This window comes from Deltaproteobacteria bacterium, from assembly GCA_016875395.1.
GTDB lineage: Bacteria > Myxococcota_A > UBA9160 > UBA9160 > UBA6930 > VGRF01.
This window is the reverse complement of record VGRF01000003.1, coordinates 112,987-223,590: the sequence shown is the minus strand read 5'-3', so window position 1 is coordinate 223,590 and position 110,604 is coordinate 112,987. Positions and strand designations below refer to the sequence as shown.

The following is a 110,604-nucleotide window of genomic DNA, read 5'->3' as shown; positions in this document are numbered from 1 at the left end:
TGAGCAAGTATCCGATGAAGAACGACGACATCACCCAGCCGCTCGTCGTCTTGTCCCAGCCGAACTCCTGCGCCATCGCGCCGATCGCGAGCGAGATGTTCACGCGATCGACGTAACAGATGAACACCGCCGCGAAGCAGAGCGCGATCAGGAGCGTGCGCTGCAGCGTGCGCGGCGCTTCGGACGCGGTGGCGACGGTCATCGCGGGCGCTCCTTCGTGCGCGCGCACGAGCGCCCGCGAAGTGGAAGCGCCGAGTCTATGCCGGGTCTCGCTTGCTTCGCTCTGGTGCGCGCGCGTGAAACGCGGCGAACACCGTCCGCGGCCGGAGTCGCAAGTCCCGTTTCGGGCCGGATGCAGCCGTTAGTTAACGCTCGCTAACTTGGCCTCATGCCTCCCCGTCGCAAGCGCGCGCCGCCGCGTCCCGCCCGCATGCCCGCCGACGTGCGGCGCGCCGACATCCTCGCCATCGCGGCGCGCGTGTTCTCGACGCACGGCTTCGTCGGCGCGACCACGCGCGACATCGCGCGCGAGATCGGCATCACCGAGGCCGCGCTCTACCGCTACTTCCCGAGCAAGGAGGCGATCTACACGGCGATCCTCGAGGAGCGCCTCGCTTCCGAAGATCTCTTCTCGCGCTTCGAGGAATCTGCGCGCGCGGGCGACGACATCGCGGTGTTCGGCGGCCTCGCGCACGCGCTTCTCGAGATGGTCGAGCGCGATCCGACGTTCCTGCGCCTGATGCTCTTCTCCGCGCTCGAGGGTCACCAGCTCGCGCGGCCGTTTCAGGAGAAGCGCGTGCGCCCGCTGCGCGCGTTTCTCGCGAACTACATCGAGCAGCGCGCGAAGAGCGGCGCGTTTCGCGACGTCGATCCCGTGCTCGCCGCGCGCGCGTTCGTGGGCATGGTCGTCGATCACCTGATCGTGCGGGAGATCTTCGGGCAACACACCGAGTACCCGCAGACGAACTCCGAAGTGGCAGAGGCGTTCGTGACGATCTTCTTGCGCGGCATGCGCCGCGACGAGCGAGCGGGCAAGGCCGCGAAACGGCGGCGCGCTCTGCGGAGGATGCGCTGATGGCAGCGGAAGTGGTGGGCACCGAGAGCGAAGTGAAGGAGGCGGCCGTGCGCTGGAGCGCAGCGCGCATTGCGCGCATCGGGGTCGTGCTCGCCGCGCTCGCGGGCGCCGGTTACTACGGCCTGCACGAGCTGCGCGCGATCTGGGGCACCGAGTCGACCGACGACGCGTTCGTCGAGGGCCACCTCGTGTACGTCTCGCCGCGTGTCCCGGGGCAAGTCGTCGAGGTGCTCGTGGGGGAAAACCAGCTCGTGAGCGCGGGCGACGTGCTCGTGCGCATCGACCCCGCCGATCACGAAGCGCGCGTCGCGCTCGCCCAGGCGAACCTCGAGCTGGCGCGCAACTCGATCGCGCACACGGGTGCGGCATCCGAGGCCGCCGCGGCGCAGGTGCGCGGCGCGCAGGCGCGCCTCCAGCACGGCGAGCAGGAGCTGGTGCGCGCGCGCGAGCTCGCGGCGCGCGGTGCAGCGAGTGCGCACGCGCTCGATGCCGCGGTCGCGACGCGCGACGCCGCGGTTGCCGAGCTGCGCGCCGCCCAGCGCCGCGAGGATGCGGAGCGCGCGATGCTCGGCAGCAGCGCGCCGGTGAAGCAGGCCGAGGCAGCGCTGCGCGAGGCAGAGCTCGCGCTTTCGTATACGACGATTCGCGCGCCCTTCGGCGGGCGCGTGGGCAAGAAGAGCGCCGAGCTCGGCGCGACCGTGCAGCCGGGTCAGCCGCTGCTCACGATCGTGGCGACGAGCGGCAACTGGGTCGTCGCCAATTTCAAGGAGACCCAGATCGGCGCGATGAAGCCGGGCGATCCCGTCGAGATCGCGGTCGACGCGTTCCCGGACCGCGCTTGGCGCGGCCACATCGAGTCGATCTCGCCCGCGACGGGCGCGAAGTACGCGCTGCTCCCGCCCGACAACGCGACGGGCAACTTCACGAAGGTGGTGCAGCGCGTGCCCGTGAAGATCGCGCTCGACGCGGTGAGCGGAGAAAGCGCTGCGGGCGAAGACCCCACCGCGCTGCCCGTCGGGCTCTCGGTCGTCGCACGCGTGCGGCCGCAATAACAACCGCAATGGCGAACGGCGTCGCGAGCTCTCAGGACGCCGCGCGCTCGCGCGGCGATGCGGCGCTCGCCGCGGCGCGGGAGGGGAGGCTCAGCCCCGCCGCGATCGCACTGCTCGTGGGCGTGATGCTCGCCGTGCTGCTCGAGCTGATCGACACGAGCATCGTGAACGTCGCGCTGCCCGACATGATGTCGAACCTCGGCGCGACGGTGGACGAAGCGAGCTGGATCGTGACGTCGTACATCATCGCCAACGTCACGATCATTCCGATGACGAGCTGGTTCGCGTCGCGCTTCGGGCGCCGCCGCTATCTCACGTTCTCGATCTTGTTGTTCACCGCCGCGTCCGCGGCTTGCGGCCTCGCCTCGACGCTTTGGCAGCTCGTGCTCTTCCGCACGCTGCAAGGCATCGGCGGCGGCGCGCTGCTCTCGTCGGGGCAGGCGCTGATGGTCGAGATCTTCCCGCCGCAGCGACAGGGCACGGGTCAAGCGATCTTCGGCGTCGGCGCGACGCTGGGACCGAGCCTCGGCCCGACGCTCGGCGGCTGGCTCACGGACAACTTTTCTTGGCCGTGGATCTTCTGGGTGAACATTCCCCTCGGCCTGCTCGCCGCGTTCCTCATCTACAACTATCTCCCGACGTACAAGCACGCGCGCAAGCAAAGCGACATCGACTGGCTCGGCATCGCGCTCTTGATCGTCGGCATCGGCACGCTCCAGTACACGATCGAGCGCGGCAATCACTTCGACTGGTTCGCGGACAACACGATCTGCGCCACGGCGGCCATCGCGTGTATCTCCCTGATCTGGTTCGTCGCGCACGAGCTGCGCACGCTGCATCCGGTGGTCGACTTGCGCGTACTTCGCAACAAGCCGCTGCTGCTCGGCTGCATCTACGGAGCGGCGTTCGGCGTCGCGCTCTACGGCAGCATCTTCCTGTTCCCGATCTTCACGCAGGGCATCCTCGGCTGGACCTCTTGGAAGAGCGGCATCAACGTGCTGCCCTCGACGATCACCACCGCGATCCTCATGCCGTTCGCCGGTCGGGCCGTGATGCGCACGGGCCCATTCCCGATGATCGCTGCGGGAATGTTCGTGTTCTTGCCCTCGCTGTGGGGCATGAGCCAGTGGGACGCGCAGTCGAACGGCTTCGATCTGTGGTGGCCGCAGATCGGGCGCGGCATCGGGCTCGGCTTGTTGTTCGCGCCGCTCTCGCTCGTGGCGATGCGTTACTTGCCGCCCGCCGACGTGATGCAAGGCGCCGCGCTCTACAACCTCTTCCGGCAAACCGGCGGGTCGATCGGCATCGCGATCCTCGCGACGCTGCTCGATCACCGCGCCGACGTGCACTTCGCGCACCTCGCCGAAAACGTGAGCGCGCTGAATCCCGTGACTTGGCAGCGCGTGCAGGCGCTGCAGGCCGGTCTCGCAGCGCGCGGCCTCGATCCCGCGGCAGCGCTCGATGGCGCGTACAAGCTGATGAGCAGCTTGCTAGAGCGCGAAGCCACCGTGCTCGCGTTCCGCGATTCCTACTTCTTCGTGATCTTCGTCGTGGGCGCGCTGCTGCCGTTCGTGTGGCTCTTCAAGAGCCGCGCGCTCGATCTGAAGAATCTCGGCGGCGGCGCTAGCGCGGCCACGTCCACGGGGATGGATCACTGATAGGGTCGACGGCGCCCGCGCCTACCGCGGATCGAGCCGCAAGAAGTACCGCGGCGGAAAACCCGTTAGCACGCGGAACACGAGGCCGAGCGCCTTCTGCGTGTTCACGTGGTCGTGCTCGGCGCCCGTCACCGGGACTGCGGAGTAGGCGCGCTTCTCGCCGTCGATCGTCGCCTCGACCTCGGGCTTCGCGAGCGCCCGCGAGTACCACGCGCGCGGCCAGTGATTCGCAGCGACGTAGAGCGCGCCGTCGACGTCGAGCTTCGAGACGACGCGATCGTGCGCCGCGCCGTCCGCGTCGAATGTCGTGATCACGAGCGTGCCGTCGCCGGCGGGCTGCAAGTAGCCGATCAGCGACTCGAAGATCGCGACGATGGCGACGTAGACGACGAGAACGATCGCGATGACTCGGACGACCTTCATCGTGAGCTCCTCTCGGGAGGGTTCAGGTGGCCGCGCGCGGCTCGAAGAACGTCAGCCTGTTGCCGAACGGGTCGGCGAACGACATCGAGCGCTCGCCCCACGGCGCGGTCTTGATGCTCGGTTTCACGAAGCGCGATCTGCGGCCCTTCAGCTCCGCGCGAAACGCGTCGAGCGCGTCGGTGCGAATTCGAATCGCCGCGCCAGGGGTTGCATCGCCGTGGTGCTCGGAGAGGTGGATCACGCAGCCATCGCGCGAGGCCTGCACGTAGAGCGGATGGTCGTCGGAGAAGCGGTGTCGCCAATCGATCGTGAAGCCGAGGTACGCGACGTAGAAATCGATCGCCTTCTCTTCGTCGAAGATGCGAAGAATCGGCGTGATCGAGCCGAGCGGCATACGCGCCACTATGCCACGCGGCGGTCGGCGCGCGTTAGCGTCGCCTCGCCATGCCCCGCTCCGAGTCCGCGCACGCCGCCATCTCCGCCGTCCTCGCGCGCTACTGCCGCGGCATCGATCGCCTCGATCTGGAGGCGGTCCGCGCCTGTTATTGGCCGGGTGCGACCGACTCGCACGGCGGCTTTCACGGCACGCGCGACGAGTTCGTCGCCTGGGTAGGGACGCTGCTCGCGCGCTTCGAATCCACGATGCACTTCCTCGGCAACGTGTTGATCGAGGTGAACGGGAACGCCGCGGTGTCCGAGGCGTACGCGCTCGCGTTTCACCGCAGCGCGGAGGCGAAGCCGAGCCTCAACCTGATCGTGGGTGTGCGCTACGTGGATCGCTTCGAGAAGCGACGCGGCGCGTGGAAGATCGCGAAGCGCGTGTGCGTCACGGAGTGGTCGCGCGTCGACGACGAGGCGGGGCGCTTCCCGATCGCGCAGGGCCATGTGCGCGGCGCGCGCGATCGCAGCGACGTCGTGTACGCGATGCTGGCGGAGCTGCGCGCGAAGCCGCGTCGCAGGCGCGCGCGGGCGAGCAAGAAGCGATGAGTGACGAGGTGCTCGACGCGCTCGTGATCGGCGCCGGCTTCGCAGGTCTCTCGGCCGCGGCGCGGCTGCGGCAGCGCGGCGTCGAGAGGTTCGCGCTGCTGGAGCAGGGCGCGGGCGTCGGCGAGTTCTGGCGCACGAACTACGACCGCATTCGCCTGCACTCCGCGTTTCACGACTTGCCCGACGACGGCGGCGAGCGCGCGAGGTACGGGCCGCTACTGAGCCGCGACGAGCTCGTCGCGTACTTCGAGGCGTATGCGCGCCGCCACGGCGTGTACGAGCGCGCGCGCTTCGGCGAGCGCGTGACGTGCGTCGCACGCGAGGGCGAGGCGTGGCGCGTCGAGGCGACGAGCGGCGTGTTTCGCGCGCGCACGCTCGCGGTGGCGACCGCGGGCAACCGCAAGCCGCTGGTGCCGGCGCTCGGCGGCGAGGACGTGTTTCGCGGCGAGCTGCTGCACAGCAAGCACTACCGGAACCCCGCGCGCTTCGTGGGCAAGCGCGTGCTGGTGTTGGGCAGCGGCTGCTCGGGCTCGGAGATCGCGCTCGACCTCGCGAACGGCGGCGCTGCACACGTGGCGCTCTTCATCCGCGCGCCGCGCTGGGTGATCTCGGTGGCGCGCATGGTCGCGCTCGCGCGCGTCGCGCGGCTCGCGGGCCTCGCCTTCACGCCGGCGAAGCTCGCGGAGTCGCACCGCATCTCGCGCGTCGACGCCGGCTTCGCCGCCGAGATCGCGAAGCGCGACGGCGCGATGCGCAAGTGCGCGCTCGACGCGAGCGACATCGGCCTCGCGCGACCGCCGCGCGGCCCTGCCGAGGAGATGTACCGCCACGCGCGCATCCCGTGGTTCGACCATGGCACGCTCGCCGCGATCCGCAAAGGACGCATCGAACTTGTCAACGGCAATGAGCGCCCGCTCGCGACGCTCACCGAGACCGGAGCGCAGCTCGGCGCGCGAGAAGAGCGCTACGACGCGGTGATTCTCGGCACCGGCTTCGTGCCCGCGCTCGACGAGCTCATCGCGGAGCCCGCGCGCTACCTCGCGCGCCGCCCGGAGACCGGGCTCGTCTACCCGATCACCGATGGCCGCTGCGCGTCGACGGTCGACCCGGCGCTCTTCTTCCCCGGCTTCGACACGAACGCGAACGGCGGACTCAGCCTCGGCCTCTGGGGCTTCGAGGTAGCGGATCGCATGGCGGACGTGATCGCCAGCTGACGCGCCTCAAGCCCCGATGCTCCGCAGCGCGCGCTTCACCACGTAGGCGGTCTCCGGCGTCTTTGACTCGCGCTGCCAGCGCGCGCACACGCCGCGCACGAACGCGGGCAGATCCTTCGCGGCGTCGTTGAGCCAGTTCGCGACGGAGTCGCGCACGTACTTCTCGGGGTCGCTGCGCAGCGGCTCGAGCAGCACGAGTCCGCGCTCGGGCTCGCGCCGCAGCAGCGCGATGTGGGGGCACCACACGCCGCGCGGGCGCGTCGCCTCGCTCGCGAAGCGGCGCAGGCTTGCATCGCGCTCGCGCGTGTAGGGCTCGAGCACCTCGATCGCGCGCAAGGTGTCGGCGGCGATGGCTGGCCGCACCGCGAGCCAGGCGAATTCGCGTACACCGAAGTGCGCGTCGCTCGCGAAGCGGCGCATGCGTGCGATGCGCTCTTCGAGAGCGAGGCCGCGCTCGCCCGCGAGCGCTTACGCGCACCAGCCGCGCACGGTGTCGGAGCGATGCAACGCGAGCGCCTCGACTCGCTTCGCGCGCGCGGCGCCGGTCCCTAACTGCTCGGCGATCGTGGCGCCCATCGCGCGCGTTCGCTCCGCGAAGCCGAGCTTCTGCTTCGCGCCCGCGCGCGCCGCGTCGAGGACGCGCGCGGCGCCCGCACCGAGGATCTCGGGCAGCGTGCTCCCGGCGAGCGTCGCGAAGTCGATCGCGAGCCCCAGGGCGAGGCTCTTCGTCTCGATCTCGCCGGCGTTCAGCGCGCGGAGCACGGCAGCGGGAATCGCCGCGCGCGAGGCGGCGCCGCGGCGGTCGGTCGGAGCGCGTTTCGCGGCGGGCATCGCCGCAGCTTCCTCCAGCACGCAGCGCGTACGCAATGCGGGACCGCGTTGCGACGCACGTCACCGCGCGCGCGGTGAAGCGAGTCACGCGCACGCCGCGCGCTCGTGTCGATGCATCCCGGGATCTCGCGAGGAGGCGTGTCATGAGCTTGCAGCGAAACGATTCTTACGAGCGCGCGCGCGAGCTCGACGCCGCGGCGATCGCGCGCCGCCGTGGCCGCGTGCAAGAGGCGATCTCGCACTACGAGCGGGTGCTACGCGCGGAGCCGAAGAACCCGGAGCTGCTGCGCCGAATCGCGCCGCTGTTCGCGCAGGCGAACGAGCCCGATCGCGCGTGGAACTCCTACCGCGCCGCAGCGCAGGAGTTCCTGAGCGCGGGCTTCGCCGACAAAGCGATCGGCGTGTATCGCGAGGCGGCGCAGGTGATGCCGCGAACCGCGATCGCGTGGCTCTCGATCGCCGAGCTCGAGCAGTCGCGCGGCAGGATCGTCGACGCGAAGCTCGCGCTGCTCACGGGCCGCGGGCACTACCGCGAGCGCGAGGACGCGTGCGTCGCCGCCGACTTGTTACGGCGCGCGCTCGCGATCGACGCGAGCGACTTCGACGCGCGCCTCGATCTCGCCCACTGCGAGCGCAAAGCCGGCGAGACGCGGCTCGCGCTCGCGAGCCTGGCCGAGGCGCTCGCGCTGCGCCCCGACACCGTGAAGCGCATTCGCTGGGAGGAGCTGCGCACCGAGCGCACCAGCGTGCGCTTCTTCGCCTGGCTGCGCGCGCTCGTCACCACGCCGCCGCCGCGCGCGCACCACCCGCAGCTCGCCCGCGCCAACAGCGCGCCGGAGCGCCGCGGCGTGAAGCTCGCGCTGCGGCCGGCGACGCTGAAGTCGGCGCCGAGCCCGGCGATCGGCGAGAGCTGGCGAGCCGCGCACGCGTCGTGAGCGAGTGAGACATTTCGGCCGGGCCGAAATGTCTCACAGCACGAAGTCGTACTGCCTGAACTTCGTCTCCAGCGCCCAGCCGTTTCGCTCGTAGACGCCCTGCGCGCGCGTGTTGGTGTGCGCGGTGCGCAGCGAGAGCCGTAGCGCACCGGCCGCGCGCGCGTGCGCCTTCGCGGCCTCGAGCAGCGCGACGCCCGCGCGCGTGCTGCGCGCCGCGGGCGCCACGAACAAGTCGTTGAGGACGAAGATGCGCCGCATCGCGACGGACGTGAACGTCGGATACAGCAGCGTGAAGCCGACGATCTCGCTGCCCGCCCCGAGCGCGACGTACACGACACACTCGCCGCGCCCCATGCGCTCCGCGAGATACGCCCGCGCGCCCGCCAGATCCGGCGCCTGCTCGTAGAACTGCCGGTAAGCGTCGAGCAGCGGCGCAACCGCATCGAGATCGAGGAGCGACGCCAAGCGCGTGCGCGGCAGCGAATCACTCATGCCGCGCTCGAGTGGGACTCGCTGCAAGGACTCGATGGTTGACGCGCCAAGAAAACGTGGGGAGGTGCTCGATGACGAACGCTCCTCCCCAGCATGTCGGCCGAGGCCGCAAGCGAAGCGCGCAGCAGCGGGCGAGTCTTCGAGCCCGATGCGAAGTAAACAAGGAAAACACGCGCACCTCGCTAGACCATCACGAGGCCACCGTTCGGACTGATCCACTGCCCCGTGACGAACGAGCTTTCCTCGCTCGCGAGATACACCGCCGCATTCGCGATGTCCTCGGGCTTCCCGATGCGGCGCAGTGGCGTCGCGCCGAGCAGCGGCTTGAGCGCCGCCTCGGGGACGCCGGCCGCCATCGGTGTGTCGATCACGCCGGGGCAGATCGCGTTGACGCGGATGCCATGCGGGCCGAGCTCGCGCGCCGTCGCGCGCGTGAGGCCGAGCACTGCGCTCTTCGACGCGCTGTAGTGCGTGACGCCTTGGCCGCTGAGGCCCGCGATGCTCGACATGTTGATCACCGCGCCGCCGCGCTTGTCGCGCAGCATGCGCTTCACGCCCTCGCGCGTGCAGGCGAACACGCCGAACACGTTGATGGCCATCATGCGCTGGAAGGCTTCGTCGCTCATGAACGGCGTGAGCAGCCCGCGGTTCTCCATCAGCTTGTCCATGCCGTCGCCTGGCACTTTGTCGACGCCCGCGTTGTTCACGACCACGTCGATGCGCCCGAACGCCGCGTCGATCGCGTCGAAGGTGCGCGCGACCGCGGCGCCGTCCGCGACGTCGCACGTGAACGCGGCGTGCTTGCCGTGCGCGAGCAGCGAGACGGTCTCGCGCGCCGGCGCCTCGCGCACGTCGACCACCGCGACGGTCGCGCCCTCGCGCGCGAACGCCTGCGCGATCGCGCGGCCGATCCCGGAGCCGGCGCCCGTAACAACTGCGAGCTTGTCCGCGAGGCGCACGTGCTACCAGCCGCGCGCTTGCAGCGCGTGCTCGAGCATCGAGCGCGTCGTGCCGTAGAACGTCTCCAGCGTCTTCACGCGCTTGAAGTAGACGTGCGGGTCGTATTCCCAGGTGAAGCCGACGCCCCCGTGCATCTGAATCGCCTCGCCGCACACCTGGCGAGCCGCGGGGCCTGCCCACGCCTTCGCCACCGCCGCGAGGTAGCCGGCGTCGGAAGCATGCGTCTCCGCGGCGAACGCGGCGCGATACGTCGAGGCTCGTCCGCTCTCCACCTGCAGCACCATGTCGGCCGCGCGGTGCTGGAGCGCTTGGTTGATCGCGATCGGCGCGCCGAACGCATGGCGCTCCATCGTGTAGGCGACGGTGATCTCGAGCGCGCGCTCCATCAGCCCCAACAAGAGCGCGGAGGCCCCGAGCGCGCCGAGCCGGTCGACTTCGCCCATCGCCTTGCACGCCGCCTGGCCCTCGCACACGAGGTGCCCCGCGTCGTCGAGCGCGATCTCGGCGAAGCGCTGCGCGTGGTCGATGGTCGGCTGCGGCTTCGCGTTCCAGCCGCTCGCCGGCCTCGGCACGAGCACGACGCCGCCGGTCGTCTCGACCAGCAGCGCGTCGGCCTGCGCGCCGAACGGCACGAAGCGCTTCACCCCTTTCACGCGACCACCCGCGAACGCCGTGGTCGGTGCGCCGACGTCGCCCGTCACGAGCGATTCGCCCCGCGCGAGCACCACGAGCGCCTCGCCCTTGCTCGCGGCGTCGAGGCACTTCTTCGCCGCATCGCTCGAGCTGCCCGCGAGCACGCGGATCGCGAGCGCGAGATCGAGGAAGGGCCCGGGCAGCGCCACGCGGCCCATCTCTTGAAGCACCGCCACGCACGCGACGGGACCGAGGCCGCCTTCGTCTTCGCTCAGCAGCAGGCTCGAGTAGCCGAGCTCGCCGAGCTGCCTGAACAGCGCCTTCGAGTAGCCCCCCGCCTCGCTCTCCATGATCTGGCGATTCGTCGCGAGCGGCGCCTCTTTCTCCAGCAGCTCGCGCGTCGAGCGGGCGAGCAGGGCGCGGTCTTCGTCGAGATGGAATTGCATGGGCAGCCCCTACTTCGTCGGCAGTCGAAGCACGCGCTTCGAGATGATGTTGCGCTGGATCTCGCTCGAGCCCGAGTAGATCGTGCCCGCGCGCGTCCACAGGAATTCGTAGGACCAGTTCACGTCTGGCCGGGCATTCGCGTGCTTGTCGTCGAGCTGCGCCTGCGGACCTAACAGGTCGAGCGCGGTGTCGGTGAGGCGCTTCGCGTACTCGCTCCAGAAGATCTTCTCGATCGAAGACTCCGGGCCCGGCGCGTTGCCCGACGCGATGTTCGCGAGGTTGCGCAGCCCGTTCGCGCGCATCACCTCGTTCTCGACGACGAGGCGGCCGAGCTTCTCGCGCACGTCCGCGCGCTCGAGCACTCCGTTATGCTTCAGGCCCGCGGCGAGGCCCTCGAGCTGGCCGTCGTACTCGGCGGGATGCGAGAGCGTCGCGCCGCCGCGCTCGTAGCCGAGCAGCGTCATCGCCACCTTCCAGCCCTCGCCGATCTTGCCGACGATGTGCTCGCGGCGCGCGAGGCCGCCGTCGAAGAACACCTCGCCGAACTCGCTCTCGCCGGTGATCTGGCGGATGCCGCGCATCTCGACGCCCTTCTGCGCGATCGGCATCAGGAAGAACGTGATGCCGCCGTAGCGATCGTCCATGTCGGTGCGCGCGAGCACGAAGATCCAGTCCGCCCACGGACCGAACGTGGTCCACACCTTCTGGCCGTAGATGCGGAAGTGCTCGCCGTCGGGCACTGCGCGCGTGCGCAGCGACGCGAGGTCGGAGCCCGAGCCCGGTTCGCTGAAGCCCTGACACCAGATCTCGCTCGCGTCGAGCATCTTCGGGATGAAGCGGCGGCGCTGCTCTTCCGTGCCGTGGTGGATCAGGGCGGGCCCTAACAAGGAGATGCCGAGGAAGTTCGGCACCTGCGGCGCGTCGGCGCGCGCGAGCTCCTCTTGCAGGATCGCGTCCTCGACGGCGCTCGCGCCGCGGCCGCCCCATTCGGGCGCCCAGCCCATCCCGAGGTAGCCCGCGGCGTGCATCTTCTTCTGCCACGCGCGCCGCAGCTCGACCAGCGAGTCGGCGGTGTGCTTCGGGTCGCGCACCTCCTGGCTCCACGGCCGCGCGAGATTCGCGGCGAGCCAAGCGCGCACCTCGGCGCGGAACTTCTCCTGCTCAGGCGTGAAGCTGAGATCCATGCGTGCCTCCGGCGAAGGCGCGCATCATGGCACACGACGCGTACGCGGACGGCTCACACGCCTCGGTCGCACGCGACGCGCGCGGGCATCGCGCGCGTCGGTGACTCCGTCGTCTCGCTGCGGAGACGCGCTCGCTCAGAAGCGCCCGCGCGCCGTCTCGTCGCGATGCTTGGCGAGGTACTTCATGAACGGCGTGCCGCCAGTTCCGACGTCGCTGGGATTTGCGCCGCGCCCCGCCTGGGAGTGGATGTAGCTGGCGGCGTATTCGAGGTGGAGCGAGCGGAACGCCTCGAGCCAGCGCAGGCACGCGTCGTACATCTCGGCGAGCTCGGGGTGTGAGCCGCGCAGCTCGCGCACGGCGCTGCGCACACTGCCCTCGGCCTCGATGCGCGCGAGGTACGCGCGGTGGCCGGGCGGCATGTACCCGCGCATCTCGTCGAGGTACTCACGCAGCGGATCCGGCGCGTGCACGACGCCGAGCAGCGCATCCATCACGGGCACGATCGTGCTCTGCGCGCCGGTCTCCCCGCGCAGCTTCTGAGGACCCGCGAGCTCCGCGACGCCCTCGTACGCGACGCCGTTCGGCAGCGCAGGGTGATTCTTCCACCCGTGAATGAACGGCCTCACACGATGGAAGTACACGTACGGGTCGCAGCGCTCGGTCATGCGGCGCAGCGTGGCGAGCATCGCCTCGAGTGCGTCCGCGACTTCTTCGAGGCGCGCGGCGAGGGCGGTTGCGTCGCCGGCGTGTGCAGCTGCTGCGGCGGGCAACTCCGCGCGAATCGCGCGCGCGGCGAGCGCCTCGATCTCGACGTGGATCAGGATGAACCAGTCCTCGTCCTGGCCGCCGAGGAAGTTCTGCAGGATCGCGAGGTTCTCGGTCGTCAGGGGGCCGCGCGGGTCGAAGCGCCGCCAGTTGTCGAGTGCGTAGGAGGCATACGAGAGGATCGGCGGGCGCCCGAGCTTCCCCGCGAGCGCGCACCACGGTGCGGCGAGCCGCTCAGGCAGAGCGCTCTCGGGCGTCGCGCCTTCCCACACGAAGGCATGCGCCACGAACGAGAGCACGCGCATTGCAGCGCGCTCCTCCTCGCGCGTGCGCAGCTCCGCGAGCTCGAAGCGCGGCATCGAGCGCACCGCGGCGCGCACGCGCTGCGCGGCGAGGCGCTTGGGCAGCTCGCGCGCGAGCTCGTCCCACAGCCCGAGCGGCGCCGGCAGCGTGCGCTCGGGGTCGTGCTCGGGGAGGAAGCCGCGCTCCGCACTCACGTCGAAGCGCTTCAAGTCGTCGGTCGTCACGGCCGCCGTCATGGCCAGTACCTCGCTCGGTACAAGCGCCTTCGGTAGCCGCGCGCTCCGCTTGAGCCTTGGCGCTCGGCGGACCTTACGCCTCGAGGCCGAGTTGGGCAGGGCGGCTACTCGGTCGAAGGCGCCTCGTACGCGCGCTCGCCGCCCACGTACGTCTCCACCACTTCGATCTCCGAGATCTGCCGCGGGTCGAGCGCGAGCGGGTTCGCGTTCAGCACGATGAAGTCCGCGAGCTTGCCGGGAGCGAGCGTGCCGAAGTCGGCGTCGCGGCGGAGTTGATGGGCGGCGCCCGCGGTGTAGGCGCGGAGCGCCTGCTCGATTGTTAGGCGCTGGTCCGCGCCGAGCACGCCCGCAAGCGTGCCCGAGACCGCGATGGCTCGCTCGCGCGTGACCCCGGTCTCGATCGCATCGAAGTAATCGGGCGGGTCGACGGGCCAGTCGCTGCCGTACGCGACGTGGGCGCCGGCGTCGAGCAGCGTCTTCACCGGGTAGAGGCGCTCGTGACGTTCGCTCCCGATGTACGGCTCGAGCGCATCGATCGTGAACGAGTCGCGGCGATGCCACTGCGGCGAGAAGCTCGCGACCGCGCCGAGCGCGGCGAAGCGCGGGACATCCGCGGGATCGATCAGCTCGAGGTGAACCAGCGTGTGGCGCGCGTCCTACGGTCCGTTCACGCGACGCGCAGCCTCGATCGCGTCCAGGGCGGTGCGCACCGCGCGGTCTCCGATCGCGTGGAAGTGCAGCTGCCAGCCTTCCGCTTCGAGCCTCGTCGCGAGCCGCGCGAGCACGCTCGCGTCGGCATAGAGCTCGCCCTCGCCGCCGCCGAGGTAAGGCGAGAGCAGCGCCGCAGTCTGCGCGGGGTGCTCCATCACGCCGTCGAGGAAGAACTTGACCGTGCCGATGCGCAGGTCGCCCTGCGCGAGCGTGTCGCGGATGCCGCGCAGCCGCGCCGCCACGAGCGCCGGCTCGCGCTCGAGCGCGGCGTCGACGAGCAGCGCGAGGTGCGCGCGCGGCTGCGGCGCGGCGCTTCGCTCGGACCACGCGGCGAGCTGCTCCGGCGGCACCGCGGCGGCGAGGTACGCCGTGACGCCGAGCGAGAGCATGCTCGCGTGCGCCGCGGCGAGGTGCTCGCGCAGCTTCGCGGTCGTCAGGGGCGGGATCGCGGACTCGACGATGGTGGAGGCGCCGTCGAGCAGGTAGCCGTTCGGAGCGCCGTTCTCGTCGCGCAGGAACTTCCCGTCGTGCGGGTCGAGCGTCGTCGCCGTCACGCCGGCGAGCTCGAGCGCGCGCGAGTTCGCGAGCGCAACGTGCCCGTCGGCGCCTTGCACGTAGACCGGGCGCCTCGTTTCGATGCGATCGAGCGTCTTCTTCGTGATGCGCGCACCCGCCGGCACGATGGCCTGCGCCTGCCACGCGAACACTTCGAGCCAGTCGTCGGGCCCCGCGTTCGGCTCGGCAGCGAGGCACGCCGCGACGCGCTCACGCAGCTGCGAGCGCGTGAGCGCCTCGTAGCCGAGCGAGCAGGCGGTCAGCATCTGCCCGCCGCGCAGCGGGTGCACGTGGCCGTCGACGAGGCCGGGCATCACGAAGCGGCCCTGGAGCGACACGACGCGCGTTGCCTCGCCGACGTGCGCGAGCGCGTCGTCGTTCGAGCCCACGAACACGATGCGGCCAGCGCGCACCGCGAGCGCCTGCGCGAGGGGCGCGTTCGCGATCGCGGAGTACACGACGCCGCCGCGCAGCACGAGATCCGCCGGCGGAGGCGGCGGCGCCTTGGGCGTGGTCGGGCAGGCGGTGAGTGTTAGGGCGATGAGGGCGACGAACAGAGCGATCTCTCGCATCGATCCTCCGAAGCGCGCGCATACTAGGCGCGCGAGGTGAGGCGATGAAGATCCGACCGGTGATTCTCGTGCTCGCGTTGTGCGCGGGCGGCTGCGCCGAGAAGGAGCCCGCTGCCGCGCCTCGCGCGGAGAACGCTGCCACGCAGGTCGCGCGGCCGAGCGGGCTCACGAAGCACGACGCCGCGCGTGTCTCGCCGGGTTACGTGCTCTACGCGCCGCTGCTCTCGAACCGCACGTACCTGATCGACAACGAGGGCCGCGTCGTGCACGTCTGGCAGAGCATCACGTCGCCGGGCGGCGAGCAGGTGCTGATGGACGATGGCTCGCTGCTGCGGCTCGGGCGCGATCTCGACTTCGAGCACTTCCGCACGGGCGGCGTCGGCGGCTGGCTCGAGCGCATCGACTGGGACGGCGAGGAGCAGTGGGCGTGGAAGTTCGCGAGCGAGCGGGCGGTCACGCATCACGACTTCGAGCCGTTGCCGAACGGCAACGTGCTCGCGTTGGCGTGGGAGAAGAAGACGCCCGAGGAAGCGCGGCGCGCGGGCCGGCGCGCGGATCGCATTCCCGCGCAGGGTCTCTGGCCAGACTTCGTGATCGAGGTGAAGCCCGAGCCGCCGCGCAGCGGCGCGATCGTGTGGGAGTGGCACGTGTGGGATCAGCTCGTGCAGCACGTCGACGCGACGGGGGAGACGTACGGCGCGCCGAGCGAGCACCCCGGCAAGCTCGACATCAACGCGGGCTCGCCGCCGCCCACGGTGAGCGACGAAGAGCTCGCGCAGCTGAAGGCGCTCGGATACGTGCCCGACGACGCGAAGCCGGAAGACCTCGAAGCGGACTTCCTGCACGTCAACGCGATCGACTACCACGCGGGCCTCGACCAGATCGCGCTCAGCGTGCCCACGCTCGGCGAGGTGTGGATTCTCGATCACGGCACGACCACCGAAGAAGCGCGCACGAGCAGCGGCGGAAAGCGCGGCCGCGGCGGCGAGATCCTCTACCGCTGGGGCAACCCGAGTAGTTACGGCCGCAGCTCCCCGAGCGAGCAGCGCCTCGGCTACCAGCACGACGCGCGCTGGGTGCCGGAGGGCTTCCCCGGCGCGGGCCGCATCACGATCTTCAATAACAACGTGGGCGGCAGCGGAGAGTGGTCCGCGATCGAGGAGATCGAGCTGCCGCTGCTGCCGAGCGGCCTCTACGCGCTCGCGAGCGGCGCAGCCTTCGCGCCGCGCGAGCCGGCGTGGCGCTACGAAGCCGAGCCGCGCGAGAGCTTCTTCGCCCCGTTCATCTCGGGCGCGCACCGCACCGCGAACGGCAACACGCTGATCTGCAGCGGCACGCAGGGGCGACTGTTCGAGGTGACGCCGGCAGGCGAGATCGTGTGGGAGTTCTGGAATCCGTACGCCGGCAGCGTGCGGCTGAAGGACGGCTCGCTCCCGCAGCCCGGCCTCGACAAGGATCCGCACGCCGTGTTCCGCGCCACGCGCATTCCGCCCGATCACCCCGCGCTGCGCGGGAGGAAGCTCGCGCCGCTCGATCCCCAGCCGGAAGTGACGCCTCGCGCTGCGGATTGAGTCGTTGCGAGTCGCTTCAGCGCGGCTCCAGCACCACCACCGGGATGTCGCGCTCGGTGCGCGCCTGGTAGTCCGCGTAGTCGGGGTAGACCTCGCACAGCCGCGGCCAGAGCGCGCTCTTCTCTTCGCTGCTCGCGCGCCGGGCGCGGTAGCTGCGCACGCCGCTCTCGCGCGTTTCTAACGACACGTCGGGGTTCTGCTCGAGGTTCAGGTACCAGACGGGGTGCCTCGGCATGCCGCCTTGCGAAGCGACGAGCACGACGCGCGGGCCGTCGTTCATGTAGATGAGCGGCGCGACGCGCATCGCGCCGGACTTTCGGCCGGTCGTGGTGAGCAGGCCCACGGGCGAGCCGTGATTGAAGAACTTCGAGCCGAGCCGGCCGCCCGTCAGGCGAAACACGAACACGTTCGCGACGCTCATCGCCTTGATGAAGGGCTTGCCGCGCTTCAGGTCGGCCTCGGTGAACGGCGGCGGCTTGTCATCGGACACGCTTCCTCCCTCGCGGCGTTCGCCAGCGTTCGCGCGGATCGAACGGCTCCACGTCCGCAGGAGCGCGATAGCGCAGCGCGGCTGCGAGGGCCGCGTCGCGCCCCGCGCGCCAGTCCTCGAGCTTCTGCCACGCAGGCAAGTCGGGCGCGAGGGTGAATCGCCTGTCCGCAGGGTCCGAGTCCTCGAAGCGCGTCGTTGCGACGAGCACGTGGAGCTTCGACGCGGGCAGCGTGATCGACTTCGCGGACCCGAAATGGTTCGGGGCGGAGCCCGTGGGCTCGCCGACGAACAGCACTTGTGTGCTTCGTTCGAGCTGCGTCGCGAGCCGCATGCTCGCCGCGACGGTCGCGCGCCCGGTCAGCGCGAACAAGGCGCCGCGCCGATTCAGCGCATCTCGTTTGACGGCGCGGAGCAGCGGCTCCCACTCCGCGCTCGCTCGCGCCGGGCGGCGTAGGTCGAGCAAGAGCCGGCTGTCGTCTCTCTCCGAGCGAATCGAAGCGAGCGCCTCGGCGAGCGCCTTGGCGCGCGGCCCGTCGCAGTCCACAGTGTTCACGTAGACCGCGTCGCCGCTCGGCAGCGGCATCACGCTGCAATCCGCCGCGGGTGCGCCGGGCACGATCCCGCGGAGGCCGTGGCCGGCGGCGTCCGCGGATGGCATCAGCTCGATCGTCCGCTTGCGTCCTCCCGCAAGCTCGACCTCGAGGGCGATTGCGCGCGTGACGTCGAGGCTGCGCGCGATGCCGCAGCCCGCGAGGAATCCCGGAGTCCGCAACAACTCGGGCGCCGCTCGCTTCAACCACATCGCGTTCTCGTGCGGCCAGCACGGGGCGAGCGTCTCGAACACCTCGTCAATCGGTTTGCCCTCGAGCGCGAGTATCCGAGCGCTGATCGCTTCGCGGTCTCGTGCGTGTGTCACGAACCAGCCGTCGCCGAACGCCTCGATCTGGATCGGGAGCCGCGTGTCGAACCACGGCCCCGTTTCCGGCAGCACGAGCGTCGTCTCCGCATCGCCGACGAGCTTCAGCACGCGCGCGACGCCCACGACGTACTCGGGCCACGACAGGCGCGCCGCACTCGCCTGCAGCTGCGCCACCTCCGCCTCGATGCGCTGCTGCGAGTTGTGATGGAACGGCGCAGGGTGCGTCTTGCGGATGAACGCGTAGAGCGCGTCGACCTCGCGCGCGCGAGCCGCCGACGCGTTCGCCTCGGCTTGCGCGAGCGCGGCCTCGAAGCCGGCATCCGCGCAGCCCGCGAGCGCGAGCCCGGCGAGCGCGGCGACGAGCGCGCGCCTCATCGCGTCGTCGCGATGCCGCCGTCGACGGGAATCGTTGCGCCCGTCACGTATGCGCCCGCGCGCGACGCGAGGTAGACCGCGACGCCCGCCATGTCCTCGGGCTCGCCGATGCGCTTCATCGGCGCGCTCTTCTTGATGCCCTCGCCGAACTTCACGAGCGTCTCGTGCATCATCTTGCTCTCGAACGGGCCGGGCGCGATCGCGTTCACCGTAATCGCTGGCGCGAGCTTCTTCGCGAGCACGGCCGTCATGTGGTGCACCGCGGCCTTGCTCGCGGAGTAGGCGTACGTCTCGAGCAGCGGCACCTGAATGCCGTCGATCGAGCCGACGTTGATCACTCGCGCGGGGTCGCCCGGCGCCGCGGCGGCTTCGAGCTGCGGGAGGAGGAAGCGCGTGAGGTCGAACACGGCCTTCACGTTGAGGTCCATCACCTTGTCCCAGCCGGACTCGGGGAACTCGCGCAGCGGCGCGCCCCAGTTCGCGCCGGCGTTGTTCACGAGCACGTGCAGCTTCGGCTCGCGCGCGGCGATCGCGTCGGCGAGTGCGCGCGTGCCGGCCTGCGATCCGAGGTCAGCTGTTAGGGCGATCGCGCTCGGGCCGAGTCTCGCTTGCGCTTCGTCGCACTCCGACTTCTTGCGCGCGGCGACGTAGACCCTCGCGCCCGCCGCGACGAGCCCCGCCGCGATCATTTCGCCGATGCCGCGCGACCCGCCTGTGACGAGCGCGACTTTGCCGCGCAGCGAGAACAGCGAGTCGAGCGTCATCGGCATGAGAGCTCCTTCGTAGGCGCCGCACGATAACGAGGTCAGCTCGCCGGTTGTGCGCGGCCTCCCGTGTGAGACGATGCGCCCCCGCACTGGAGGAAGCATGCGCGCGCGACTCATTCTCCTCGGCTTCGCGCTCTCATTGGGCTGTGGCGACCAACCGCCCGCGGCAACCCCGACTGCGCCCGCGGAGTCGGGCGCCAACGCGAACGGCTTCAGCGCGCCGAGCGAGCTCACCGCGAAGGCGAACGCCGCGTTCGGCGCGGCGCTGGATCTCGCGGAGCAGCGCGACTTCGAGGAAGCGAACCGCGGGCTCGTCGCGCGCGACGAGAACGCGCGGGTCGAGTCTGCGACGGGCCGCACCTGGAGCCCGCAGCAGTTCGCCTTCATCGAGGGCGACGCGCCCGCGAGCGTGAACCCGAGCCTGTGGCGGCAAGCGAAGCTCAACAACATCAACGGCTTGTTTCAGGTGACCGACGGCATTTATCAGGTGCGCGGCTACGACGTCTCGAACATGTCGTGGATCCGTGGGAAGACGGGCTGGATCGTGGTCGACCCGCTCACCAGCAACGAGTCCGCGGCGGCGGCCCACGACCTCGCGCGCAAGCACCTCGGCAGCGACCCGGTCGTGGCTGTGATCTTCACGCACAGCCACGGCGACCACTATGCCGGCGTGAAGAGCGTGCTGCCGAACGGCGAGGTGAAGGGCGTGCGCGTGATCGCGCCGAAGCACTTCGTCGAGGAAGTCACGAGCGAGAGCATCCTCGCCGGAACCGCGATGAGTCGGCGCGCGACCTACCAGTTCGGCTTCTCGCTGCCGTACGACGAGCGCGGCTACGTCGACACCGGCCTCGGCAAGCAGCCGCTCAGCGGCTCGTCGAGCTTCGCGGTGCCGACCGACGAGATCGATCACACGGGGCAGACGCTCACGGTCGACGGCGTCGAGATCGTGTTCCAGTACGCGCCGCACTCCGAGGCCGTCGCAGAGCTCGCCTTCTACCTGCCCGCGGCGAAGGCGTACTGCGGCGCCGAGATCGTGAACCGCACGATGCACAACCTCTGCACGCTGCGCGGCACCAAGGCGCGCGATGCACGGAAGTGGAGCGGCTACATCGACGACGCGATCCAGCGCTTCCCCGAGGCCGAGGTCGTGTTCAACAGCCACCACTGGCCCGCGTTCGGGAACGAGCGCGTGCGCGAGTACCTGAAGGGCCAGCGCGACACCTACCGCTACATCCACGATCAGACGCTGCGGCTGATGAATCAGGGCCTCACGCCGCGCGAGATCAGCGAGCAGCTCGAGCTGCCAAAGGGCCTCGCCGCCACGTTCGCGAACCGCGGTTATTACGGAACCGTGCGCCACAACGTGAAGGCGGTCTACGACTTCTACCTCGGCTGGTACGACGCGAACCCCGCGAATCTGAACCCGCTCCCGCCGGTCGAGCTCGGCAAGAAGTACGTGGAGGCCGTGGGCGGCGCCGCGGCGGCGAAGGAGAAGGCGCGCGCCGCGATCGCGGCGGGCGACTATCGCTGGGCCGCGACGCTGCTCGACCACGTCGTGTTCGCCGACGAGGCGGACGCCGAGGCGAAGCAGCTGCTCGCGAGCGCGTACGATCAGCTCGGGTATCAGGCCGAGAGCGGCGCGCAGCGCAGCGTGTACCTGAGCGCGGCGAACGAGCTACGCCACGGCGTGAGAGACCAACCGATCGTCGCGGCGAGCGCAGCGGCGATCCTCGCGCAGGTTCCGCTCGATCTCTTCTTCACCGCGATGTCGACGCGCCTGAATGGGCCGAAGGCGGCGGAGCGCGATCCGCTCACGCTGAACTTCGTGTTCACCGATCTCGGCGAGACGCACGTGCTGAACGTCGAGAACGGCGTGCTGCACCACTGGAAGCGCGAGGCTGACCCGAACGCGGCCGCCACGATGAAGATCACGCGCGCGCTGTTCCTTCAGCTCGTGACGGGGCAGGCGGGCGCGAAGGAGCTGATCTTCTCCGACGACGTCGACATCGACGGCAGCCGCACCGAGCTGCTCTCGTTCTTCGGCCTGATCGATCCGGTGAACGGCAACTTCGCAATCGTCACGCCCTAGCGGGTCGGGCTTCGCTCGCCTGCGGCTCGCTGCGCGCTTCGCTTGCGGTGAGATCCGAGGAGGAGCCGCTTGTTACTGAAGGACGCCACGCTCGCGGGCATTCGCGAAGGACGGATCACGCTGCTCTTCCGCCGCTGGAAGTCGCCGCTCGCGAAGGCCGGCGGCAAGAGCCGCGACGCGCGCGGCGTCGTGGAAGTGCTCGCGGTCGAGCGGACGCGGCGGCTGACCGAGCGCGACGCGCGAGCGGCGGGCTTCGCGTCGCTCGCGGAGCTGCGCGCGGATCTCGCGCGTCACGACGGTCCGGGCGAGCTCTACCGCATCGAAGTGCGCTGGGGCGGCGCGGATCCGCGCGGTGCGCTGCGCGCAAACGCGAGGCTCACGCGCGAGGAGCGCGCCGCGCTGGCAGCGAAGCTCGCGCGCCTCGACGCCGCTGCGCCGTGGACCGAGCGTGCGCTGCGCGCGATCGCTGCGAACCCCGGCGTCGTCTCGACTGCGCTCGCTGCGCAGCTCGGGATGGAGCGCGCCGACTTCAAGCTGCGCGTGCGCAAGCTGAAGGCGCTCGGGCTCACGGAGAGCCTCGAAGTCGGGTACCGCATCTCGCCGCGCGGGCGCGCGTTGTTAGGGAATGGCGCCTGAACGACGAAGCCGCCGCGCCTCGATCAGACGCGGCGGCTCCTCGAGTGCGACGCTGGCGTCAGCCCATGAAGAACGCGTTCAGCTTGTTCCCGTCCAGATCTCGGAAGTAGCCGGCGTAGAAGCCGTCGCCGCGCGGGCCGGCGGGGCCTTCGTCCTTGCCGCCGAGCTCGAGCGCCTTCTTGTAGATCGCGTCCACCTTCGCCTTGCTGTCGACGCGGATCGCGGCCATCACGCCATTGCCGACCGTGGCCTTGTTCTTGTCGTACGGCGCCGTGATCGCGAGGCCGGCCTGGTCCATCGAGCTGCCCCACATGATGAACGTGCCGAAGTCCATCAGGCGCTTCGCGCCGACGATGCCGAGCAGCTCGTCGTAGAAGCGGGAGGCGCGGGCGAGGTCGTTCGTGCCGAGCGTGACGTAACCGATCATGGGGGCTCCTGGTTGTTAGGGGCGGCCGCGGGCGCGCGGCCGCGAGGAGAACCGTGGGGTGAGTGACGGGGATCGAACCCGCGACCTCCAGAGTCACAATCTGGCGCTCTAACCAGCTGAGCTACACCCACCGCGGAAGGCGGAGCAAGCTAGGCGAGCGGCTCCGGATGCGCGAGCGCGGCGCCCCGAGGGCGCGCGGTGCGGGTTCAGGCCAGAGGCGCCACGCGCTTCGCCGGGAAGCACGTGCGCCACAGCGTCACCGCCGCCTCCATTCCGAGCGTGAGGTCGTGATCGCGCTGTGCGGCTCCATACCGGGCCGCGCCGAGTCCATCGCGGCGCCGATCGGCAAGGGGAGGTGCATGAGGAACGCGGCGAGTGCGGCGACTCCCCAGAGCAGGAGGCGGTTCGTCAGGGGCGGGGCTCGAGGTGGCGGGGCGTGTGAACGCGCGTTGACAGCGGCGCGATGTCGCTGTTGGTATCACTCCGCCATCACACCCCGAGGTCCCTTGGGATGTCTGCGATGACCCTCAGAAACCTGGAACCCGATGTCGTCGAGAAGCTGCGCGCTCGCGCCAAGGCTGAGCACCGCAGTCTGAACGCGCTGATCTGCGAGATCTTGCGCCGGGAGGCGAGTGCGGAGGAGCGGCGTCAACGCATGCGGGCGCAGCGTCCGCGCGTCGAGGCGCTGCGTGAGGCGATCCGCAAGAAGTACGGCCCCGGCACGCCATCCGAGAAACTCGTTCGCCAGGATCGGCGGCGATGAGAACGGTGGTCGACGCGAGTGTCGCGCTGAAGTGGTACCTGCCGGAGCGAGGCGCCAGGGAGGCGACGAGCATCCTCGCCGACTCGCTGCGTGGCGCGCGTGAGCTCATCGCGCCCGACTTGATCCTGCTCGAGATCGCCAACGTGTTGTGGAAGAAGGCTCGGCGAGACGAGTGCGACCCCGCACATGCGCAGGCGATTCTCGACGCGTTCGAGATCGATGCGCCGCGGCTCGTCCGCTCTGCGCCTCTCGCGCAGCGTGCACTCGATCTCGCGTTGCGCCTCGACGCGGTCGTCTACGACTGCATCTACCTCGCGGCCGCGATCGAAAACGAGGCCGCGCTCGTGACCGCCGACGTGCGGCTCGCGAGCTGCGCGCGCGGCCTGATCGCGGACGTGGAGCTGATCGCCTGAGCACCGACGCGCGGCGGCTATAGATACGGCGCGCGCCCCGGTAGCTCAGGGGATAGAGCGCCTGCCTTCTAAGCAGGTGGTCGGAGGTTCGAGTCCTCCCCGGGGCGCCACGATTTCGCGCGCCTCAGCGCGTCTTCTTGTCCCGCCTGCGGCTCGCGGACATGCGCTCGGCCATGTCCTCCGGCACGCCGAACGGCGTGTTGCGCTCGATCAGCAGCGCATCCGTGCGCGAGCGTCCGGAGTGGCTCGCGATCAGCGCCTTGTCGATGCGATTCGTGCCCCACGAGTTCGCGGCGATCTCGGCGGCGAGAGACGCGACCACCGCGTCGAGCTCGGCGGCGGGCACCGCGCGGTCCACGAGCCGGATCGCGGCGGCTTCGCGCCCGTCGATGCGGCGGCTCGTGAACATCAGCTCCTTCGCGCGCGAGCGGCCGACGCGCTCGGGCAGGCGCACCGACATGCCCCACGCCGGCACGAGCCCCCACTACCCGTGCGTGTCGCCGAGCCGCGCGTCGTCGGCCGCCACGAGCAGGTCGCACGCGAGCGCGAGCTCGAGGCCGCCCGTGAAACAGTGGCCGCGAATCTTCGCGATCGTCGGCATCGGCAGCGCCTCGATCGCGTCGATCGTCTCCGACTCGAAGTGCCGCGTCGGCGGCTTCTCGCCCGTCGCGATCGACTCGAGATCGTGCCCCGCGCAGAACGAACGCCCCGCGCCCGTGAGCACGACGCATCCCACGGATGCGTCGCTCGCCAGCGCATCCACGTGCGCCCGCAGCTCGGCCATCAGCGGGATGTCGATCGCGTTGAGCTTGTCGGGACGGTTGAGCGTCAGCGTCGCGATGCCGTTCTCGTCTTCTCGCGTGACTCGCATCGGAGTCCTCCATGCTGTCGCCTCGAACGCGGGAGCCTTGCTGCGGCGCTGTAGCCGAGCCGTTGTCCCGCTGCGACTTCAACATGCGAACGAGCGCCGGTGTAGCGTTCCGCGCCGCAGTCTCCTGGGGCCGCACAACAGGCTCCGCTGGACGCACTGATCTGTCTGGAGGTCCCATGTCGAGTGATCGCGAGTCCGTTCGCAGGCAGCTGGAGGTCGTCATCGGACCCTTTCCGGCGGAGGTGCGCGACCTCCACCTCGACTCGCTCATCGACGGCATGCCCACCGCGTGGCTGCGCAGTGACATCCCGCAGGGTCTGCGCAGCGCCGTGACGCTCGGTGTGCTCACGGCGCTCGGCATCGAGACCGAGCTCGCGGCGCACGTTCGGCGTGCGCTGAACCAGAGTGGGCTCAGCCGGCTCGAGGTTGCGGAGGTGCTGCGGCACGCCGCGATCTACGCGGGCGTTCCTCGTGCGAATGCGGCGCTCCGCATCGCGAAGCAGGTGTTCGACGAGCTCGATGCTGGTCAGACACCGAGTCGATAGCCAGACGCATCACGGGTCCCGAGGTCGTCTACTCCGCCGCCAACGCCCAGCGCGCCCGCTCCTCCGCCGACAGCACGCTCGGCGCCGCGATCGGCGTCACGAGATCGCTCGCGAAGAACGGGTTCACGCGCGCGCCGCTCGCCCGCGCCACCAGCGTCTCGCGCAGATACCGCGCGCCCGCGAGCAGCGCGCTTGCGCCGAGCTTCGGCGCGTCGCCGCGCGCGCTCGCGCGGAACACGCGCATGCGAATCGGTCCGAACGCCGCCGCGATCTCGTCGCTCGAACCCAGCAGGCACGTCGGGATCAGCCCCACGTGCGGCACGGCGCCGTCGCGCGGCGTGTTGCCGAGCGGCGAGCGGCAGCAGCGCGCGTACCAGCGCAGCACCCCGGTCTCCGAGAGAGACATGCACGCGATGCGCTCGCGCCCGCGCTCGATCTGCAGGCGGCTCGGCAGCACCGCGACGATCTCGGTGCCGCCCCAGGCGTCGCGCAGCTCGGCGTCGCGGCCGAGGAAGTACGTGTACGCGCGGCAGTCGCGGCAATAACAAGCGCCGCGCACCGCGCGCTGCGGCTCGGCCAGCGCGAGCGCGACTTCGCCGCAGCGGCAGCGCAGCGCGAGGCTCACTTTCGTGGCAGGCGGCCCGCGATGTAGTCGTCGATCAGCTCGTGGTAGCGGCGCACGCGCGTCTCTTGCGTCGAGAGGTAGACACCCTCGAAGCCGCGCGAGCGGAAGCCGCGCTGCTGAGTCACGAACACGCGCACGTCGTCCTCGATCGCGGGACCGATCGACTCCTTGCTCGTGTCGACCCAAGTCACCGGCACTTCCTCGACGCTCGCGTTGCTCGTGCGGTGCGCGCCGCCGACGCCCGCGTCGAGCGAAGCGGGGCTCGAGTACCACCAGTTGTCGAACAGGCACTGCTCCGGGTCTTTGTAGTGCGGCCGCGCGCGCAGGAAGTGGAAGCCGTCGCTCCACACCGAGACCGCGAAGTTCGGAAACAGCGTGTAGTGGAACGCGTCGGTGAGCTGCTGGTCGGGCACCTTCGCGTAGTGCGAGAAGCCGCGCGCCGGGCCGAGCTGGCGCTTCGCCTTCTGCAGCGCGCCGCGCGTCGCCTCGGGGTTGCCCTTGAACAGCGCGGGATCGATGTCCCACGCGCGCAGCTGGGAGGCGAGCGGCTCCACGATGTTGCCGTCGTCGTCCGTTTGCCCGACGCCGTAGCCGCCCTGCATCACCATGCGGTTGTGGCCTTCGTCAGACAGGTCGAACTTCGTCTCTTTGTAATAAGTGTTGATGTTGCCGCGCACCCGCGTGCGATCCGTTTCCGGCGTCGCGGCCATGTGCACGGTCGGCACGTGATACGACTCGTTGAAGTTGTCGAGCACGACCTTCCAGTTGCACGGCAGCCACGCCGACTTGGCCTGCACGCGCCGCCACTTGTCGAGATCGAGCGCGCTCCACGCATCCCAGATCGGGCCGAGGAATCGCTTCAGCGGGGCGCAGTCCGGATCCATGTTCACCCACACGAAGCCCGCGAACGTTTCGCAGCGCAGCTCCTTCAGCGAGACCTTCCCGCACGGGTTGCCCTCGGCGAAGTCCTCCTTGTCGGGCGCGAAGGTGAGGCGCCCGTCCGGCGCGAACACCCAGCTGTGGTACTTGCACACGAAGCGGCGCGTGAAGCCCTTCGGCGCGTCGACCAGCGGATTCGCGCGGTGCTGGCACACGTTGAAGAACGCCTTCACCGAGCCGTCCTGCTGGCGAACCATCAGGATCTCTTCCGGCCCCACCGGCTCCATCTGCCAGCTGCCCGGCGTGGGCAGCTCGGACTCGCGCCCTAACAAGAGCCACACCCGCGTCCACATCTTGTCCCACTCTTCGCGGAAGAACTCCGCCGACGTGTAGCGGTTGCCGGGGATGCGATGGCCGCGCGTCGTCTGCTGCGGCCAGGTGTCGAGCTCGGGCTTCAGGAGTGCCTCACTCATGACGCTTCCTTCCGATTGCGGGTGAACGAGAAAAGGCGCGCGGGTCAGATCGCGGTCATGCCCGCGTCGATCGTGAACTCGGCGCCCGTGGCATAGCTCGATTCGTCGGATGCGAGGAAGAGGATGCAGTTCGCGATGTCCTCGGGCTTGCCCATGCGCCCGAGCGGAATCGCGCTCGCGCCGGACTGCGCGCCGCGCTCGGTCAGCTGCTGCACCGCGGCTGCCTGCATGTTCGTCCAGATGAAGCCGGGGTGAACGGAGTTGCAGCGCACGCCCGCGGCGCCGCCTTCGACCGCGACGCACTTGGTGAGCAGCCGCACGCCGCCCTTCGATGCGGCGTACGCCGCGCCGGTGGGCAACCCGATCAGGCCCGCGACCGAGGACAGGTTCACGATCGAGCCGCCGCCGTTCTTCGCCATCTGCGCGAGGGCGTACTTACAGCCGAGGAAGACCGAGGTGAGGTTCACGCTGATCTGGCGATTCCAGTCGTCGAGCGAGAGATCGGAGATCGGCTTCAGCACGGCGATGCCGGCGTTGTTCACGAGCACGTCGAGCCGCCCGTAGCTGGAAACGGTCGCGGCGATCACCTCGCGCCAGCGCGCTTCGTTCGTGACGTCCTGCGCGAGCGCGATCGCCTTGCCGCCCATCCCGCGAATCTCGGCCGCGGTCTTCTCGGCGCCGGCGGCATCGACGTCCGTCACGACCAACGAGGCGCCTTCGCGCGCCAGCGCGAGGGCGGTGGTCTTCCCGATGCCCGGATCGGATGCTCCGCCGGTGACGATGGCGACTTTTCCTGCGACGCGGCCCATGCGGTTCCTCGCTCTCAGTGGTTCGGGGCCCCGGCTCGCGCTCGCGACGGGGCGATTCAGTTATCTACTGCAGGTAGGTAATTTTGCATCGTGCGCATCCGCGGCGCACACTCGCGATCAGCTCGCGGCGATTCTCTCGCGCCGCACGAACGAGATCACGAACAGCAGCGCGAGGACCGCATGCAGCACGACGCCCGCGGGCTGGTCCGCCGCGATCAGCAGCGAGCTGAGCACGGCGACGTGGAAGGTGACGAGCATGCCGAGCACGGGCGTGAGCGCCGCCAGCTCGCGGCGGCGCGGCCACAGCCAGATGCTGCGCTGGCGATCGCAATCACCGCGAAGCCGTAGTGCATCGCCCAGCGATCGGCGCCGGCACTCGCGCCGATGCCGGCAGGGCCACCGATCAAGCCCGCCGCCGCGAGCGCTTCGACCAGCAGATTCAGCACGAGCGCGGCGGCAAGGACGTGAGTCATCGCGTGAGTCTCCGAAGGGTTCGTGCGCGGTGCGCCGCGCGGGAGAATGGCATGAAGTCGACGCTCGCCGCTTGGTCCGCCCTCTCGGTGCTCCTCACCGCCACGCTCGCTGCTGCGCAGCCGAGCGACCCGCCGCCCGCGCTGCTGCCGCCCGTCTTCGACCTCGGGCCGCTCGCGGACGACGACATCGGTCTGGTCGCGCGCATCCACTTCGCCACGCACACGCCCGACTTCGATCGCGCGCGCGCGTTCTACCGCCAGCTCGGGTACACGACCGGCGTGAGCGGTTTCCCGCTCACGAACACCCACGCGATGGCGCGCGCGCTCGGCATGTTCGACGTGTGCCAGTACGAGCTCGTGAAGGGCGAGGTGATCGCGCTGCCGGGCAGCCTCAACACCGCGAGCATCGATCTGCTGCAGTTCAAGACGCCGTTCGACGGCAGGCCGCCGTACGAGAAGCCGAACCACCTCGGCGCCGCGTACTCCGCGCTGCTCACGACCCACCTCGCGAGCGACGTCGAGCACCTGAAGTCGCAGGGCGTGCGCTTCTTGTCCGAGCCCTACGGCGTGCCGGGCAACCGCTTCGTGTTCTTCCGCGATCCCGACGGCGTGCTCTTCCAGCTCGTCGAGACGGCGCCGCCGCACGGCGACCCCGCGGCGAAGATGCACCTCGTCGCGATGCCGTTCGTCGCGATCAACGTGAAGGACATCGAGGCGTCGCTCTCGTTCTACGCGAAGTTCGGGTACACCGACGTGCGACGCTTCGAGCACGCGGGCACGCTCGAAGAGGCGCGCGCCTATGGCCTCGATCGCCCGTTCCGCGTGCGCGGCGCCGACGTCGCGCTCGGCCGCGGCGATCGCCACGTGCTGCGCCTCACGCAGTGGCTCGAGCCCTTCGACGCCGAGCCCGCGAACGCCGCGCCGATCAATCGCATCGGCATTCAGCGCATCGCGCTGCTCGCGGTCGACGTCGATCGCGCCGTCGCGATTCTGAAGAAGCAAGGCGTGCCGTTCCTCTCGGACATCGCGCCGTGCTGCTCGGGCACCGGCGCCGACGAGAGCGGCATCGTGCACGCGATCGACCCGAACGGCGTGTACCTGGAGCTCGTCGGCAAGATCGCGCCGCGCTCGGCAAAGCCGCAGCCCGAGGGCTGCCCGCCGCTCGAGATCAAGCTGCCGCCGAAGGAGTGACGCGGCGCGGGGCGCCCTGCCATCGTCCCGCCGAACCCACAAGCGAGGTGCGCAATGCGCCGAAGTCTCCATCTCTGCCAGACGCTTCTGCTCGCGAGCTTGCTCGCGGCCTGCGGCGGCGAACCCGCTCCGGAGCCCGCGAGCGAGGCGCCTGCCGCCGAGCCGCAAGCCGTCGAGAAGCCTGACGAGCGGATGGAGTTCGTCTCCAGCTTGTTCACCGGCGCCGAGCAGTACGAGAACTTCAATCGCCTCGCGAAGGTCTTCCCGAGTCACCGCATCGAGGCGCCCGCGGAAGCCAAGCCGTTCCCGGAAGGCGAAGCGCTCGAGATTCCGGCGAGCTTCGAGCACGGCGGCGCGGCGCAGGACACCGCGAAGTTCCTCGAAGAGACGGACACCGCGGCGCTGCTCGTCGTCCACGACGGCAAGCTGCGCGCCGAGAACTACTGGCTCACGGGCGGCCGCGACGTGAACTGGATGTCGATGTCGGTGGGCAAGAGCTTCGTCTCCGCGCTGATCGGCGCCGCGGTCGCGGAAGGGAAGATCCGCAGCATCGAGGAACCCGTGACGGCCTACGTGACCGAGCTCGCGGGCTCGGCGTACGACGGCGTGCGCATCAAGGACATCCTGCAGATGTCGTCGGGCGCGAAGTGGAACGAGGACTACAGCGATCCGGAGTCCGACATCGGACGCTTCGCCGCCGTGTTCGGGTCCGGCGCATCGCTCAACGAGTTCACCACCACGCTCACCCGCGCGCACGAGCCCGGCACCGTGAACCACTACAACTCTGCGGACACGCAGGTATTGGGCTCTCTGCTCCGGGCGGCGACCGGCACGAGCCTCGCGGAGTACGCGCAGCGGAAGCTGTGGCAGCCGCTCGGCATGGAAGCGGACGGCTACTGGATCACCGACGACAGCGGCATGGAGATGGCGTTCGGCGGCTTGCAAGTGACCGCGCGCGACTACGCCAAGTTCGGTGAGCTCTACCGCCTAGGCGGGATGTGGCACGGCCAGCGCGTGCTCGACGAGGCGTGGGTGCGCGCGTCGGTCACGCCCGACGCACCGCACGTGATGCCCGGCCGCGATCCGTCGTACCCGCTCGGCTACGCCTACCAGTGGTGGATCCCCGATGGCGGCGAGAGCGAGTTCTCCGCGATCGGCGTCTACAACCAGTTCGTGTACGTCCACCCGAAGCATCGAGTCGTGATCGTGAAGCTCTCCGCGAATAGCTCGTACGGCACAACGAACGACGACAGCTCCTGGCGCGAGCTGGAGACGTTCTCGCTGTTCCGGGCGATTGCGAAGGCGGTGGAGCCGGAGCGCTAGCGCGCTGCCTCGTCTTCCTCGGCCACCGCGCGCTCGGCGTCCTTGCGGATCAGCGCAAGCGTCGCGTCCGAGAGGCGCAGCGCCTCTCGCGCCTGCGCGAGCGTGTGCGGCGACGTGCGGTCGACCTCGGAGTGCGCGACGAGGCATGCGCGGCCCTCGTCCGCGCCGTCGCCGGTTTTCGGCACGACGCCAGCGCCGAGCTCTGCCGCGAGATCGTTCGCGATCGCGACCGTCGCGGCGAGCGGGTGCGGGTAGCCCTGAATCAGCACCTGATGATGCGCGCCGAGCGTGAAGGCGATGTCGGGCGGCAACGTCCAGTGCTTCGCCATCAGCTCGCCCGCGCGCTGGTGCACGCGATCGACTGCAGGCCAGATCGCGATCAGGTCCGGCGCCGTCTTGCGTTTGCCCTTGCGCTCCGCGAGCGCGAGCAGCGTGCCCGCGATGCCGACGTCGTGAAGCAGGCCCGCCATGAACGAGAACTCCGCCTCGAGCGCGGTGTATTTGCTCACCACGCGACACAGCCGCGCCGTCACCGTCGCGTGGCGCCGCAACAACTCCATCGTGCTCGCGTAGTCGGCGGACTTGAACACGCGCATCTCGAGGGTGATCTGCATGACGAGGTCGCGGATCGTCTGAAGCCCGAGCCGCATCGTCGCGTCCTTGAGCGAGCCCACCTTCGCGCCGCGCGCGTACACCGGCGAGCAGGCCACCTTGAGCACGCGGCCCGCGATCAGCGCGTCGCGCTCGAGCAGCGTGATCACGTCCTTGATCGCGACGTCCGGCTTCTGCGCGAGAGCCATCACCTCGATCGCGACGGCGGGCAGCACCGGCGGCCGATAGCTCGGCGCCTCGAGACACGCGAGCAGCTCGGCGGAGAGCGCCTCTTCGTCGAGAAGGACGTCGTCGCCCTCCGCGATCGCGGCGCGGCCTTGGCCGTAGCCCTCCTCACCCTTCTTCTTGCCGCGACCCAGGATCTCCATGGGCTCACTCCGCCAAAGGGAGGCTTCGACGCCTCGCGACTCGGCGTTGACCCCAGGAAATACGGAGGACCTGGAGCAGGTGCGCGTTCAGCTCCCGAGCCCGAGTCGCGGCAGCGCGCCTTCCGCGATCAGCGTGAGGCTGCCGGTGCCCGTGCCGTCGAGGCCGGCGCCGCGCACGCTCACGCGCACGGGCTGGATGCGGTGCACGGGGCGCACGCGCTGGCCGTTCGCGCGCACGACTTCGGCGGGGTGGCTCACGTCCCACACGTCGTGCTCGAGGTGCGCGTCGCCGCGCCACACGCCGAGGCCGCGGGTGTCGTCGTAGCCGCCGTAACCCAGGCCCTGCATGTCGACGGCGGACCCTAATGCCTCGGCCTCGATCGCGAGCGACGCGCCGCTCGTGAGCTGCACGTCGAAGCGCGCGTGGCGGAAGCGGCGCGGGCGCGCGGCGTCGACGAAATCAGCGGCGAGGTTCGCGCTCGCGAGGTGCGGCAGCTCCGCTTCGGGGCGCGCGATCTCGGCGAGCTCGAAGCTCGCGAAGTCGGGGCGGCCGGTGAACTGCGCGAGCTGGAGGTGGCCGCCGTGCGTGGCGGTGGAGAAGAACAAGAACGCGAACAGCGAGCCCGCGCTCGGCGGCGCGGGCGCACCTGTGACGGGCTCCTCGACGCCCATGCGCTCGCGCACGCCCCACGAGTGGTCGCGCGTCGCCCACCAGTCCTCGATGCGCACGCTCTCGCCCGCGACTTGCAGCGTGCCCGAGCAGCGCCCGATCTGGTCGAAGCGCCGCGACTCCTCGACGACGCGCCCGCGCACGCGCGTGAAGCGCGCGGCCTCCTCCTGCGCGGGCAGCACGGCGCGCCAGTCGAGCACGCCCGAGACGCCGTGCGCGCCGGGTGCGACGTGGAGGCGCAGGTGCTTCAGCGGCTCGATCACTTCGACGCGCAGCGGCCCGCATTCGGTCGCGTAGCGCGGGCGCAGTGAGCGCGAGACGCGCAGGTTGTGCTGCCTCCCGGCGCGCACGACGACGAAGCCGCCGTCCATCACGTTCATGTTCTGGTACGCGCCGAGCGTGAGCTGCAGCGTGCCGCCCCCCGCCGGATCCGAGGCCGCGAACCAGTAGCGATCGAAGAAGCGCGGATCGCTCGTGCCGACGTGGTCGAACGTCGTCGGGAGCTGATGCCAGAGCGTGTCGTCCATCGGCGTGAGCATGCGAGCATCGTGACGCAGGATCGGAGACGATTGCACGCATGAGCGCATGGACTCCGCGCCCCGCGCGCGGCGACAAGACGAGCGCTGTGCGCGACGTCGCGGAGCGCAGCCGGCGCCTCGCGGCGTGGCTCGCGCCGCGCGTTGGTGCGCGCGAGGTCGCCGTGCACGGCCTCGCGGCGCCGGGCGCCGGCGCGTCGAGCGACACGCAGCTGTTCCGCGCGCACTGGATGCGAGACGGGAGCGCGCACGAGCTCGACGCCGTGCTGCGCGCGGCGCCGAGCGAGGAGGGCCCGTTCCCGAGCTACGACATGGCGCTGCAGTTCCACGTGATGGACGGCGTGCGCCGTCACACGCAGTGCCCCGTGCCCGAGGTGTTGTGGCACGAGCAGGATGCCAGCGTGCTCGGCACGCCGTTCCTCGTGATGCGGCGCGTGGTCGGCGAAGCGCCGCTCGACTTCCGTCCGAGTTATCAGGTCGCGGGCTTCTACCGCGACGCGTCGCCTTCGCTTCGGCGCGCGATGTGGCAGGGCGTGATCGATGCGCTCGCGGCACTGCATCGCGCGAGCTGGCGCGAAGTCGCGATTCCAGGTTTACCCGGCAGCGCCGATGCGGATCCCGGTGGCGCGCCGCTCGCCTACTGGCGCGACTACCACGTGAGCTGGCTGAAGGACGATCCGGCCGAGCGCGTGCCCGTGTTCGATGAGGCGCTCGTATACCTCGAACGCGAGCGCCCGCGCGCGGCGCGTACGACGCTCGTGTGGGGCGACGCGAAGCTCGGCAACGTGATGTTCGCGCCGCACTCGCGAGACGTGGCCGCGCTCGTCGACTGGGAGATGGCGACGCTCGGCGATCCCGAGCTCGATCTCGCCTCGCTGCTCGTTTCCGATCGCCGCGCGCAGTCCGAAGCGGGCAGTGCGCTCGAAGGCACGCCCAGCGAAGCCGAGCTCGTGGCGATGTACGAAGCCGCGAGCGGCGAGCGCGTGCGCGCGTTCCACTACGCCAAGGTGTTCGCGACGTTTTGGCGCGGCGCGGTGCAGACGAAGTACATGCGCCGCATGCGCGCGCAGGGCGCGGACATCCCCGAGTCCCTGATCACCGACAGCCTGCCCGTGCGCGCGCTGCGCGAGCTGCTCGGGCTGTAGCGCCCGAGGCGCCGCGCTACGCGCATGACCAGCGCGCCTCACGGCCCCGCTGCGGAGTGTCCCTGGGCGCAACGCATCGAGCGGACCCTCGCAGGTACATCGCTTGCACGCGTTCTAGCGGCACACCGAGGGAGGACGACGCCGTGACCGAGACCGCGACTGGAACCGCTCGCTCCGCCGGGATTCGATATCAGGCGCTGCTCGACCAAGACTCACATCCCGTGCGCGACATCCTGCGCGTCGATCGCCCGATGCCGCCCGGACCGACGAAAGTTCCCGTCGACCGGTACTTCTCGAAGGCGTTCCACGATCTCGAAGTCGAGAAGGTCTGGAAGCGCGTGTGGCAGATGGCGTGCCACGAGGACGACATCCCCGATGTCGGCGACTACCACGTCTACGACATCGCGCACCTCTCGTTCTTGATCGTGCGCAGCGCGCCGAACGAGTTCCGCGCGTTCCACAACGCATGCCTCCATCGCGGGCGCCTCCTGCGCGAGCGCGCGGGCAAGTGGGCGCGCGAGCTGCGCTGCGCGTTCCACGGCTGGAGCTGGAACCTCGACGGCACGCTCCGCGAGGTGCCGTGCGCGTGGGACTTCCCTTCGGTGAAGCCGTGCGAGTACAAGCTCCCGCAGGTGAAGCTCGGCCGCTGGGGCGGATTCATCTTCATCAACCCCGACGAGAACGCGGAGCCGCTCGAAGACTTCCTCGGCGATCTCTCCTCGCACTTCACGCTGATGCCGTACGAACGTCGCCACAAGTACGCGCACGTAGCGCGCGTGCTGCGCTGCAACTGGAAGGTCGCGCAGGAGGCGTTCAGCGAGGCGTACCACGTGGTCGCGACGCATCCGACGATTCTCGAGTCGATCGGCGACGCGAACTCGAAGTACGACGTGTTCGGCAACTACTGCCGCGCGATCTCGCCGAACAGCACGCCGAGCCCGCACCTCGCCGGCAAAGAAGGGCCGCTCGACGCCGCGCGCATGTTCACGCGCCTGCGCCACCCGCTGAGCGGCGCCGTCTACGAGCGCGCGGCCGAGAACCGCGTGCGCGTGACGACGAGCGACGGGCGGCACGGGATCTTCGACGCCGAGGGCAATCGCATCGAAGGTGATCTCGGCCAGGTCGACCCGAACATGTGCGACTGGATTGGCGGGCGGCAGCTGCCCGGTGCGGAGGAAGTCCCGCTGCGGCCGGTCGCGCTGAACGGCGCGAAGAACTTGCGCGCGGCGGCGGCGAAGCCGGTGCGCGAGCAGCTGCGCGCGACGCTCGGCGACGAGGTCGACGGCTTCAGCGACGCCGAGCTGATCGACTCGATCTACCTCACGGTGTTCCCGAACTTCCATCCGTGGGGCTCGTTCAATCCGATCGTCTACCGCTTCCGGCCGTACGGCGACAATCCGGAGATGTGCATCCACGAGTGCATGTACTTCGGGCCCGTGCCGAAGGGGCAGCCGCGGCCGAAGGCTGCGCCGATCCATTGGCTCGGCCCCGACGACGACTGGGTGGATGCGCCCGAGCTCGGGATGCTCGCGAAGGTGTTCAATCAGGACGTCTACAACATGCCGCGCGTGCAGGCGGGCATGAAGACGATGAAGAACCCCTACGTGATCCTGGCGGACTACGGTGAGACCAAGCCGCGGCACTTCCACGAGCTGCTGGAGAAGTGGATCTCGAAGCCGTGAGCCGCTGGAGGGATCGGATGAGTGCCCACGCCGTTGCCCCTGAGACCGCGAAGACTCCGACGCGCGAGGAGCTGATCGCCCGTGCGGAAGCGCTCGTGCCGCGGCTACGCGAGCGCAGCACCGCCGCGGAGGCGAATCGGCGCTTGCCCGACGACACCGTGGCCGAGCTCCGCAGCGCCGGCTTCCACAAGATCCTGCAGCCGAAGCGCTTCGGCGGCTACGAGCTCGGTCTCGACACCGCGGCCGAGTGCATCCGCACGATCGCCACCGGCTGCGGATCGAGCGGCTGGATCGCGAACCTGTTCGTCGTCCACAACTACCAGCTCGGCCTCTTCCCGCTGCGCGCGCAGCAGGAGTACTGGGCCACGGGCGACGATCAGATCTGCTCGACCGTCTCCTTCGCGCCGCGCAGCGAGGCCACGCGCGTCGACGGAGGCTGGCGCCTCTCGGGTCGCTGGAAGTTTTCGAGCGGCTGCGACTTCGCGAGTTGGTTCATCATCATGAAGCCCAGCCCGACGCTGATGGACTGGATGCTGGTCCCGCGCGCGGACGTGACCATCCTCGACGACTGGTTCGTCTCGGGGCTGTGCGGCACCGGCTCGAAAGACCTCGTGCTCGACGACGTGTTCGTGCCCGAGCACCGCGTGCTCGGGATTCTCGATCTCGCGCTCGGGAGGACACCGGGCGGCAAGGCGCACGGCACGCCGATGGCGCGGCTGCCGTTCACGTGGCCGGCGGTGTGGGGCATCCCCGCGGCGCTCGTCGGGATGGCGCAGGGCATGGCCGATTGCGTGCGGCGCACGCTCGTCGGCAAGAAGGCGCTCTTCACAGGCGAGAAGCAGGTCGAGCGCGTGGCGAATCAGATCAAGCTGACGCAAGCGCTCAGCGACATCCACGCGGCGCACCTCGTGATGCGCCACCGATTGGCGGAGCTCGAGAAGTGGGCGGCAGTGGGCGCCGCGCCGACGCCGGTCGACGGGCTCGCCTCGCAGCGCGACGCCGCCTGGGTCGCGCGCGTCGTGGGCAAGGTCGCGAGCGATCTCTCGCTGATGAGCGGCGCGACATCCGTCTACCTCGACAACCCGATCCAGCGTTTCAAGCGCGACATCGACGTCGGTGTCACGCACGTGTCGCTGGTGTGGGAGGAAGCGGCGGAGAGCTACGGGCGCGCGGTGTGGGAGCTGCCGCCGAAGGGGCGGGGCTGAAGCGCCCGTAACAACTGCGCCTCCGCATTCGACTTCGCTCGGCTGCGAAGGCGCCGCCTGGCTGCGCGCTGCGCTCGCTAGCGCATCTCCCCCACGCGCTCCGCGAGCGGGTGCACCTCCGCCGCCGCCGGGCTCTCGACGCGGCCGTACGCGTTCCACGGCGCGAAGCCGAGCCGGAACTTCAGCTTCGCGTCGAGCTCGCCCCACAGCGCGGGGTCGATGCCGAGGGTCTGATTCTCCTGCGGGCGGAACTGCGGACCGCAGAACGTCACGAGCAGCCCGAGCCGCGCGTCGTTCGCAGTGCAGGCGCCGGTGCCGTGCCAGAGGCGGCCATCGAACACCATCAGCGTGCCCGCCGGGCCTTCGGCCTGCACGATGCCGCAACCCGATTGATCGCCTTGCGGCGGATGCGCACCGCTCATGTGCGAGCCCGGCACGACTTCGGTGGCGCCGTTCTCGGCGGTGAAGTCCGACAGCATCCACATCGTGTTCGCCACGACGGCGGGCGCGATGCCGAGCGCGAGGTCGGGCTTGACGAATTCCTGCGCCGCCGCGCGCGTCACGTCGCCCGGCTTCACCGCCGGCTTCCCCGGCCGCACGGGCTGCGGCATCCACCACTGATCGGTGTGAAGGCCCATTCGCACGCCGCCCGTTCGCGCGATGTTGGCCGACATCTGCGAGAGGATGAAGCGCTCGCCGAGCACGTGGCCGACGAGCTCGTCCACGAGGGGATGCCCGATCAGCTCGCGGAAGCAGCGCCCCTTGTTCGCGAGCATCCAAACGCGCTGGTTCACGCCGCCGCTCGCCTCGCTGAACGCGTCCGCGCGCAGCCGCCCGAAGTCGTCGACGATCTGCTGCCCGCGCCCGCCGTCGCGGTACGCGATGCCCGCGCGCTGCTCCGCATCCGCCTGCTCGACGAGCCGCGCCCGTACCAACTCGAGCTGCTCGCGCGGGAGCGCGTCCGCGACGAGGCAGTAGCCGTGCTGGTCGAGGTCGTGCTTCGCGCGCGCGAGGTCGCGGGTGGTGGTGGGTCGCGTGGTCATGGGCGTGGCTCCGGGCTGCGGATCACGGCGTCGACGTAGCGCACGGCGCCGGCGTGAAGGGTGTGCTTCACGCTCTCGTACCAAAGCGTTGCGACGGGGTTGCCGCCCGCATATTGAAGGCGCAGCACCTTGTCGAAATCCTCGCGCTGGGCGGGAGGGAGATCCTGAATGTTCTCGATCGCATCGACGCGGTAGTGCCACCACGCGAGCTGCACGTACATCATCAACTGAACTTCGTCTGGGGTCAGTCCCGCGTTCGCAGCCATCGCAGCGGCTAGCGGTCCCGTCGGAGACCCGAGCGCAGCGTTCGCCTTCAGGGTGACCCTTCGCGCCTCCGCGTCCGACGCCATCCAGCGCGACAGCTCCGAAGCGGCCTGCAGCCGCCTCTGCCCCGTGGCGCGTGCCACCGAGTCGCGCGCGTGGCGGACTTGCTGCGCGAGGTAGACGAGCGTCACGAACACCGCGAGCGCGCCGAGCGCCTCGCTGACCGCGCCGATCGCGTCCCAGTTCATCGCGACTCCTCCGCCGCTACGCCACTAACACCTTGCGCAAGAACGCATTCAGGAACACGCCCTTCGGGTCCAGCTCCTTGCGCACGCGCTGGAACGCGTCCCACTTCGGGTAGAGCGGCGCGAGCTCCTTTGCGCCGAGCTTGTGGATCTTGCCCCAGTGCGGGCGGCCGCCGTGGTTCCGAAAGATCGCTTCCACGTCGTCGAAGTAGGGGCGGTAGGGGCGCTCGGCCGCCTGGTGCGCCGAGATGGTCACGGTTGCGCGACCGCAGTCGGGCGAGAGCAGCGCCTCGTCGGGCTTCACGGTGCGGTACTCGAGCGGCCAGAGCGCGTCCTTGTGCTTCGTGAGCATCAGCTGGCGCAACTCGCGCACGCAGTCGGGGCCGCGCTCGGCAGGAATCGCGAATTCGATCTCGTTGAACGCGGTGTCGCGCGGCGAGGCGTAGATCGTGTCGCTCCAGCCGACGCGCTCGCCGCGCGTCTGCGCCGCGTCGTCCCAGCGCTCGAAGTCGCGCGGCTCCTTCGTCGGATTCAGCGACTTCATGCCGCACAGATCCTTGGGCAGCTTCGCGGGCACGAAGGCGTTCGGGTCGGGGAACCAGAAGAACTCGAAGTGGCGGTTCTGCGCGACGTGCGACTCGAGTTGCGCCATGCACGCCTCGAACGGCGCGGTCCAGTTGCGCTCGCGCAGGCGGAACGCGGGCTCGAGCGCGAGGCGAACGTGCGTGATCACGCCGAGCGCGCCGAGCGAGACTTGCGCCGCGCGGAAAATCTCGGGGTGCTTGTCAGGCGTCGCCTCGAGCGTGTCGCCGCTCGCGAGCACGAGGCGCACACCCGTCACGTACGACGAGAGGCTGCCGATCGTGCGGCCCGTGCCGTGGGTGCCCGTCGCGATCGAGCCCGCGAGGGCCTGGCGGTCGATGTCGGGCATGGTCGAGAGCGCGAGTCCGGCCTTCCGCAGCGGCTCGCCCACTTGGTAGAGCTTGCTGCCGCCGAGCAGCCACGCTTCGCGCCGCGCCGTGTCGACGGACTCGACGCCGCGCAGGCGGCTCGTCACGAGCTGCAGGCCCTGCGTCTCGCACAGCGGGGTGAAGCTGTGCCCGCTGCCGATCGCGCGTACGCCGCGGCCCGCCTTCGCCGCGCGCGCGACCGCGGCTTGCACCTCGGCGACGCTCGTGGGCGCGACCTTCTCTGCGGGCGTGAAGCGCACCGAGCCCGACCAGTTCGACCACTCGGGCGGCGCGGTCGCGGCGAATGCGCGCTGCACTAGGCTGCCGCTCGCCGCTGCGAGAGCCGCGGCGCCCGCCGCGTTCCGTAACAACTGCCTGCGCCCGATCACTGCGACTTGCCTCGCGCCGTGATCGGCCACAGCTCGCGCACCATGCCGTCGCGAACCACGTGATACGCGTCGTAGAGATTCACCGTGGGGTCGCAGTGCGAGACGATCAGCTCGGCTTTCTCGCCGAGCGCGAGCGTGCGTGCCTCGCCCGTGTACGCGCAGATGCCGTGCTCGTCGCCGCCGTAGAAATACGCGAGCCCGGCGCGGTCCTTGAACTGCGGCTTCGCGTCCGGCTCGTTTGCGAACGCCTTGAAGCCCGCGTCGATCGTGATCAGCTGCGGCACGGGCTGGCTGATCGCCGTCGCTAGCACGGTGAGCGCGGGCTCGAACGTGTCGAACAGCTCGCCGTCGGCGTCGCCGATCATGCGGTACTGCACGTCCATGAACAGGTACGAGCCGACCTGCAGGTCGGTCATGCCCGCGACGTCGCAGTCGATGTCGTACGTGCCGGTGCCGCCGCCGGTGAGCGCCTTCACGGCGATGCCGCTCTTCTCGAGCAGCGCCTTCGTGTCGAGCGCTCCTGCGAGCGACTCCAGCGACTTCTTCTTGCGCTCCTCGCGGCCCGCGACGTGCATGACGTGGCCCGAGTACGCCTGCAGGCCATCGAAGCGCAGGTGCTTCGACTCCGCAATGACTCGCGCGAGCGCGAGAGCCGGCTCGCCGGGCTGGATGCCGGTGCGACGCGTGCCCGTGTCGAGATCGATCAGCACACCGAGCGTCACGCCCGCACGCGCGGCCGCGGCGTCGAACACGCGCGCGGCGCTCGCCGCGTCGAGCACGACCTGGAGGCCCGGCGCGCGCTGCGCGAGCGCCACCACGCGCTCGAACTTGTCTGCGCTCGCGAGCGGCGACGTGATCAGCACGCGGTCGATGCCCGCGTCCGCCAGCGCCTCGGCCTCGCTCACCTTCGCCGCGCATACGCCGAGCGCGCCGAGCGCGAGCTGCTTCTTCGCGAGCAGCGGGCACTTGTGCGTCTTCACGTGGGGCCGCAGGCCGATCTTCTTCGCTGCGGCGTGCGCCGCCATCTTCGCGAGATTGCGCCCCAGCGCGGCCTCGTCGACGAGCAGCGCAGGCGTGGGCAGATCTGCGAGCGCGATCGGTTTCTCCAGCGCGATCGCGTCCCACGGCTTTCGCTCGCTCATCGTGCTCGCCTCCGTGCCCGCGTTCGCCGCGAGCGCGCCTGCCGCCGCGCTGCCGAGCAGGCTGCGTCGCGTGATCTGCGCGCTCACTTCACGGCTCCCGACTTCGCGCCCATGCCGACCCAGTCGCCGAACTGCGCGCCTTCGCGGATCCAGCGCTCGATGCGCGCGAGCTCGGCCGGCGTCAGCGCCTTGCGCTCGCGCGGCATCCGATCCGGCGAGTCCACCGCCAGCAGAAGGCGTCGCATCAACTCGGACTTCTCAGGCTGACGGGGCACGACAGCGAGCCCGATGTCGCCGCCCTGCAGGATGCGCGCGGGCGAGTCGAGCTGGAGGTTCGCGTAGCGCTGCTTCACGCTGTGACACGCGACGCAATCCCGCGCGAAGATCGGCCACACGTCGCGCACGAACACGACTTCTGTCTCCGCAGCGGCGGAGGCGGCGAAGAACACGGTGAGCAGCGCGAGCAGCGGGCGCATCGCACGCATCTTCTCGCGAGGGGGCGGCCGCTGCCAGCGCCTCGTGCGGCGTAGACTCGACGCATGAAGTGCTCCTCGGCCGTGTTCGCTTGCCTACTCGCGCTGCTTGCTTGCGGCGGAGACGGCGACGGAGCGTGCGCGGAGCGCGCGCCGAGCGCGGAGCCCGCCCCGCCGGTGGCGAGCGAGGCGAGCCCGGAAGCACCGCGCGTCCAGCGTGAGCCCGCTCCGGCGATCGACCCCGCTCCCGCGAGCGACGAACGCGTGCGCCAGATCCTCGCACTCGGCAGGGCGCCCGCGGATGCCGACGCGCTGCTCGTCGCTGCGAGGGACTCCGATCCTCGCGCACGTGAAGCCGCGATCGTGCTGCTCGGCCACAGCGACGACCCGCGCGCGCTCGATGCGCTGATCGCGGCGACACGCGACGCGGACTCGCGCGTCGTGCTCGCGGCGCTCGCGCAGCTGCAGTGGTCCGACGACCGGCTCGCGGAGGCCGCGCTGCGAGAGCTCGCGCGAGCCAGCGACCCCGAGGTCGCGAAAGCGGCACGCGACGCACTCGGGGAATGAGGCGCGTCACCTAGCGCGAAGCGAAAAGGGCTGGGCGCCTCGCAGCGCCCAGCCCCGGTTCGCGGGGACCGATCAGGTTCCGATGACTCCGCCGTCGTCCTTCGTGATCACGACCGTCGCCGAGCGAGGCCGGCGTGTGTTGACGTCACCCGGAGTACTCGGGTCCGGCCACGGCCAGCGCGTCGACGGGTTGTTCAGGTTGTTCGTGAACACCTCCGGCGGCTCTCCGGGGTGTTGGATGTCCACGAACATCGCGCGCCGGTCCGGGCTGAACGTGATGCCGGTGACCTCGCAGCCCGAGGGCCCGACCAGGAAGCGCCGGAACTCCTTCGTGGCCGGGTCGGCGGCGAGCAGCATGTTGTTATTGAAAATCGTGTACGCGCCGGTGCTGAGCTCGGACGAGAACATGTCCGTGCCCACCCACACGCGGCCGTCGCGATCCACCGTCACGGCGTCGGGCGCCGCGAACAGGTCGCCCACGACGTTGCCGCCGGGCAGCCCGAGCGGGTTCGCCGGGTCGCCCGCGAGCACGAAGATGTCCCACGTGAACGTGAGCGCGTCCGCGTCGCCGTCCTCCTTCCAGCGCACGATGTGGCCGAACGGGTTGCCCGCGCTGCCGCCGCGCGGGTTCGCCTCGTCGATCGGCGCCGTGAAGTTCTCGGGCAGGCTGCCTGTGCCTTCCGTCGGGTTCGTCGTCGCGCGCCCGCGCCGCGTGTTGTTCGTGCAGCACACGTAGACCTGGTCGTCGGGCGCGACGCTGATCCACTCCGGACGGTCCATGCGCGTGGCCCCGACGGCGTCGGCGGCGAGGCGCGTGAACACGTGGATGCGGTCGAGCGTCCAGCCGGCCAGCGCGGGGTTGTCGGGCGTGAGCGGAATCCACTGGCCAGTGCCCGCGCCGTCGCCGCTCACGGCGCCCGCGTCGAACTTCGCGACGTACAGCGTGCCGTCCTCGAGCGGGCTCTTCCGCAACCGCCGCGCATCCTGCACCGTGCGCGAAGCGACGAACTTGTAGATGTAGTTGTTGCGCTCGTCGTCGCCCGAGTAGGCGACCGCGCGCTTGTCTCGCGTGAGCCGCACCGCGGCCATCTCGTGCTTGAAGCGGCCGAGGCCCGTCAGCTTCAGCGGCGTCGACTCGGGGCGATACGGATCGATCTCCACGATCCAGCCGAAGCGATTCGGCTCGTTCCGATTGCCGGCCACGAGCATGTCGAAGCGCGGGTCGCCGCGGTGGACGCGGATCAAGCCGCTCAGCGCCGATTGCATGTAGCGGCGCTCTTCTGGCGTGAGGTTCGCCGCCGTCGGCTGCGCGAAGTAGAAGTCGTAGTTCTCCTCGCCGGTCACGTAGGTGCCCCACGGCGTCGCCGAGCCGCCGCAGTTGTTGAGCGTGCCGAGAATGCGCGTGCCCGTCGGGTCGTCGCCGGTTTGCAGCAGCGGCGAGCCGGCGGCCGGACCGACCGCGCGCATCGGAGTGTGGCCGGTGATGCGCCGGTTTCGCGTCGACTCATTGATGACACGCCAGCGGCCCGCCTCGCGCCGCACTTCCACGACCGAGACGCCGTGCGCTGCGCGGCTTGCGCGGCGATCTGCGGGAGGAGCGGGGCAACGTAGAGGGAGCGAGGCGCACTGGTTTGCATGCGCCCACGATATCTCGCGCCTTGCGCCTCGAATTCTCGACGGCGAGACCGCAAGCTCTCGCTCTCGTCGGGAGCGAGAGCGATGCCGAGCGGACACATTCTCATCACGGGCGCGAGCGGCCTCGTCGGCCGCGCGGCGATGGAGCACTTCGCGCGGCGCGGCTTCGCCGTGACCGCGATCTCGCGCCGCGCCCCGCTCGAGACGCACGGCGCGCGCTGGCTCTCGCTCGATCTCGCGGACGAGAGAGCGTGCAAGGCCGCGCTCGGCGGCATGAGCGACGTCACGCAGATCGTGTTCGCAGCGCTGCACGAGGAGCCCGAGCTCGTCGCGGGCTGGACGCAGCAGGCACACGTCGATCGCAACGGCGCGATGCTGCGCAACACGCTGGAGCCGATTGCGCGCGCGTCGCGGGCGCTCCGCAACGTGACGATCCTGCAGGGTCCGAAGGCGTACGGCGTTCACGTGAAGCCGATGCGCCCGGGCGCGCGCGAAGACCGCGACGAAGACCGCGCGATCCCGAACTTCTACTGGGCGCAGCAGGACTATCTCGCCGATCGCCAGCGAGGTGAGGCGTGGGGCTGGACGGTGATGCGCCCCGCGCTCGTCGTCGGGCTCGCGGTCGGCGGCGCGATGAATCTGCTCGCGGCGATCGGCGTGTACGCGGCGCTGCTGAAGCAGCGCGGAGAGCCGCTGCACTACCCGGGTGGAAGCGGGAGCCTGCTCGAGGCGACCGACACGGACTTGATGGCGCGCGCGTTCGAGTGGGCGGCCGCCGCCGAGGGCGCGCGCAATCAAGCGCTCAACCTCACCAACGGCGAGCTGTTCTCACTGCGCGATCAGTGGCCGGTGATCGCGGAGAGTCTCGACATGCGCCCGGGTGACGATGCGCCGCTCGGCTTTGCCGACGAGCTGCCGAAGCACGCGCACGAGTGGGATCGCGTTCGCGCGCAGCGCGGGCTCGTCGCGCCGTCGCTCGACGCCTTCCTCGGCCAATCGCTCCAGTTCGCCGACTTCGTGTTCGCGCGCACCGCGCGCGGCGCCGTCGGCGCGTCCTCGATCTCGACGATCAAGATCCGGCGCGCGGGCTTCCACGACACGCTCTACACCGACGAAATGCTGCGGAAGTGGTTCGCGCGCTATCGCGCGGCGCGGCTGCTCCCATAGAGGCGCAGTCAGGCCGGTTTCAGCTTCAGCCCCATCTGCATCGCTGCCGTGAGCGCATCCGCCACGACGTGATACTCCGCGAGCATCCCGCCCTTCAGGCGGAAGAAGCTCACCACGTCGAACTCGAGCACCTTGCCGGAGCCCTGCTGCCCGAACAGCTCCTGCGAGTGCGTGCCCTTGAGGCTCCACCAGCCGACCGCGTCGTTCTCGCCGGCGACGATGCGTCTGATCTGAATCGTCACGTCGGGAAAGGTGCGGTGGAAGTTCGTCACGTGGTTGACGAGGCCCTGCCGGCCCTTCACGGGCTGCGTGTGGTCGATCATGTCCTCGGCCGCGAGCTGCGGGATCAGCTCGTAGCGGCGCTTGCCGACGACCTCGGCGAGGTAGGTGCGCATCACTTCTTCGGATCGCTGCGCGCTCATGGCGTTCTCCTCAGGTTGAGTCCGAGCATAAGCCGGGCGCGAACCCGCTTTCACGCGTGATAGCGTCTAGCTCGCGAGGAGGACGCCCCGATGCCCTACGGACCGAAGGAGATCGAGGAGAAGTACCACCGCCTGCTCGACGCGGACCCGCGCCGCGCGCCGGAGTCGTTCCGCCGCGACTCGCGCATGGAGGGCATCACGCGCGTGCCGGTGGAGCAATTCACGTCGCGCGCGTTCCACGACCTCGAGGTCGAGAAAGTCTGGAAGCGCGCGTGGCAGATGGCGTGCCACGAGGACGACATCCCCGAGGTGGGCGACTCGATCGCGTACGACATCGCGGGCCTGTCGTTCCTCGTCGTGCGCACCGGCGCCGACTCGTTCAAGGCGTTCTACAACGCGTGCCTCCACCGCGGGCGCAAGCTGAAGGAGTGCGGCGGCAAGCGCGCGACCGAGATTCGCTGCCCATTCCACGGCTGGGCGTGGAATCTCGACGGCTCGCTCAAGGAGATCACGAGCGAGTGGGACTTCAAGTACGTCGACAAGTCGAAGCAGAACCTGCCCGAGGTGAAGGTTGGCAAGTGGGGCCGCTTCGTCTTCATCAACCCCGACCGGAACTGCGAGCCGCTCGAGAAGTTCGTCGGCGATCTGTCGAGTCACTTCACCGTGCTGCCGTACGAGCAGCGATACAAGGAAGCGCACGTCGCGAAGATCATGAAGGCGAACTGGAAGGTCGTGCAGTCGGCCTTCATGGAGGCCTATCACACGATCCTGACGCACCCGCAAATCGTCACGGGCAGCTCGCAGGACGGGAACACGAAGTACGACGTATTCGGCAACTACTCGCGGGCGATCACCGTCGCGGGCATGGAGGAGTTCGGGCTCACGAACTGGGGACCGGTGCCGGCGTTGCCGAGCCAGCGCGACGTGCGCGACGGCTACGTCTACACGCCGCGCAGCGATGGCTACTGCGACGTGCGCACGCCCGACGGCCGCACCGGCGTGTTCACGCCGCGCGCGGTGTGGGTGTCGGGCGAGCTCGGCGAAGCGAATCCGCACATGTGCGATCTCGTCGCCGGGCGACAGCTGCCGCCGGGCGCGGTCGACGTGCGCGGCCGCTCGCGCGTGTACGCCTCCTCGAGCATCGACCCGATGGACGTGGTCGCGCAGCACCGCGCGATGGCGCACATGCAGCGCGAGGGCTTCCGCACGGTCGTCGGGGACCTCGCGGACCAAGCGGCCGACATCGAGTTCGCGCCGATCTACTTCACGCTGTTCCCGAACTTCCATCCGTGGGGCTCGTTCAACCGCATCGTCTACCGCTTCCGCCCGAACGGGAACAACCCCGACGAAGCGATCATGGAGTGCCTGTACCTGGCGCCGATCCCGAAGGACGGGAAGTACCCGAAGGCGGTGCCGATCCACTGGCTCGGCAAAGACGACGACTGGGTCGAGGCGCCCGAGCTCGGCATGCTCGCGAAGGTGTTCAACCAGGACTCCCGAAACCTGCCCTTCGTGCAAGAGGGTCTGCACGCGACCGCGATGCAGCACCTGCAGCTCGCCTCCTACAACGAGACGAAGCTGCGCCACTTCCACAAGCTGCTCGAGGAGTGGATCGCGCGTCCGTGAGCGCGCGTCCGTAACCACCAGCCGGCGCGCGCGGCGCGCCATGAGGAGAAGACGTGATCTACGAAGTACGCGACTACCACTACCGGCCCGATCTGTTCGAGGCGTACAAGAAGTGGGCGGAGGAGGCGGTGCCGGTACTGCGCAAGCGCCTCGACGTGGTGGGCTTCTGGGTGTGGGACGGCGCGAATGGCGCTGAGATCACCGGCTCGAATCCGCAGAAGTCGCCGATCGGCGAAGCGAACGTGACGTGGATCATTCGCTGGGAGAGCAAAGCCGCGCGTGACGTCGCGATGAAGGGCGCGTTCGCGGGCGACGACTGGAAGGCGGTGTGGGCCAAGCACCCGGATCCGAACGGCTACGTGCAGATGGCCGCGCGCTTCATGGAGTCGATGTAGCCGCATGACAGCCGCCCGCCCGCGCCTCGGCGTCGCCTTCACGGGCGGCGGCATGAGCGTCGCTCAGCTCGTCGCGATCGGGCGGCGCGCCGAGGAAGCGGGCGTCGACTCGCTCTATCTGACCGAGGCCTGGCGCAGCGCCTGGATCTCGCTCGCCGCGCTCGCGTGCGCGACGAAGCGCGTGCGGCTCGGCCCGTACGTGCTGAACGCGTACGGCCACAGCCCGTTTCTCACCGCGATGTCGGCGATCGACTTCGACGACCTGTCGCAGGGGCGCCTGCTGCTCGGCGTCGGCGGCGGCAACAAGGTGATCAACGAGGAGTGGCAGGGGATTCCGCACGAGCGCGTGCTCACGAAGATGGCGGAGTACGTGACGCTGCTGCGGCAGGTCGCGCGCACGCGCGCCGGCGAGCGCATCGAGTTCGCGGGCAAGGTGCACCGCATGCGCTGGACGCCCGCGGTCGATCCGCGTCCGGCGCCGTTTCCCGTCTACCTCGCCGCGATCTTCCCGCGCATGATCGAAGTGGCGGGGCGCTGCGCGGACGGTCTCGCGTGCGGCGCGCTGCTCTCTGCGGAGTACCACCGCGAGGTGATCCGCCCGGCGGCGGAGAAGGCGGCTGCCACGGCGAATCGCGACCCGCGCGCGCTCGGCATCGTCACGGGCATCCTCACCGCGGTCGACGCAGACCGCGAACGCGCGCGTCGTGCTGCGCGCGAGGCGATCGTGGGGCTGTTCGCGCCGCTGCCGCACCCGTACTACGAGTTCGCGCTGCGCGAGCAGGGCTTCTCCGCGGTCGCCGACGCCGCGCTGCGTTGGGCGAACGGCGGCAGTCGCGAGGCCGCGGTCGACGCGATTCCGGATGCGTGCCTCGATCGCCTCGCGCTCGCGGGCACGCCCGCCGAGTGCGCGAAGCGCATCGCGGACTACGCGGGTGTCGTGGACGAGCTCGTGCTCACGAACGTGCTGCCGCCGCGCGGCGCCGATCCCGCGGAGGCGTTCGCGGGGCTGCTCTCGCTCACCGCCTGACGCGAGCGCTCAGCGCTTCGCGATGTCCGGGCGGAAGCTCGCGAGGTCCTGCGGCTCGACGAGCTCGATCACGTTGCCTTCGGGATCGGCGAGGAAGCAGAGCTTCACCGGGCGCTCGCCTTGAATCAGCGCGCGATCGGAGCGAAGCGTCGCGCCGGCGGCTTCGCAGCGCGCGAGCACCTCGCCGATCGCGTCGCAGTAGAACGTGAGGTACGCGATGCCGCGGCGCTCGGTCAGCAGCGCGGGCGCGCCGCTCGCGGCGGGCTTGTTAGGTGGGCGCATCAGCTTGATCGTTTCGCCGCCGGGCGTCTTGAGCCACACGCACGTGTAGCCGTCGCGCGCGAGCGTGATCGCGCTGCTCAGCGCTGCGGGGATCTCGGCGCGTCGCACTTCGTGGCAGCCGAGCGCGCGTGTGTAGAACGCGTGCATGCGGTCGAGATCTTCGACCGCGATGCCGGCCTCGACCGGGGCGATCTGTTTCATCGCGCCTCCTCGTAGCTCGCGGCGTCGTTCACCGCGAGCATGCGCTCATAGGTCGTCATCGTGTATGGGAACTGCGTGACGATGCGGCCCGACGGCGCGCGGTAGTAGCCGCGGCAGTCGCTGCGCCACACCGTGATGCCCGCGATGTCCTTCTGCAGCTGCTCGTTGTAGGCGGCCATCGCGCTCGGCTTCACGTCGATCCAAGCGAGCTTCGCGTCCAGCACGCGGCGGATCGCGCGCACCGCGTAGTCGCTCTCGAGCTCGAGCATCGTAATCAGCGAGTTGTTGTTGGTGTTGGGGCCGTAGATCATGAACAAGTTCGGGAAGCCGCTCGTGGTGATTCCCTGATAAGCGATCGCGCCGTCCTGCCACGCGTCCTGGATGTGCACGCCACCGCGGCCCGCGACGTCGAGCGCGCTCAGGTAGCGCGTCGTCTCGAAGCCGGTGGCGAGGATGATCGTGTCGACCTCGCGCAGCTCGCCGCGCGCCGTAACAACCCCAGCTGGAACGATGCGCTCGATGCCGCAGTCGACGAGGTGCACGTTCGGGCGGTTGAAGATCGGGTAGTAGAGGTTCGAGAGCAGCGGGCGCCGACAGCCGTAGCGCCAATCGGGCGTGAGGCGGCGGCGCAGCTCGGGATCGTTCACCGCGAGCAGGTTCTGCCGGCCTGCCTCCTCCGAAGCGGCGACGGCCTGTGGATCCTGGAAGAGCACGAACGCTTCGATCTCCCTGTAGATCTCGTCGCGCATCGCCTTCACCGCGTCGGGGTTCGCGCGAAAGTGCGCGAGCTCGGCCTCGGTGAACGGCGTGTCCTTCTTCGGAACGACCCACTGCGGCGTGCGCTGGTAGAGGTCGAGGCGCGCGACGATGGGCGCGATCTCGGGGGCGGTCTGCACCGCGCTCGCCGCGCTGCCGATCAGCGCGACGCGCTCACCCGTCAGGTCGTGCCCGTCCTTCCAGCGCGCGGTGTGGAACAGCGTGCCCGCGAAGTCGTCGAGGCCCGCGATGTCGGGCAGCGCGATGTCGTTGAACATGCCGATCGCGCTGATCACGAAGCGCGCCGTGAGCGCGCGTCCGTCCGCGAACGCTGCGCGCCAGAGTGCCGCGCGCTCGTCCCAGCGCAGCGTCTTCACCTCGGTGTCGAAGTGGCAGTGCGGGAGCATCCCGTGCTTGCGCGCGACGTGCTCCACGTAGTCGCGAATCTCCGCCTGTCCCGAGTACGGGCGCGACCAGTCGGCCTTCGGCTCGAACGAGAACGAGTAGAGGTGCGACATCACGTCACACTCGGCGCCGGGGTAGCGGTTGTGCCACCAGGTGCCGCCGACGCCCGCGGCCTTCTCGACGATCACGAAGTCCGTGATGCCCGCGCGCGCGAGCGTGATGCCCGAGCAGATGCCGCCGGGGCCGGCGCCGATCACGAGCACGGTGGTGTGGGCGGGCAGGGAGGTGTTAGGGGCGGGCGCGGCGGCGGTCATCGAGGTCTCGCGAGTGGGTGAGCGGCCACGCTAGCGAGATCGGACGAGCAGCGACTCGCGCAGCGCGCCGGAGCTGATCACTCCCGTGGATCCGCGCACGATCGCATTCACGGGGCAGGTGCTTCTTCGAGCGCGATCTCGATCAGCACCGCGCCTCTCGCGACCGCGCTCTCCCAGGAGCTCGGCCGTAGCGCGCGCCAGCCCGCGTCAGCCTCGGCGGCATCTCGCACGATGCGCGCGCTCACCGTGCGAGGCAGGCTGTTACGGAGCTCGACGCGCACGCGCGGCTCTACCTCGAGATCGCGCCACCAATCGAAGTCGCTGCCGACCAGCAGCGCGTCACCGCGCTCGACATAGTTCACCGGAATCACGTAGGGCTTCCGGCTGTCGCGAGAAGTCAGCTCGAGCAGAAGGACCTGCGAGCTGAACACGCCGTGCAGCGGCGAACGCAGAATCCAGCGCACCGGCGCGTTCGCGAGCTCGGCAGGGCCGCGCACGAGGGCGACGGCTCCCATGCCAGTCAGAGCCAAGGCGATCCCCCATAGGAGGTGGGCGCGCATCGTGGAGGCCTCCATGATTCGTCCGGTCGAGAGCTGTGAACTCGTTCATTTCCATAGCGACCGAGGCTGCGCAAGTCTCTGGGTCACCCACGGAAAGGAGGGACTCGATGTCGGTGGAGGAGCGACTCAGCAAGCAGATGAAGAGCAAGCTCGGCGCGCGGGCGGTCTACCTGCCCGGCACCGCATTCGACCTCGGTGACGTGCTGCGACCGAAAGGAGATGGCTTCCAACAGATGACGAAGCTCGCGAGGCTCGGCGTCGGCTTCGACCCGGAGCCGTTCCAGGACATGTCGCTCGACTTCGTATCGAGCGGAACGAAAGAGCGAATCTTCCAGGCCGGCGCCGAGCTGCCGAGCAGCGCGGCGCTCGATCTCGCCGCCGACGCGAGCGTGAGGTACGAGTTCGGCGGCGAGTTCGAGTACGTGCTCAAGACCCCGGTTCTGCAGGGCGCGCACATCGAGAACCTCGCCGAAGTCCTCGAGGCCGTGCAAAGGCTCCCGAAGTTCAACTTCAAGGAGTGGAGGATCGTGACGGAGGTCTACGTCGCGTCGGAGTTCGCCTTCGTGGCATCGGAGAAGAAGAAGAGCTCTTTCGAGATCTCCGGGAAAGCGTCGGGGATCGTCGGGTTCCTCACGGCTGGCGCATCGCTGGGTTTGAAGAGCACCAGGAGCGGGAGCGTGTCGATCCTCGGCAAAGGCGGACCCGTCGCGATGAGCCTGACGAAGGTCCCCAAGCCGTAATCGCCCTCTCTCAGCCCCCGAACGCAAACCCCTCGTACCCATTCTTTGCCACGCGATCGCAGATCTCGCGGTAGACGCCGACCCCCGCGGCGTAGGGCATGAACACGCGCGGCTTGCCGGGGATGTTCGCGCCCATGTACCAGCTCGCGGCTCTCGGCATGAGCGTCCCGTTCGCGACTTCGTTCACGTGCGCGACCCACTGCTCCTGCGCCTCGGGCTTCGCCTCGATGCGCGCGAAGCCGCGCTGCCGCATCCAGTCGATGCAGGCGAGCGTCCAGTCCACGTGCTGCTCGATCGAGACGAGCATGTTGCTGAGCACCGAGGGGCTGCCTGGGCCGGTGATCATGAACAGATTCGGGAAGCCCACGCTGCCGATGCCGAGGTAAGTCTTCGGGCCCGCCGCCCACGCGTCGCTGAGCTTCGCGCCGCCCGCGCCGCGGATGTCGATGCGTGCGAGCGCGCCGGTCATCGCGTCGAAGCCGGTCGCCATCACCAGCATGTCGAGCTCGTGGAATTCGCCGCCCTGGATCTGGATGCCCGTCGCGGTGATGCGCTCGATCGGGTGCTTCGCGATGTCGACGAGCTTCACGTTCGGGCGGTTGTACGTCTCGAAGTAACCGATATCGACGCAGATGCGCTTCGTGCCGATCGGGTGCGAGGTCGGGCAGAGCGCTTCCGCGGTGGCCGGGTCCCTAACAATCGAGCGGATCTTCTCGTGCACGTAGCTCGCGACGAAGCGGTTCGTGTCTTCGTTCGCGAGCGTGTCGAGGATCGTCCCGCAGAAGCGCGCGCCGCCGCTCCGCCAGCTCCGCTCCAAGGCGGCGCGCAGCTCGGCCTCGCTCTTGCCCACCGACGTCTCGAACGCGGGCACGGTGGGCTGCGGCTCGATCGTGAGGTCGCCGAAGCCGCCGCTCAGGCCGAGCCGGTAGTTCTGGCGGTGCTGCGGATAGTTGCGCTTGAAGGCGCGCGCGAACTCCGGGTCGAGCGGCGCGTTCACCGCGGGCACGCTGAAGTTCGGCGTGCGCTGGAAGACGGTGAGGTGGCCCGCGGTCTCGGCGATCACCGGAATCGCCTGGATCGCGGAGGAGCCGGTGCCGATCACGCCGACGCGCTTGTTCTCGTAGCGCACCTCGTGATGGGGCCAGCGGCTCGCCCAGTGCATCTCGCGCGAGAAGTCGCGCAGGCCCGGGATGTTCGGCTCCTGCGGGACCGACAGGCAGCCCGTCGCCATCACGCAGAACTTCGCGATCGCGCGATCGCCGCGATCGGTCTCGACGCTCCACTCGGCGCGCGCGTCGTCGAAGCTCGCTCTGGTGACGCGCGTCTCGAAGCGCATGTCGCGCTTCAGGTCGAAACGCTCGGCCACGTGCTCGGCGTACTTCAGGATCTCGGGCTGCGTCGCGTAGCGCTCGGTCCACTCCCACTCCTGCTCGAGCTCGCGCGAGAACGAGTAGGAGTAGGCGAGGCTCTCGGCGTCGCAGCGCGCGCCGGGGTAGCGGTTCCAATACCAAGTTCCGCCCACGCTCGTGCCGGCTTCGTACACGCGAGCTGTTAGGCCCATCTGCCGCAGGCGGTAGAGGAGGTACATGCCCGCGAAGCCCGCGCCCACGACGATCACGTCGAAGCGCGCGCCAGCGTCGCGCGGCGCTGCCGAAGTGCTGCTCATCTCGACTCCCCGATGGACGCGCGACGTTAGTTGCAACGCACCGTTCCCCGCATCGCCTCGCACGCGGCAGCATGCCGCCTCGCTCGCGGAGGGCGTAGAGGGCGGACGTCATCGCGCGGGGGGGGACGCTGCCGGTCGACGGCGGCTTCCTCGCGCCCTGAGGTGAGCTCACACGCCGCGAGCTGGCGAAGCTGAGACCGGAGCTCCGCGCGCAAGCGTCTTGCCCAAGGCGGCCGTGAGATCGCGCATGCGGAACGGGTTTGCGACGAACGTGACATCGGGCCGCTCGACCTCGGCGAGCGAGCCGTCGTGTCCGACGTACCCGGACATGTAGAGGACGCGCGCGTTCGGTCGCCGCTCGCGCACTCGCGCGGCGACGTCGAAGCCGCTCGCTCCGGGCATCACGATGTCGGTGATCAGCGCGTCGATCGGGCCGGGATGACTCTCGATGAGGGAGATCGCGGCGAGTCCGTCTGCCGCGGCGAGCACCACGTACCCCGCTCGCTCGAGCGACTCGACGAGCAGGACGCGCAGCTCGGCATCGTCCTCGACCGCCAAGACCGTCTCGCCGGTCCCAGCGCGCACGGCGCTCGCCTCCGCGGGTGCGTCGCCTTCGAGCTCTCGTCGCGCCTCCGTCGCCAACGGCAGGTCGATCGTGATCTGGGTTCCGGCACCGAGCTCGCTGGTGGCAGAGACCTCGCCGCCGAGTTGTTGAACGACTCCGTAGACCGTCGCGAGCCCGAGCCCGCTGCCCGCTCCGCCGCCTTTCGTCGTGAAGAATGGCTCGAACGCATGCGCCAGCACGTGGGGCGCCATCCCGGAGCCGCGATCCGTAACGATCAGCCTCACGCTGGCGCGCGCCCCTTCCGTGCAGCGCCGTGTCGCGATCGCGATCTCCCCGCCGTCCGGCTGAGCGTCTCGCGCGTTGATGACGAGATTGACCAGCACGCGCTCGATCTGGCCTGCGTCCGCGCGCACGAGGCAGGGCTCGGCCGCGAACTGGGTCCGAAGCCGGATGTCTTCCCCGACGAGCCGCTCGAGCAAGCGGAGGCTGCGCGCGACGATTTCGTTCAGGTCGAGTGTGATCGGCAACCCCGGCACTTGCCGCGCGAACGCGAGCAGATCGCGCGTCAAACCGGCCGCGCGCTCCGCAGCGCCGCGAATCTCCTTCGCCGCGAGCGCGGGATCGATTCGCGTGCCGCGTTGACCCAGCGCATCCGCGTAGCCGAGGATCACGGTCAGCAGATTGTTGAAGTCGTGCGCAACGCCGCCCGCGAGCCTGCCGAGCGCCTCGAGACGGCCCTGACGCGCGAGGTTCGCTTCCAGTCGTTCGCGGCCCAAGGCCGTCGACAGCAGGTTCGCGGCGGTTTGCAGGAACAATGCGTCTTCGTCGCGGAAGGCGTCGGGCTGCCGGCTGTGAGCGGCGAGGATCCCGTAGGTCCTGCCCTCGACGCGAATCACGACGCTCACGCCGCTCCGCACACCATGGTTCGTGAGCAGCTCCGGCCCACTGAAGCGCTGCTCCGTGCTCAAGTCGCTCACCAACACGGGGATCTGCGACGCGAGGGTGAAGCCGGCCTGCGAATCCTTGCCGACGGGAACACGCGCCTGCCCGACCAAGCCCGCGTCCCAACCCAAGCCCGCTCGCAACAGGAGATGCCCTCCGTCGTCCGAGAGCTCGAGCACCTTCACGAGCTCCGCGCCGAGCGTGCGCGAAACTTCGTTCACGAACTCGTCGAGCAGCGCGCCGGAGTCGCGGCTCGCGAGGGCGAACGTGCCCAGGCGCGCGATCGCCGTCTGCTGGCGTACACGTCGCTCGGCCGCCCGCGTGGCCTCGCGCGCGACCTGAGAGCTCTCCTGCGCGCGCGCCAGATTGCGCCGAACGCTCGTGGTCGCGAGCCGCAGCGACAGCAGGACGACGACGATCTGAGCGAGCAGCGCCGCCAAGAACCGCCACCGCGCCGGCTCGACGAGCGGACTTGGAAGCCACGCGGGGGGTAGGAAGGCGAAGACCGTTGCGGCTCCGACACTCAAAGCTCCGAATGCCAACGCCGCTCGCTCGTTCCAGATCAACCCCGCCAGTAACACGAGCGAAACGGAAGCGGAGAAGCTGGGGCTGGAGACGCCGCCCAGCAGGAACACGGAGACCGTCTGCGCGAGCCAGCCGACGACGACGAATCCCGCGGCGGCCCGGCCGGGGTGACCCGCTCTCGCAAGGCGATGCGCCGCGATACACGACGCGGCGACTGCGCCGTAAATCGCGATCAAGGGCAGCGGCTGCTTCGTCAGGAACGGCGAGGCGAGCGCCATCGCGGTGCAAATCCCGGTGATCAGGTACAGCACGCGCGTCAGCGACCGGGCCGGCAACAGCTCCGTCTAAAATCCGTCATCGCCCGTGCTGCCTCGATCAGGCACCGTCGACCCCTTGCGTACGCAAGAGAGCGCCCAACCGGGAGCTTACACCTGCTTCTACGTTACGCCGATTCGCGCGCAGCGATCCAGCGCTTGCAACACCTCGCTCTCGCCCGCGGCGGGGAGCCGCAGGATCGCACGCTCCTCTCCCATCGCGCGCGCCTGCGCGAGCGTGGCTGCACTCTGCTCTCGCTCGGCGAGGAACAGCATCGAGATGCCGAGCTTCGCGGGATCGCGCCCCGCTCGCTCCATGCGCTCGCGCACGTCGGCGAGGCTCTTCTTCGTGTACTCGAGGTTGAGCGCGATCGGCATCCACGCATCCGCGTGCTTCGCGACGAGGCCGCGGCCGAACGGCGTGTCGAGCGTCCCTAACAAGATCGGCGGATGCGGGCGCTGGAGCGGCTTCGGGTAGAGCCAGGTGTCGCCGAAGCGCACGAACTCGCCCTCGAAGCGCGCGCGCTCGTCACGCCAGAGCACTTTCAGGGCATCGAGTCGCTCGCTGAGCTGGCGCCAGCGGTCCTCGAACGCGATGCCGTGGTGGTTCATCTCCGCCACGTTCCAGCCCGCGCCGACGCCGAAGATGAAGCAGCCGTCGCTGAGGTGATCGAGCGTGGCCACGCGCTTCGCCAGCGAGATCGGGTGGTGCTGGTTCACGAGGCAGATCGCCGTGCCGAGCACGAGCTTCGTCGTCGCCGCGGCCGCGGCCGCGAGACCGAGGAACGGGTCCGCCATGTGGCGGTACTCGCGCGGCAGCTCGCGGCCATCGACCATCTTCACCACGCCGTCCGGTGGCGCCGGGATGTGCGTGTGCTCCGGCAGCCAGAACGACTCGAGGCCGCGCTCTTCCACTGCACGCGCGAGCTTGTCGGCGCGCACGGTGTACTCCGTGTTGAAGGAGAAGACGCCGAGCTTCACGAGTGGAGCCTCCGGACTCGGTCGTCATGGGCTGGCGAGATCGCCAACACTCCGGACGTTCGTCGAGTCCGCGCGAGGGTGCGCCGCGATGCTGGAACCAACAAGCGCGTGCGTGTTCCGAAGAAGTCGCGATCGTGCGAAGGGGTGCCTCGACGTGGAGCAGCTGCGCTGGAAGTGGCTTTGGTGGAGCGGGGGCGTGCTGCTCGTCGCGGGCGTGCTGTGGCTCAGCCTCATCCCCTCGCAGGGCCTGCCAGGCATCTCCCTCTCCGACAAAGCCGAGCACGCGCTCGGCTACGGCGTGCTCACGACGTGGTTCTCAGGCCTCGTCGTGCGCGCGCATCACCTCGGCGCAGGCGCGGTGCTCTTCGCGTTCGGCATCGGCTGCGAGCTCCTTCAGCACTTCGGCAGCGCTGGTCGCTCGGGCGAAGTCGCTGACGCCGTCGCGAACGTAGTGGGCGTCGTGCTCGCGCTCGCGATCGTGCGCCTCACGCGCGGCTCGTGGATGCGCGGCGTCGAGCGCCTCCTCGCCGCGCGAGGCTGAGTCGTCAGTCCTCGAATCTCAGCGCGCTCGCGTCGCCGGGTGCGTGCTCGAGCAGCTCGATCACGTTGCCGAACGGGTCGCGGCCGTACGCAAAGCGCTGCGGCGCGGCGCCGAAGGGCGGGGCGTTGAAGGCGACGCCGTGCTTCGCGAGGTGGTCATAGTCGGCGAGGTAGTCGTCGGTGACGAGTGCGATGTGCGTGATCCCGACGCGGTTGACCGGGCGCTTCGCGTCGCCCGCCTCCGCGTCGGCGAACTCGAACAGCTCGATGCACGAGCCGCCCTTGCGGATCATGCGCACCTTGCACGCCGCATTCGCCACGCCGAAGGCTTCGTTCATCGGCGCGTAGCCCGGCGGCAGCTCCGCCTCCATCGTCACGCGAAAGCCGAGCACGCCGCAGTAGAAGTCGAGCGCGCGCTGCATGCTGGGCACGGCGAGCGCGGCGTGGTGCAGACCGAGAATCATTTGCGCCTCCGAGGGGCGCGCGAAGCTACAGCGCCGCCGCGGCCTTCGCGCTGCTCGCGATCCGCTGCGCCCGCGCAGCGCCGCAGCTCATCGATCGCGGCGGACCTCGCCGGCAGCCGGCGCGCCGCCGCGGCCCGCGACGCTCAGAGGCCGCCCTTGGCGTCGTCCAGCAGCTCGAGCTTGCGGCGAAGCGCGGTGCGCAGCGTCGGGTCGTCGGAAATCTCGAGCGCCCGCGCGAACGATTTACTCGCGGAGTCGAGATCCCCGAGCTGGCGCTGCGTCTTCCCTAACAAGGTGAAAAACGTGGCGTCGATGTCGTTGGCGCGAATGGCCTCGAGCAGCCGGCGCCGCGCGAGCCGGAACTCGCCGCGGCGGAAGGCGGTCTCCGCCTGGGCGTACTTGAAGTAGGGGTTGCGCGCGCGGTGCTGCTTGATGCGATCCGCGAAGGTACGCGCGAGCTAGGGCCTCTGCGCCTGCGCGTGCAAGCTCGCGAGGTTGTTCATCGCCACGTAGTCGCGCGGGGCGAGGCGCAGCGCTTCGACGTAGCTCGCTTCCGCGCGCGCGAAGTCGCCGCGGCGGCGGTGCCACACGCCGAGGTTGATCCACGCCTGCGGCAGCGTGCGGTCCATCGCGAGCGATTTCCGGAGGTACGCGAGGGCAACCTCGGGCTCGCCCGCCTGCATCTGCTCCACGCCGAGGTTGCTGTAGTAGTGCGCCGCCGCGCGCGCATCGGAGATCGCACGCCGCGGATAGGCGGCGCGGAACTCGGGCATGTTGAAGTCCACCACGTAGTCCGGCTGGCCGTTCACGGTCGCGATCGCGTTGATGTGGCGGCTCACGACGAGGGTGTCGCCGCGCAGCGACCACGTGGGTGGCACGTCGACTTCTTGGTACGCGACCTCGAGGCCCGCCTCGCGCGCGAGCGCGACGAACAGGTTCGTGAACGCGAGGCAATTGCCGCGCAGCGTCTCGAAGGTTTCGAGCGCCGTGCGCGTCTGATCGCCGTAATCGATGTGAAACGTGGGACTTCGGATCACCGCGCCGATGAGCTGCTCGAGGCGCGCGGAGTCACTCGTCGCCGTGAGCTCGGTCGCGACGAAGCGCCGCATGCGCGCATCGAGCGTCGCGATGCCCGCTTCTTGCAGCGAGAGCCCGTCGGGCGCGGGGATCGCGACGAGATCGCCCGCAGCTGCGCGCGCATCCGGCGTGACGGGAACCGCTGCGCAGCCGGCGAGCGCTGCGGCCGCAGCGAGCACGGAGAAGCGGGCCGGCCGAGGCATCGCGAGTCCTCCCGGAGAGCGAGGCCGATGCTAGTCCCGTGCGCGGGGCAGGCGAGGGTGCGCGTGAGTCATTTCGGCCGGGCCGAAATGTCTCACGCCTTCGCCAGGATCGCGCCGGCCATCCCCGACGAGACGAGCACGAGCTGCGCGCCCGCGACCTGATTCGCCGCCGTGCCGCGCAGCTGGCGCACACCCTCGGTCACGAGGTTCATGCCGTGGATGTAGGCCTCGCCGCTGTGGCCGCCGTGCGTATTCGTGGGGATCGAGCCTGATAACTCGCAGTGTCCGTCCGCCACGAAGCCCTTCGCCTCGCCGTGCTCGCAGAAGCCGAACGCCTCGAGCTGCTTCATCACGTTGGGCGTGAACGCGTCGTAGAGCAGCGCGGCGTGCATGTCGCGCGGTGCGAGGCCGCTCTGCGCCCACAGCCGTTTCGCCACGCCCATTGCCTCGGGCATGGTGGTCAGGTCCGCGTGGTAGTAGTTCGAGATCACCTCGGCCTCGGCGGGGATCGACTGCGCGGCGGCGAGAATCTGCACGGGCCGCTGCCGCAGATCGCGCGCGCGCTCGAGCGTCGTGATGACTGCGGCTGCCGCGCCGGCGTTCTCCTGACAGCAGTCGAGCAGGCGCAGCACGGGCTCCACGATCCAGCGCGAAGCCTGGTGCTCGTCGAGCGTGATCGGCTTGCCGTGGAAGATCGCGGCGGGGTTCGTCGCAGCGTGTTTGCGGTGGAGCACGGCGATGCGGCCGAAGTCGCGGCTCGTCACGCCGAACTCGTGCATGTACCGCTGGATCGCGAGCGCGGCCCAGGTCGCGGGCGCCTGTGCGCCGAACGGCATGCACCACAGCAGCGAGCTGGTGCCGCTGCCCGGCTGAAACATCCCGCCGGCCTGCGGCTGGCCGTAGCGATACGCGGCGCCTTGATTGATCGCGCGCCACACGAGCACCGTCTCGCACGCGCCCGCCGCGACTGCGGCGGCGGCCTGATGGATCGTGCCGAGCGCGCCTGCGCCGCCGCCGGGCACGCGGCTCGTTAGAGCGAGATCGCGCACGCCGAGCGCGCGGCACATGCCGATCTCGTCCACGGGATCGAGCGTGTAGGTGATCATGCCATCCACGTCCGCGGGTGCGACTCCCGCGTCGCGCAGCGCCGCGAGAGTCGCCTCGGCTGCGAGCAGCGACTCGCTGCGCTCATCGCGGCGCGCGTACGTCGTCTGCCCGATCCCCGCGATCGCGACTGCGCGCCCGGCGCCGAACATCACCCTCGCCCCATCGCGCGAAACACCGGCACTGCCTTGCCGCCCGCGGTCGCCTCGAACGCGACCTCGACACGCAGCCCGTTGCGCATCGCTTCGGGCGCGACGCCGACCACGTTCGACACGAGCCGCACGCCCTCGTCGAGCGCGATCAGCGCGACGACCGGAGCCTCCGCGAAGCCGATCGGCGCGGGATGCCGCGGCACGATCCAGCTCCACACCTCACCGCGCCCCGACAGGCGCGCGACCTCGCGCTGCGTGCTGTGACAGCGCGGGCACATCGGTCGCGGCGGATGCGCGAACGCGCCGCACGCCCCGCAGCGCTGCGCCACGAGCTCGCCGCGCGCGCACGCCTCCCAGAAGAACGCGTTGTCCGCGGTGACGATGGGGTCGGGGCGCGCCGCGGCGGTCATCGCGTGGAAGCTCGCGCGCGCACCGGGGACGTACGTGCACCATTTCGCGCACAGGGGACGTACGTGCACCGCCACGCGCGCTCCGGAGTGCACGTACGTCCCCAGTGCGCGTCGATGTGCAGGTACGTCCCAGGTGCGCGCCTCATTCGCTCTTCGCCGCGGGCTTCGGCAGCCACTTGCTCGGGATCACGACGCGATGCGGCTTGCCGGGCTCCCAGTCGAGCACGCAGCTGGCGCACAGCGCGTCGATGTCGGCCGGCGCGTAGCCGAGCTCGCGCAGAATCTCGCGGCTGTGCTGGCCGACGATCAGCGGCGGGCCCTGCACGCGGCCGGGCGTGTCGCTGAGGTCGCACAGCAGGCCGACCTGATCGAGCTTGCCGACGAACGGGTGCTCGTAGCTCGCGGTCCAGCCGCGCTGCCTCAGCTCTGCATCGTCGTGGAGCCCCAGCGCGAACTCGGGGTCGCAGATCTCGCACGGCACGCCCGCGGCGTCGAGCGCGGCGAACGCCCCCTGCGCGCTGCGCTGCGCGAGTAGCGCGCCTAGCGACTGCGCGAGCTCCGCGTCGTGCTTCGCGCGCGCGGCTTCGCTCGCGAAGCGTGCGTCGCGCGCGAGCTCGGGCGCGCCGAGCGCGGCGCACATGCGCGCGAACGCGGCGTCGCCCGGCGCGAGCACGCACAGCCAGCCGCGCTGCGTCTCGTAGAAGCGATTCGTCGCGCTGAATCCCGTCTGCGTCGCGTCGGTGTGCGGGCGCACGAAGCCGCTGCCGTCCGCGCGCGCCACCGCGTAGCTCGTGTTCAGCAGCTGCGCGTACACGATCGAGGTGTCGCAGAACTGGCCTTCGCCGCTGCGATCGCGCTGCATCAATGCCTGGATCATCGCGATCGCGGAGAGGAAGCCGTTGCCGGTATCGCCGAGCGAGCAGAAGCTCCACAGCGGCTTCCCGCCGCGCGCCATGCCGCCGTCTTCGTACTGTGTGCCGGCCAGGCAGCCCCCCGTTTGGTCGTTGCCGGGCAGGCTCGCGCGCGGGCCATTCTCGAAGCCGCGCGTGTGGCAGTAGACGAGGCGCGGATTCACGCGGCGCAAGCTCTCGTAGTCGACGCCGATCCGCTGCGCCGCGTCGTAGCGCATGTTGTGCTGCACCACGTCGGCGCGCGCGACCAGCTCGTGCAGCACCTTCATCGCGCGCGGCTCCTTCAAATCGAGCGCGATGCTGCGCTTGCCGCGGTTCGCCATGTACGCGATGTGGTTCGCGTGCCAGTAGATGTCGTAGAGCGCGTTGATCTTGATCACGTTCGCGCCGAGGTCGCTGAGCAGCTGCGTGCCGAACGGGCCCGCGATCGCGAGGCCGAGGTCGAGCACCGTGATGCCCTCGAGCGGCGCGCGCAGCTTGCGCCCCGGCGTCGCCTCGCGCGCGGGCTTCAGCGCGAGCGCCGCCGCTTCCTCCCTCACCGCCGCGGAGTGCTCGCCCACGCGCGCGGCGGGCGCGCCGATGCGCTGCGGATTCTTCGCGAGCCGAATCGTGCTGCCGACTTGGCGGATCGCGCCGAGCTCCGCGTCGAGGGCCGTAACGACACAGCCATCGGCGAGGAAGAGCGGATCCGCGAGCGCTTCCTCGGGCGAGCGCACGGGCTGAATCGTCATGTTCGCCGCAGCCGCCGCGCGCACCCAGCCGTCAGCAGGGAACTTCCTCGCGGCTTCGGCGAGCAGCGGCTGGTAGTGCTGCATCACCACGAGCTCGCCGGGCGCGGTGCCGAAGCGATCCGGGTCGTTCTTCGCGGCGAGCTCCGGCGTCGCATTCAGCGCATCGCCCGCGGACGCGGAGAGCAGGAAGCGCGGGTTCGGCACCCAGTTGTGGATCCAGCGCCCATCCGCGCACTCGAAGTGCCCCTTCGGCGAGCGCGCGCCGAGAATCCACGAGTCGAAGTCCTTCGCATCGACGCGCTCCGCGCGTTGCCACACGCCGCTTGCACAGGCGAGCGCGCCCTGCAGCAGCGAAGTCTCCACCCACTGGCCGCGCCCGGTGATCTCGCGCGCGCGGAGCGCGGCGTGAATGCCGAGCGTCGCGGCGAAGAACGCGCCGAGGCTCGGGTAGAACGAGGCGGGGAACACCGGGCCCTCGCGCGCGGGGCCTTGTACCTGCGCGTAGTCGAAGTCGATGTGCGCGAACGGATCCGGCCGCCGCGCCATGTGGTTCAGCGCGCCATCGGGCCAGCCGCGCTGCTCGAAGTGCAGGCCCGTGCGCGCCGCCACGAGCGAGTCGTAGCCGGGCCGCGCGGAGTGCTTGTTGTTACGGCCGTAGGCGGTGATCGAGCAGTAGACGAGGCGCGGATTCGCAACGGCGAGCGTCGCGTAGTCGATGCCGAGCTTCGCCGTCGTGCCCGGCGCGAAGCTCTCGAGCACCACGTCCGCGTGCTTCGCGAGCGCGAGAAACGCCTCGCGATCCGCCGCGCTCTTCAGATCGAGCACCGCGCTGCGCTTGCCGCGCTGCCACACGCGGTAGCCGAGCTGCGCGCGGAACGGGTCGCCGCCGCGCGGCTCGATCTTCGTCACGTGGGCGCCCGAGTCCGCGAGCAGCATGCCCGTCATCGGGCCCGCGATGCCCCACGAGAGATCGAGCACGCGCAGGCCGTCGAGTGCCGGAGCGCCGCTCGTCATGCGATGCCGTACATCCGCGCGCCGTTCGCCCAAGTGATCGCGTGCACTTCGCTCTCGGGCACGCCCGCGAATTGTTTCTCGATCTTCGCGCCGGCGTTCGGCCAGTTGCAGACGGGGTGCGGGAAGTCGGTCGACCAGAGCACGTTGTCGATACCGATCGCGTGCCGCTGCTCCACGCCCTCGGGCTCGTGCACGAACGTCACCGCCATCTGGCGCCGGAAGTACGTGCTCGGCAGCTCCTTCACGCCGGGGAACACGTAGTGATGGTGCATGCGCGAGTCGAGGTATCGAATGAAGCCGGGCAACCAGAACAGGCCCGGCTCGACGAATACGACGCGCAGTCCCGGGTGCCGCTCGAGCACGCCCGTGAGGATGTACCAGCACAGCGTCTCGGCGATCGCGAAGCCAGGCTGCGCGGTGAAGATGCCCTTCTGCGGCGTCGGATCGCGGCGGAACACGTCCCAGAGGCCGTCCTTCAGCGTGAGATGGTTCGCCACCACGACGCCCGTCTCCTCGAACGCGCTCCAGAGCGGCTCGTAGCGCGCGTCGTGGTAGTCGGGCATACCGACTTCGCTCGGGAAGTTCGGGATCTGGATCGAACGCGCGCCGAGCGCGGCGAGGCGGTGGATCTCGCTCACGGCGTACTCGATGTCGATCAGCGGCAGCTGGTACGTGATCAGGATGCGCTTCGGGTCCGCCTGCGCGAACTGGTTCAACGTGTTGTTATAGGCGGTCGCGCACTCTCTCCAGCTCGCGCCCACCTGATAGACCTTCGAGGTGAAGTCGAACTCCGAGTACATCACCTCACATTCGACGCCATCCGCGTCCATCGCCGCGAGCCGCGCGCGCGAGTCGAAGTAGCCCGGGTGCCGCGCCGCCTCGAGGTCGACGAAGTCCTCGAGCTCGAGCTTGCCGCCCGCCATCTGCTGCGCGCGCAGCGCGTCGTACTTCGCCATGCCCGCGTCCCAGTCGGCGTGGAACTTCGCGGCGAGATTCTTCTTCACGGCGTCGCCCTGGATCACGCAGTGCGAGTCGGCGGAGAACAGGCGGCGGGGCATGGCAGGCTCCTTCGCGAGGACGGCGATGCTGGATCGGGCGTGCGTTTCGAGCAACCACAGGGACCTGCGCACGGACTGCCGGAAGCGCGGAGCCAGTCGGCTGCGGCAAACTCCCGCTCTCACAGCCCGCGCCGAAGCCTCGCGCTCGGCAGCACGACAGGAGCACCGCGATGAGCGACCCCAGCAACTTCGACGCCGACTCTCTCCGCGCGAAGTACCGCGCTGAGCGCGACAAGCGCCTGCGCGTAGACGGCAACGCGCAGTACGTCGAAGTGGCGGGCGAATTCGCGAAGTACCTCGACGACCCGTATGTCGACCCGATCGTGCGTGAGCCGGTCGCGGACGAAGTGCCGATCGTCGTCATTGGCGGCGGCTTCGGCGGGCAGATGGCGGCGGCGCGGCTGCGCGAGGCGGGCATCGACGGCTTCCGCATGATCGAGAAGGGCGGCGACTTCGGCGGCACCTGGTACTGGAACCGCTACCCCGGCGCGCAGTGCGACATCGAGTCGTACATCTATCTGCCGCTGCTCGAAGAAGTCGGCTACGTGCCGAAGGAGAAGTACGCGTTCGCGCCCGAGATCCTCGCGCACGCGCGCGCGATCGCGAAGCATTACGACCTCTACCGCGACGTCTTGTTCCAGACCGAAGTGACGGAGCTGCGCTGGCAGGAGGACGAGGCGCGCTGGCTCGTCTCGACGAATCGCGGCGACCAGATCACGGCGCAGTTCGTGGTGATGTCGAACGGGCCGCTCAATCGACCGAAGCTGCCGGGCATTCCCGGCGTCGGCACGTTCAATGGGCACTCGTTCCACACCAGCCGCTGGGACTACGACTACACCGGCGGCGGGCCCGACGGGAACCTCACGAAGCTCGGCGACAAGCGCGTCGGCATCATCGGCACCGGCGCGACCGCGATTCAGTGCGTGCCGCACCTGGCCGCGGCCGCGAAGCAGCTGATCGTGTTCCAGCGCACGCCGAGCTCGGTGGACGTGCGCGGCAACAAGCCGACCGATCCGGAGTGGGCGAAGTCGCTGACCGCCGGCTGGCAGCAGAAGCGCATGCAGAACTTCAACATCCTCGTCTCGGGCGGCTGGCAGGCGGAGGATCTCGTCAACGACGGCTGGACCGACATCATCCGCAAGCTGCTCGTGCAGGCGCAGCAGGATCCCAGCAAGGTCGCGTCGCCCGACGCCGCCACCAAGACGCTCGAGCTCGCGGACTTCGAGAAGATGGAGCAGATCCGGAGGCGCGCGGAGACGCTTGTTAGGGACCCGGCGACCGCGGAGGCGCTGAAGCCGTACTACCGGCAGTTCTGCAAGCGCCCCACGTTCAACGACGACTATCTGCCCGCGTTCAATCGCCCCAACGTGAAGCTGGTCGACACGAACGGGAAGGGCGTCGAGCGCATCACCGAGAAGGGCATCGTCGCGAACGGTGTGGAGTACGAGCTCGACTGCATCGTGTTCGCGACCGGCTTCGAGGTCGGCACGGGCTACACGCGCCGCGCGGGCTACGACATGGTCGGCCGCGGCGGCGTCGCGCTCAGCGAGAAGTGGGCGGGCGGCGTGCGCACGCTGCACGGGCTGCACACGAACGGCTTCCCGAACATGCTGATCATGGGCGCGCAGCAGTCCGCGTTCACCGCGAACTATCCGCACTTGCTCCAGGACCAGAGCAAGCACATCGCCTACGTGATCGGCGAAACGCTGAGGCGCGGTGCGCGCACATTCGAGGCGAAGCGCGATGCCGAGGACGCGTGGGTACAGACGATCATCGACCTCTCGCGCTTCGGCCGCGACTTCCTCGATGCCTGCACGCCCGGCTACTACAACAACGAGGGCAAGGTCGAAGGCATCGCCGTGCAGAACGGCTCCTACGGCCTCGGCCCCGAGCCCTTCTTCAAGCTGATGGCCGAGTGGCGTGAGACGGGAAAGCTCGAGGGCCTCGAGCTGCAGCCGTGAGCTGCGGGGCCGCGCGCGACGAAGGGGACCCATGCCTGCTCTCGTGATCGCCGACGTCGAGATCACCGACCCCACTGGCTTCGAGGAGTACCGCGCGCGCGTACCCGCCACGATTGCGGCGTACGGCGGTCGCTACCTCGTGCGCGGCGGCGCGACCGAGGTGAAGGAGGGCGACTGGTCGCCGCGCCGCCTGATCGTGCTCGAGTTCCCGAGCCTCGCGCGCGCCCGCGCGTGGTACGCGTCGCCAGAGTACACGCCGCTCATCGCCCTGCGCGAGCGAACCGCGCGCACGCGGCTCGTGTTCGCGGAGGGGTACGCGGGCTAGCCGGTCTGGCTGAAGTGCTTCGGAGTCAGGGCGCTCGGCGACGAGGTCCCCTTCGGACGCGCCTCAGGCGAGGCCAGTGAGGCGCTCCGATGTCTCCCACAGCCGGTCCGCGAGCGCCGCGTCGTTCGCGAGCGGGTTCGCCTTCGCGACGGCGCAGTCCGAGAGATATGCGCCGCTCGGTCCAGCGCTCGCGTGCGCGGCGGCATAACAAGTCGTCGCCGCGCCCTGCGGAATCGTCTTGGCGAAGGGGCGCATGAACAGCCCCATCGCGAGCGTGACGAGCGGGCTCATGTGGCGGCCGAGGTTCGTCGGGATCACGCCGGGGTGGAGCGAGTAGGCCGCGCGCTGCGGCCCGAGCCGGCGCGCGAGCGACTTCGCGAACAGCACGTTCGCGAGCTTCGACTGCCCATAAGCGCGCCAGCCGGCGTATCCCCGCACGCCGCTCAGGTTGTCGAACTCGATGCCCGCGCGCGGCGCCTGAAGGTGCGCGGCGCTGCTCACGACGACGACGCGAGAGGCTGGCGCCGCCTCGACTTGCGCGAGCAGCAGGTTCGTCAGCAGAAAGTGGCCGAGGTGATTCGTCGCGAACTGCTTCTCGATCCCGTTCACCTGCTCGAGCTTCGGCAGCGCCATGATGCCCGCGTTCGCGACCAGCAGATCGAGCGGACGCCCGAGCTTCGCGACCTCCGCCGCGCAGGCGCGGATCGAGTCCTGGCTCTCGAGCTCGCACGCGAGCGGGATCGCGCTCGCCCCGAGCGGCGCGCAGGCCTCGCGCGCCTTCTCGGCGGTGCGCGCGGTGCCGATCACCGTGGCGCCGCGCAGCGCCAGCACGCGCAGCGTCTCGGCGCCGATGCCGGAGCTGACGCCCGTCACGAGCGCGAGCTTGCCGCGCAGGTTCGCGCTCGCCGTGACTTCTTCCGCCGTGCTCGACTTTCCGAACTTCCTCACGTGAGCTCCTCTGCGCGTGCATGCTACGCAAGCGCGGTCGCCGACCGAGTAGAGGAGAGAGAAATGGAAATGGACGGGGTGCGAGGCGTTGTCGTGCACGAGGCAGAGTGCCCAGTCGAGGGCTGGGACGACCCGATCCGGGGCAAGGTGCTGTGGCGCACGCTCCTGAGCGGCGACCGCACGCCGACGTCGGGTCTGACGCTCGGCGTCACCGATCTGGGCCCCGGACAGCCGAGCCCGTTCCATCCCCACCGGCACGCGCAGAGCGAGGCTTACTACGTGCTCTCCGGCGAAGGCATCGTGCACATCGCGGGCGAAGAGCACGCGCTGCGCGCGGGCACGAGCGTGTTCATCCCCGGCGGCGAATGGCATGGCGCGCGCAACACGGGCCGCGAGCCGCTGCGACTGCTCTATGTCTTCGCCGCGGACTCGTTCGGCGAAGTGCATTACGTGTTTCCCGAGCCCGACCGTCAAGGGGGACTCGCGTGAGCAAGCGATTCGGCCCGATCGTCCAGCAGGGGTACGTGGTTCCCGACATCGACGCCGCGATGCGCCACTGGCTCGCGCGCGGCGTCGGGCCCTTCTTCCTCGAGCACCTGCGCGGCATGGACGCCGTCGTCGACGGCGCCCGCGTGAAGACGGAGCTCAAAGCCGCCTTCGCGTACTCGGGCGACCAGCAGATCGAAGTCATCCAGCCGCTCGGCACGACGCCCACGATCTACTCCGAGTACCTCGCGGCGCATCCCGAGGGCGGGCTCCAGCACCTCGCGTTCTGGTGCGACGACGTCGCCGCGAAAGTCGCTGCGCTCGAGGCAAGCGGGAGCTTTCGGCTGCGCCAGGCGTACGGGGACGCGCACGCGTACCTCGATTCCACGGAGCAGCCCGGCGTGATGATTCAGCTGATGGCCCGCACCGCGGGCATGGATGGCTTGTTCGCGATCATTCGCACTGCGGCGGAGGGCTGGGACGGAGCGACCGACCCCGTGCGCAAGATCGACTGGTCGAGCAGCGCGCCGGTGATTCGCAGCGCGTGAGCTGCGAGGCGCGATAGCGTCGCCCGCTTCGCGCGGACACGCGCACGAAGGAGACGTGATGACACACGCGAAGCCGTTGGATCTCGGAGCCGCGATGCCCGAGCTGCTCGGCCGCTACCTGAAGTTCTTTCGCCCGGCGCACGAGGAAGGCGCGGTGCCCGCGCGCATCAAGGAGATCGCGCGCCTGAAGATCGCCGCGCTGAACGGCTGCGACACTTGAAGCTTCGCACGGTACGCGTCGGCGGCGCGTCAAGGGCTCGATGAAGCGACGATCGAGCAGATCCACCTGCCCGAAGCCGAGCGCACGCTCGCGCCGCGCGAGGCGCTCGCGGTGCGCTACGCGGAGAAGATGTTCGCGGACTTCCGCACCATCGACGCCGCGTTCATCGCGGAGCTGCGCGGGCACTTCAGCGATGCCGAGATCGCGGAGCTCGGCTTCATGATCGGCCAGTACCACTCGTTCGGGCGCATGCTCGTGATCGCGGGCTCGGACAAGGGCGCCTGCGAGATCTACGTCCCCAACTACTAGGCACGCCGGAGGTGACGCCATGTCCGACTTGGAGAATTACGAGCAAGTCTCGATCTACCGGCTCGATCCCGAGGACCAGGAGAAGCTGCTGCGTGCGTCGCGCGAGTGCGTGTTCAGCTGGTGCACGAAGGACAGCTGGCCGATCGGCGTGATCATGAGTTGTTACTGGAAGAACGGGAAGATGTGGCTCACGGCCGGCGCGCACCGCCACCGCATCGCCGCCATCCAGCGCAACCCGCAGGTCTCGGTGTGCGTGACCAGCACCGGCACCGAGCTCGGGCCCAGCAAGACGATCACGATCAAGGGCCGCTGCCGCGTGCGCGAGGACCGCGAGACGAAGGCGTGGTTCTACCCGGAGTTCGCGTTCCACCTGCGCCGCGAGCAGGCCGCGGCGGACGCGTTCGCGAAGATGCTCGACTCGCCGCTGCGCGTCGTGCTCGAGGTGACGCCCGAGAAGTTCATCACTTACGACGGGATCAAGATGTTCCAGCACACCGCGGGCACGCTCGACCCGAGCCGGCTCGCGACGCCGCTCAGCTCGGATACCGAGCGGCTCGCGGCGGAGCTGAAGCGGCGCGGGCTGCGGGGCTGAGGCGCCTCCCGCGAAGGCCTCGCAGGACTCACGAGGGCTCAATCGTCGCGGCGCGGGGGACGATGTCTCCCGCGGATGTTGGACACGGCGACAGGACCGCGGGCAGGCGCCGAGCGGCAGCCCGGGCGCGCGCTGGTCGATGGCGACTGGGTGCGCCAGCCGCTCTGGATTCTCGCTGCCCACGGCGCGCTGATCTCCGTCGCGCTCCCGTTGATGGGTGGCGCCTTCGGCATCGCGCTCGCGAACGTGCTTCCCTGCGCTTGCTTGCTGCTCGCGATCCGGATCGGCGACCCGAGTCGGCGCGGCTTCCGCCTGGCGATGCACCTCGGCGCGTTCCTCTCGGTCGCGAGCCTCTTCTACTCCGTGATCCTCAGCGGCTACCCGGGCTCGATCATCGTGTACTACGCGCCGTTGCTTCTCCTCAGCACGGCCCACTTCCTCGGCGCGCAGGCCGCGCTGGTCTGGGCGGCGCCTTGCCTCGCCTTGGTGGTCGCAAGCGAGTTCGTACCGACCGCGGTCCGCATCGATCCTGGCCCCGGCCTCGCGATCCTCACGGAGTCGGGTGTGCTGGCGGTCTCGCTCGCGCTCGCCGTCTCGCTGCGCCGCGCCTACGACCGCAAGGCTGCGCAGCTCGAACACCTCGCGACGACCGATCCGCTCACCGGCCTCGCCAATCGCCTCGAGCTCCAGCTCGGCGCGCGCCACGCGCTCGGGCGCGCGCAGCGCTTCGGCCGCCGCGGCGCGCTCGTGTTCCTCGATCTCGACGGCATGAAGAGCGTCAACGACGGGCACGGACACGACGCCGGGGACGAGCTGTTGCGCCTGCTCGCGGGTCGCATCCGCCGGCTCACGCGCGGCGTCGATGTCGCGGCGCGCATCGGCGGCGACGAGTTCGTCGTGCTGCTCAGCGAGTACGACGACCCGAAGGGCGCCGAGATCTTCTCGCGCAAGCTGCTCGAAGCCGCCCAGGCGCCGTTTCCGGTGCGCGGGGCGCTGCTCCAGGTGAGCGCGAGCATCGGCTTCGTCGAGTTCCCGCAGCACGCGAGCTCGGAAGAAGTGATGCTCGTTCGCGCCGACGAGGCGATGTACGCCGCGAAGCGCGCGGGCGGCGCGCGCATCCACCGCGCGAGCGAGAGCGGAACGGTCGAAGTGACCTGACGCGCGGGCGCGATGCCGCGATAGCGTCGCGCGCACGATGACCGCTGCAGCAGCTCCCGCGCACGAAGTTCCGCTCCGCATCAAGCTCGCCTACGGCGCCGGCTCCATCGCGGACGGAGCCAAGAACTCCGTCTTCAACTCGTTCCTGATGCTCTACTACAGCGCGGTGCTCGGCCTACCCGCAGGCTGGGCCGGCGCCGCGATCCTCGTCGCGATGGTCGTCGACGCGGTGACCGACCCGCTGATGGGCTCGATCTCCGACAACTTCCGCTCGCGTTGGGGACGGCGTCACCCCTTCATGTACTTCGCCGCGCTGCCCATGGGCGTGTGCTTCTACCTGTTGATGGCGCCGCCCCAGGGCCTCGGCACCGCGGGCCTGTTCGCGTGGATGGCGGCGTTCTCCGTCGGCGTCCGCCTCTTCCTCACCTTCTACATGGTGCCGAGCAGCGCGCTCGGGCCCGAGATCACCGCGCACTACGACGAGCGCACGAGCCTCGTGTCCTTCCGCTGGATGCTGGGCTGGCTCGGGGCGATCTCGGTGAGCCTGATGGGCTGGCGCGTGTTCCTCGCCGACACGGGCGAAGGCATCACCGGCCGCCTCGACCCTGATAACTACCCCGCGCTCGGGCTCTACTGCGCCGTCCTCGCCGCGTTCGCGATTCTCGCCTCGTCTGCCGGCACGCACTCGCTCATTCCCACGCTGCGCCAGTCCGCGAGCTCCGGCCCGCTCTTCTCACCGCGGCGCTTCGCATCGGAAGTGCGCAATGCGCTCGGGAATCGCTCGTACCGCATGGTGCTCGTGGCCGCGCTGTTCTCGGCGAGCGCGCTCGGCGTCCAGGAAGTGTTCGGCACCTACATGAACACGTATTTCTGGGAGTTCCGCAGCGATCAGCTCGCGCTGATGTCGGGGCTCGCGATCGTGCCCGTGCTCGGGGGCGTGCTCGCCGCGCGCCCGATCAGTGCGCGCTTCGACAAGCGCCGCACCGCCATCGCGCTCGCGACCTTCGCCGTGCTGTTCGGCCCGCTCGCGATCGTGCTGCGGCTGCTCGGCTGGATGCCGGAGAACGGCACGACTGCGCTGCTCGTTGCCGTGATGGCGCACGCCGGCCTGATGGTCTTCGCCGCGATCCAGCTCGGCATTCTCTACTCGTCGATGATCATGGACGTCGTCGACGAGAGCGAGCTCCAGACGGGCCTACGCCAGGAAGGCATCTTCGTGTCGGCGATCGCGTTCATGAACAAGGCCGTCTCGGGCGTCGGCAACTTCCTGGGCGGCGTGTTGCTGCAGGCGATCGGCTTCCCCGAAGGCGCCGCCAACGCGGCCGTCGGCTCGGTGCCCGCAGACGTGATCATGCGCCTCGGCCTGCTCCAGGGCCCCGGCATGATGCTGTTCTTCCTGGTGAGCCTCGTGTTCCTCGCCCGCTTCGAGATCTCGCGCGAGCGGTTTGGGGAGATTCAGCGCGCGCTGGCCGCAAGGCGCCGCGCTCAGGGCGGGCCTCGATAGCGCGCGGCGAGCGCGGGCTCGCCGAGCTTCGTGTACGCCTCCACGAGATCTCCGCGGGCCGACTCGAGCCAGCTCACCGAGGGCTCCTGCTGCTTCGCGAGGATGTCGTGCCCGGCGAGCGTCTCGCGCGCGGCCTCGGCGGTCTTGCCCTGCCGTAACAACGTGCGCCCGAGCTTGATGCGCGCGATTCCGATGTTCAGGTGATCGGCGGGAAGCGTCGCCTCGAAGATCGCGAGGGCCTCGCGGAAGTAGGGTTCGCCCTCGGCGTGACGCTCGGAGCGCATGAACACGCTGCCCACGTTCGAGACTGCGACGCCCACGAGGTAGTGCCCTTCGGGATACGCCTTGCGGTAGATCGCGACCATGGCGCGCGGGCTCCTTGTGCATGGCCGTGAGGCACAGCACGTCGAGATCGCTCCACGCGATGCTCGCGCCGCGCACGCGCCTCACCGCGCTGCGACTCTCCGCGCGAGCGGCGGAGAGCGACGGGCGCTCGGGCTCGCGTTCCGCGACGGCGGAAGCGACCTCGGCGGGCGTCATGCCTGTGAGATCGAACGGTGTGTGCTCGGTGAGCAGCTCGTAGAGGACCACGCCCAGCGAGTAGACATCGATGTGAATGCCGACGCGCTCGCCGGGAATCTGTTCGGGCGCGGCATAGGCGGGCGTCATCAGGCGCAGGCCCGTGCGCGTCTGATCTGCCGGCTCCGCGAGGCTCTCGAGGTGCTTCGCGATCCCGAAGTCGAGCAGCTTCACCGCGCCGGCGTGCGTCACGAGAATGTTCGAGGGCTTGATGTCGCGGTGAATCACCGCGTGAGCGTGAGCGTGCTGGACGGCGGCGCAGACCGCGGCGAACAGCTCGAGGCGGCCGTCCAGCGTGGTACCGCGCGCGCGGCAGTACTCGGTGATCGGGACGCCGTCTACGAACTCGAGCGCGAACCACGGCGTGCCGTCGGCGAGCGTGTCGGCGTCGTGCAGCTGCGCGATGGCGGGATGCACGAGCTGCGCGAGCGTTCGCTGCTCGGCGAGGAAGCGCTCGCGCCGCGCGGGAGAGAGCCACGCGTCCCGCAACACCTTGATCGCTGCGACGCTGCCTAGGTCGGCGCGCTCGCCCAGGTAGACGACTCCCATGCCGCCTTCGCCGAGCACTCGCGTCACGCGGTAGGGCCCGAACGCGACGGTCGGGAGCGGCGCATCCAGCAGTGAGCCCGCGACGCGCGCGAGGGGCGCGTCGACGAGCGCGGCGTCGGCGTCCGCGCGCAGCATCGCGAGCACTTCGCGAGCGAGTGCGAGATCGCCGCCCGCGTGCGAGTCGACCCACGCGTCGCGCTCCGCGGCGGGCAGCTCGGACGCCGCGAGAAAGAGTCGCTGCGCACGCTCCCAGCGCTGCGCGTCCATCACGCGTCGCCGCGCAGCGTCGCCGCGAGCCACGCGCGTGCCGCGCGCCAATCCCGCAGCAGCGTCGCCTCGGAGACGCCGAGGGCTTGCGCAGTCTCCGCCGCGCCGAGCCCGCCGAAGAAGCGCAGCTCGATCATCTCCGCTTGACGCGGACTCACGCTCGCGAGCTCGGCCAGCGCAGCGTCGAGTGCGAGCAGATCGCCCGCGCTCGCTGCCACCGACTCTGCCTCGGCGTCGAGCGTCACGAACGCGACGTCGCCGCCGCGCTTCTCGGCGTGCCGCCTGCGCGCCGACTCGACCAGCACCTGCCGCATCGCCCGTGCCGCGATTCGCTTGAAGTGCAGCGCACTCTCCACACCGCGCGGCGGCGCGCCCGCGAGCTTCAGCCACGCCTCGTTCACGAGCCCGGTGGCGCTGAGCGTGGCGTTGGCGTCCCCGCCGCGGACGCTGGCCGCGAGCCGCCGCAGCTCGGCGTAGGTGAGGTCGAACAGCGCGTTCACGTCGGCGTCCGGCATTTCGCCCAGCTTCTCACGCGGGCGCAAAAAAATCCGCCAGCCGATGACGGATTCGCGGGGGCCTTCGCGCAATGCGCAATGAAGGCCGAGAACCCGCGCCACGCCGGCGCAGAGCGGCCGGGAGGCAAACATGGAAATCGAACGGAGCCCACTGCTGCGGCTCGACAAGCAGTCGGCGATCGGATTCCTGAAGTCGATCGGAACGCGCGACCCCGATGTGCTGCACACGCAGCGCATGAAGCTCGTGACCGCAGCGAAATTCCCGAAGCTCGCCGGCACGTACGTGATGGTGATGGGCGCTCTCTGCACCGTGCTGATCCTGCTCGCACCGATCGGAATCCCGCTGCTGATTTTCGGCTGGTGGATGCGCCGCCGGGGCGTGCGCAACCTGGAAGTCGTCGAAGAGGCGTGGGCCGAGCACGCCGGAGCAGCCGCGTGAGCGCGCGGGCCCGAGGCATGTGGCACTCGCGCAGTGGTTGGAGAGGTGTCGCCATGGCCTCGATCGCGCTCGCGGTCTCGGCGTGCGCCGAGCTGCAGCAGGTCGCGAACGAGCTCAGCGCGCTGCAACCGCGCGCCGCCCTGCTGGTCGCGAATGGCGGGTTCGAGCAGCCCGTCGTCCCGCTGGGCCGCTACCAACTCTTCGCGCAGGGCCAGGCGTTCCCGGGCTGGGACGTGATCGGTGCTCGCGGAAACGTTGCGCCGATCAGCGGCCAATATGCGAACGGCGCCACGACCTTCAACGCGCGCAGCGGCGCGCAGTGTCTCGACCTAACAGGTCTGAGCAGGACGGCGACCGGCGTGCAGCAAACGGTTCGCACGCAGCCGGGCGCTCGCTACGAGCTGAGCTTCGCGGTCGGCAACGTCGTCGCCCGCGGCTTCGGGAAGACGAGCGCGATCGAGCTGTTCGTCGACGGCAAGCCGGCCGACGTGTTCCGCAACAGCGGCAACGTCCCCGGCGCGCAGCACTGGCTACCCGTGCGTGTTCCGATCACTGCAGCGAGTGCGGCGACGACGATCGCGTTCGTGAATCGCGACACCGACAACAGCTGTGGTCTCGACGACGTGTCGCTCGTGCCCGCCGCAGGGCCCGCGGCGCGCACGCCAAACCTGAGCGGCGAGTACGCATACCTCCGCCAAGGCAGCTGCAGTCTCACTCAAACCGGCGTGAGCGTGCGGATGCTGTGCACCTGGCCGCCCGCCGGAGCGGGGCCGCACTACGAAATTCGCGGCGTGCTCGCGAACGACACGATCACTGGCGAGTGGTACTCGCTCTACGCGAAGCAGGGCTGGTACCGCTACGTCGGCCGCGTGCTCGCCGACGGCAGCATCGAGCAGTCCCAGAGCGAAGACCCGATTCGCTCGAACATCCGCAGCGCGGTGTTGACGCGCCGCCCCTGACGAGCGCGGCGGCGTGCGCTGCGCGAGAGGAGATCTCCATGCACAAGAAGCTCTACGCGTTGGTGTTGATCGCGGGCTGCGCGCTCGCGGGCTGCGGCTCGGACGATGACGAGCTCGGCCTGCCGGACCCGAGCTCGGGGCGCGGCAACGCTCCCGAAGAGGTGATGAGCGCCGAGGAGGTCGCGGAGGAGAAGCGCGGCGACGTCGATTGCCCCGCGGACATCGACACGCCCGAGCGCGCGGACGGGGCGCCCGTCGACGACGTGGTGGGCGTGCGGCCGGGGCTCACGCTCGACGATGCGAAGAACATCGTGCTGTGCACGCACGATCTGCTCGTCGCGGAAGAGGGCTCGCGGCAGTTCAACATGCAGACGTACGGCCAGACGATTCGCCAAGGCTTCACGGCGAAGTTCGCCGAGCGCGAGAAGACCGCGGACGAGGTGCGCAAAGAGTTCAGCGAGGGCTGGATGGACCGCGCTGGCAACGCCGTCGTGCAGGACATGTTCCCCGGCCAAGCGAAGTGGTACGTCGCGTCGATGGGCATGCCGGGCGATGAGCGCGTCATCGCCGTCGCGCGCGAGGAGTGGTTCGCGGAAGGCAAGAACCCGACCGCGGCGTCGGTCGCGGACGCGCTCGTCAAGAAGTACGGGCCTCCGTCGCGCAACCAAGAGAGCCAGAATGGGCAACGCCGGCTCGACTGGATCTACGACCCGCGCGGGAGAGCGGTCGGCGAGACTTCCCCGCTCTTCTCGAGCTGCATGGGCATCTCGAGCCCCGACGGCGGAACGAGCTTCTCGCCCGACTGCGGCCTCGTCGTCCAGGCGATGGTGATGACGCTCGACAGCAACCGTCAGCTCGCGCAGTCGATGCAAGTCGGCGTGATCGACCAAGCGACGGGTTATCAGGCGATCGTGTCGACCGAGGAGGCGCTGCAAGCGGGTGAGAACGCGCGCAAGGCGCGCGAGGTCGAGGAAGCCGCGGAGAACGCCGATGCGCCGCAGCTCTAGCGCTCGCATCGCGCTCGCGAGCGCGCTCGCACTCGCGGCGGCGTGCGGAGGCGAGGGGGAGCGCGATGCCTCGCCGGCAGCGGGGAGTGAGGCAGTCGCGCCGGATGCTCCGCAGTCGGCGTCGCCAACCCCTGACAATCCCGCGGCGCGATCAGAGCGCGAGGCGCCGGCGCCTCGACCGGGAATCGGCGGCCGCACTCGCGAGCTCGTGAACCCCGAGGCGCTCGCGATCGTGCTGCTGCGCTACGAGCTCACCGGCACCGAGCCGCCGATCACGCGCTGGGTGGAGGAGGACTTTCGCGTCATCTCCGCACGCGCCGTCGACAAGCCCGCGCAGCGCGACCTGATTCGGAGCGAGCTCGAGGCCGCGCGCAACGCGGTTCGCGACGTCGGCGCACTGCGCCTCACGCTCGCCGCGCAGCTCAGCGAGTACGACCCGAGCTACGGCGAATTCACCGTGCGCGCGCTCGCGCCGAGTCAGTTCGTGTACTTCGACGCGATGCGCGAGAAGGCGGAGCTGCGTTTCGCGAACGGACTCGAAGCGCAGGTGTGGCGCGTGCCCGCGGAGGAGGCGCAGCTGATTCGAGACAAGCTCGGCACGTTCGGCGGCGCTTCGCTCGACGTGCTGCTGCGCATCACGGACGTCCAGGCTGGCGGCGCGATCGTGACCGAGGTGGTCGAGTACGAGCTGCGCACCCAGCACTCGGGCGAGCGGCTCGGGAGCGTGAGAGTCGGGGGGTGAGCCGAAGGCCCTACGCGTCGAGCACGTCCGCCGCGATCAGCTCCTCGAGGTACGGCACGTCCCACCACGAGAGCTGCAGCTCCTTCGCGCGGCGGAAGAAGAGCTGCGTGTCGTACTCGATCGTGAAGGCGACGCCGCCCCAGATCTGTGCGCAGGTGCGCGTCACGTCCTGATAGGTGTTGGTGGCGAACAGCTTCGCCATCGGCGCGAAGCGCGAGACGCTGCGGCCCTGCGCGCGATTCCACGCCGCCTCGTGCACGAGCACGCGGCCGCCGTCTATGCGCGTCGAGGCGTCGGCCATGTAGTGCGCGAGCGCCTGGAACGCGCCGAGCGGCTTGTCGAATTGCTTGCGCACCTTCGCGTACTCGACCGTGTCCTCGAGGCACACTGCGGCGCCGCCGATCGCGTAGGCCGCGAGCGGGATCAGGCCGTCGTCGCGCAGCACGCGGCTGAACGTGTCCCAGCCCGAGCCCGCGGCGCCGATGCGCGCGCTGTTCGGAACGCGCGCGTTCGCGAAGTCGATGCGGAAGTGCGGCTCGCCCGAAGCCGACTGGTAGTGCGTGAGCTTGATGCCGGGGTTGTTGGGGTCGACCAGCAGCAAGTCGATGCCCGCGTTCGTGCGCGCGAGCACGAGCAGGCGGTCCGCGACGCCCGCCCACTGCACGTGGCGCTTCGTGCCGTTCAGCACGAAGTCCGCGCCGTCCGCCTTTGCCGCGAGCTGCACGCCCTTCGGGCCGTAGCCGCGCTCGGGCTCGAGCCACGCGACGCTGAGGATCGCGTCGCCGCGCGCGATGCGCGGGAGCCACTCGCTCTTCTGCGCATCGCTGCCGGCCGCGAGGAGAATCCCGGCGCTGAGGACGCTGCTCACGAAGTGCGGGGTCGGCGCGATGGCGCGGCCGAGCTCTTCGTACACGAGCGCGGCTTCGAGCATCGTCTGCGCGCCGCCGCCGTACGCCTCGGGCAAGAGCAAACCCGTCAGGCCCGCCTCCGCCATCTGCTTCCACAGCGCATCGGGCAATCCCTTCGGATCGTTCTCGACCTTGCGCACGACGGCACGCGGGCAGTGCTCCTTGAGCAGCCCGCGCGTCATCTCCTGAATCAGCCGCTGTTCGTCGTTCAGCTCGAGTTCCACGCTCTGTCTCCGATTCGTTCGCGCCGAGGAGGCGCAACCAGGCGCGGCGGATCAGCTGCGACGCGAAGCGTCCCCAGCCGCATCCGCGATGCGCCCTAAAAGTTCTTGGGCAAGCCGAGATGGCGGCGCGCGATGATGTTCTTCTGGATCTCGCTGCCGCCGCCGCCCACCGTCTCGTTCATCGTCGCGCGATAGGCGCCCTCGAAGCGGCCGCGCAGCGGCGCCTCGTCTTGGCCCTCGCGGATCGTGCCGGCGACGCTCATCAGGTCGAGCGCCTCGTCGCACACGCGCTGCGAGAGCGTCGTCGTGAACAGCTTGTACTGCGACGACTCGACCGTGGGCGGCTTGCCGCCTTCCTTCGCCGCGCACACGAAGCGCGTGCTGAGCGCCTTCGCGACGGCGGTGTCGGTCACGATGTTCGCGATCGTGCGCCGCACGTCGCGGTTGTTACGGACCGGTTCGTCGTCGAGCTGCGCCGTGCGCGCCCAGTCGACGAGCACCTTCGTGCGGCCCGCGATCGGCGAGAGCGTGAACATCGTGAAGCGCTCGAGGTCGAGGGCCTCGCTGATCATCTGGAAGCCCTGGCCGCGCTTGCCCACGAGGTAGTCGTCGGGCACGAACACGTCCTTGAAGAACACCTGGTTGGTCGTGTCCTTGCCGACCGTCGGCAGGCTCTGCACTTCGAGCCCCGGGTGCTTCATCGGAATCAGGAACAAGCTGATGCCGTCGTGCTTCGGCTTGTCAGGGTCCGTGCGCGCGCCGACCCAGTACCAGTCGGCGAAGTGCGCCGACGTCGTCCACATCTTCTGCCCGTTCAGCTTCCAGCCGCCTTCGACCTTCTCGGCCTTGAGCTGCATGTTCGCGGCGTCGCTGCCCGCGTTCGGCTCGCTGTAGCCGACCGCGAACTCGATCTCCGCGGCGAGCACCTTCGGCAGGAACTCGCGCTTCAGCTTCTCGCTGCCGTGGCGGATCAGCGTCTTGCCGATGATGCCGACGCCCTTGCCGATCTGCGGCGCCGCATGCCGCGCGAGCGCTTCGTTGAGGATGTACTCGTAGAAGCCTGGGATCTCCTGGCCGCCGTACTCCTTCGGCCACGACATCCCGAGCCAGCCCTTGGCGGCGAGCTTCTTCATGAACGCGCGGCGCTCGGGCGTGTCCGCGAGCTGCGTGAAGTTCTCGCGCGTCGGGTCCATCACGACCGGGTCGTGGTTCGCGACCAGCCAGTGCTCGACCTCGTCCGCGAACTTCTGCTCTTCGGGCGTGAAATCGAAGTCCATCGCGGCCTCCTCGGAAGCGGGCCGGAAGATCCCGGCCCGACGCGAAGTCAACGTAATACGAGACGGGCCGTATCGCATTAGCCCTGCGGGGCATGGGGGGGCCATAGAGATAGGGGGGTCGGCGGGCGGGAATCGAGGAGATCGCGTCTGACGCTGGATTGGCGATGTGTCCGCTCGCGTCCGCTTCCGGCCGGTCGCGTTCGCCGCGCGGTGATATGACTCGCGCGCATGGCAGACGCCCTCGGCATCGCGCGCTTTCCGACTGCACTCGGCGTGATGGGGCTCGCGTGGAGCGAAGCCGGCCTCGTGGCGACCTGGCTGCCCGAGCCGCGCGGCGAGGACACGCTGCGGCGCATGCGCCGGCGCTTTCCACGCACGCCCGAGCTCGCGCCGCCGCTCGCCGTCGCGCGCGCGATCGAGGCCATCACGGCGCTGCTGCGCGGCGAGCGCCGCGACCTGCGCGAGATCGCGCTCGATCTGCGCGAGGTGAGCGCACTGCATCGCCGCATCTACGAAGTCGCGCGCACGATTCCGCCGGGCAAGACGCTCGCGTATGGCGAGATCGCCGAGCGGCTCGGCGACAGGGCTCTCGCGCGCGAAGTCGGTGCGGCGATGGCGCGCAACCGCTTCGCGGTCGTGGTTCCGTGTCACCGCGTGCTCGGCGCGGACGGCAAGCTCGGCGGCTTCAGCGCGCCGGGTGGCCTCGAGACGAAGCTGCGCCTGCTCTCGATCGAGGGCGTGCAGATGCCGGGCACGCTGCCACTGTTCGCGAGCGCGCCCGATCGCGAATAGCCCCGCTACTTCGGTGGGCTCAAGGTGATGCCCACGAGCGGGCTGAAGTGGTGCATCTCGACGCTGCGTCGCGCGATCTTCCACACGCCGCCGCGCCGCTCGAAGCGGTCGCGATACGTGGCCGCGATGGTTTGCGCCTGGCCGTCCGAAGTGGTGCCGATGCAGTCGATGTCGCAGATGCCGTCCGCGCGGTCTGCGCCGTCGAACGCGACGCGCAGGTTCGTCGTGAAGTGCGTCGACTTCAGCCACGCGGGCCAGAGCACGTCGTAGATCGCCTCGTGAATGCCGGCATGGCCCTCGAAGCGCCCGAAGGGCGGGCCGATGTCCCACACGCAGTCGTCCCACCAGATCGCGCGGAAGCGCTCGAAGTCGCGCTTGTCGAAACCGAGGCAGTAGTCCGCCACCAGGTCCTGAAGCTCGAATCGGCTCGACAGGTGGTCGAGCTGCCGTTCGAGCGCGGCAATTTTCAACGCGGTGTCCACCAGCGTCTCCTTCGTGGCTGACGATGATGCCTCGGCGCTCGCACTCGGCGCAGCGGGTGTAACGTGCCCGCTTCGCACAGGAGCGCACTTGTTATGGTCATGCTGACGCGCGAGAGCGGGCGCCAGATCTACTTCGAGCACTACGCGGGGCGCGGGCCCACCGTCGTGCTTTCGCATGGCTGGGGCATGGGCTGCCGCGCGTGGGACGACACGATCGCACGGCTCACGGACCGCGGGCACGCGGTCGTCGCCTACGACCACCGCGGCTGCGGGCGCAGCGACAAGGACTTCGCGGACGTGTCGATCGACGCGCTCGGCAGCGACGTCGTCGCGCTGTGCACGCACCTCGGGCTCGCTGCCGTCGTGCTGAACGGCTGGTCGCTCGGCGGCGCGGTCGTGGTCGACGCCGCCGCGAAGCTCGGCGCGAAGCTGCGCGGCCTCGTGCTCACGGTGGGCGCGACGCCCCGTTACACGCAGGCCGAGGGCTTTCCGCACGGCGGGCGCGCGGAGGATGTCGCGGGCACCGTGGCTGCGCTCCGCGCGGGGCGCATCGCGTTCCTGAAGGGCCTCTACTTCGGCGGCGTGTTCGCGGTGGACGTGGGCGAAGACGTGAAGCAGCGCTGCTGGCAGATCGCGCTCGAAGCGAGCCCCGGCGCCGACGCCTCGCTCGGCGCGCTGGCGCAGCTCGACCAGCGCGCGCTGCTTCCGAAGATCACGGCGCCCGCGCTGGTGGTGGTGGGCGCGCGCGACGGCGTCGTGTCGCCCGACATCGGGCGCGCGGCGGCAAAGGCGCTGCCGAACGGGCGGCTGTGCGAGCTCGACTGCGGCCACGCGCCGTTCCTCGAGCTGCCGGACGCGTATCACGCCGCGCTGTTCGAGCTGTTAGGGAGAGCGCAATGACGCGCCGAGTGAACTTCGGCCTCTGGTACGACTTCCGGAACCCGCCGCCGAGCACGCGCAGCTTCGAATCGCTGTATCGCGCGAGCCTCGAGCAGATCGCGTGGGCCGAGCAGCTCGGCTTCGACTCGGTGTGGCTCACCGAGCACCACTTCGTCGACGACGGCTACACGCCGTCGCCGCTCGTGATCGCCGCCGCGATCGGCGAGCGCACGAAGCGCATGCGCATCGCCACGAACCTGATGCTGCTGCCGCTCGCCGATCCGGTGCGCATCGCCGAAGACTCGGCGGCGCTCTCGATTCTGACGGACGGCCGCTTCGATCTCGGCGTCGGACTCGGCTATCGCCAGCTCGAGTTCGACTACTTCGGCCGCAAGCTCGCGCACCGGCCGAGCCTGATGGAAGAGGGCGTCGCGATCCTGCGGCAAGCGTGGTCGGGCGAGCCGATCCGCGTGAATGGGAAGCGCTTCCGGATCGACGGCCTGCGCGTCGCGCCGCGCCCTAACAAGCCGCCGCGCCTCTTCATGGGCGGCATGGCCGAGCCCGCGATCGCGCGCGCGGCGCGCATCGGCGACGGCTTCCTCTCCACCGGCGGCATCGGGCACGACGTGTACGTGAAGGCGCTCGCCGCGCAGGGCAAGCCGCGCAGCGCGGGCGCGATCTGCGCGGGGCACTGGGGAATCATCGCTGCAGACCCGGAGGCCGAGGCCGCGAAGCTCGCGGGGCCGGTGCTCTATCAGACGAACCAGTACATCGCGTGGGGCGCGTTCGGGCCGCCGGATCAGGTGCCGCCGTTCAAGGACGCGCCCACCGCGATCCGCGACGGCCTCTATCAGCTGTGGGACGCGGAGCAGGCGGTCGCCGGTCTCGTTGCGATGCTGCGCGAGTACCCCGAGATCATCGACGTGCACTTCTGGGCGCAATTCCCAGGCGAGCCGATCGAGAGCGGCAGCGCGCGCATGGAGTACGTCGCGAGGCAGGTCCTGCCACGCGTGCGCAGCGCGCTCGCATGAACGTCAGGATTCGCCTTCGCGTGGGTTAAACTCGTTCAACGCATAGTCCACACCCTAACCCCATCCGGGAATGAGCGAGGTGAACGAATGCGCACCATGAACGCGGTGACCGACTTGCGACGGCTCGCCTTCGGGCTCGGCATTTCGTTGGCGGCGACGATCGCCACGGCACAGGAGCCCGCGACCCCGCCGCCCGCGGCCGGTCCAGCGGCAGCACCCGCGCAGGCGCAGGACGACTCGATGCTCGAAGAGATCATCGTGACCGCCCGCAAGCGCGAAGAGAATCTCCAGGACCTTGGGTCCGCGGTCAGCGCGATTGGGCGCGAGGAGTTGGCGCGGCGATCCGACATCGACCTCCAGAACCTCGCGAACACGGCGCCGAACCTGATCGTCGACGACATCCAGCAAGGGCCCGGGAGCCCCGCGGCGATCTCGATCCGCGGCGTCGGCACGACCGACGTCGAGAAGAACTTCGATCCCACCGTGGGCGTGGTGGTCGACGGCGTGTTCATCGGCGTGAACTCGGGCGCGATGCTGCGGGCGCTCGACCTGCAGAGCGTCGAAGTGCTGCGCGGTCCGCAGGGCACGCTGTTCGGGCGCAACTCGATCGGCGGCGTCATCAACATCACGCGCGGAAAACCCAGCCTCGAGGAGTGGGGCGGCGAAGTGCGCGCAGGCTACGGCAACCACTCGGATCGCCAGCTCGACGGCTATTTCGAAGTTCCGCTCGGCGACAAGCTCGCCGTGAAGCTCGGCGGCGCACTGCGCCGCACCGACGGCTGGTTCGACAACCTCACGCTCGACCGTGAAGTCGGCGACGTGAAGTACGGCTCCGTCAGCCCGAGCATCCTGTTCCGCCCGACTGAGAACCTCGAGATCTACTACCGCTACGACCGCACCTGGCAGGATCAAGACGCGAACACCGTGCAGAACCTCGCGCAGCCTGGGCAGGTCTGGTGCTTCTTCTACTCGGAGTGCGCCGCGGGCCTGCGCACTCCGCAGTCCGGAAACCGCTACGACGTTCTCCAGAACGGCGACGATCCGTACCAGTCGTTCTTCAACACGGATCTGCACATCGCGAACGTGAGCTGGGACATCAACGAGGACTTCTCGCTCGAGTACGTGTTCGGCGAGTTCCGCACCGAAGAGGAAGTGTTCCAGGACTGGGACGGCACCGCGCGCACGCTCTACCACACGGATCGCCCCGCGGAGTGGAACCAGCAGAGCCACGAGCTGCGCCTCAACTACGGCGGCGAGCGCCTCAACGTCACGGGCGGCGTGTACGTCTGGAACTCGGACTACCGCATCGATCTGACGAGCTACATCGGCTTCGGTGATTTCTTGTTCGGTCTGCCGCCGGGCACCGTGCTCACGGTCGACCAGACGGTGGAGCAGGACACCAAGTCGTGGGCCCTCTTCTTCGAGGGCGACTACCAGATCACGGACTCGCTCTCCGCCACGCTCGGCCTGCGTTACACGAACGACGAGAAGAGCAGTGGCCTGATCGACGTGCTGATGCCGCAGCTCGCGACCAAGGGCAGCCTCGACAATCCGTTCGAGGAGTCTTGGGACGAGTTCACGCCCAAGGTGGGCCTTCGCTACCAGCTGAACGACGACCTGATGTTCTACTTCCTCTACTCGCGCGGCTTCCGCGCGGGCGGCTTCAACGGCCGTCCCGGCACCTATGCCGCTGCCTCGATCCCGTACGACCCCGAGACCGTCGACAACTTCGAGCTGGGCTGGAAGAGCGAGTGGTTCGACTCGCGCCTGCGCATGAACGGCTCCGTCTTCTACATGAAGTACGACGACAAGCAGGAGGAGCAGAGCGTTCCGACCGGTGGCGGCACCGGCCAGCAGACGCTGGTCGTGAACGCCGCGAAGGCGCGCGTGTATGGCTTCGAGCTCGACCTCGCCGCTTACATCACCGAGCAGCTCTCGATCGCAGCCAACCTCGGCATTCTCGAGGCGGAGTACGAGAAGCTGATCGACCCGGTCACGCTCACCGATCTCTCGGACCTCGAGCTGCGCCGCGCGCCGCCGGTGACGTTCACGCTGTCGCCGACCTACACGCTCGAGGCGCTCGGCGGCACGTTCACGGCGCAGATGGATTGGCGCTACATCGGCGATCAGGAGCTCACGTTCCTCAACTCGCCGCAGAGCCACAATCCGTCGCACCACGTGCTCGACGCGTCGCTCAGCTACCGCTGGAACGACACCACGTTCAGCGTGTGGGGGCTCAACTTGAACGACGACCACTCGTGGTCGCAGGCGTACGACGTCGGGACCAGCGTCACGTTCGCCGGCTTGTGGACGTACGCGACCACGCGCCCGCCTCGTGCATACGGCATCCGCATCGTGCAAGCGTTCTAGTCACCGCCGCGGCGCCTCGGAGAGCCACTAGGAGAATCGCGATGAACGTCGGCCTGCTCATGGTCTTCCAGAACTTTCGCGACACGATCTCGGACCGCGAGGCCTGGGAGCGCGACATCCGCCTCGCCTGCATGGCGGAGCCGCTCGGCTTCGACACGCTCGGCGCCGTCGAGCATCACTTCTTCAACTACGCGATGAGCCCGGACAACACGCAGTTCCTCGCGTACATGGCGGCGAAGACCGAGCGCATCAAGCTGCTCACGGGCGCGGTGATCCTGCCCTGGCACGCGCGCCCGCTGCGCGTGGTGGAGCGCATGATCGCGCTCGATCACCTCTGCAAGGGCCGCGCGATCTACGGCATCGGACGCGGCCTCGCCAAGCGCGAGTACGACATCTTCGGCGTCGACATGAACGAGGCGCGCGATCGCTTCGACGAGGCGGCGGAGATCACGATCCGCGGGCTCGAGACCGGCATCGTCGAGGCCGACGGGAAGTACTTCAAGCAGCGCCGCGTCGAGGTGCGCCCGCGGCCGTACGCGAGCTGGAAGGGACGCTTCGCCGCGGTGGGCATGTCTTCGGATTCGGTGCCGATCGTCGCGCGACTCGGCGCGCAGATGATGAGCTTCGCGCAGAAGCCGTGGGCCGAGATGGCGCCACACTTCCAGCGCTACCGAACGCTCTTCGCCGAGCACCACAACAAGCCGGCGCCGCCGCCCGTGTGTGTCGACTTCCTCGCCTGCGACGAGAGCGCCGAGCTCGCCGAGAAGCTCGCTCGCAAGCACATGGCCAACTACTACCTCACGGTCATGGAGCACTACGACATGGCCGGCACGCACTTCAAGGACATGAAGGGGTACGGCGACTACGCGAACAACGCCGAGGGCCTGCGCAACACCGGGCTCGAAGCCGCCGCGCAAGGCTTCGCCGAGATCAACACGTTCGGCACGCCGCAGCAGATCCTCGACAAGATGGACGCGCGCCGGAAGGTGCTCGGCGACTTCGATCTCACGATCCAGGTCAGCTACGGCGGCCTCACCGGCGAGCAGGCGGAGAAGAGCATGCGCCTGTTCGCGACCAAGGTGCTGCCCGAGCTGCACTCCTGGCGGCCTCGCTGATCGAGTTGTTATCGATCGCGGCCTTTTTCGTTTCGCACTTCACCGTGGGACCACGATGAAGATTCGTTCGCTCGCCGCGCGCCCGTCGCGCGCACTGGCTCTCGCGACCGCGCTCGCCGCGCAGCCGCTCTTGGCGCAGGCGCCCGCCGCACCTGGCGACGAGGAAGGCCTCGAGACCATCACGGTGATCGCGACGCGTCGCGACGCCACCGACGTGCAGACCACGCCCGTCGCCGTCACCGCGATCAACGACGCAACGGTCGGTGAGCTCGTCACGAACGACCTCGGCGACATCGCGAGCCTCGTGCCGAACTTCTCCACCGGTAAGCCCGCCGGCTTCAACGCCGCGGCCTTCGCGATGCGCGGCGTCGGTCAGACCTCGATCATCGTCTACGCCGACGCGCACGTCGGCGTGGCGGTCGATGACTTCGTGATCCCGCACATCCAGACGCAGGCGCTCGACCTCTTCGACATCGAGCAGATCGAAGTGCTGCGCGGCCCGCAGGGCACGCTGTTCGGCAAGAACACGACGGGCGGCATGGTGAACGTGCGCACGAAGCGCCCCGTGCTCGGCGAGTGGGGCTTCGAGTTCCAGCAACGCATCGCGAGCTTCGGCCGCTTCGAGGAGCGCTTCGCCGCAAACATCCCGCTCGGCGAGATGTTCGCGCTGCGGGCGTCCGGCGCGTTCATCGACTCCGACGGGTTCTACGAGCTGGGCGCCGAGTACGGCCCCGTCACTTCGTTCGATCCACTGCACCCCGCGAACGGCACGACCGGACAGGGCAACGGCAAGGACGCCGGTGGTGACGACGTGTTCACGGGCCGCGTGAAGCTGCTCTTCGAGCCCAGCGAGAATTTCCGAGGCGTGTTCACCTACGAGCTGCTCGACGACTCGAGCGACTCGCCGCCCGTCGCGAACGGCACGAAGCCGGGCTCGGGCTTCCTCTGGAACGCGTTCGGCCTCACGCGCGACTCGGGCAACCCGATCAAGCACGCCGCGACGACCGATCGCGATGGCCTCTTGCTCAACATGTCGAAGGGTCACCGCGTCGACGTGAACGGCTACTACCTGAACCTCGACTGGGACATCGGCGAGTATCAGCTCCATTCGGTCACGGGCTACCGCAAGCAGGATTCCCGGCTGCCCTCGACGTACACCGGCGAAGTCGGCCCGAACTCGCTGTTCGACGCCACGCGCGACGACGACCGCAAGACGTTCCAGCAAGAGCTCCGCCTGAACGGAGGCTTCGAGAACCTGCTCGGCCTGCGCGGCGACTTCGTCGGCGGCTTCTTCTATCAGAACGACGAGACCGAGTTCTGCGTGCTGCAGGTGCTCGGCTTCCTCGACTTGTTAGGCCTCGGCTCCGCGTTCTTCGGAGACCCGACCTTCTTCGACAACAATCCTCAGATCCTCTGCAACAAGCAGAAGGCGGAGAACTGGGCGCTGTTCTTCGACACCACGTTCAACCTCACGGACCAGCTCTCCTTGTCCGGCGGCTTTCGCTGGACCAACGAGCGCAAGCGCTGGGCGGGCCGGAACCAGGTGTTCGTGTTCCTGCTCGACGGGAATCCGACCCTGTCCGATCTCGGTACTCCGCTCGCCGCGGCGGACTTCGACCGCTTCCCGACCGGCGTCGTTCGCGACCGCGAGCAGTGGGGCGAGCCGACCGGGCGTGTGACGCTCGCTTACGACTTCGAGAACGGCATCTACACGTACTTCACGTACGCGCATGGCTTCAAGAGCGGCGCTTACAACGACCAGACCGGCACGACGGGCGTGGCGATCACGCCGTTGGCGGCAGCGCCGACCGATCCAGAGAAGGCGGACTCCTTCGAGGTAGGCGTGAAGCTCGATCTGCTCGACAACCGTTTGCGCATCAACGCCGCTGGCTTCTACGTGAAGTACAGCGACGCGCAGCGCGACCTCGTCGCGGACTTCGGCACGTTCCAGGAGACGCGCTTCTTCAACGCCGCCGAGGTGACCGCAGGCGGCATCGAGCTCGAATGGAACGCGATGCTCACCGATTGGCTCGACCTGCGCGGCAACTTCGGCTGGATCGAGAGCGACTACAAGAAGTTCGAGGCGGACACGGACTTCGACGGCGACGTCGACATCGATCTCTCGGATCGCGACGTGAACCGCTCGGTGCCGCTGCAGGCCGCGGGCGACATCATCGTTCACCACGCACTCGGCTCGGGCGAGATGCGCTACAGCGTCGGCGTCGACTGGGAAGACGAGGCGCCGTTCGTCTACAACGCGAACCAGTTCCGCCCGGATCTCGACGGCATCACGGATCGCCGCACGCTGCTCAACGCGAGCATCTCCTTCACCGACGCGGAGGACCGCTACTTCGCGCGCGTGTACGGACGCAACCTCACGGACGAGATCTATCGCGTGGGCGAGCTGCCCGTGGGCGCGCTCTGGACGATGTCCTACTACGGCGAGCCGCGCGCGTTCGGCATCGAGCTCGGCGTGAAGTTCCGCGCCGACGATTGATGCGTCGCGTGCACTGAACGCACGGGCCGTGAGCGCACTCCGCTCACGGCCCGTTTCACGAGGAGAGTGGGATGGCGATCGACGCGGCGACGAAGCTCGAGATCAACGAGCTGCTCGCGCGCTCCGCCTACGCGCTCGACGAGCGCGACCTCGCGATGCTCGAGGCGTGCTTCGCGCCGAACGCGTCGCTCGTGCTCGAGATCGCCGGCGGCACGCGCCCGGTTCGCTTCGATGGGCGCGACGAGGTCCTGGGCCTGATGCGCGACTCGATGGCGGCGCAGAAGGACAAGCGCCGCCACGTCACGACGAACACGATGGTCGTGGCGGAGCAGGGCGGCGAGGTCTCGCTCGTGTCGAACCTCACGCTGACCTCGGTGGAGAACGGCGCGATCCGGCTCGTGACGAGCGGGCTCTATCGCGACCGCGTTCGCAACCAGGGCGGTCGCTGGGTGATCGTCGAGCGCCGCATCGATCTCGACATGGCGTATTGACCCGGGCCGCTTCGATCGCGGCGCAAGCGAAGCGCGCAGCGAGGCGGAGCCGAGCGGAGTCGATGCGGAAGCAGCGGAGTCAACGAGCATGAACATCGGGAAAATCACCGCGAAGTGGGCAGGCCTCGCTCCGGGGCGCCCCGCGATCGTGGACGTTCCGACCGGCCGCCGCGTCTCGTTCGGCGAGCTCGACGCGCGCGTGAGGAAGCTCGCGAACGCGCTCACGGCGCGCGGCCTCGCGAAGGGCGAGCGCGTCGCGGTGCTCGCGAAGAACAGCATCGAGTACTTCGAGATCTACTACGCCTGCGCGCGTGCGGGCTTCATCGCGCAGCCGCTGAACTGGCGGCTCGGGGTGCCGGAGATGGAGCGCATCCTGCGCGACGGCGACCCGAGCGCGATCGTGACTTCGGCGGAGTTCGCGAAGGAGCGCGCCGAGCTGCAGCGCGCGCTCGACGTGAAGCTGTGGGCGGAGTTCGGCGCCGCGAGCGACGGCAGCTTCGATGCGCTCGTCGCGAGCGGCAGCGACGACGAGCCCGCGGCTTCCGGAGTGACTGGCGGCGACGATCCCACGCTGATCCTCTACACCGGCGGCACCACGGGCATCTCGAAGGGCGCGCTGCATTCCCACAAGACGCTGTTCATGGGCATGCTCAACCAGACCGTCGCCGAGCGCGTCGTGCCGAGCGACGTCTACATGCTCACGGGCCAGATGTTTCACATCCCCGTCGCGCTCGCGATGAACTACATGGCGCACGGCTGTCCCGTCGTGCTCGTGAACTTCGAGGCGAAGCAGGCGCTCGAAGTGATCCAGGCTGAGCGCGTCTCGGCGCTGCTCGGCATAACAACCATGCTCAACTGGATGATGGCCGTGCCGGGCTTCTCGTCGTACGACCTTTCGAGCCTGCGCAACATCCAGTACGGCGGTGGCCCGATGCCGGCGACGGTCGTGAAGGCCGCGCTCGAGTCGTTCCCGTGCACGCTGATCCAGGGCTACGGCCAGACGGAAGGCATGACCATGACCTTCCTCTCGCAGGAAGATCACGCGCGCGCGATTCGCGGTGATCACCCGGAACGACTCAGCTCGTGTGGGCGACAAGGTTTCGTGACGACCGTGGAAGTGCAGGACGAGAAGGGCCGCGCGGTTCCGCGCGACGGCGTGACGCCGGGCGAGATCGCGATTCGCAGCGAGGCGAACATGCTCGGCTACTGGCGCAAGCCCGAGCTCACTGCCGAGACCTTCCGCAACGGCTGGATGCGCACGGGCGATGTCGCGTACTGGGACGCCGAGGGATACGTGTTCATCGTGGACCGCGCGAAGGACATGATCATCTCGGGCGGCGAGAACATCTATTCGACGCAGGTCGAGGCCGCGATCCACAAGCACGACGCGGTGCTCGAAGCCGCGGTGATCGGCGTGCCCGACGAGGAGTGGGGCGAGGCGGTGAAGGCGGTCGTGGTGCTGAAGCCCGGCCGCACCGCGACCGCGCAGGAGATCATCGACACCGCGAAGCAGCACCTCGCGTCGTACATGAAGCCGCGCAGCGTCGAGTTCGTGGACGCGCTGCCGAAGTCGCCCACGGGCAAGATCCTGAAGCGCGATCTGCGCGATCCGCACTGGAGCGGGAGATCGCGGCAGGTATGAGCGCGCCCCTCCTCACGCCCGAGTTGTTGCGGAACATCGGCAAGCAGGCGCCGCCGGATCGCCAGATCGCGACGCGGCGCGACATCCGCAAGTACGCGATCGCGAGCGGGCAGACGCAGCGCAAGTACCTCGACGGCGATGTCGCGCCGCCGCTGTTCCACGTGCCGCTGTTCTGGCCCGTGGTCGAGCGCGAGGGGCTGACACCGGATGGTGTCGCCGGCGACTCGCTCCTGCCGAAGCTGCCGCTCGAGCGCGGCATGGCCGGCGGACTCGACATCGAATACCACGGCGAGATCCGCGCCGGCGACGAGCTGATCGCGACGCGCACGCTCACGAACCTCTACGAGAAGGCGGGGCGCTCCGGCGCGCTGATCTTCTACGAGATCGTGATGGAAGTGCGCCGCCCGAACGGCGAGCTCGTCGTGCGCGAGAAGACGACGCGGATCCTGCGATGAGCGCGGCGTCCTCGAACGTGCGCGCTGGCGATGCGCTGCCCGAGCTGCGGCGGCGCTGCGACATCGTGCAGTCGTTCTTCTACAACGCCGCGCTCTGGAACGCGCACCGAATCCACTACGAGCGCGAGTACGCGACGCAGGCCGAGGGCTACGCGGGCCTCGTGGTGCCCGGTCCGTTGTTGGGGGACTGGCTGGCGCAGTGCGCGGAGGACTGGCTCGGCGAGGGACGCATCGTGCGATTCTCGTACTCGAACCGGCTCGCGTGCTTCGTCGACGACGAGGTGTGCGTCGGCGGCGTCGTGAAGTCCGTCGACGCCGGGGCGCGCGAGGCCGACCTCGAGCTGTGGGTGAAGAACGCAGCGGGCGAGGTGATCACGCCCGGCACGGCGCGCGTGAGGCTCGCGCGATGAGCCTCGCCGGCAGCGTCGCGATCGTGGGCGCCGCGGATACCGCGGTGGGCAAAGTTCCCGACAAGGACGCGACGCAGCTGTGCGTCCTGGCCGCGCTGCGCGCGCTCGCGGACGCCGGGCTGCGCAAAGAACAGGTCGACGGCCTCGTCACCTGCAACTCGATGGCGCAGCCGCGCATGTATCACGCGGAGGCGATCGCGGAGTATCTGCAAATCTTCCCGCGCTGGTGCATGAGCGCGAACGCCGGCGGCGGCACCACGTTCTCGGTGATCGCGCAGGCCGCAGCGGCGATTCAGGCGGGGCTGTGTGAGACCGTCGTCGTGTCGATGGCCGACTCGCTGCGCAGCGGGCTCTCTCGCGCGCAGGCGATGGTCACGCAGTCGTCGTCCGGGCACCCCGAGTTCGAGACGCCGTACGGCGCGACGGTGCCCGGTTATTACGCCCTGATCGCGCAGGCCTACCTGCACGAGTTCGGCGCCACGCCCGAGCAGTTCGCGGCCGTGGCGGTGACGCACCGCGCCCACGCCGCACTGCATCCCCACGCGCAGATGCGCGACCCGATCACGGTGGAAGACGTGCTCGCGAGCCGCCTCATCGCGGACCCGCTGCGCCTGCTCGACTGCTCGCTCGTCTCGGACGGCGGCGCCGCGATCGTGCTCACGCGCGCCGAGCGCGCGCGCGACTTCCCGCACGCGCCGGTCGTCTTGTTGGGGGCCGGCGAGGCGCACGGTCACGAGCACATCTCGCAGGCGCACTCGCTCACCAGCTCGTTCGCGAAGCACTCGGGCGAGCGCGCCTACGCGATGGCGAAGCTCGGCCCGCGCGAGGTCGACGTCGCCTACGTCTACGACTGCTTCACGCCCGTCGTGCTGGTCGAGCTCGAGGACCTCGGCTTCTGCAAGCCCGGCGAAGCCGGCGCGTTCGTGGCGGAGGGCCGCGCGCGCATCGGCGGCGAGCTGCCGATCAACACGCACGGCGGCCTGCTCTCGCACTGTCACCCCGGCAACCCCGGCTCGATGTTCGCGCTGACCGAGGCCGTGGCGCAGCTGCGCGGCGCGGCCGGCGCGCGGCAGGTCGCAGGCGCGGAGATTGCGCTGCTCCACGCGCAGGGCGGCATTCTCTCCAGCCACGCGACGCTCTTGTTAGGGAAGGGCGCGTGATGGCGGAGACGAAAGCACTTCCCACGCCCACGCCTGTGTCGGCCCCGTACTGGGCCGCGGCGCGCGAGGGCCGACTCGTGCTGCAGCGCTGCGAGGCCTGCGCGAAGCACCAGTTCTACCCGCGCTCGATCTGCACCTCATGCGCGAGCGAGCGGCTCGCCTGGAGCGAAGCCTCAGGCCGCGGGCGCGTGAAGTCGTTCACGGTGATTCGGCGCGCGGTGTCCGCAGCCTACGAGCCCGAGGTGCCTTACGTCGTCGCGCTGATCGAGCTTGCGGAGGGGCCGACGCTGATGAGCAACGTCGTCGGCTGCGCGCCCGATGCGGTGCGCATCGGCGCGAGTGTGCGCGTACGCTTCGATGCGTGGAGCGACGCGATCACCGTTCCGGTGTTCACGCTGGAGAGCTGAGATGGCCTACGACTTTCGCCGCGGCACGATCGTGAACCCGAGCGCGCCCGCGGGCTCGCTCGAAGCGAAGCTGCCGTACGTCGACAACGGCACCGCCACGGTCGATCCCGCGCGGTACCACTCGCGCGAGTTCATGGCGCTCGAGTGGGAGCGCCTCTGGCCGAAGACGTGGCTGATCGCCGCCGTTTCCACCGACCTGCCCGAGATCGGCTCGTACTGCTTGTTCGAGATCGGGCGCGAGAGCTTCATCATCTCGCGCACCGAAGCGGGCGTGCGCGCCTTCTACAACGTCTGCACGCACCGCGGCACGCGGCTCGTCGCGCAGCCGTACGGCAAGAAGAGCTTCCACGTCTGCCCGTTCCACGCGTGGCGCTTCAACCACCGCGGCGAGCTGCTCGGCGTGACCGACCGCGAGACCTTCCGCGACGAGGTGCTCTGCGAAGCGCGCGGGCTCGCCGAGATTCGCTGCGAGGAGTACGCGGGCATCGTGTTCGTGAACATGGACGAGCACGCGCCGCCGCTGCGCGAGCGCATCGGGCTCCCGCCCGGGTACCTCGAGGCCTACGGCATCGATCGGATGAAAGTCGTGCGCCACGTGCAGACGGAGTGGGCGGCGAACTGGAAGATCGGCGTCGAGGCGTTCTACGAGTCGTATCACCTGCACGTCGTTCACCCCGAGACGCGCTACGTGATGGCCGACCTCGCCGTGCAGTACGACCTCTATCCGCACGGCGCGAGCCGCATGATCGTGCCGATCGGCCAGATGAGTCCGCGCATCAAGGATCAGGACACGCTCAACGACGGACTCGCGTACATGCTGCAGACCGTCGGCGTCGACCCCACGAGTCATCAGGGCGATGCGCGCGGCGTGCGCGCCGCCATCGCGCGGGCAAAGCGCGCGAACGCTGCGAAGAGCGGCGTCGACTACGCGCACTTCAGCGACGGTCAGCTCACCGACAGCTGGGCCACGGGCATCTTCCCCAACGTGCAGATCGGCTGTCACCCGGAAGGCGTGTTCCTGATGCGCTTCCTGCCACACCCGACCGACCCGGAGCGCTTCTTCTACAACACCATGACGCTGATCCGGACGAGCGAGGACCCGCACCACAAGGCGCCCGACTGGATGGGGATTCCCGAGGGCACCGACTTATCAGGGCGCGTGCGGCCGCCGCTCGAGAAGTTCGGCGTCGGCGAGGACGGAAACCTCGGCCAAGTGCTCTCGCAGGACGCGGAGCTGCTGCCCGAAGTGCAGCGCGGCGTGCGCTCGCGCGGCTTCAAGGGCCAGCTGTGGGGCGAGCAAGAGCAGCGCCTGCGCCACTTCCACGCGGAGCTGGAGCGTTACCTCGCGGACGATCGCGAGTCCGGATCGCGCGGCGCCTGACTACGCGATCGCCTCCACCTCGACCGGCACCCCGTTCACCGCGGAAGTCCCGCAAAGCATGGCGCAGGCGGCGGCGCCGCGGACTAGGCTGCGCGCGCGAAGGAGGAGCCATGTCGCTCGCAACTCGCTGGCTCGCACTCGGGATCGCGCTCGCGCTGTGCGCCTGCATCGACCCCTCGGACCGGCGCCCGGGCCTGCACTTATCAGGCGACGTGACGGACTTCCCGGCCGACTGGTCCTTCACCGACGCACAGGAAGAAATCTCCGTGGAGGTGAGTGGCTTCCTCGGCCTCCCGCACTCGGTCACGATCTGGTGCGCAGCGCTAGACGGCGACCTCTACCTCGGCGCGCGCGACCCCGAGACGAAGCGCTGGCCAGCGTGGGCCGACGCGAATCCGGACGTGCGGCTGAAGATCGACGGGAAGATCTACGAGGTCCGCCTCGTTCCCTACGACGAGCGCGGCGACACCTTCGAGCGCCTCATGCTCGCCTACGCGGCGAAGTACAAGTTCCCCGACCCGAAGCCCGGCGAGCCCCCGCCGCCCCCGACGCGCTACTGGCGCGTGACGCCGCGCAGCTGAGCGCGCACAGGGGACGTACGTGCACCAAAGCGCGCACCTGGGACGTACGTGCACTTTCACGCGTTCCGAGGTGCACGTACGTCCCCGGTGCGCGTCCCGTGGGGTCAGACGCGCACGCAGTCCGCGCTGCAGCCGTCCTTCAGCACGGTCTCGGGCGTCGCGGGGCGGTGCAGCACGGCGCGCGTCGGGCGCGCGAGCACGCGCGCGGCGTCGCCCTCGCCGCGAAGGCTGCCTTCGGCGTCGACGATCAGGCTGTATCCGCCGGGCTCTATCGGCGCCCACAACAAGCTCACGAGGGGCCGCGCCGCCACGTTCGCGCGCGTGCGCTTGCCCGGGTTCATCGCGAGCGCGTCGCCATCCCACGCGACTGCGACCGAGACGCTGTGCGGCCGAGCGTCGTCGCTCACCGTGAGCAGGAACGGCGCCCTGCCGTAGCGCTCCACCTCGGCGCGCAGCTTCTCGAGCGAGACGGGGATGCTCATCGCGAACCTCCGGTTGTTACGGGCTACGCCTCGACCTGCGCCTTGAAGCCGCCGTAAACCATGCGGCGGCCATCGAAGGTGGTCGGCCCGGACATGATCTTCTGCGCGCGCGGATCCTTCATCACCGCCGCGTTCACGCGATCGCGATGCGCGCGCGACTTGAACACGATCCACGAGAACCACACGACTTCGCCGGGCTTCAGCTTCACGGCCTGCGGGAACGAGGTCCACTTCCCGGGCTTCACGTCGTCGGCGATGCACTCCACGTACGCGAGCGCGCCGTGAGCGCGCCAGATCTTCGCGAGCGCCTTCGCGACACGGCGATAGGCCTCGGTGTTCTTCCTCGGAATCGGCATCACGAAGCCGTCGACGTAGTTGGCCACGGGTTCCCCTCCGCGCGCGAAGCTACCGCGCTTCGCTCACGTGCTCGCGAGGCGAATCGCGATCACGCCCGCGAACACCACGCAGACTGCAACCCAGCGCCACGCGCCGACGCGCTCGCTGAGGAACAGCGCGCCGATCGCCACGGCGAACAGCATGCTCGTCTCGCGCAGCGAGATGACGAGACCCGCTGGCGCGCGCACGATCGACCACATCGCGAGCTGATACGAAGCAGTGGAGAGCAGCGGGCCGAACAGCGCGAGCTGCCAGTGCGCGGCGATCGTGCGCCCGACGTGGATGCGGTGCGACTGATAGGCCGCCATCGCCACGGCGTTGCCGATCGCGATCAGCGGGCCGTACGAGAACGGCGCGTTCGCTGCGCGCGCACCGAGCGTGTCGGTGAGCGCGGCGCCCGCGGTGACCAGCGCCGAGAGCGCCGCGAACGCGACGCCGCGTGCCGAGATCGTGCGCGAGCGGCGCGCGGCCTCCCAGCCGAGCAGCGCGATGCCGAACGAGATGCCGGCGACGCCCGCGAAGCCGAGCGGCGCGAGCTGCTCGCCGAAGAGCGGGATCGCGGCGAGCGCGATCACGAGCGGATTCATCCCGCGCACGATCGGATACGCGACCGCGAAGTCGCCCTCGTGATATGCGCGCCCGAGCAGCGCCTGCGCCGGCACACTGAGCGCGACGGTGAGCGCGACCCAGCCCCACGCGGCGTGATCCGGCAAGCCCGCCCACGCCAACAACAACACGTTCGGCCAAGCCGCCGCGACGCCGAGCACGACCAGTGCGCCGTAAGGATCGGGCCGCGCCTTCACCCACGCGTTCCAGCTCGCGTGCAGCAGCGCGCTCGCCAGCATCGCGACGAAGACGGCGGTGGTCACTGCGCGCTACGCGCGGATCGCGGCGACGGCGTCGCTCAGCTCGCGCTGCTTGCGCACGTAGTCCGCGACGAGCGCGAGCTGCGTGCGCGCGCGGTCGAGGTTGTGCGCCTCGCGGTGAACGCGGAAGTAGGTGTCGCCGCGCAGGTGATCGGCGAGGAATCGCATGCCGAGCACGAGGCACATCAGCTGCGCGCCGAAGGGCAGGGCGACGCGTTCCTCGGCGCCGAGGCTCGGGCCGCAGCCGCGCACGAAGCCGTCCGCGAGCGCGGCGAAGAGCATCGTATCGACGCGCACGAGCGACAGGTCGCGCTCGTCCTCGGCGGCACGCGTCGCGGCGCTGTGCGCGAGGTCGCCGAAGTCGGTGAGCGCCGTGCCCGGCATCACCGTGTCGAGGTCGATCACGCACAGCCCCTCGCCCGTGGTGTCGTCGAGCAGCACATTGTTCAGCTTCGTGTCGTTGTGCGCGACGCGTTCGGGAAGCGCGCCGCTGCGCTTCAGCGCCTCGAAGCGCGCCACCACCGGCTCGCGCGCGAGCGCGAGCTCCACCTCTGCGCGGCAGCCCGCGAGCCGCCCCGCGGCGTCGGCGCGCACGGCCTCTTGCAGCTGCTCGAAGCGCAGCCGCGCGTCGTGGAAGCGCGGAATCGTCTCGTGCAGGCGCGGCGGCGGCAGATCCGCGAGCTGTGCGAGAAAGCGCCCGAACGCGAAGGCGGCGCTGCGCGCGTCGGTTTCGCCGCGCGGCACATCCTGCGTGTGCGCGCCCGAGATCAGCGGCACGGTGCGCCAGGTGTCGCCGCAAGAATCCACGAAGAAGCTGGCTCCGCTGCGAGTCGGCACCAGCGTGAGCACGTGGCGATCGACGTCGCGCACGCCCTCGCGCTCGAGCGCGCGGCGCTGGTGCGCGACCACGCGCGCGAAGTTCTCCATCACCTGCGCAGGCTCGCGGAACACGGCGCGGTTGATGCGCTGCTGCACGAAGCGCGCGGGGCCGCGTGGCGTCTCGAGCTCGGCGAGCACCGTGGTGTTGATGTGTCCGCTGCCGAACGCGCGCGAGCCGAGCCAGCGACCGGGCAGCGCGAACGCTTCCGCCACTTCCCGCAGCAGCGCCTCGTCGGCGGAGCTACTCATGCGCGCACTCGCCGCCGGAGGCCGCTCGTGCCGCAACTGCCGCTGCTCAGGGTTCCGCGCATCGCGGCAAGAGTCCCGATCGACGGCGACCTCAACAAGTCCCCGTGGACGCATCTCGCCCCGACACCGCTCGCCGCGTCGCACGGCCGCGACCCCGGCAACGCGCGCGGCAGCGTGCAGCCGACTGCGCTGCGCGTGTGCCACGACGGCGTGAGGCTCTACGTCGCATTCGACTGCGCCGACCGCGACGTGTGGGGCAGCTATCGCGGGCGCAACGAGCGCCCGTACGACGAGGAAGTGTGCGAGGCGTTCCTCGCGCCGAACGGCGACGTGCGCCGCTACTTCGAGCTCGAGTTGAGCCCGCGCGGCGCCTACTGGGAAGGCATCATCGACAGCCCCGACCTCGCGCGCGCGACGATGCGCACCAACCTCGACTGGGTGTGCGCGGGCTGGGAGCGCGCCGTGCGCGTGCGGGGAACGCTCGACGTGCGCGACGACTTGGACGAAGGCTGGTCCGTCGAGTGGGCGATCCCGTTCGCGTCACTCGAAGCCGCGCCGCCGCGCGCGGGCGAGCGCTGGCGCGCGAACTTCTTTCGCATCGAGCGCCCGCGCGGCGGGCCCGACGAGTTCAGCGCGTGGGCGCCGACGTACGCAGAGCCCGCGGAGTTTCATCTGCCGCAGCACTTCGGAGTGCTGGAGTTCGCGTGATCACGGTCTCTCAGCAGACGCACCGCCGTTTCGTGCTCGGCGCGCAGGGGCTCTGGCCCGGCCGGCGCTTCGCGGGCGAAGCGGGCGTTGCGGCGGCGCTTCGCGAGATGCACGCGCTTCAGCTCGATCCGCTGAACGTCGCAGCGCGCAGCCAGGACATCGCGCTCTACGGCCGCGTCGAAGGCTACGTGCCCGAGTTGTTGCGGCGCGTCGCCTACGAGCAGCGCGGCGCCTTCGACTACGGCGGCTGGCTCCATCTCTATCCGATCGAGACGTTCCGCTTCTGGCGCCCGCAGATGCGCGCGGCGCGCAGTCACGCCTACGTCGCGAGCTTTCGCGCGAAGCACCCTGGCGCGATGCGGAGCGCACTGCGCGCTCTGCGCGAGCGCGGTCCGCTCGCCAACCGCGAGATCGAGGGCAACCACGTCGGCGAGTGGAACTACCGCGGTCGCAAGGACACGGCGGTCGCGCTGCATCTCCTGTGGCTGCTCGGTGAGGTGATGATCGCGGATCGGACCGGCTTCGATCGCGTGTACGACCTGCGCGAGCGCGTCCTGCCCCGCGAGCACGACCTGCCCGCGACGCGCGCAGCTTCCGAGGCGTTCTTCGCGCGCCACGTCGTCGCGCTGCACGGCCTCGTGCCCGAGAAGTCGTGGCGCACGCACTGGTGGAAGCGCGCGGGGCGCGAGGCGGCGCGGCTGCGCGGCGCAAAGACGCTCGCGCGCGCGATCGAGCGAGGCGAGCTCGCGCGCGTTCGGCTCGAAGGCTCGCGCAATTGGTGGCTGACGCTGCCCGAGTGGCTGCCGCTGCTAGGCGAGCTCGAGGCTGACCGCGTGCCGCTCGCGTGGAAGCCGTTGGGCGCCGGCACGGAAGAGGAGATGACGCTGCTCGCGCCGCTCGAGATCGCGACGGCGCGCGGGCGCGCGAAGCCGCTGTTCGACTTCGACTACGTGTGGGAGGTCTACAAGCCCGCGCACCAGCGGCGCTGGGGCTACTACACGCTTCCCATCCTTTGGGGCGATCGCCTCGCCGCGCGTCTCGACCCGCGCATGGATCGCGAGCGCGAGGTGCTGCAGGTGCAGGGTTTCTGGCGCGAGGACGGCGTGCGCGCGACGCCCGAGTTCGCGGACGCGCTCGCAGCGGGGCTCGCGAGGTTCGCTCGCATGTTCGGCGCGAAGCGCGTCGATGTGCGCGCGATGCCCGCGAAGCTGCGCGCGCACGTGAGGCGACGTGCGGCGGGGCTGCTCGGCTAGGCGGCGCCTACTCCCGCTGCAGCTTCGGCATCACCTCGCTCGCGAACTGCCGCAGGTTCCGCTCCGCCTCGGCGTAGGGCATGCCCGCGTAGCTGAACACGCAGCTGAAGTGCTCGCTGCCCATGCGGTCGCCGGTCTTGCGGATGCGGTCGAGGCACATCGCGGGCGTGCCCCACACCTGCAGATCGAGGTACGCCTCGGTCGCCTGGTTCGCGGACATGCGCTGCGCCTCCGACATCGCGGCGTAGAACTCGTAGCCCTTGGTCTTCGCGAAGTGCTCGCCGCCGAACTCGTAGTGGCGCTGCGCGCTCTCCCAATAACCGCCGATCCAGCGCACGGCCTGCTCGCGTGCGCGCTTCTCGTCGGCGTCGCAGAACACCCAGCCCGCGATGATCGGCTTCGGCGCGTCGGCGCCGTTCACCTCGCGATAGATCTTTCGATACATCGCGAGCTCGGCGTCGATCACGTCCCACGGCTTCTGCGGGATCACGAGAATCCCGATGCCGAGCTCGGCCATGATGCGCGCGGACTCGGGAGAGACGGCCGCGGCGTAGGTGCGGCCCTTGAACGAGCGCAGCGGCTTTGGGCGAATCGCCTTCTTCGGCTGCTTGTAGAACTTGCCGTCGAGCTCGCAGTGCCCGCTCTCGAGGCCGCCGAGCACGATCTGCGCGGCTTCGACGAAGCGCTCGCGCGACTCGCCCATGTCGATGCGGAAGCCCTCGAACTCGACGCGCCCCGCGCCGCGTCCGATGCCGAGGATGTATCGCCCACCGCACAGGTGATCGATTAGGGAGATTTCCTCTGCGGCGCGCATCGGGTCGTGCCACGGCAGCACCACCACCATCGAGCCGAGCTGAACGCGCTGCGTGCGGCCCGCGAAGTACGACAGGAACTGCAGCACGTCGGGCACCATCGTGTAGTCGGTGAAGTGGTGCTCGACGCTCCACAGCGAGTCGAAGCCGAGCGGCTCCGCGAGCGACGCGAGGCGCAACTCGTTCACGTAGACGTCGGCGTCGCTGCGCTCGTCGAACGGGTTCTGACAGATCGCGGCCATTCCGATACGCATGGGGCCTCCGGATTCATTGGATCGCGCGACGCTACGGCAGCCTGCGCGGACGCCGCCAAGCCCGCGCGCGTTCCGCCGCTTCGTCAGTCACCTCGCGCAGCAAGACCGCGCGCGCCAGCCCACTAGTACACCCACTTGCCCGCCTGGAAGCGGAACATCTCCTTCACCACCGTGCTCGTTCTCGGCTTGCACGTGTGCGGCGCGAGGCTGGTGCACGAGTTCCCGATCTCGCAGTAGGTGAGCACGCCGACGTAAGGCGCCTGCGCGCTGCTCGTCGGGCGCAGCTCCATCTCGAACGTGTCACGGATGGTCGTGCGCGAAGTCGCGCTCGCCTTCGCGTTCGCGATGTCGCGCATCTTCTTCACCCACATCTGCGAGAACGCCTCGAAGCTGGCGACCGTGGCGGCGTCGCCGCCACTCGTGGGCTTTGCGCCGCGCTGGCAGATCGAGAGCTCCTTGGGCGGAGGTGTGACGATCGAGGTCGCGTCGGGCGGCGCTACGACGCGTTCGGGCGCCGGAGGCGGCGCAGACTCGCAGGCGGCGGCGAGCCACACGCAGGCGAGGGCGGCGAGCAGGAGCGGGCGCGGCGGGGTGGTCATGGGCGCGCACGCTATCACGCGCAAGGCGCTGGCTGAGCGCCCGCGCGGCTCGCAATTCGCGCCCCGCGCCCCGGCGCCCTAATCACTTCTCCCGCTCGCGGTAGTCCCCGAACTTCTTGTCGCGCTCGGTCAGCGCCTGGGTGAGCCCGCCGCGCGCTTTGCCCACGAACTCCTGCAGGGTCTTCGTGTGCGTGCCGAGCGCGCACAGCTCGGTGCCGACGCGCAGCGCGGTGCGGAAGCCCATCATCTCCATCTGCCGGTGCACCACGCGCTTGTTCAGCTGCAGCACGTCGAGCGGAATCTGCGTGACGCGCTCGGCGATCTCGAGCACCCGCGCATCGAGCTCCGCCGCGGGGAACGCGCGCGTCGCCCAGCCGAGCTGCGCGGCTTCTGTGCCGCTGATCGAGTCGCCCGTGACCATCATCTCCATCGCCATGCGCATGCCGACGAGCCACGGGTGGAAGTGCATGTCCGGCACGCCGAAGCGCACGGCCGGGTAGCCGATCTTCGCGTCTTCGGCGCAGTAGACGAGGTCGCAGCCGGTCGCGAGCTCGCTGCCGCCGGCGAGGCAGTAGCCGTGTACCTGCGCGATCACGGGCTTGCCGAGATCCCAGATGCCCATCCAGCCCGTGGTGACGTGGCGCGGCCACTGGCCGTCGCTGTCGCTGGTGTAGAACGGCATCGCTTGGCCCTCGTTGCCGCCGCCGAGGTCGTAGCCCGCGGAGAAGCTCTGCCCGGCGCCGCGCACGATCTGCACCTTCACGCTGGGGTCGGCGTCGCCCTTGTAGAGCGCGTCGAGGATCTGACCGCGCAGCGCGTGGTTGAGGGCGTTGCGCTTCTCGGGGCGGTTCAGCGTGATGCGATTCACGCCGGGCTTCGGCGTGTCGACGAGGACGACGGTGTACTCCATGACGGCGGCTCCTTCCGTGCTGCGCGGGGATGAGGGCGAGCCACGATAGGGGAGGCGAGCGGGGTCGCGACGCCGCGGGGCCGACGTTTTGGGGCCTCGCACGGATCGTCGTTTCGTGCCAGGCCCGGATTGGTCGCGCGCGCCGGGTCGGGTTCCTAGGGTCCGCGGCATGCCGCCCTCGGGTTCGCGCCGTTGGTACTCGCTGCGCACGCGCGCCCGCGCGCTGCGCGAGCGGCATGCGCGCGCGTTCTGGATCGCGCACTCGCTGTGGGCGCTCGCGCAGGGCGCGCTGGTGGGCGTGCTCGCGGAGGAGCGCCCCGACTTCGCGGCGTGGGTGCTCGGGCTGCTCGCGCTGACGTGGCTCTCGACGCTCTTCTTCTGCCGCAGCGCGCTCGTGAACGCGCGCCCCGAGTCGCTGCGCGTCGGCGCGGCGTCGTACGCGACGCGCGTGCTCTACCAGCAGACGCTGTTCTTCCTGCTCCCGTTCTACGTGCGCTCCACCACGCCCGCGTCGCCGAATCTCGCGTTCACGCTAGCGCTCGCGGCGCTGGCCGTGCTCGCGTGCCTCGACCTCACGTTCGACCGTCTGCTGCGCCGCAGCGCGGCCTTCGCCGCCACGTTCTTCTTCGCGGTCGCCTACGCCGCGCTGCAGTTGTTACTGCCGCTCGCGCTGCGCGTGCCGTACTCGTTCGCGCAGCCGCTCGCGCTCGGGCTCGCACTGCTCGCGGCGCTCGCGACCGTCGGCCTACCGCGCGGGACCGAGCGCACGGCGCGCCTACTCGGCGCGCTGCCCGCAGGCGCGCTCGCACTGCTGCTGCTCGCGGCGCCGCTGCTCGTGCCGCCGGCGCCGCTGCGGCTCGCCGCGCTCGCCTTCGAGCCGGGCGCGCTCGGTGTCCGCGCCATCGCGCGCGTTGCGGCGCCGGTGTCGGTGCCGGTGGACGTCACGCTGCGCTGGGAGCGCGGGGCCGAGCTGCTGCGAACGACGCGCGAGATCGAGATCACGGCGCACCGCGGCGGCTTCCGCGTGTGGGACGAGCTGTCGCGCGCGCGAATCGACTCTGCGCGCGAAGGGCGCGTGCGCGTCGAGCTGATCACCGCGACGGGGCAGCTGCTAGGGCGCGGTAGCGTGTCGGGGGTGGGCACGTAGACCCGCCGAAGGAGAGCGCATGACGGGACCGAACGGCGTTCATCACCTGGCGATCGCGACCGCGGACATCAAGCAGCAGATCGCGTTCATGAACGACGTGCTCGGCATGGAGCTGGTCGCGCTCTACTGGATGCACGGCGTGCCCGGCGCGTGGCACGGCTTCCTGAAGCTGAACGACCACTCCTATCTCGCGTTCGTGCAGACGCCCGAGATCGCCAAGATCCCGCGCACGCTCGGCGCCTCGCACTCCGCGAGCCCCGGCGGCAACTGCGCGGGCGGCGCGATGCAGCACGTCGCGTTCAACGTGAGCAGCTACGACGAGCTGCTCGCCTTCCGCGATCGCATCCGCTCGCGCGGCGTCACGGTGGTCGGCCCGATCCATCACGGCATGTGCGACTCGATCTACTTCGCGGGCCCCGAGGATCTCTCGCTCGAGCTCTCCACCTCGGAGCGCGCGATCGACGGGCGCGCCTGGATCGACCCCGAGGTGGTCGCGCTCGCGGGCATCGACGCCGCCGAGCTCGCGCGCTTCCGCAGCCCCGCGAAGTTCGCGCGCCCCGCGCAGCCCGTCGCGCAGCCGGCGCTCGACGCGAGCAAGCCCATGCCGCGCGGCTGGCCCGGCTACGCGCAGCTCGCCGCGATGGACGACGACGAGCTCTCGAAGCGTATGAGCATCACGGACCCGCCCGTGAAGGTGGACGCCTAGAGGGGCGGCCACGCGAGCCGCCGACTTATGCTCGCGCCATGGCCCACGACCTCACGCGACCTGCCGACTCGTCCCTTCCGCCCGGAGCGGCGCGCTGCCCCGGCCCCTCGACGCGCGACTTGATCCTCGCCGACCGCGACGGCGCGCCCGACGTGCTGACGACCGAGTCGTACCAGTTCCTCGGCGACGAGGACATCTCGTACGAGCGCTACACGTCGCGCGCGTTCTTCGAGCGCGAGATGGACTTGTTATGGCCGCGCGTGTGGCAGTGGGCCTGCCGCGAGGAGCACATCCCGCGCGTCGGCGACTACGTCGTGTACGACATCGGGCGCTGGTCCTTCGTGGTCGTGCGCTCGGCGCCGAACGAGATCAAGGCCTACTACAACTCGTGCCCGCACCGCGGCATGCAGTGGAAGCAGCCCGGCACGTCGGGCAACACCGGCTCGCAGTTTCGCTGTCCGTTCCACGGCATGAGCTGGCGCCTCGACGGCAGCGTGCGCGAAATCCCGTGCCGCTGGGATTTTCCGCACATCGATGAGAAGACCTTCCGCCCCGACGAAGCCAAGGTGGAGACGTGGGGCGGCTTCGTGTTCATCAACCCCGACCCGAACGCGCGCCCGCTGCGCGAGGCGATCGGCGTCCTGCCGGAGCACTTCGCGAAGTGGCCGCTCGAGGATCGCTACGTCGCGGTGCACACCGAAAAGATCATTCCCGCGAACTGGAAGATGACCCTCGAAGCGTTCGTCGAGGCCTTCCACGTACTCGCGACGCATCCCGAGGGCCTGAGGACCGCCGGTGACGCGAACGCGCAGTACGACGTGTTCGGCGAGAACGTGACGCGCTTCATCCACACGATCGGCTCGCCGAGCCCGCATCTGCGCCGACCGCCCGACGACGAAGAGATGCTGAAGCTGATGGGCGCGTGGGATGAGAAGAGCGCGGAGCGCCTCGCGCAGGGCACGACGGCGCGCGTCTTGATCGCGGAGAAGGTGCGCGCGCGGCTCACTGAGAAGTTCCGCACGGACCTCTCGCGCTACAGCGCGAGCGAGCTGATGGACTCGATCGAGTACCACCTCTTCCCGAACATGTTCCTGTTCCCCGGCGTGAACCTCCCGATGATCTACCGCTTCCGCCCGAACGGAATGGATCCCGACACCTGCATCCACGAGATCCTCTTCCTCGCGCCGCTGCCGGCGAGCGGCGAGCGCCCGCCGCCGGCGCCCGTGGTGAAGCTCGGCGAGCACGACTCGTACACGACCGTGCACGGCTTCGATCCCGGCCTCGCGTTCGTGTACGACCAGGACACGAGCAACCTGCGCATGCAGCGCGACGGCGCGAAGACCGCGCGCAAGAAGGGGCAGACGCTCGGGAATTATCAGGAAGTGCGCATCCGCCGCTTCCACCTGACGCTCGACAAGTGGATGCAGCCGTGAGCACGCAGCTGCTGCAAGAGCTCGCGGCGAAGCAGGCGATCGCGGAGCTGTCGGCCACCTACATGCGCGGGCTCGATCGCCTCGACCCGGGCCTCGTCGCGTCCGCGTTTCACGACGATGCGCGCGTGAACTACGGCTTCTTCGCCGGCGCCGCGCGCGATTTCGTCGGCTTCGCGATGGGCGCGCTCAAGGACCACCTCGCGAACCACCACATGCTCGGGCAGATCCTGATCGAGCTCGACGGCGACCGCGCCACCGGCGAGGTCTACTTCCAGGCGTTTCACCGCATCGTGACGAACGGCGCCGAGGAAGATCTCTTCATCGCGGGCCGCTACCTCGATCGCTACGAGCGCCGCGGCGGCGTGTGGAAGATGTCGTTCCGCGCCGAGGTGAACGACTGGGCCCGCACCGAGCCCGCGGCCGACGGCTACTTCACCGCCTCGCCCGCAGGCCTGCGCGGCGGCCGCAAGCCGAGCGACTACTCGTACCGGCGCGGAGACCTCGAGCGCTGAGCAAGCGCAGCGCGCAGCGAAGCGAAACCGAGCGAAGTCGAACGCGGCAAGCGCAGCGCGCAGCGAGGCGAAGCCGAGCGGAGTCGAACGCGGCAAGCGCAGCGCGCAGCGAGGCGAAGCCGAGCGAAGTCAAGCGCGGTAGGCAGCGCGCAGCGAGGCGAAGTCTTCGGAGCCGAGCTGTTGCCGAGAGTCACGCCGCCGGATTCGCATGCAGGTGGTCGTACTTCCCCACCGGCCGCGTCTTTGCGTACTCGCGCACGATCGGCCCCAAGTCCGTCGGGCTCGCGCCGTGCAGGATCACGCCGTCGCAACCGAGCGCGAGCTGCTCGCGGATCTTCGCGACGCAGCGCGCAGGGCTGCCCGTCGCCGCGGGCGCGAGCCACTCGGCGGGGATCAGCTTCGCGATCTGCTCGAGCTCCGCGGTCGTTGCGCGCGCGTCGATTGCGCCGCGGAAGTTCGCGACGAGCGGATCGCTGCGGAAGCGCGCGAGCGCCGCGGGATCCCAGCGGTTCGTGCGCACCATCAACTCGCCGTAGCCCTGCAGGTACGTCGCCATGCGGCCCACGGTCTTCTTGAGGCGCACCGGCTCGGGCAGGTGGTCGCCGATCGTCGCGAAGCACGACCACACGCGGACCTTCGCAGGGTCGCGCCCCGCCTTCTCCGCGGCGGCCTTCACCTCGCGCACGCAGCGCGCGGTCGTCTCGTCGGTGAAGAACGTGTGCAGCACCACCGCGTCCATCGCGCGGCCGCCGAGCGCGAGCGAGTTGGGGCCGAACGCCGTGAAGGTGAGCGGAATCTCGCCCGTGTAGTCGGGCCCCAGTGTCAACACGGGGAACTTCCCGCACGGGCCGTCGTGGCCCACCACCGTCTCGCCGCGCCAGAGCCGGCGCATCAGCTTCGCGAAGTCCTCGAGCTGCGCGGTCGTGATGGACGGGAGCCCGAACGCCTTGAACATCGGCGCGATGCCGCGGCCGAGGCCGAGCGAGAAGCGTCCGCCCGTGAGCTTGTGCATCGTCATGGCGTACGACGCCGTCACGAGCGGATGGCGGGTGTTGTGATTCGTGGCGGCGGTCGCGATGCCGATCTCACGCGACACGGCGCCTACCGCGCCCGAGAGCGTCGCGGCCTCCTTGATGTTGAAGCGCTCCGAGATGAAGCACGCGCCGATGCCGAGCGCCTCGGCCTGCTGCAACTCGTCGATCAGCTCGCGCGGCGAGTTCGGTTGCCCCGCGAGCGTGTAGAAGGCGAGCTCGTTCATCTGCGTCATGGCGATTCCTGTCGTGTGGGCTTCGCTCGGCTGCGCCGCGCTTGCGTTGTTACAGAAACTCCGCGCTGCCGAGATCGAGCGCGTGGCGCGCGTGGCGGCGCGCCATCGCGGTGAACATGTCGTTGCCGCGCGCGGTCCCCTGAACGATCACGCTCGCGACGACCGTCACTGCGAAGCCCGCGAACGCGCCGCGCCGGTAGTCCTGCCAGCACGCGTCCCATGCGTAGCCGCGCACGCCGCCGGCGCAGAGCGCGTCGTGGTAACTGCGCACGAGCTCGCGCTCGATCGGGCGCCGCACCTCGGGCAAGAGCGAGGCGCCGAGGAAGTACGCGGCGTCGGAGAGCGGCGAGCCGAGCACGAGGCTCTGCCAGTCGACCACGCTCACGCGCGGCGGCGAAGTGCGCGCGTCGATCAGCAGGTTGTCGAGGCGGTAGTCGATGTGAACGAGCGCCCACGGCGTGGCGGGGTAGCGGTGCGGCGGCCCCTGCGATTTCGCGACGGCCGCGATGATCTCTTGCTCGTCGCGTTCGAGCCGCGGCGCGAAACGCGCGAGGAACGCGGGCAGCATCGCCGCGTAGAGGTCGCGGCCTTGCGCGGCGCGCTCGTCGTTCGGCTCGGCGATCAGATCGAGCCCGCGCAGCCGCGCGTCCATCCAGGTGGGCGCGTGCAGCTTCGCGAGCTCCACGAGCGCTGCGCGCGCGACCTCGGGCGTGCAGCCCGCGAGCTGATCGCCCTGCTGCGCGGGCGCCATGTCCTCGAGGATCAGCGCGAACTCGGGGCCCTCGCCCGCGATCTCGGCGTAATAACAGCGCGGCTTCCCGATCGGGATGCGCGCCGCGAGCTCGCGGTAGAAGAAGATCTCGCGCGCGTAGTTGCGCAGCTGCACGCCGGTTTGGCGCGAGAGCGGGTCGAGCGAGGGGAACTTGCCCACCAGCGTGCGCGGCGCGCCCGCGGCATCGCCGGCGAGCTCGAACGCGAAGCGCACGCAGCGCCCGATCTGCCCCGTGCCGACGGGCGTCGCGTCGAAGCGCGCCACCGTCGCGCCCGCGTGCCCCGCGCGGCGCAGCAGCTCGGTGAAGAACGCGGGCGTGATCGATTCGGGGGTGGGGATCGCGAGCGACATCGCGCGAGGGGTAGCTCAGCGGCGCGCTTGGAATCGGCGCGGCGAGCCAGAAAGGGTCGGGCCCCGAGCGTGGGGGCGCGGCGGTTCGTCGAGTGCCTCGCCCTTCGCAGCACTGGCGTAAGCTGGCCCCTCTCGCGAAGGAGCGCCCATGATCCTCGACCGCCTCGATCCCAGCGCCGCCGAGTTCGCGCGCGGCACGGGCTGGGAGCTGAAGCCCGAAGGCGCGTGCAAAGCCGAAGTCTGCATGCCGGTTCCCGCGAGCGCGCGCCGCAGCGATGGCCGCGTGAACGTGCCGGCGGTCGCGGACGCGCTCGGCATGGCGCTCGTCGCGAGCGAAGCGCACAAGCTCTGGGCGCTCGGCCCCGTGTCGGGCGGCCGAGCCCTAACAACCGCCGTCGCGCCCGATCTCACGCTGCCGCAGCGCGACGGCAACCCGTTCCGGCTCGGCTCGCTGAAGGGCACGAAGGTCTTCATGTGCTCGTGGGCGAGCTGGTGAGGCTGCCGCATGGACCTGCCCGTGTGGCAGGCGGTGCGAAACGAGCTGCGCCCCCTCGGCGTCGAGATCGTGCTCGTAGCGATGGACACGAACACGAGCGCCGCGACGCCGATCATCGACGACGCGAAGACGACTTACCCGCAGCTGCTCGATCCCGAGCACTCGCTCGGCGCGCTGCTCGGCATCATCAACGTGCCGATGAGCGTGTGGATCGACGAAGCGGGCATGATCGTGCGCCCCGCGGAGCCCGCCTTCGCGCCGCGCGAGCGCGGCTACGGCGCGACCGAGCTGCCGCCCGAGACGCCGCAGCGCATGCGCGAGATGCTGGCCGAAGCGTCGAAGCTCGACATCGACCTGCAGGCCACCATCACGATGCTGCGCGACTGGGCGCGCAACGGCGCCAAGAGCAGGTACGTCCTAACACCTGAGCAGGTGATCGAGCGCTCCGCCGCGCGCCCGAAGTCGGTGTCCGAAGCCGCCGCGAACTTCGAGCTGGGCCAGCACTTGCACCGCAACGGCCACGAAGCCGCGGCGCGCCCGTTCTTCCGCGCCGCGCATCGCCTCCAGCCCGAGAACTGGACGTACAAGCGCCAGGCCTGGTCGATGGTGGATCCGCTGCAAGGCCCGACCGAGCACTACGACAGCGACTGGCTCAGCGACGTGAAGAAGATCGGGGCGAAGAACTACTACGCGAGGGTGGAGGCGTAGAAGCCGCGAATGCCGTCGATGCGATTCACGCGATACCCGGCAATCGCGCTCGGGGCTGAGCATCTCGTCATGGGCCACTTGTTACGCCGCAACATTCTCACGTACAAGGCGCCTCCCGGGAACGACGGTTACGACTTGATCTGCATCCACCCAGACTCGCGCCGCTCGGGCCGCCAAATCCGCGTTCAGGTCAAGAGTCGCCTCGCGACCGATTGCGATCGCGGATTCCCCGTGAAGTCCTCGACACTCGAGTCCTTCGACTACCTCATTGCTGCCTTCATGAACGTTGGCCACTTCTCTGCGAAGCGGCGACGTGACTCGAAACCGCAGGACGGATCGCGTGCGCCGGAACTCATCACCTTTCCGGTCGACTTCATTCGGCGGCATCACGACACCTCAAGTTCGTGGGAGAAGGTGCGTACGCGAGGGATCGACCTTTCTTC

General features: G+C 69.7%; 116 protein-coding genes, 2 tRNA genes and 2 pseudogenes (2 of these 120 cut by a window edge). 60 read left to right on the top strand and 60 right to left on the bottom strand.

The genetic code is table 11. The annotated features are described in order from the left end of the window. Positions 1–202: the beginning of an ACS family MFS transporter gene (locus FJ091_04505; GenBank protein MBM4382611.1), read on the bottom strand. 1,079 nt of this gene lie to the left of the window's left edge; 202 of the gene's 1,281 nt are visible here — the first part of the coding sequence; it begins with the start codon at positions 200–202; its stop codon lies beyond the left edge, outside the window. A 186-nt stretch (positions 203–388) separates the two neighbouring features. Between FJ091_04505 and FJ091_04500 the strand changes: the two genes are divergently transcribed. From FJ091_04500 to FJ091_04490, 3 genes are read left to right on the top strand one after another with little or no spacing between them, the layout of a single operon-like run. Next, entirely contained in the window at positions 389–1,075 is a 687-nt protein-coding gene (locus tag FJ091_04500) for a TetR/AcrR family transcriptional regulator (protein ID MBM4382610.1), read from the top strand. Then, a complete protein-coding gene (locus FJ091_04495; GenBank protein MBM4382609.1) occupies positions 1,075–2,127 on the top strand; it encodes an HlyD family secretion protein in 1,053 nt (350 codons plus the stop codon). The genes FJ091_04500 and FJ091_04495 overlap by 1 nt, the downstream gene beginning before the upstream one ends. An 8-nt stretch (positions 2,128–2,135) precedes the next feature. Continuing rightward, positions 2,136–3,785 carry a DHA2 family efflux MFS transporter permease subunit gene (locus FJ091_04490; GenBank protein ID MBM4382608.1) on the top strand — a complete coding sequence of 550 codons (1,650 nt, stop codon included), beginning with the start codon at positions 2,136–2,138 and terminating at the stop codon, positions 3,783–3,785. Positions 3,786–3,806: 21 nt separating this feature from the next. On the opposite strand, the gene FJ091_04485 is transcribed toward FJ091_04490, so the two are convergent. Beyond that, the gene (locus FJ091_04485) at positions 3,807–4,208 is read right to left on the bottom strand and encodes a hypothetical protein (GenBank protein ID MBM4382607.1); all 402 of its coding nucleotides are present in this window, start codon (positions 4,206–4,208) and stop codon (positions 3,807–3,809) included. A gap of 22 nt (positions 4,209–4,230) precedes the next feature. Continuing rightward, on the bottom strand, positions 4,231–4,602 hold the full coding sequence (locus FJ091_04480) for a VOC family protein (protein MBM4382606.1): 372 nt from the start codon (positions 4,600–4,602) through the stop codon (positions 4,231–4,233). 50 nt (positions 4,603–4,652) lie between these two features. Between FJ091_04480 and FJ091_04475 the strand changes: the two genes are divergently transcribed. After that, positions 4,653–5,195: a nuclear transport factor 2 family protein gene (locus tag FJ091_04475; GenBank protein MBM4382605.1), complete on the top strand. Its 543-nt coding sequence runs from the start codon at positions 4,653–4,655 to the stop codon at positions 5,193–5,195. Next, the gene (locus FJ091_04470) at positions 5,192–6,409 is read left to right on the top strand and encodes an NAD(P)/FAD-dependent oxidoreductase (protein ID MBM4382604.1); all 1,218 of its coding nucleotides are present in this window, start codon (positions 5,192–5,194) and stop codon (positions 6,407–6,409) included. The genes FJ091_04475 and FJ091_04470 overlap by 4 nt, the downstream gene beginning before the upstream one ends. Positions 6,410–6,415: 6 nt before the next feature. Here FJ091_04470 and FJ091_04465 read toward each other — a convergent pair. Further along, a pseudogene (locus FJ091_04465) lies at positions 6,416–7,183 on the bottom strand (DNA alkylation repair protein). Positions 7,184–7,383: 200 nt separating this feature from the next. Between FJ091_04465 and FJ091_04460 the strand changes: the two are divergent. Then, positions 7,384–8,175: a tetratricopeptide repeat protein gene (locus tag FJ091_04460; protein MBM4382603.1), complete on the top strand. Its 792-nt coding sequence runs from the start codon at positions 7,384–7,386 to the stop codon at positions 8,173–8,175. A 33-nt stretch (positions 8,176–8,208) separates the two neighbouring features. On the opposite strand, the gene FJ091_04455 is transcribed toward FJ091_04460, so the two are convergent. The 7 genes from FJ091_04455 to FJ091_04425 all read right to left on the bottom strand — a co-directional run bounded on the left by FJ091_04455 (position 8,209) and on the right by FJ091_04425 (position 15,034). Continuing rightward, positions 8,209–8,667, bottom strand: a complete 459-nt coding sequence (locus FJ091_04455; protein MBM4382602.1) for a GNAT family N-acetyltransferase — start codon at positions 8,665–8,667, stop codon at positions 8,209–8,211. A gap of 182 nt (positions 8,668–8,849) precedes the next feature. Beyond that, a complete protein-coding gene (locus tag FJ091_04450) occupies positions 8,850–9,626 on the bottom strand; it encodes a 3-oxoacyl-ACP reductase FabG (protein ID MBM4382601.1) in 777 nt (258 codons plus the stop codon). A 3-nt stretch (positions 9,627–9,629) separates the two neighbouring features. Then, positions 9,630–10,706, bottom strand: a complete 1,077-nt coding sequence (locus FJ091_04445; GenBank protein ID MBM4382600.1) for an acyl-CoA/acyl-ACP dehydrogenase — start codon at positions 10,704–10,706, stop codon at positions 9,630–9,632. A gap of 9 nt (positions 10,707–10,715) precedes the next feature. Beyond that, positions 10,716–11,891 carry an acyl-CoA dehydrogenase family protein gene (locus FJ091_04440; GenBank protein MBM4382599.1) on the bottom strand — a complete coding sequence of 392 codons (1,176 nt, stop codon included), beginning with the start codon at positions 11,889–11,891 and terminating at the stop codon, positions 10,716–10,718. A gap of 135 nt (positions 11,892–12,026) precedes the next feature. Further along, on the bottom strand, positions 12,027–13,196 hold the full coding sequence (locus FJ091_04435; GenBank protein MBM4382598.1) for a hypothetical protein: 1,170 nt from the start codon (positions 13,194–13,196) through the stop codon (positions 12,027–12,029). Between the two features lie 104 nt (positions 13,197–13,300). Then, positions 13,301–13,837 carry an amidohydrolase family protein gene (locus FJ091_04430; protein MBM4382597.1) on the bottom strand — a complete coding sequence of 179 codons (537 nt, stop codon included), beginning with the start codon at positions 13,835–13,837 and terminating at the stop codon, positions 13,301–13,303. A 15-nt stretch (positions 13,838–13,852) separates the two neighbouring features. Next, positions 13,853–15,034, bottom strand: coding sequence for an amidohydrolase family protein (locus FJ091_04425; GenBank protein MBM4382596.1), 1,182 nt, complete (start codon positions 15,032–15,034; stop codon positions 13,853–13,855). A 44-nt stretch (positions 15,035–15,078) separates the two neighbouring features. Here FJ091_04425 and FJ091_04420 point away from each other — a divergent pair, with 44 nt between their 5' ends. Continuing rightward, entirely contained in the window at positions 15,079–16,605 is a 1,527-nt protein-coding gene (locus tag FJ091_04420) for an aryl-sulfate sulfotransferase (protein MBM4382595.1), read from the top strand. Positions 16,606–16,621: 16 nt separating this feature from the next. Here FJ091_04420 and FJ091_04415 read toward each other — a convergent pair whose 3' ends face one another. From FJ091_04415 to FJ091_04405, 3 genes are read right to left on the bottom strand one after another with little or no spacing between them, the layout of a single operon-like run. After that, positions 16,622–17,026, bottom strand: a complete 405-nt coding sequence (locus tag FJ091_04415; protein ID MBM4382594.1) for a nitroreductase family deazaflavin-dependent oxidoreductase — start codon at positions 17,024–17,026, stop codon at positions 16,622–16,624. A gap of 58 nt (positions 17,027–17,084) precedes the next feature. After that, positions 17,085–18,389, bottom strand: coding sequence for a hypothetical protein (locus FJ091_04410; protein ID MBM4382593.1), 1,305 nt, complete (start codon positions 18,387–18,389; stop codon positions 17,085–17,087). Then, positions 18,386–19,153, bottom strand: a complete 768-nt coding sequence (locus FJ091_04405; protein ID MBM4382592.1) for an SDR family oxidoreductase — start codon at positions 19,151–19,153, stop codon at positions 18,386–18,388. The genes FJ091_04410 and FJ091_04405 overlap by 4 nt, the downstream gene beginning before the upstream one ends. A 103-nt stretch (positions 19,154–19,256) precedes the next feature. On the opposite strand from FJ091_04405, the gene FJ091_04400 reads away from it, so the two are divergent. Together FJ091_04400 and FJ091_04395 are read left to right on the top strand one after the other, a co-directional pair. Next, positions 19,257–21,245 (top strand): MBL fold metallo-hydrolase, encoded by a 1,989-nt coding sequence (locus FJ091_04400; protein MBM4382591.1) that lies wholly within the window; start codon positions 19,257–19,259, stop codon positions 21,243–21,245. A gap of 69 nt (positions 21,246–21,314) precedes the next feature. Further along, positions 21,315–21,881 (top strand): hypothetical protein, encoded by a 567-nt coding sequence (locus FJ091_04395; GenBank protein ID MBM4382590.1) that lies wholly within the window; start codon positions 21,315–21,317, stop codon positions 21,879–21,881. Positions 21,882–21,939: 58 nt separating this feature from the next. Here FJ091_04395 and FJ091_04390 read toward each other — a convergent pair whose 3' ends face one another. Together FJ091_04390 and FJ091_04385 are read right to left on the bottom strand one after the other, a co-directional pair. Beyond that, complete coding sequence (locus FJ091_04390; protein MBM4382589.1) at positions 21,940–22,308, bottom strand: VOC family protein; 369 nt, start codon at positions 22,306–22,308, stop codon at positions 21,940–21,942. A gap of 54 nt (positions 22,309–22,362) precedes the next feature. Beyond that, positions 22,363–22,439, bottom strand: a tRNA-His gene (locus tag FJ091_04385). Positions 22,440–22,819: 380 nt separating this feature from the next. Here FJ091_04385 and FJ091_04380 point away from each other — a divergent pair. From FJ091_04380 to FJ091_04370, 3 genes are all read left to right on the top strand, one after another. Next, on the top strand, positions 22,820–23,071 hold the full coding sequence (locus FJ091_04380) for a hypothetical protein (protein ID MBM4382588.1): 252 nt from the start codon (positions 22,820–22,822) through the stop codon (positions 23,069–23,071). Continuing rightward, the gene (locus FJ091_04375; GenBank protein MBM4382587.1) at positions 23,068–23,484 is read left to right on the top strand and encodes a type II toxin-antitoxin system VapC family toxin; all 417 of its coding nucleotides are present in this window, start codon (positions 23,068–23,070) and stop codon (positions 23,482–23,484) included. The genes FJ091_04380 and FJ091_04375 overlap by 4 nt, the downstream gene beginning before the upstream one ends. Positions 23,485–23,518: 34 nt before the next feature. Further along, positions 23,519–23,594 (top strand) — tRNA-Arg (locus FJ091_04370). Positions 23,595–23,608: 14 nt separating this feature from the next. Here FJ091_04370 and FJ091_04365 read toward each other — a convergent pair. Both FJ091_04365 and FJ091_04360 read right to left on the bottom strand, forming a co-directional pair. Then, positions 23,609–23,959, bottom strand: a complete 351-nt coding sequence (locus tag FJ091_04365; GenBank protein MBM4382586.1) for an enoyl-CoA hydratase/isomerase family protein — start codon at positions 23,957–23,959, stop codon at positions 23,609–23,611. A 9-nt stretch (positions 23,960–23,968) separates the two neighbouring features. Then, positions 23,969–24,355, bottom strand: coding sequence for an enoyl-CoA hydratase/isomerase family protein (locus FJ091_04360; protein MBM4382585.1), 387 nt, complete (start codon positions 24,353–24,355; stop codon positions 23,969–23,971). A 176-nt stretch (positions 24,356–24,531) separates the two neighbouring features. Between FJ091_04360 and FJ091_04355 the strand changes: the two genes are divergently transcribed. Next, the gene (locus FJ091_04355) at positions 24,532–24,900 is read left to right on the top strand and encodes a carboxymuconolactone decarboxylase family protein (protein ID MBM4382584.1); all 369 of its coding nucleotides are present in this window, start codon (positions 24,532–24,534) and stop codon (positions 24,898–24,900) included. A gap of 28 nt (positions 24,901–24,928) precedes the next feature. On the opposite strand, the gene FJ091_04350 is transcribed toward FJ091_04355, so the two are convergent. The 4 genes from FJ091_04350 to FJ091_04335 all read right to left on the bottom strand — a co-directional run bounded on the left by FJ091_04350 (position 24,929) and on the right by FJ091_04335 (position 27,944). Continuing rightward, on the bottom strand, positions 24,929–25,525 hold the full coding sequence (locus FJ091_04350; protein MBM4382583.1) for a hypothetical protein: 597 nt from the start codon (positions 25,523–25,525) through the stop codon (positions 24,929–24,931). Further along, entirely contained in the window at positions 25,522–26,877 is a 1,356-nt protein-coding gene (locus FJ091_04345) for an aromatic ring-hydroxylating dioxygenase subunit alpha (protein MBM4382582.1), read from the bottom strand. Before FJ091_04345 ends, FJ091_04350 begins: the two co-directional genes overlap by 4 nt. A 44-nt stretch (positions 26,878–26,921) precedes the next feature. Further along, positions 26,922–27,686 carry a glucose 1-dehydrogenase gene (locus tag FJ091_04340; GenBank protein MBM4382581.1) on the bottom strand — a complete coding sequence of 255 codons (765 nt, stop codon included), beginning with the start codon at positions 27,684–27,686 and terminating at the stop codon, positions 26,922–26,924. A gap of 117 nt (positions 27,687–27,803) precedes the next feature. Next, positions 27,804–27,944 (bottom strand): hypothetical protein, encoded by a 141-nt coding sequence (locus FJ091_04335; protein MBM4382580.1) that lies wholly within the window; start codon positions 27,942–27,944, stop codon positions 27,804–27,806. Positions 27,945–28,210: 266 nt separating this feature from the next. On the opposite strand from FJ091_04335, the gene FJ091_04330 reads away from it, so the two are divergent. Then, positions 28,211–29,350: a VOC family protein gene (locus tag FJ091_04330; protein MBM4382579.1), complete on the top strand. Its 1,140-nt coding sequence runs from the start codon at positions 28,211–28,213 to the stop codon at positions 29,348–29,350. Positions 29,351–29,542: 192 nt separating this feature from the next. Continuing rightward, complete coding sequence (locus tag FJ091_04325; protein ID MBM4382578.1) at positions 29,543–30,673, top strand: serine hydrolase; 1,131 nt, start codon at positions 29,543–29,545, stop codon at positions 30,671–30,673. On the opposite strand, the gene FJ091_04320 is transcribed toward FJ091_04325, so the two are convergent. Then, positions 30,670–31,653, bottom strand: coding sequence for an HDOD domain-containing protein (locus FJ091_04320; protein ID MBM4382577.1), 984 nt, complete (start codon positions 31,651–31,653; stop codon positions 30,670–30,672). The genes FJ091_04325 and FJ091_04320 overlap by 4 nt on opposite strands. An 87-nt stretch (positions 31,654–31,740) precedes the next feature. After that, complete coding sequence (locus tag FJ091_04315; protein MBM4382576.1) at positions 31,741–32,862, bottom strand: hypothetical protein; 1,122 nt, start codon at positions 32,860–32,862, stop codon at positions 31,741–31,743. Between the two features lie 38 nt (positions 32,863–32,900). Between FJ091_04315 and FJ091_04310 the strand changes: the two genes are divergently transcribed. The 3 genes from FJ091_04310 (at position 32,901) to FJ091_04300 (ending at position 36,891) form a co-directional block, all read left to right on the top strand. Further along, positions 32,901–34,004: a phosphotransferase family protein gene (locus FJ091_04310; GenBank protein MBM4382575.1), complete on the top strand. Its 1,104-nt coding sequence runs from the start codon at positions 32,901–32,903 to the stop codon at positions 34,002–34,004. A gap of 143 nt (positions 34,005–34,147) precedes the next feature. Then, a complete protein-coding gene (locus FJ091_04305) occupies positions 34,148–35,686 on the top strand; it encodes an aromatic ring-hydroxylating dioxygenase subunit alpha (protein MBM4382574.1) in 1,539 nt (512 codons plus the stop codon). A 17-nt stretch (positions 35,687–35,703) separates the two neighbouring features. Next, positions 35,704–36,891 carry a hypothetical protein gene (locus FJ091_04300; GenBank protein ID MBM4382573.1) on the top strand — a complete coding sequence of 396 codons (1,188 nt, stop codon included), beginning with the start codon at positions 35,704–35,706 and terminating at the stop codon, positions 36,889–36,891. Between the two features lie 77 nt (positions 36,892–36,968). Here the strand turns inward: FJ091_04300 and FJ091_04295 are convergent, their stop codons facing one another. From FJ091_04295 to FJ091_04275, 5 genes are read right to left on the bottom strand one after another with little or no spacing between them, the layout of a single operon-like run. Then, positions 36,969–37,934: a phytanoyl-CoA dioxygenase family protein gene (locus tag FJ091_04295; GenBank protein ID MBM4382572.1), complete on the bottom strand. Its 966-nt coding sequence runs from the start codon at positions 37,932–37,934 to the stop codon at positions 36,969–36,971. After that, positions 37,931–38,446 (bottom strand): hypothetical protein, encoded by a 516-nt coding sequence (locus FJ091_04290; protein MBM4382571.1) that lies wholly within the window; start codon positions 38,444–38,446, stop codon positions 37,931–37,933. The genes FJ091_04295 and FJ091_04290 overlap by 4 nt, the downstream gene beginning before the upstream one ends. 16 nt (positions 38,447–38,462) lie before the next feature. Then, on the bottom strand, positions 38,463–39,812 hold the full coding sequence (locus FJ091_04285) for an FAD-binding protein (GenBank protein ID MBM4382570.1): 1,350 nt from the start codon (positions 39,810–39,812) through the stop codon (positions 38,463–38,465). Further along, positions 39,779–41,011, bottom strand: coding sequence for a DSD1 family PLP-dependent enzyme (locus FJ091_04280; protein MBM4382569.1), 1,233 nt, complete (start codon positions 41,009–41,011; stop codon positions 39,779–39,781). The genes FJ091_04285 and FJ091_04280 overlap by 34 nt, the downstream gene beginning before the upstream one ends. Further along, entirely contained in the window at positions 41,008–41,400 is a 393-nt protein-coding gene (locus tag FJ091_04275; GenBank protein ID MBM4382568.1) for a hypothetical protein, read from the bottom strand. The genes FJ091_04280 and FJ091_04275 overlap by 4 nt, the downstream gene beginning before the upstream one ends. Positions 41,401–41,463: 63 nt before the next feature. On the opposite strand from FJ091_04275, the gene FJ091_04270 reads away from it, so the two are divergent. Beyond that, positions 41,464–41,964 (top strand): HEAT repeat domain-containing protein, encoded by a 501-nt coding sequence (locus tag FJ091_04270; protein MBM4382567.1) that lies wholly within the window; start codon positions 41,464–41,466, stop codon positions 41,962–41,964. A gap of 72 nt (positions 41,965–42,036) precedes the next feature. Here FJ091_04270 and FJ091_04265 read toward each other — a convergent pair whose 3' ends face one another. Next, complete coding sequence (locus FJ091_04265) at positions 42,037–43,512, bottom strand: DUF839 domain-containing protein (GenBank protein ID MBM4382566.1); 1,476 nt, start codon at positions 43,510–43,512, stop codon at positions 42,037–42,039. 171 nt (positions 43,513–43,683) lie between these two features. Between FJ091_04265 and FJ091_04260 the strand changes: the two genes are divergently transcribed. After that, the gene (locus FJ091_04260; protein MBM4382565.1) at positions 43,684–44,766 is read left to right on the top strand and encodes an NAD-dependent epimerase/dehydratase family protein; all 1,083 of its coding nucleotides are present in this window, start codon (positions 43,684–43,686) and stop codon (positions 44,764–44,766) included. An 8-nt stretch (positions 44,767–44,774) separates the two neighbouring features. Here the strand turns inward: FJ091_04260 and FJ091_04255 are convergent, their stop codons facing one another. Further along, positions 44,775–45,188 (bottom strand): ester cyclase, encoded by a 414-nt coding sequence (locus FJ091_04255; GenBank protein ID MBM4382564.1) that lies wholly within the window; start codon positions 45,186–45,188, stop codon positions 44,775–44,777. Positions 45,189–45,278: 90 nt separating this feature from the next. Here FJ091_04255 and FJ091_04250 point away from each other — a divergent pair, with 90 nt between their 5' ends. Genes FJ091_04250 through FJ091_04240 form a run of 3 tightly spaced genes read left to right on the top strand, consistent with a single transcriptional unit; the run spans position 45,279 to position 48,236 of the window. Then, entirely contained in the window at positions 45,279–46,814 is a 1,536-nt protein-coding gene (locus FJ091_04250; GenBank protein ID MBM4382563.1) for an aromatic ring-hydroxylating dioxygenase subunit alpha, read from the top strand. Positions 46,815–46,867: 53 nt separating this feature from the next. Beyond that, on the top strand, positions 46,868–47,209 hold the full coding sequence (locus FJ091_04245) for an NIPSNAP family protein (protein MBM4382562.1): 342 nt from the start codon (positions 46,868–46,870) through the stop codon (positions 47,207–47,209). A 4-nt stretch (positions 47,210–47,213) separates the two neighbouring features. Beyond that, a complete protein-coding gene (locus FJ091_04240) occupies positions 47,214–48,236 on the top strand; it encodes an LLM class flavin-dependent oxidoreductase (GenBank protein ID MBM4382561.1) in 1,023 nt (340 codons plus the stop codon). Between the two features lie 9 nt (positions 48,237–48,245). Here the strand turns inward: FJ091_04240 and FJ091_04235 are convergent, their stop codons facing one another. From FJ091_04235 to FJ091_04225, 3 genes are all read right to left on the bottom strand, one after another. Beyond that, positions 48,246–48,719, bottom strand: coding sequence for a VOC family protein (locus FJ091_04235; GenBank protein ID MBM4382560.1), 474 nt, complete (start codon positions 48,717–48,719; stop codon positions 48,246–48,248). Then, positions 48,716–50,194 (bottom strand): NAD(P)/FAD-dependent oxidoreductase, encoded by a 1,479-nt coding sequence (locus FJ091_04230; GenBank protein ID MBM4382559.1) that lies wholly within the window; start codon positions 50,192–50,194, stop codon positions 48,716–48,718. The genes FJ091_04235 and FJ091_04230 overlap by 4 nt, the downstream gene beginning before the upstream one ends. Positions 50,195–50,301: 107 nt before the next feature. After that, positions 50,302–50,709, bottom strand: coding sequence for a nitroreductase family deazaflavin-dependent oxidoreductase (locus FJ091_04225; protein ID MBM4382558.1), 408 nt, complete (start codon positions 50,707–50,709; stop codon positions 50,302–50,304). Positions 50,710–50,861: 152 nt separating this feature from the next. On the opposite strand from FJ091_04225, the gene FJ091_04220 reads away from it, so the two are divergent. After that, positions 50,862–51,494 (top strand): hypothetical protein, encoded by a 633-nt coding sequence (locus FJ091_04220; GenBank protein ID MBM4382557.1) that lies wholly within the window; start codon positions 50,862–50,864, stop codon positions 51,492–51,494. Positions 51,495–51,504: 10 nt separating this feature from the next. On the opposite strand, the gene FJ091_04215 is transcribed toward FJ091_04220, so the two are convergent. From FJ091_04215 to FJ091_04205, 3 genes are all read right to left on the bottom strand, one after another. After that, on the bottom strand, positions 51,505–53,160 hold the full coding sequence (locus FJ091_04215; protein MBM4382556.1) for an NAD(P)/FAD-dependent oxidoreductase: 1,656 nt from the start codon (positions 53,158–53,160) through the stop codon (positions 51,505–51,507). A gap of 168 nt (positions 53,161–53,328) precedes the next feature. Continuing rightward, the gene (locus FJ091_04210) at positions 53,329–55,527 is read right to left on the bottom strand and encodes a response regulator (protein MBM4382555.1); all 2,199 of its coding nucleotides are present in this window, start codon (positions 55,525–55,527) and stop codon (positions 53,329–53,331) included. A 102-nt stretch (positions 55,528–55,629) separates the two neighbouring features. Further along, complete coding sequence (locus FJ091_04205) at positions 55,630–56,487, bottom strand: TIGR03619 family F420-dependent LLM class oxidoreductase (protein MBM4382554.1); 858 nt, start codon at positions 56,485–56,487, stop codon at positions 55,630–55,632. Between the two features lie 154 nt (positions 56,488–56,641). Between FJ091_04205 and FJ091_04200 the strand changes: the two genes are divergently transcribed. Further along, positions 56,642–57,028: a VanZ family protein gene (locus FJ091_04200; GenBank protein MBM4382553.1), complete on the top strand. Its 387-nt coding sequence runs from the start codon at positions 56,642–56,644 to the stop codon at positions 57,026–57,028. A gap of 4 nt (positions 57,029–57,032) precedes the next feature. Here FJ091_04200 and FJ091_04195 read toward each other — a convergent pair whose 3' ends face one another. From FJ091_04195 to FJ091_04165, 7 genes are all read right to left on the bottom strand, one after another. Next, the gene (locus FJ091_04195; protein ID MBM4382552.1) at positions 57,033–57,491 is read right to left on the bottom strand and encodes a VOC family protein; all 459 of its coding nucleotides are present in this window, start codon (positions 57,489–57,491) and stop codon (positions 57,033–57,035) included. 143 nt (positions 57,492–57,634) lie between these two features. After that, positions 57,635–57,784 (bottom strand): hypothetical protein, encoded by a 150-nt coding sequence (locus tag FJ091_04190; protein ID MBM4382551.1) that lies wholly within the window; start codon positions 57,782–57,784, stop codon positions 57,635–57,637. Positions 57,785–57,949: 165 nt separating this feature from the next. Then, positions 57,950–58,771 (bottom strand): tetratricopeptide repeat protein, encoded by an 822-nt coding sequence (locus tag FJ091_04185; GenBank protein MBM4382550.1) that lies wholly within the window; start codon positions 58,769–58,771, stop codon positions 57,950–57,952. 92 nt (positions 58,772–58,863) lie between these two features. After that, the gene (locus tag FJ091_04180; GenBank protein ID MBM4382549.1) at positions 58,864–60,027 is read right to left on the bottom strand and encodes a lipid-transfer protein; all 1,164 of its coding nucleotides are present in this window, start codon (positions 60,025–60,027) and stop codon (positions 58,864–58,866) included. Further along, positions 60,027–60,437 carry an OB-fold domain-containing protein gene (locus FJ091_04175; protein ID MBM4382548.1) on the bottom strand — a complete coding sequence of 137 codons (411 nt, stop codon included), beginning with the start codon at positions 60,435–60,437 and terminating at the stop codon, positions 60,027–60,029. Before FJ091_04175 ends, FJ091_04180 begins: the two co-directional genes overlap by 1 nt. 142 nt (positions 60,438–60,579) lie before the next feature. Next, entirely contained in the window at positions 60,580–63,093 is a 2,514-nt protein-coding gene (locus tag FJ091_04170) for a CoA transferase (protein ID MBM4382547.1), read from the bottom strand. Beyond that, positions 63,090–64,151, bottom strand: a complete 1,062-nt coding sequence (locus FJ091_04165) for an amidohydrolase (GenBank protein ID MBM4382546.1) — start codon at positions 64,149–64,151, stop codon at positions 63,090–63,092. The genes FJ091_04170 and FJ091_04165 overlap by 4 nt, the downstream gene beginning before the upstream one ends. A 170-nt stretch (positions 64,152–64,321) precedes the next feature. On the opposite strand from FJ091_04165, the gene FJ091_04160 reads away from it, so the two are divergent. Both FJ091_04160 and FJ091_04155 read left to right on the top strand, forming a co-directional pair. Beyond that, positions 64,322–66,112, top strand: coding sequence for an NAD(P)/FAD-dependent oxidoreductase (locus FJ091_04160; protein ID MBM4382545.1), 1,791 nt, complete (start codon positions 64,322–64,324; stop codon positions 66,110–66,112). 31 nt (positions 66,113–66,143) lie between these two features. Further along, positions 66,144–66,437, top strand: a complete 294-nt coding sequence (locus FJ091_04155; GenBank protein ID MBM4382544.1) for a DUF1330 domain-containing protein — start codon at positions 66,144–66,146, stop codon at positions 66,435–66,437. A gap of 63 nt (positions 66,438–66,500) precedes the next feature. Here FJ091_04155 and FJ091_04150 read toward each other — a convergent pair whose 3' ends face one another. Further along, positions 66,501–67,385: an SDR family NAD(P)-dependent oxidoreductase gene (locus FJ091_04150; GenBank protein MBM4382543.1), complete on the bottom strand. Its 885-nt coding sequence runs from the start codon at positions 67,383–67,385 to the stop codon at positions 66,501–66,503. 69 nt (positions 67,386–67,454) lie between these two features. On the opposite strand from FJ091_04150, the gene FJ091_04145 reads away from it, so the two are divergent. The 7 genes from FJ091_04145 to FJ091_04115 all read left to right on the top strand — a co-directional run bounded on the left by FJ091_04145 (position 67,455) and on the right by FJ091_04115 (position 72,202). Then, positions 67,455–67,874 carry a cupin domain-containing protein gene (locus FJ091_04145; protein MBM4382542.1) on the top strand — a complete coding sequence of 140 codons (420 nt, stop codon included), beginning with the start codon at positions 67,455–67,457 and terminating at the stop codon, positions 67,872–67,874. Next, complete coding sequence (locus tag FJ091_04140; protein ID MBM4382541.1) at positions 67,871–68,419, top strand: VOC family protein; 549 nt, start codon at positions 67,871–67,873, stop codon at positions 68,417–68,419. The genes FJ091_04145 and FJ091_04140 overlap by 4 nt, the downstream gene beginning before the upstream one ends. Positions 68,420–68,477: 58 nt before the next feature. Continuing rightward, positions 68,478–68,639 (top strand): hypothetical protein, encoded by a 162-nt coding sequence (locus FJ091_04135; GenBank protein ID MBM4382540.1) that lies wholly within the window; start codon positions 68,478–68,480, stop codon positions 68,637–68,639. Between the two features lie 111 nt (positions 68,640–68,750). Next, positions 68,751–68,948: a hypothetical protein gene (locus tag FJ091_04130; GenBank protein MBM4382539.1), complete on the top strand. Its 198-nt coding sequence runs from the start codon at positions 68,751–68,753 to the stop codon at positions 68,946–68,948. 19 nt (positions 68,949–68,967) lie between these two features. Beyond that, entirely contained in the window at positions 68,968–69,540 is a 573-nt protein-coding gene (locus FJ091_04125; GenBank protein MBM4382538.1) for a pyridoxamine 5'-phosphate oxidase family protein, read from the top strand. 75 nt (positions 69,541–69,615) lie between these two features. Further along, complete coding sequence (locus FJ091_04120; protein ID MBM4382537.1) at positions 69,616–70,698, top strand: GGDEF domain-containing protein; 1,083 nt, start codon at positions 69,616–69,618, stop codon at positions 70,696–70,698. 37 nt (positions 70,699–70,735) lie between these two features. Continuing rightward, a complete protein-coding gene (locus FJ091_04115; GenBank protein MBM4382536.1) occupies positions 70,736–72,202 on the top strand; it encodes an MFS transporter in 1,467 nt (488 codons plus the stop codon). On the opposite strand, the gene FJ091_04110 is transcribed toward FJ091_04115, so the two are convergent. The 3 genes and pseudogenes from FJ091_04110 to FJ091_04100 all read right to left on the bottom strand — a co-directional run bounded on the left by FJ091_04110 (position 72,184) and on the right by FJ091_04100 (position 74,112). Next, positions 72,184–72,567 carry a tetratricopeptide repeat protein gene (locus FJ091_04110; protein MBM4382535.1) on the bottom strand — a complete coding sequence of 128 codons (384 nt, stop codon included), beginning with the start codon at positions 72,565–72,567 and terminating at the stop codon, positions 72,184–72,186. The genes FJ091_04115 and FJ091_04110 overlap by 19 nt on opposite strands. A 133-nt stretch (positions 72,568–72,700) precedes the next feature. Further along, a pseudogene (locus FJ091_04105) lies at positions 72,701–73,597 on the bottom strand (serine/threonine protein kinase). Next, the gene (locus tag FJ091_04100) at positions 73,597–74,112 is read right to left on the bottom strand and encodes an RNA polymerase subunit sigma-24 (protein MBM4382534.1); all 516 of its coding nucleotides are present in this window, start codon (positions 74,110–74,112) and stop codon (positions 73,597–73,599) included. Before FJ091_04100 ends, FJ091_04105 begins: the two are co-directional and overlap by 1 nt. Before the next feature lie 130 nt (positions 74,113–74,242). Here FJ091_04100 and FJ091_04095 point away from each other — a divergent pair, with 130 nt between their 5' ends. The 4 genes from FJ091_04095 to FJ091_04080 all read left to right on the top strand — a co-directional run bounded on the left by FJ091_04095 (position 74,243) and on the right by FJ091_04080 (position 77,259). Continuing rightward, positions 74,243–74,551 (top strand): hypothetical protein, encoded by a 309-nt coding sequence (locus tag FJ091_04095; GenBank protein ID MBM4382533.1) that lies wholly within the window; start codon positions 74,243–74,245, stop codon positions 74,549–74,551. A 53-nt stretch (positions 74,552–74,604) separates the two neighbouring features. After that, entirely contained in the window at positions 74,605–75,510 is a 906-nt protein-coding gene (locus FJ091_04090; GenBank protein ID MBM4382532.1) for a DUF642 domain-containing protein, read from the top strand. A 38-nt stretch (positions 75,511–75,548) separates the two neighbouring features. Beyond that, entirely contained in the window at positions 75,549–76,517 is a 969-nt protein-coding gene (locus FJ091_04085; protein MBM4382531.1) for a hypothetical protein, read from the top strand. 208 nt (positions 76,518–76,725) lie between these two features. Further along, positions 76,726–77,259, top strand: coding sequence for a hypothetical protein (locus tag FJ091_04080; GenBank protein ID MBM4382530.1), 534 nt, complete (start codon positions 76,726–76,728; stop codon positions 77,257–77,259). Between the two features lie 10 nt (positions 77,260–77,269). On the opposite strand, the gene FJ091_04075 is transcribed toward FJ091_04080, so the two are convergent. Next, positions 77,270–78,391, bottom strand: coding sequence for an acyl-CoA/acyl-ACP dehydrogenase (locus FJ091_04075; protein MBM4382529.1), 1,122 nt, complete (start codon positions 78,389–78,391; stop codon positions 77,270–77,272). A 95-nt stretch (positions 78,392–78,486) separates the two neighbouring features. Further along, positions 78,487–79,668, bottom strand: coding sequence for an acyl-CoA dehydrogenase family protein (locus FJ091_04070; protein ID MBM4382528.1), 1,182 nt, complete (start codon positions 79,666–79,668; stop codon positions 78,487–78,489). Positions 79,669–79,896: 228 nt separating this feature from the next. On the opposite strand from FJ091_04070, the gene FJ091_04065 reads away from it, so the two are divergent. Beyond that, positions 79,897–80,460 (top strand): methylated-DNA--[protein]-cysteine S-methyltransferase, encoded by a 564-nt coding sequence (locus tag FJ091_04065; GenBank protein ID MBM4382527.1) that lies wholly within the window; start codon positions 79,897–79,899, stop codon positions 80,458–80,460. Positions 80,461–80,465: 5 nt separating this feature from the next. On the opposite strand, the gene FJ091_04060 is transcribed toward FJ091_04065, so the two are convergent. Beyond that, the gene (locus FJ091_04060; GenBank protein ID MBM4382526.1) at positions 80,466–81,119 is read right to left on the bottom strand and encodes a nuclear transport factor 2 family protein; all 654 of its coding nucleotides are present in this window, start codon (positions 81,117–81,119) and stop codon (positions 80,466–80,468) included. Between FJ091_04060 and FJ091_04055 the strand changes: the two genes are divergently transcribed. From FJ091_04055 to FJ091_03995, 13 genes are all read left to right on the top strand, one after another. Then, on the top strand, positions 81,036–81,842 hold the full coding sequence (locus tag FJ091_04055; GenBank protein ID MBM4382525.1) for an alpha/beta hydrolase: 807 nt from the start codon (positions 81,036–81,038) through the stop codon (positions 81,840–81,842). The genes FJ091_04060 and FJ091_04055 overlap by 84 nt on opposite strands. After that, positions 81,839–82,852: an LLM class flavin-dependent oxidoreductase gene (locus tag FJ091_04050; protein ID MBM4382524.1), complete on the top strand. Its 1,014-nt coding sequence runs from the start codon at positions 81,839–81,841 to the stop codon at positions 82,850–82,852. The genes FJ091_04055 and FJ091_04050 overlap by 4 nt, the downstream gene beginning before the upstream one ends. Before the next feature lie 87 nt (positions 82,853–82,939). After that, positions 82,940–85,222, top strand: coding sequence for a TonB-dependent receptor (locus FJ091_04045; protein ID MBM4382523.1), 2,283 nt, complete (start codon positions 82,940–82,942; stop codon positions 85,220–85,222). 41 nt (positions 85,223–85,263) lie between these two features. After that, positions 85,264–86,337 (top strand): LLM class flavin-dependent oxidoreductase, encoded by a 1,074-nt coding sequence (locus FJ091_04040; protein MBM4382522.1) that lies wholly within the window; start codon positions 85,264–85,266, stop codon positions 86,335–86,337. 55 nt (positions 86,338–86,392) lie between these two features. Further along, positions 86,393–88,834, top strand: coding sequence for a TonB-dependent receptor (locus tag FJ091_04035; GenBank protein ID MBM4382521.1), 2,442 nt, complete (start codon positions 86,393–86,395; stop codon positions 88,832–88,834). A 71-nt stretch (positions 88,835–88,905) separates the two neighbouring features. Further along, positions 88,906–89,325, top strand: a complete 420-nt coding sequence (locus FJ091_04030; GenBank protein MBM4382520.1) for a nuclear transport factor 2 family protein — start codon at positions 88,906–88,908, stop codon at positions 89,323–89,325. A gap of 88 nt (positions 89,326–89,413) precedes the next feature. Then, on the top strand, positions 89,414–90,967 hold the full coding sequence (locus FJ091_04025) for an AMP-binding protein (GenBank protein MBM4382519.1): 1,554 nt from the start codon (positions 89,414–89,416) through the stop codon (positions 90,965–90,967). Then, on the top strand, positions 90,964–91,422 hold the full coding sequence (locus tag FJ091_04020) for a MaoC family dehydratase N-terminal domain-containing protein (GenBank protein ID MBM4382518.1): 459 nt from the start codon (positions 90,964–90,966) through the stop codon (positions 91,420–91,422). The genes FJ091_04025 and FJ091_04020 overlap by 4 nt, the downstream gene beginning before the upstream one ends. Then, the gene (locus FJ091_04015) at positions 91,419–91,832 is read left to right on the top strand and encodes a hypothetical protein (GenBank protein MBM4382517.1); all 414 of its coding nucleotides are present in this window, start codon (positions 91,419–91,421) and stop codon (positions 91,830–91,832) included. Before FJ091_04020 ends, FJ091_04015 begins: the two co-directional genes overlap by 4 nt. Next, positions 91,829–92,992 (top strand): thiolase family protein, encoded by a 1,164-nt coding sequence (locus tag FJ091_04010; protein MBM4382516.1) that lies wholly within the window; start codon positions 91,829–91,831, stop codon positions 92,990–92,992. Before FJ091_04015 ends, FJ091_04010 begins: the two co-directional genes overlap by 4 nt. Continuing rightward, entirely contained in the window at positions 92,992–93,399 is a 408-nt protein-coding gene (locus tag FJ091_04005) for a Zn-ribbon domain-containing OB-fold protein (protein ID MBM4382515.1), read from the top strand. Before FJ091_04010 ends, FJ091_04005 begins: the two co-directional genes overlap by 1 nt. 1 nt (position 93,400) lies before the next feature. Next, positions 93,401–94,780 carry an aromatic ring-hydroxylating dioxygenase subunit alpha gene (locus FJ091_04000; protein MBM4382514.1) on the top strand — a complete coding sequence of 460 codons (1,380 nt, stop codon included), beginning with the start codon at positions 93,401–93,403 and terminating at the stop codon, positions 94,778–94,780. Between the two features lie 110 nt (positions 94,781–94,890). Then, on the top strand, positions 94,891–95,361 hold the full coding sequence (locus tag FJ091_03995) for a DUF2255 family protein (GenBank protein ID MBM4382513.1): 471 nt from the start codon (positions 94,891–94,893) through the stop codon (positions 95,359–95,361). Positions 95,362–95,465: 104 nt separating this feature from the next. Here the strand turns inward: FJ091_03995 and FJ091_03990 are convergent, their stop codons facing one another. From FJ091_03990 to FJ091_03975, 4 genes are read right to left on the bottom strand one after another with little or no spacing between them, the layout of a single operon-like run. Further along, positions 95,466–95,843: a hypothetical protein gene (locus FJ091_03990; protein ID MBM4382512.1), complete on the bottom strand. Its 378-nt coding sequence runs from the start codon at positions 95,841–95,843 to the stop codon at positions 95,466–95,468. Positions 95,844–95,866: 23 nt separating this feature from the next. Continuing rightward, positions 95,867–96,226, bottom strand: coding sequence for a DUF1428 domain-containing protein (locus tag FJ091_03985; protein ID MBM4382511.1), 360 nt, complete (start codon positions 96,224–96,226; stop codon positions 95,867–95,869). A gap of 36 nt (positions 96,227–96,262) precedes the next feature. Further along, positions 96,263–97,108 (bottom strand): hypothetical protein, encoded by an 846-nt coding sequence (locus FJ091_03980; protein ID MBM4382510.1) that lies wholly within the window; start codon positions 97,106–97,108, stop codon positions 96,263–96,265. Positions 97,109–97,114: 6 nt separating this feature from the next. Next, a complete protein-coding gene (locus tag FJ091_03975) occupies positions 97,115–98,233 on the bottom strand; it encodes an aminoglycoside phosphotransferase family protein (protein ID MBM4382509.1) in 1,119 nt (372 codons plus the stop codon). Between the two features lie 27 nt (positions 98,234–98,260). On the opposite strand from FJ091_03975, the gene FJ091_03970 reads away from it, so the two are divergent. Together FJ091_03970 and FJ091_03965 are read left to right on the top strand one after the other, a co-directional pair. Continuing rightward, positions 98,261–98,941, top strand: coding sequence for a carbohydrate-binding family 9-like protein (locus FJ091_03970; GenBank protein ID MBM4382508.1), 681 nt, complete (start codon positions 98,261–98,263; stop codon positions 98,939–98,941). Next, the gene (locus FJ091_03965) at positions 98,938–100,194 is read left to right on the top strand and encodes a YcaQ family DNA glycosylase (protein ID MBM4382507.1); all 1,257 of its coding nucleotides are present in this window, start codon (positions 98,938–98,940) and stop codon (positions 100,192–100,194) included. The genes FJ091_03970 and FJ091_03965 overlap by 4 nt, the downstream gene beginning before the upstream one ends. Before the next feature lie 7 nt (positions 100,195–100,201). Here FJ091_03965 and FJ091_03960 read toward each other — a convergent pair whose 3' ends face one another. The 3 genes from FJ091_03960 to FJ091_03950 all read right to left on the bottom strand — a co-directional run bounded on the left by FJ091_03960 (position 100,202) and on the right by FJ091_03950 (position 102,769). Further along, positions 100,202–101,260 (bottom strand): LLM class flavin-dependent oxidoreductase, encoded by a 1,059-nt coding sequence (locus FJ091_03960; GenBank protein MBM4382506.1) that lies wholly within the window; start codon positions 101,258–101,260, stop codon positions 100,202–100,204. A 122-nt stretch (positions 101,261–101,382) separates the two neighbouring features. Continuing rightward, complete coding sequence (locus FJ091_03955; GenBank protein ID MBM4382505.1) at positions 101,383–101,859, bottom strand: hypothetical protein; 477 nt, start codon at positions 101,857–101,859, stop codon at positions 101,383–101,385. An 82-nt stretch (positions 101,860–101,941) separates the two neighbouring features. Then, complete coding sequence (locus tag FJ091_03950; protein MBM4382504.1) at positions 101,942–102,769, bottom strand: enoyl-CoA hydratase/isomerase family protein; 828 nt, start codon at positions 102,767–102,769, stop codon at positions 101,942–101,944. Positions 102,770–102,938: 169 nt separating this feature from the next. On the opposite strand from FJ091_03950, the gene FJ091_03945 reads away from it, so the two are divergent. From FJ091_03945 to FJ091_03930, 4 genes are read left to right on the top strand one after another with little or no spacing between them, the layout of a single operon-like run. Continuing rightward, the gene (locus FJ091_03945; GenBank protein ID MBM4382503.1) at positions 102,939–103,916 is read left to right on the top strand and encodes a hypothetical protein; all 978 of its coding nucleotides are present in this window, start codon (positions 102,939–102,941) and stop codon (positions 103,914–103,916) included. Between the two features lie 19 nt (positions 103,917–103,935). Next, positions 103,936–104,622 carry a VOC family protein gene (locus FJ091_03940; protein MBM4382502.1) on the top strand — a complete coding sequence of 229 codons (687 nt, stop codon included), beginning with the start codon at positions 103,936–103,938 and terminating at the stop codon, positions 104,620–104,622. A 38-nt stretch (positions 104,623–104,660) separates the two neighbouring features. Beyond that, positions 104,661–106,055, top strand: coding sequence for an aromatic ring-hydroxylating dioxygenase subunit alpha (locus FJ091_03935; protein MBM4382501.1), 1,395 nt, complete (start codon positions 104,661–104,663; stop codon positions 106,053–106,055). Beyond that, a complete protein-coding gene (locus FJ091_03930; GenBank protein ID MBM4382500.1) occupies positions 106,040–106,567 on the top strand; it encodes a nuclear transport factor 2 family protein in 528 nt (175 codons plus the stop codon). The genes FJ091_03935 and FJ091_03930 overlap by 16 nt, the downstream gene beginning before the upstream one ends. A 190-nt stretch (positions 106,568–106,757) precedes the next feature. Here the strand turns inward: FJ091_03930 and FJ091_03925 are convergent, their stop codons facing one another. Together FJ091_03925 and FJ091_03920 are read right to left on the bottom strand one after the other, a co-directional pair. Further along, a complete protein-coding gene (locus FJ091_03925) occupies positions 106,758–107,834 on the bottom strand; it encodes a TIGR03857 family LLM class F420-dependent oxidoreductase (GenBank protein MBM4382499.1) in 1,077 nt (358 codons plus the stop codon). A gap of 49 nt (positions 107,835–107,883) precedes the next feature. Further along, a complete protein-coding gene (locus FJ091_03920) occupies positions 107,884–108,957 on the bottom strand; it encodes a phosphotransferase (protein ID MBM4382498.1) in 1,074 nt (357 codons plus the stop codon). 148 nt (positions 108,958–109,105) lie between these two features. Between FJ091_03920 and FJ091_03915 the strand changes: the two genes are divergently transcribed. Both FJ091_03915 and FJ091_03910 read left to right on the top strand, forming a co-directional pair. Beyond that, a complete protein-coding gene (locus FJ091_03915; GenBank protein MBM4382497.1) occupies positions 109,106–110,161 on the top strand; it encodes a TlpA family protein disulfide reductase in 1,056 nt (351 codons plus the stop codon). A 69-nt stretch (positions 110,162–110,230) separates the two neighbouring features. Further along, positions 110,231–110,604, top strand: the 5' portion of a protein-coding gene (locus FJ091_03910; GenBank protein ID MBM4382496.1) for a hypothetical protein. 91 nt of this gene lie beyond the right edge of the window; the window shows 374 of its 465 coding nt (coding positions 1–374); it begins with the start codon at positions 110,231–110,233; its stop codon lies off the right edge, out of view.

Coding starts and splice junctions, on each gene's coding strand:
- FJ091_04475 (MBM4382605.1), top strand. CDS start 4,653: ATGCCCCGCTCCGAGTCCGCGCACGCCGCCATCTCCGCCGTCCTCGCG.
- FJ091_04000 (MBM4382514.1), top strand. CDS start 93,401: ATGGCCTACGACTTTCGCCGCGGCACGATCGTGAACCCGAGCGCGCCC.
- FJ091_04485 (MBM4382607.1), bottom strand. CDS start 4,208: ATGAAGGTCGTCCGAGTCATCGCGATCGTTCTCGTCGTCTACGTCGCC.
- FJ091_04410 (MBM4382593.1), bottom strand. CDS start 18,389: ATGAGGCGCGCGCTCGTCGCCGCGCTCGCCGGGCTCGCGCTCGCGGGC.
- FJ091_04115 (MBM4382536.1), top strand. CDS start 70,736: ATGACCGCTGCAGCAGCTCCCGCGCACGAAGTTCCGCTCCGCATCAAG.
- FJ091_04340 (MBM4382581.1), bottom strand. CDS start 27,686: ATGGGCCGCGTCGCAGGAAAAGTCGCCATCGTCACCGGCGGAGCATCC.
- FJ091_04090 (MBM4382532.1), top strand. CDS start 74,605: ATGGCCTCGATCGCGCTCGCGGTCTCGGCGTGCGCCGAGCTGCAGCAG.
- FJ091_04345 (MBM4382582.1), bottom strand. CDS start 26,877: ATGAGTGAGGCACTCCTGAAGCCCGAGCTCGACACCTGGCCGCAGCAG.
- FJ091_04100 (MBM4382534.1), bottom strand. CDS start 74,112: ATGCCGGACGCCGACGTGAACGCGCTGTTCGACCTCACCTACGCCGAG.
- FJ091_04215 (MBM4382556.1), bottom strand. CDS start 53,160: ATGAGCAGCACTTCGGCAGCGCCGCGCGACGCTGGCGCGCGCTTCGAC.
- FJ091_04010 (MBM4382516.1), top strand. CDS start 91,829: ATGAGCCTCGCCGGCAGCGTCGCGATCGTGGGCGCCGCGGATACCGCG.
- FJ091_04490 (MBM4382608.1), top strand. CDS start 2,136: ATGGCGAACGGCGTCGCGAGCTCTCAGGACGCCGCGCGCTCGCGCGGC.
- FJ091_03920 (MBM4382498.1), bottom strand. CDS start 108,957: ATGTCGCTCGCGATCCCCACCCCCGAATCGATCACGCCCGCGTTCTTC.
- FJ091_04135 (MBM4382540.1), top strand. CDS start 68,478: ATGACACACGCGAAGCCGTTGGATCTCGGAGCCGCGATGCCCGAGCTG.
- FJ091_04155 (MBM4382544.1), top strand. CDS start 66,144: ATGCCTGCTCTCGTGATCGCCGACGTCGAGATCACCGACCCCACTGGC.
- FJ091_04165 (MBM4382546.1), bottom strand. CDS start 64,151: ATGCCCCGCCGCCTGTTCTCCGCCGACTCGCACTGCGTGATCCAGGGC.
- FJ091_04420 (MBM4382595.1), top strand. CDS start 15,079: ATGAAGATCCGACCGGTGATTCTCGTGCTCGCGTTGTGCGCGGGCGGC.
- FJ091_04360 (MBM4382585.1), bottom strand. CDS start 24,355: ATGCGAGTCACGCGAGAAGACGAGAACGGCATCGCGACGCTGACGCTC.
- FJ091_04120 (MBM4382537.1), top strand. CDS start 69,616: ATGTTGGACACGGCGACAGGACCGCGGGCAGGCGCCGAGCGGCAGCCC.
- FJ091_04325 (MBM4382578.1), top strand. CDS start 29,543: ATGGAGTTCGTCTCCAGCTTGTTCACCGGCGCCGAGCAGTACGAGAAC.
- FJ091_04415 (MBM4382594.1), bottom strand. CDS start 17,026: ATGAGCGTCGCGAACGTGTTCGTGTTTCGCCTGACGGGCGGCCGGCTC.
- FJ091_04035 (MBM4382521.1), top strand. CDS start 86,393: ATGAAGATTCGTTCGCTCGCCGCGCGCCCGTCGCGCGCACTGGCTCTC.
- FJ091_04315 (MBM4382576.1), bottom strand. CDS start 32,862: ATGCTCACGCCGATGGACGACACGCTCTGGCATCAGCTCCCGACGACG.
- FJ091_04495 (MBM4382609.1), top strand. CDS start 1,075: ATGGCAGCGGAAGTGGTGGGCACCGAGAGCGAAGTGAAGGAGGCGGCC.
- FJ091_04180 (MBM4382549.1), bottom strand. CDS start 60,027: ATGTTCGGCGCCGGGCGCGCAGTCGCGATCGCGGGGATCGGGCAGACG.
- FJ091_04300 (MBM4382573.1), top strand. CDS start 35,704: ATGAGTGCCCACGCCGTTGCCCCTGAGACCGCGAAGACTCCGACGCGC.
- FJ091_04460 (MBM4382603.1), top strand. CDS start 7,384: ATGAGCTTGCAGCGAAACGATTCTTACGAGCGCGCGCGCGAGCTCGAC.
- FJ091_04230 (MBM4382559.1), bottom strand. CDS start 50,194: ATGACCGCCGCCGCGCCCGCCCCTAACACCTCCCTGCCCGCCCACACC.
- FJ091_03950 (MBM4382504.1), bottom strand. CDS start 102,769: ATGGAGTACACCGTCGTCCTCGTCGACACGCCGAAGCCCGGCGTGAAT.
- FJ091_04470 (MBM4382604.1), top strand. CDS start 5,192: ATGAGTGACGAGGTGCTCGACGCGCTCGTGATCGGCGCCGGCTTCGCA.
- FJ091_04290 (MBM4382571.1), bottom strand. CDS start 38,446: ATGAACTGGGACGCGATCGGCGCGGTCAGCGAGGCGCTCGGCGCGCTC.
- FJ091_04055 (MBM4382525.1), top strand. CDS start 81,036: ATGGTCATGCTGACGCGCGAGAGCGGGCGCCAGATCTACTTCGAGCAC.
- FJ091_03990 (MBM4382512.1), bottom strand. CDS start 95,843: ATGAGCATCCCCGTCTCGCTCGAGAAGCTGCGCGCCGAGGTGGAGCGC.
- FJ091_04110 (MBM4382535.1), bottom strand. CDS start 72,567: ATGGTCGCGATCTACCGCAAGGCGTATCCCGAAGGGCACTACCTCGTG.
- FJ091_04355 (MBM4382584.1), top strand. CDS start 24,532: ATGTCGAGTGATCGCGAGTCCGTTCGCAGGCAGCTGGAGGTCGTCATC.
- FJ091_04225 (MBM4382558.1), bottom strand. CDS start 50,709: ATGGGAGCCGTCGCCCTCGTGCGCGGCCCTGCCGAGCTCGCGAACGCG.
- FJ091_04440 (MBM4382599.1), bottom strand. CDS start 11,891: ATGGATCTCAGCTTCACGCCTGAGCAGGAGAAGTTCCGCGCCGAGGTG.
- FJ091_04170 (MBM4382547.1), bottom strand. CDS start 63,093: ATGACGAGCGGCGCTCCGGCACTCGACGGCCTGCGCGTGCTCGATCTC.
- FJ091_04050 (MBM4382524.1), top strand. CDS start 81,839: ATGACGCGCCGAGTGAACTTCGGCCTCTGGTACGACTTCCGGAACCCG.
- FJ091_04085 (MBM4382531.1), top strand. CDS start 75,549: ATGCACAAGAAGCTCTACGCGTTGGTGTTGATCGCGGGCTGCGCGCTC.
- FJ091_04390 (MBM4382589.1), bottom strand. CDS start 22,308: ATGATCGGTTACGTCACGCTCGGCACGAACGACCTCGCCCGCGCCTCC.
- FJ091_04480 (MBM4382606.1), bottom strand. CDS start 4,602: ATGCCGCTCGGCTCGATCACGCCGATTCTTCGCATCTTCGACGAAGAG.
- FJ091_04335 (MBM4382580.1), bottom strand. CDS start 27,944: ATGCTCGTCACCTTCCACGTCGCCGTGCTCAGCTCGCTGCTGATCGCG.
- FJ091_04125 (MBM4382538.1), top strand. CDS start 68,968: ATGTCCGACTTGGAGAATTACGAGCAAGTCTCGATCTACCGGCTCGAT.
- FJ091_04455 (MBM4382602.1), bottom strand. CDS start 8,667: ATGAGTGATTCGCTGCCGCGCACGCGCTTGGCGTCGCTCCTCGATCTC.
- FJ091_03925 (MBM4382499.1), bottom strand. CDS start 107,834: ATGACGCAGATGAACGAGCTCGCCTTCTACACGCTCGCGGGGCAACCG.
- FJ091_04160 (MBM4382545.1), top strand. CDS start 64,322: ATGAGCGACCCCAGCAACTTCGACGCCGACTCTCTCCGCGCGAAGTAC.
- FJ091_04295 (MBM4382572.1), bottom strand. CDS start 37,934: ATGACCACGCGACCCACCACCACCCGCGACCTCGCGCGCGCGAAGCAC.
- FJ091_04185 (MBM4382550.1), bottom strand. CDS start 58,771: ATGCCTCGGCCGGCCCGCTTCTCCGTGCTCGCTGCGGCCGCAGCGCTC.
- FJ091_04145 (MBM4382542.1), top strand. CDS start 67,455: ATGGACGGGGTGCGAGGCGTTGTCGTGCACGAGGCAGAGTGCCCAGTC.
- FJ091_04060 (MBM4382526.1), bottom strand. CDS start 81,119: ATGCGAAAGCACGACGGTGGGCCCGCGCCCCGCGTAGTGCTCGAAGTA.
- FJ091_04400 (MBM4382591.1), top strand. CDS start 19,257: ATGCGCGCGCGACTCATTCTCCTCGGCTTCGCGCTCTCATTGGGCTGT.
- FJ091_04250 (MBM4382563.1), top strand. CDS start 45,279: ATGCCCTACGGACCGAAGGAGATCGAGGAGAAGTACCACCGCCTGCTC.
- FJ091_04255 (MBM4382564.1), bottom strand. CDS start 45,188: ATGAGCGCGCAGCGATCCGAAGAAGTGATGCGCACCTACCTCGCCGAG.
- FJ091_03945 (MBM4382503.1), top strand. CDS start 102,939: ATGCCGCCCTCGGGTTCGCGCCGTTGGTACTCGCTGCGCACGCGCGCC.
- FJ091_04095 (MBM4382533.1), top strand. CDS start 74,243: ATGGAAATCGAACGGAGCCCACTGCTGCGGCTCGACAAGCAGTCGGCG.
- FJ091_03960 (MBM4382506.1), bottom strand. CDS start 101,260: ATGCGTATCGGAATGGCCGCGATCTGTCAGAACCCGTTCGACGAGCGC.
- FJ091_04275 (MBM4382568.1), bottom strand. CDS start 41,400: ATGCGCCCGCTGCTCGCGCTGCTCACCGTGTTCTTCGCCGCCTCCGCC.
- FJ091_04025 (MBM4382519.1), top strand. CDS start 89,414: ATGAACATCGGGAAAATCACCGCGAAGTGGGCAGGCCTCGCTCCGGGG.
- FJ091_04500 (MBM4382610.1), top strand. CDS start 389: ATGCCTCCCCGTCGCAAGCGCGCGCCGCCGCGTCCCGCCCGCATGCCC.
- FJ091_03935 (MBM4382501.1), top strand. CDS start 104,661: ATGGCCCACGACCTCACGCGACCTGCCGACTCGTCCCTTCCGCCCGGA.
- FJ091_04030 (MBM4382520.1), top strand. CDS start 88,906: ATGGCGATCGACGCGGCGACGAAGCTCGAGATCAACGAGCTGCTCGCG.
- FJ091_04375 (MBM4382587.1), top strand. CDS start 23,068: ATGAGAACGGTGGTCGACGCGAGTGTCGCGCTGAAGTGGTACCTGCCG.
- FJ091_04330 (MBM4382579.1), top strand. CDS start 28,211: ATGAAGTCGACGCTCGCCGCTTGGTCCGCCCTCTCGGTGCTCCTCACC.
- FJ091_04040 (MBM4382522.1), top strand. CDS start 85,264: ATGAACGTCGGCCTGCTCATGGTCTTCCAGAACTTTCGCGACACGATC.
- FJ091_04070 (MBM4382528.1), bottom strand. CDS start 79,668: ATGGACTTCGATTTCACGCCCGAAGAGCAGAAGTTCGCGGACGAGGTC.
- FJ091_04260 (MBM4382565.1), top strand. CDS start 43,684: ATGCCGAGCGGACACATTCTCATCACGGGCGCGAGCGGCCTCGTCGGC.
- FJ091_04405 (MBM4382592.1), bottom strand. CDS start 19,153: ATGACGCTCGACTCGCTGTTCTCGCTGCGCGGCAAAGTCGCGCTCGTC.
- FJ091_04195 (MBM4382552.1), bottom strand. CDS start 57,491: ATGATTCTCGGTCTGCACCACGCCGCGCTCGCCGTGCCCAGCATGCAG.
- FJ091_03940 (MBM4382502.1), top strand. CDS start 103,936: ATGACGGGACCGAACGGCGTTCATCACCTGGCGATCGCGACCGCGGAC.
- FJ091_04045 (MBM4382523.1), top strand. CDS start 82,940: ATGCGCACCATGAACGCGGTGACCGACTTGCGACGGCTCGCCTTCGGG.
- FJ091_04005 (MBM4382515.1), top strand. CDS start 92,992: ATGGCGGAGACGAAAGCACTTCCCACGCCCACGCCTGTGTCGGCCCCG.
- FJ091_04425 (MBM4382596.1), bottom strand. CDS start 15,034: ATGCGAGAGATCGCTCTGTTCGTCGCCCTCATCGCCCTAACACTCACC.
- FJ091_04235 (MBM4382560.1), bottom strand. CDS start 48,719: ATGAAACAGATCGCCCCGGTCGAGGCCGGCATCGCGGTCGAAGATCTC.
- FJ091_04310 (MBM4382575.1), top strand. CDS start 32,901: ATGAGCGCATGGACTCCGCGCCCCGCGCGCGGCGACAAGACGAGCGCT.
- FJ091_03975 (MBM4382509.1), bottom strand. CDS start 98,233: ATGAGTAGCTCCGCCGACGAGGCGCTGCTGCGGGAAGTGGCGGAAGCG.
- FJ091_03955 (MBM4382505.1), bottom strand. CDS start 101,859: ATGACCACCCCGCCGCGCCCGCTCCTGCTCGCCGCCCTCGCCTGCGTG.
- FJ091_04435 (MBM4382598.1), bottom strand. CDS start 13,196: ATGACGGCGGCCGTGACGACCGACGACTTGAAGCGCTTCGACGTGAGT.
- FJ091_04270 (MBM4382567.1), top strand. CDS start 41,464: ATGAAGTGCTCCTCGGCCGTGTTCGCTTGCCTACTCGCGCTGCTTGCT.
- FJ091_04065 (MBM4382527.1), top strand. CDS start 79,897: ATGGCAGACGCCCTCGGCATCGCGCGCTTTCCGACTGCACTCGGCGTG.
- FJ091_04015 (MBM4382517.1), top strand. CDS start 91,419: ATGAGCGCGGCGTCCTCGAACGTGCGCGCTGGCGATGCGCTGCCCGAG.
- FJ091_04220 (MBM4382557.1), top strand. CDS start 50,862: ATGTCGGTGGAGGAGCGACTCAGCAAGCAGATGAAGAGCAAGCTCGGC.
- FJ091_04380 (MBM4382588.1), top strand. CDS start 22,820: ATGTCTGCGATGACCCTCAGAAACCTGGAACCCGATGTCGTCGAGAAG.
- FJ091_04320 (MBM4382577.1), bottom strand. CDS start 31,653: ATGGAGATCCTGGGTCGCGGCAAGAAGAAGGGTGAGGAGGGCTACGGC.
- FJ091_03995 (MBM4382513.1), top strand. CDS start 94,891: ATGTCGCTCGCAACTCGCTGGCTCGCACTCGGGATCGCGCTCGCGCTG.
- FJ091_04020 (MBM4382518.1), top strand. CDS start 90,964: ATGAGCGCGCCCCTCCTCACGCCCGAGTTGTTGCGGAACATCGGCAAG.
- FJ091_04445 (MBM4382600.1), bottom strand. CDS start 10,706: ATGCAATTCCATCTCGACGAAGACCGCGCCCTGCTCGCCCGCTCGACG.
- FJ091_04240 (MBM4382561.1), top strand. CDS start 47,214: ATGACAGCCGCCCGCCCGCGCCTCGGCGTCGCCTTCACGGGCGGCGGC.
- FJ091_04175 (MBM4382548.1), bottom strand. CDS start 60,437: ATGACCGCCGCGGCGCGCCCCGACCCCATCGTCACCGCGGACAACGCG.